We start from the raw sequence: 115,343 nt of genomic DNA, 5'->3' as shown, positions 1-115,343 counted from the left end.
TTTATGAGCTTCATCATTATTGGCTCCATCGTGGAACATATGCGCAATATCGCCTTGTCTACTGTGGTGACCTTGCTGGTTCCAGAAGCTGAACGCGATAAAGCCAATGGTTTAGTTGGTGCGGTACAGGGTGTGGGCTTTTTGGTAACCAGTGTTATTGCCGGTGCTGCCATTGGTTTCCTAGGTATGGAAGCAACCATGTGGATCTGCGTGGCACTGTCCTTGGTGGCACTCATTCACCTGCTGCCCATCAAAATTGCCGAGCCTGAAATTGTCACCCACACTGATGCCCAAGCTGCGGTTCAGGAAGCCACGGCTCATGAGGAAGGCGAGGTAGCAGTCCCCACTGCTGCTAGTGATCTATCCATTGTGTCTAAAGGCATTGATCTTAAAGGCTCAATGAAAATCATCCTCAGCGTGCCCGGTCTGTTGGCGCTGATTCTTTTTGCCTCTTTTAATAACCTGATCGGTGGTGTGTATTCGGCACTCATGGATCCTTATGGTCTTGAGCTTTTTAGCCCGCAGGTGTGGGGCTTGATGTTGGGTCTAAGTAGTTTGGGATTTATTGCCGGTGGCGGCATTATTTCCAAAACTGGCCTAGGTAAAAATCCGGTTCGTACCTTGCTCTTAGTAAACCTGGGTGTCTCTTTTATCGGAATTTTCTTCACCCTCCGCGAGTGGTGGTGGCTCTATGTGCTGGGCATTTTTGTCTTCATGGCTATCACTCCCGCTGCTGAGGCTGCCGAGCAAACAATTTTGCAGCGAGTGGTTCCTTTCCGCCAACAAGGTCGCGTTTTTGGTTTGGCCATGGCGGTAGAAATGGCAGCTAATCCCCTCTCCACTGTGGTGGTGGCCATCGTTGCAGATGCCTACCTTATTCCGTGGATGGAGGGTGCTGGTGCCGATTCCATCTGGGGCAGCATTTTGGGCAGTGGAGACGCGCGAGGAATGGCGCTGATGTTTGTTATTGCGGGCTTCATCATGCTGATCATGGTGGTGTTGGCACTGCTTTCACCTTCTTATCGCAAGCTCAGCGCTTATTATGCGGCGAGCAGCCAAGATATTGCAGAAGCAGCAGGCTCAACAACTAAATAACAAAAAATCTCCTGCTCAGCAGTTCAATTTCAGAACTGAGCAGAAGATTTTTATAGGGCCCGATAAATGATCCCCTGTGCGTGAAGATCATCAAGCAGGATCTCTAATCCATGGGTTGGGGAATCTGGGGCGATATTAACGGTGAGCATTTCGGACATGGGCGCCTCCACGTACAACCCCAGTGCCTCCAATTGGGCCTGGACGTGCACGGCGGCGATGGCGTCGACAAGCACCCGGAGGGTTTTATTGCCACCGGCAACGGCAACGCTATGAAACTCCAAGACTTCATCAACGCGGTGTGCGCACACGACGTCTCCGAGGGCGCAGTCTTGGGCGACCGCCGGGAGGGTTACTACCAGGTAATAACCCTCTGCCAGCGGTTCTACACTGACTTCCTCAGATTCCACTCCGGGAACCTCTAGGGGAATGCGCAGCGTTTCCCTGTGCGCCACCTACTTAGACCTCGCGGGAAACGTCAAGTTTCTCGCCTCCGTCGGCGACGTCGACAAGCACGCCATCGCCATCGCGGATATCGCCGGCCAGCAGAGCCTTGGCCAGGGTATCGCCGATGGCCTGCTGAATAAGGCGCCGCAATGGACGAGCACCATAGGCTGGGTCGTAGCCGCGCTCTGCCAACCAGGACTTTGCGCTATCGCTGACCCGCATAGTGAGGCGACGTCCGGATAGGCGCTCAGCCAGCTGCTGAATCTGGATATCAACAATGCTGCGCAGCTGCTCCTGGGACAGTGGATCGAAGGTCACCACATCATCAAGACGGTTAATGAACTCCGGCTTGAAGGCACGCTTGACGGCGTCCATCATCTGCTCCTTGGTACCACCGGCACCCAGGTTAGAGGTCAAAATCAAGATGGTGTTGCGGAAATCAACAGTCCTGCCCTGGCCGTCGGTGAGGCGGCCTTCATCAAGAACCTGCAGCAAGATATCAAAGACATCGGAGTGAGCCTTCTCCACCTCGTCGAAAAGCACCACCGTATAAGGGCGACGGCGCACGGCTTCGGTGAGCTGACCGCCCTGGTCATAGCCGACATATCCCGGAGGGGCACCGACCAAACGGGCAACAGAATGCTTCTCACCATATTCCGACATATCAATGCGGATCATGGCGCGGTCATCATCAAAGAGGAATTCCGCAACGGCCTTGGCCAGCTCGGTCTTACCCACACCGGTAGGTCCAAGGAAGAGGAAGGAACCGGTTGGGCGGTTAGGATCGGCGACCCCGGCTCGTGAACGACGCACAGCATCAGAAACTGCGGTAACAGCTTCCTTTTGGCCAACCACGCGGTTGCCCAAAACGCGCTCCATATTGAGCAGCTTCTCGGTTTCACCCTGCATCATCTTGCCGGCTGGAATACCAGTCCAAGCAGCAACAACCTCAGCGATGGTATCGGGAGTGACCTCCTCAGAAAGCATGGAGTTTTCATTAACACCCACCTTGCTTTCTGCCTCTTCAACTTGCTTTTCCAGCTCTGGGATACGGCCATAGCGCAGCTCAGCTACGCGGCCATAGTTTCCTTCGCGCTCGGCAATATCAGATTCAGAACGCAGTGCTTCCAATTCTTCCTTGATTCCGCGCACATCATCAATGGCGGTTTTTTCATTCTGCCAACGGGACTTGAGCTCGGAGAGCTTTTCACGTTCATCGGCTAGTTCTGAACGCAGGCGCTCCAAACGCTCCTTGGATGCAGCATCTGTTTCCTTGGTCAGTGCTACCTCTTCAATTTCCAGACGGCGTACCACGCGCTCAAGTTCATCGATTTCCTGTGGGGAGGAATCAATTTCCATGCGCAGGCGTGATGCTGCCTCATCGACCAAGTCAATGGCCTTATCTGGGAGGAAACGGCTGGTGATATAGCGGTTGGAAAGCTCAGCTGCGGCAACCAGGGCGGAGTCCTGAATGCGCACACCATGGTGCACCTCATAGCGCTCTTTAAGTCCACGCAGAATGCCAATGGCATCCTCCACGGAAGGTTCGCCAACATAAACCTGCTGGAAACGGCGTTCCAGGGCGGCATCCTTTTCGATGTACTTGCGGTACTCATTCAAGGTGGTGGCACCAACCAGGCGGAGTTCACCACGGGCCAGCAAAGGCTTAATCATATTGCCAGCATCCATGGCGGACTCACCGGAAGCACCGGCACCGACGATGGTGTGCAGCTCATCAATAAAGGTAATGACCTCGCCGTTGGCACCCTTGATTTCATCAAGTACAGCCTTGAGACGTTCCTCAAATTCACCACGGTATTTGGCACCGGCAACCATGGAACCAAGGTCCAGGCTGATTAATGTCTTGCCCTTCAGGGATTCTGGGACGTCACCTGCCACAATGCGGCGTGCCAGGCCTTCAACGATGGCGGTTTTACCAACGCCTGGTTCACCGATTAGAACTGGATTGTTCTTGGTACGACGGCTCAGCACCTGCACCACGCGGCGAATTTCCTGATCACGGCCGATAACCGGATCAATCTTTCCTTCACGTGCCAATTTGGTGAGGTCAGTGGAGTACTTTTCCAGAGCCTGGAACTGGCTTTCCGGATCTTGGGTGGTCACGCGCTGGGAACCGCGAACCGATGGGAAGGCAGCCTTAATTGCCTCATAGGTTGCACCCTTTGCCTTCAATGCATCTGCAGCGTCGGACTTGCCACGCGCAATACCTGCAAGCAGCACCTCGGTGGACACATATTCATCGCCGAGCTCACCCGCAAGCTCTTGAGCCGCAGTAAAAGCGTTGAGGGCATCCCTATTGAAATTAGGGTTAGCCATATTAGTGCCCGAAGCCTTGGGGTAGGTTCCGACCAAACGCTGTGCCTCTGCAAGCACAGCCTTGGGGTCAACACCGGCAGCGGTAAGCACGGGGGAAGCAACACCATCAGCCTGTTCCAGGATGGCTACCAGCAGGTGTGCGGGGCGAATATCAGGATTTCCAGCGGCAGATGCTTGTTGCAGAGCCGCCTGAAGTGCCTCATTGGTTTTGGTGGTTGGATTGAATGAACTCATGTCATTGCCCTTTCTGTCTCAGGCGCCAACCTTTATCAATGCAGGTAAACGCCTATTTTTTCGTTCTCTACTAGTTATAACGCATAAATAGTTGAGTCTGTTCCACTCAAGTCTAAAAAACTTTAAAAAACTTTTTCAGCAAACTTGAGCGGACTGGAATCAAGCTTAGGAAATTTTCCCCACTTTAGCATCAGGGTCATCCCCCAAAGTAGTCCGCAGCACGCCTCGGCGCCCGGAGTGCGCCTTTAACCTTGCGCTTTTCGACGAACACCTAATGCTCCCACCCCGCAGGCATAAGAAAAATCCCAGCGGCACCTATTTTTAGGTGCCACTGGGATTACAAAAATATGGAAGGGGCCGAAGGGCGCTACTCCACTTCTACCGGAGTGCCTTGACCTCGCACATGGCCACGTTCTGGCAGCCACTTGAGCGCCCAGGCCAGCACCATAATGACAACTGCAAGCAGCAAAGTAGCCCAGCCAAGTCCCATGGTAAAACCAGAAATAACAGCAATTGGAGCAATAATTGTCATTCCGATTTCAAAGGGAGCAAAGCCAATATACGCAACACCATATTCATTAAGGGTGCCCGATTTCAGCTTAGGATCAACAATCTTCAGCAGTGCAATGCCGGTTGCCACTGCAGCTGTTGCCCAGCCCCAACCAAAGATGGCGCGTTCCAGCCATTTTTCACCGAAGAAGCGGGGAGCCACCCAGAAGAAAAAGAAACAGCAATATGCCACACCAGCAACAAAAAGCACGACTAGCGGAATCCAATAATCCGCAATCGCAGCAGGAGCAATCGAGGCAATGCCGAAGGCAATGAGGTAATCAGTTGCTGCACCAGAAACGGAATTCACGGTTTCACGGTCTAGATAGTCCGGCTTTTTCAGCAGGCGCATAAGCACCATACCAGCGATACCAACCACAAAAGACATGGCAAAAAGTGGGATGGATACAACTGGGAAAATGTCCTTGAGCCAGCCATTGATGGCATAGGCGATGGCCACGGTGAGGAAGATAATTCCCGCATGCAGCGCTAGTGGCTCAATAGCAGATGGGTTAGTGCTGGCCTTGCCAATTGAAGGGCGCTCACTGAGCTTGTCAATATATCCAGAGCGCAAATCCCAGGGCAGCTTGGCTGGCATAGCAGCGGTTTTGCCTTTTTTAATGCCCCAGGCGGTGAAGATAATGCCGCCAACGATGGCTGCGAAAGTTCCCACCGTTGCTGAGGTGAAGCCTAAGGAAATTGCGGCCTCTGCTCCGGCTGCTTCCAAGGAGGTGCCAACAGCTGCTGCGGTACCAAAACCACCCACAAAACCAACTGGCAACATCATACCAAACCAGTCTTCGGTGCCCCACACAGGCTCAAAGAGGTAAAGACCGAGCAAAATAAATAGTCCCCATTGGCCCACAAACATAGCAGTTGAGAAAGCCCACATATTTTTCACACCTGCGCGTACCCCACGATCAAATTTCATGGAATAGGGCATGGCCGCAAACACGATGGCAATCAACACTGTGGTGTAGGTGGAAATATGCTCTGACCATCCAATCCATCCCAGAACCTTAGGACCCAATACCATGCCGATTAATCCGGCGGTGATAGAGGAAGGAATAAGGAGGGTGTGGAAGAAAGGAACTTTGCGGCGCAAAATGCTGCCAATGAGCATTAGTCCCGAGATCCACCCCACATCCAAGATCAAACTGTACGGTGTGTACTCCATACCCAAAACCACTTCCTTCCACTGTTCTTGGCTTTTAAACCTAAGGAAACCTGTTTGGTTTCACACTTGGATGTTTTGAAATTTGTTCAACAAAACACATTGACTTTAGTCAAGTGATCTCCATCTTCCATATTCCCTTAATGCATCAAGAAAATCCTGCTATGATTGTTGACATGTCAAGTACCTATGATGCAATCATCATCGGCGCAGGCCAGGCGGGACTTGCAGCCGGCCACGAACTTGCCCGACGCGGTCTAAAGCCCGGAAAAGACTTCCTCGTTCTCGATTCCAACAAAGGCCCCGGTGGCGCTTGGCGGCACCGTTGGGATTCCCTCACCCTCGGCAAAGCCCACGGCATTGCCGATCTCCCAGACCTAGCCATGAAACGGCCCGACCCCTCCATCCCAGCATCCATCCTGGTCACCGAATATTACGATTCCTATGAAAAGGAATTTGATTTCCAGGTTGTACGCCCCGTCAAGGTCGCCCAAGTCTCACCCACCAATGCCACCGACCCCACCTCCCCTCTCCGCATCGAATCCACAGATGGCCGCGAGTGGCAGGCTCGCTTCGTGCTGAACGCCACCGGCACCTGGACTAACCCCTATGTGCCTTATATTCATGGCATCGGCAAATTCCCAGGAAAGCAACTCCACACCGTGGGTTACCACAAGGCCGAAGACTTCCAGGGACAAAAAGTACTGGTTGTCGGCGGTGGCCTTAGCGCAGTGCAGTTCCTGTTAGAACTTGAAGACTTCGCCGAAACCATCTGGGCTACCCGCCGACCCCCAAACTTCACCACTCGTGAATTTGATTCCGGCTGGGGCTTAGCCGTGGAAAAAGCCGTGCGCGAACGTACCTACAATGGCAAAGCCCCTGCCAGCGTGGTGCGTACCACCGGCATCCCGCAGCTGCCTGATTATCTGGCAGGTGTGGAACGCGGATTGATTGTAAGCCACGGCATGTTTGATGAGATCACCCCTACCGGCGTGATTTTTGGCGAGCCCCATGTCACCACCACCTCCGAAGGCCTGGGTCCATCTGCAAACTCCACCTTGGCCGTGCCGGAAAGCTGGGACCCCTACCCCGCAGGCACTCACGTCGACGTAGACGTGATTTTTTGGAACACCGGGTTCCGCGCCGCCTTGCGCCATCTCGCGCCTATGAAATTGCGTGGCAATGGCACTGGGCGTGGCATTGAAATGAGCGATGAGGTCAGCCCCGCCGCTGACCGCCGTGTTTTGCTCGTGGGCTACGGCTCCACTGCCTCCACCGTGGGCGCTACCCGCGCCGGACGTGTTGCCGGCAGGGTCACCGCCCAGCGGCTTGGCCTTTAAAGCTTGTCGACGAAAAACTGCACCAACAGCATCACGCCCAAACCAATCATGACAATGCCAGAAACAATACCCACTACCTGCGCCGCCCGAGGCCTCTTTTTAAGAATGGCAGCAGCTCCAAACCCCACTGCAAAATAAATAATCGCACAGTTTAAAAGGTGCATAATTCCAAGGCCTACCATCTGGAGACCAACCGGCCAGGCGGCTGCAGTGTTAACAAATTGAGGCAGCAATGCCAGGAATAAGAGGAATACCTTGGGATTGAGCAGGCTAATGCCAATTCCTTTGGCAAAAAGTTTCCCACCGCCTATTGGAGCTGCCTGTCCAGTGAAGTCTGGAGCTGAATGGTTTCTCAACGCGCCAATGCCCAGCCACACCAAGTAGAGCGCCCCGGCGGTAGTGAGGAGGGTCATCGCCAAAGGTGAAGCGGCAAGGATAGTGGCCACACCTGCAGCGACAATTAGCGTGGCAAAAAAGTGGCCAGTGAGCATGCCGGAAACTGCGGGCACCACCGCAGTACGCCGGCTAATTCCGGCAGCGATGGCATACGCCCAGTCCACCCCGGGTGTAAGCACAAATAACATTGACACACCCCAAAAAGCGAGCATTAGCTCAAGATCCACAAGATATTCCTTCCACGCTTTCCCTAATAGATCAATTTTATTCGAGAAAGTGCGGGAAAAAATTGAAAATTTATTGGAAAAACTGCCTCTGAACGGGAGAATATTTCTTATGGATGCGCTTGATAGGAAGATTCTGTCCCTCCTCCAGCAGGACGGCAGGGCAACAATGACTGACATTGCAGCAAAAGTGGGACTAAGCCTTTCGGCATGCCACCGCCGTTTTCGCGATTTGGAAGCCAGTGGAATCATCCGTGGTTTTAGTGTGGACCTTAATTTGGAAGCCTTGGGCTTTTCTTTTGAGGCTATAGTTTTTGTCACCCTCAAGACTGGAAATGGTGCCGCCGTCGCCGCTTTTGAAGAAGCAGTGGCCAAAATCCCCAATATCGTGCAAGCCCATCGCCTTTTTGGCGAGCCCGACTTCCAATTATTTGTGGCAACTGCATCAAAGCAACATTTTCAAGAACTTTATGACACCCAATTATCAATGCTCCCGGGAGTACAAAGACTCACTTCCACATTGGTTATGAAGACCATTGTTGACCATCATGCGCCCTTATAGCCCGCACGGGAATGACATCACCAAATTTTTAGTTGACATGTCACGGAAATAGTGGAAAGGTTCAAACCATGAAGGCATTTGGATTTTTAAGTTTTGGCCATTACCAAATTGGCCATGAACGCTCCATGCTGAAGCAAGCATTAGAGCTGTCAAAGGAAGCAGATGCCATTGGTGTTAATGGCGCTTATTTCCGCGTGCATCACTTCGCTCCCCAAGGTGCATCACCGATGCCACTTTTGGGCGCGATTATCGGCGCTACCAAGCACATTGAGGTTGGTACCGGCGTTATCGATATGCGCTATGAAAACTCCCTCCACCTCGCCGAGGAAGCCGCAGCACTGAACCTGCTTGCCGATGGCCGAGTGGCGTTGGGAGTGTCCAGGGGATCACCCGAGCCAGCTGAAAAGAGCTGGGAAGCTTTTGGTTATGACGGCGGCGATGATCCCAAGGCTGCTGGCATGGCTCGTGATAAGTTCCAGCGTTTCCTCAATGCCATTGATGGTTACGGCATGGCAGTGGCAGCAGAAAACCAGTACCCACGCCTTTACACCCCAGGTACTCCGCTGCCAGTATTCCCACATGATCCTGACCTGCGTAAATCCATTTGGTGGGGCGCTGGCTCCCACAACACTGCAGAACAGGCAGCGCGTGATGGTGTAAACCTCATGAGCTCCACCCTGGTTGCAGAGGCAACTGGTCAGGCCTTTGGTGATCTCCAAGCTGATCAGATTGCTTTCTACCGCGCAGCTTGGAAGGAAGCCGGACACGATTGGACTCCTCGCGTGTCTGTGTCTCGTTCTGTTTTCCCAATTGTCACTGATCGTGACCGTGAGCTTTTTGGTCTGCAGGGACAAGGCGGAGATCAGATTGGTTTCCTTGATGATGCCCGCACCACCTTCGGACGTACCTATGCTGGTAGCCCCGATGAGCTTATTGATCAGCTCAAGAATGACCGTGCAGTCATGGAAGCTGACACCTTGATGCTCACCGTTCCTAACCAAATGGGTGTGGAGCTTAATGCTTCCATTCTGAAGAATTTTGCTGAGCACGTTGCCCCAGAACTTGGCTGGAAGCCAAACACTGAAGGACTCGTTACCGGATACGAATTCTAAAACAGGAGCAAAAACAACAAAGGTGGCGTCGAAAAGCGCTTTTTAAAGCGCCCCGACACGCGCAAGGCGCGCGCCACCTTTTTGCTGTGTTGGGGGCACAATGGTTTTGTGACACCTCGACCTCTTAAAGCTGTCGTTGACCTCATTGAGGACAATGCCCCGACCTTTCTTGATGCAATTGCGCAGCGCTTGCTCATTTTGGAGCCCAGTGCGCGCGGACACTTCCCCAGCCCGGACGACCACACGCACGTCAGTCTTGCTGAACTTTTGACTTCCGTGCTTGATGGCACCGGCGCTGAAGGCAAAGTGGAGCCGGACACGCTGGCGTATTTTGAAAAGCTGGCGGTGGATTATCGCCGCTTTGGGGTGACCCCAAAATCACTGTTGGCCTTGGGTGAAGCCATCCGCATTGAGCTGCGCATTTTATGTGCGGACCTGCCTTTTGAGACGGTCCTTTTTGCCGAGCGCGCAGTTTCTGCCACTGCCCTTGCGATGTCTGCAAGCGCCCAAGCTGCCGAGGACGCGGGTGTACTGCCCTATATTTCCGCCCAGGTGGTACAGGTGGAAAAGCGTAGTCGCCGGTTTTTTGTGGTGCGTTTGCAGGCAGAGGGCGAACTTCCCTATAAAACGGGACAATATGTGCCGGTGAGCACCTCTTATTTGCCTAATACTTGGCGTTATTTATGTCCGGCGATCCCCGCCAATGAGTGGGGCCAAGTGGAATTCCACATTCAATCCGATGTTGATGATATTTCGCGATTGTTGGCTAATTCCCAAGTTGGCGATTCCTGGATCATTGGTCCCGGCCAAGGTGATTTTGGCCAGTCAAAGATGAACCAGCCCAATGACTTGCTTTTTATTTCCCACGGCACGGGCTTAGCTCCTTTGCGAGCCTATATGTTTGAGCTGCTCAACCAGGCAGTTCCACCGCGCCTGCACTTTTTTGTGGGTGCTGAATACCCCGGTGAGCTCTATGAACTCATGGGAATGTGGAATTTTGCAGCAGCCAGCCCCTGGTTATCGGTAGTTCCGGTTATTGCCCACGACGAAGATGAATGGTGGGTACAGGCTACCGATGCATCCAAGCCGCCACGGGGTCTGCACCTGCCGCAGGTCGGCTCCATGGCCAAGGTGGTTACCAATGTGGGCGCGTGGGCGGACCGCAATGTGCTCGTTGCAGGCCCTGAGCAGTGGGCGCGCGATATTAAACGCGCCATGATCCGCCGGGGCACGCCTGCTGACCAGATTGAGATTTTGGGATTTTAAGCTGGTCTTAGAGAGCCTTTTAGAGGACCGGAATGCTCTTTCGCACGTCCTCCAAGCTGCTGAGGTCAATATCCACAATGAGGGTTTCCTCCTCATAACCGGCCTCAGCCACCGCCTTACCGGTGGGGTCAACCACCACAGAATGGCCAGCACCGGTAGGCCCCTTGCGGCCGTCGGTGGGTCGGGCCTGGCCACAGGCCGCAATCCAGGTGGTGGAATCTAACGCGCGGGCGCGACTAAGCACCTGCCACTGCTCCACTTTGCCCGGCCCATCCTGCCAAGAGGTGGGCACCACAATAATCTGGGCACCCCGGCGCGCCAAGTCCTTAAATTGCTCCGGGAAACGGATGTCATAACAAATGGCTACACCAAAGGTCACTCCATCTACTTCAAAGAGCACAAGCTCCTCACCAGGCTTAACGGTGTCAGATTCGCGATATCCAAAGGCATCATAGGTATGAATTTTGCGATAGCCCTGATGCAAACCAGCACCAGTAATCAGCGCCGTATTGTGCACTCTCGAAATAGTCTTGCCATCTTTTTCCACCGTGTCCGCCGGCGCGAACATCCCAGCGACGATCACAACGCCCAGCTCATCGGCCAATTCCCGGGTAGCACTGGCAAATTCACCATCAAGATCCTCGGCTTGTTGGTCTAGCCGGCCGGTGCCAAAAGCTTGGGAGGTAGCCTCCGGAAAAACCAGCACGCGGGCACCCTTGGACGCAGCATCGCGGGCAGCTTCACGCAGGTGCTCAAAATTGCTCATCTTATCGGCATTTGTTGTAATTTGCAGCAGGGCAATACGCATATCCACAGCCTAGGCGCTCGGCGCGAAGTTATGCACAGGTTCACGCGAAGGATTCTTGCTGAATTTTAGTTTTCCGGCTTTGATAGCAGCCATGTACCTTCATAAAAACCTCCCTGAACTGCTCTTTCTTAGCGATTTCCCCATCCCGCGCCTACACTTTTTAGCCACCACAAACCGCACCCTCGCCGCGCTTAACAGCGCTGATCAGGGGTGGGCCACTACGCTTTTCGACGTCAACCGCTCGCTGGTGGAGCATCTCCAAGAGATGCGAAATTTATGCTCCGAATTTTTTAGTACTGATGAAGATCTTGGTGCCAGCTTGGATGCCCTGCCATGACAGTGCACAGTAGTTCTTTAGACAATGCTGCCCTCGAACTTTCACGAGCCGCGGGAGTGCTCGCTACTGCTGCTTCTGAGCGCAGGAGCTCCTGGTTAAAACTAGAACCGCTTAGTGATTCGAGCTCTTTGAATGCTGGTTTTAAACAGTTGCCCGCCTTTGATCAGCCAACCTCTGATGTAGCTGCGCAAATGGACGCTGTGGTCTCCACTTTGGTAACAACTGCCGATGCATTGCGCCTGATAGAAGGCTATATCTCCTATTTGGAGAGACTTGGCAATCAGTCACTTATGGTGAGCGTGATGCTGCGATATCTGGGCAACTTGGGTGCCCTCTTAGACTTCATGTGCGCCCGCGAAATCTCAGCCCTCTGCACAGCGATTAGCCCACCACCACTGAAATATTTAGCATCTTTTTCCGACCTGCCAGCTGCTGCCATTCACGAATATCACCTGCTCCATGCACCCCCGGAGATACAACAATTAGCCCGTGACAATCCTGATATGCAGATTCTGGAGGCTGGCGATGGCAGCCTGGTAGCAGCTTTTGGAGATATCGATAGCGCTGCGACCATCACCACCATCGTGGCTGGTGTTGGCTCCTCCGACACTGAACAATGGCCTGCTCATATGGGGCGTGCCCGCAATATTCAGGCAGCCACAGGTGGCGCCACCATGATGTGGCTGGGATACGCAGCTCCTCCCACCTTGGCTCATGGTTTAGCGCGAGCTCCGGCTAGGGCAGCAGCCGATAGATTAGAAGAATTTCAAAACTCGCTGCGCCAGCGCAATCCCAGCCAGCGACAAGTGGTGATGGGTTATAGCTATGGCTCCACTGTGGTAGGCACTGCTGGGAAATCTTTGCAGGCAGATGCCCTAGTTTTGGTGGGAAGCCCGGGTGCTGGTACAGGAGTTTCCCACGCTTCCGAATTGGGAAGCGAGGTATATGCCATTACTGGTACGGCCGATCCCATTGGTTTTGCAGCTACCCGATATGACGGCATCCATGGGATTGATCCGACCTCGCCTACTTTTGGCGCTACAGTGTTTCCTTCTAGCTCGGATCATTCTGGGTATTGGGGAGACGAAGCCTTTTTGGGACAACTGCGTGAGGTGGTGCAGGGCGTAGATATAAAGAAGCCGCCACCTTAAATCAGGTGACGGCCTCAGGTCTTAATTAAGAGATCAGAACAAACCGGTTGGGTTTGGATCGTAGGAGACGAGCAGGTTCTTGGTCTGCTGGTAGTGGTTCAGCATCATGAGGTGGTTCTCACGGCCGATACCGGACTCCTTGTATCCACCGAAAGCGGAGTGCGCTGGGTAATTGTGGTACTGGTTAACCCAGACACGACCAGCATGAATAGCGCGGCCTGCACGGTAGATGGTGTTCTGATCGCGGCTCCAAACGCCGGCGCCAAGGCCGTAGTTGGTGTCGTTTGCAATGCGGATTGCCTCGTCGAAGTCCTTGAAGGTAGCAACGGAGAGAACTGGTCCGAAGATTTCTTCCTGGAAGATGCGCATATCGTTGTTGCCACGGAAAACGGTTGGCTCAATGTAGTAGCCGTTTTCCAGACCTTCAACCTTGTTGATGTGGCCACCGGTGAGGGTCTCTGCACCTTCCTCAGGACCAATCTTGAGGTAGGAACCAATCTTTTCCATCTGCTCCTGGGAAGCCTGAGCACCCATCATGGTCTCGGTGTCCAAAGGATTGCCCAGCTTGATGGACTTAACACGCTGGACGCCGAGCTCGAGGAACTCATCTGCGATGGACTCGTGAACAAGTGCACGGGAAGGACAGGTGCAAACTTCACCCTGGTTGAGGGCGAACATTGCAAAGCCTTCAGCAGCCTTCTTAGCGAAAGCATCATCCTTAGCCAAAACATCTTCGAAGAAGATGGAAGGAGACTTACCGCCGAGCTCGAGGGTAACTGGGATGATCTTGTCAGATGCTGCACGGTTGATAATCTTGCCCACCTGGGTGGAACCGGTGAAGGCGATCTTGCCGATGCGGTTGGAGCTAGACAGCGCGGTTCCGGCTTCTTCACCAAGACCATTGACGATGTTAAGAACGCCTGCTGGGATCAGGTCCTCGATGAGCTTGACCACGTAGAGCAGGGATGCTGGGGTCTGCTCAGCTGGCTTCATGACGATGGTGTTACCGGCTGCAAGTGCTGGTGCCAACTTCCACGCAGCCATGAGGATTGGGAAGTTCCAAGGGATGATCTGTGCAACAACGCCGATTGGCTCGTTGAAGTGGTAAGCAACGGTGTTGTGATCGATCTGGGAGGAGCGATCCTCCTGTGCGCGGATTGCGCCCGCAAAGTAGCGGAAGTGATCGATTGCCAGTGGGATATCAGCAGCGAGGGTTTCACGAACAGCCTTGCCGTTCTCCCAGGTCTCTGCAACTGCGATTTCCTCAAGGTGCTCTTCCATGCGGTCCGCGATGCGGTGCAGGATCAATGCGCGCTCAGTAACAGAAGTCTTGCCCCATGCATCTGCAGCCTTGTGTGCAGCGTCGAGTGCGAGCTCAATATCAGCTGCGGTGCCACGTGCCACCTCACAGAAGACCTCACCGGTAACTGGGGTGATGTTTTCCAGGTATTGACCTTCTACTGGTGGAACCCACTGGCCACCAATATAGTTGTCATAACGCTTCTCAAAATTGACGATCGAGCCTTCAGTTCCTGGGTTTGCATAAACAGTCATGGGATCTCCTTCAAACCGTCATTCACGCACTTTTACTGTGTGCTGAGTGACAAATGTTCAAGTTATGTGATGGCGAGCACATTCGCACTCTTAGCAGCAACCATAGGTGGGAACCGCCCGCCACGGCTAGAGTGAACTCAGAAATTTACCCCCTGAAATTAAAATTTATCCTGCTTAGCACCAATAATCACGATGTGAGAACTACCCCCGTATATAAAGAAAAGGTGCTGCATCCTTTCGGATACAACGCCTTTTAAAAACTTGACTGGCTTAAAGCATTGCTAATTCGAGCGGCCTTTGCGACGCTCCCACATCACCACAGCAGTGGATCGTGGCACATGCACAAGCTCACCGCGAGGCCTGCCACTTCGCACCTGTTCTTTGAGTGCTTCGTTTTCAGCCTGGGTTTTACGCAGTGATTCTTTGAGATTTCGGTTTTCTTCACCAAGCTCAATAATCGCCTTGATGCCTGCTAAGTTAACGCCTTCCTCCTGGCTGAGATGCTGGATTTTGCGTAGCAATTCAACATCTTCAATGGAGTAGCGGCGCCCGCCACCTCTGGTGCGCTTTGGGATAACAAGACCCATGCGGTCATAGGTTCTCAAGGTTTGCGCATGCATACCGGCAAGTTCCGCGGCGACAGAGATGACGAAGACTTCACCCTGGAAATCAGCACGATCAAAGTGCCCTGCACTATCTTGATCTTTTTCCTTTGATGCCATTTCGTTCCGTCACCTCCTTTCATCGGGATTTTATGCCGTTTTGCTAATAGCTTCTAGCTGTTTTAACGATTTTTACCGGCCCAATTAGCGCGGGGATCAAAACCAGATTCAGCTTCCGCTTCTGCATATGCCTGCAATGCCGCGGTTGCCTTCTCATCCAGATCCTTTGGCACTGCAACCTGTACGGTGACCATAAGATCGCCGGTATTACCGCGGGTTTCGATGCCTCTGCCACGTACCCTGAGGGTTCGTCCATCTGGGGTTCCTGCAGGCAGCTTCAATTTCACTGGCTTATTCAAGGTCGGCACAGAGATCGCACCACCAAGAGCAAGTTCAGAGAAGCTTACTGGCACGCTGACCTGAATATTGTTGCCATCGCGGGTGAAAATTTTGTCCTTTTTCACATGCACTTTGACAAATAAATCGCCAGCGGGCTTGCCATTGGGACCCGCTTCACCTTGGCCTGCAAGACGCACCTTTTGGCCGTCTTCTACGCCAGCAGGGATACGCACGGTGATGGAACGTGATTTACGCACAGTTCCAGTGCCATGGCAGTTATCGCAAGGATCGGTAATTACTTCACCGCTGCCACCACAGGTGGTACAAGGAGCTGAAAATCCAAATGCACCCTTGTTTTCCGAGGTAAAGCCGATGCCATTACAGGTTGAACACTGCGTTGGGTGTCCGGATTTGGAGCCCGATCCATGGCAGGTGCTACATGGGGCATCACCGGTGAGTTCCACTGGGATTGTGGTTCCCTTGGCTGCTTCAACAAACTCGAGGGTGATGTTGGTTTCTACATCCGCCCCCCGCGTCGGCCGAGCTGACTGGCGAGGACCAGCGCCGCGGTTGAAAAGGCCACCGAAGATATCGCCCAAACCGCCGTCCGCAGAAAATCCTCCACCTTGTCCGGCTCCTGTGAAGAGGTCGGAGGCGTCGAATCCGCCCGTCGACGTGCGAAACCCTCCGGGGAATCCCGCACCTCCACTTCCGAATCCACCACGGATTCCACCGGATGCTAGAAGTGCCTTGAGTTCGTCGTATTCTTTACGCTTTTTATCATCGCCGAGTACATCGTAGGCCTCGGCCGCCTTCTTGAAGCGATCTTCAGCGGCCTTATCGCCGGGGTTTTTATCTGGGTGGTTCTCCCTGGCGAGTTTGCGATATGCCTTCTTGATCTCTTCATCAGTGGCGGACGAGGAGACCCCCAGGTCTGCGTAATAGTTCTTATTTGCCCATTCGCTGTTATTCACTGGGCATCCCCTCCTCTCATCGTCTTAAATATGGGGATTGTTGTGTAGTTATGTGTACTTCTTAAAGGTTTATCGTCTTTAAATTATTAACTATTTGTTGTCCATCCACCGGCGGACAATCCCTGTTAGGGGTGCCCGCCGGTGGGTCAAGCGTGGCCGTGGACAACGGCGAAACCACTGGGCGGAGATCCAACTCCCCGCCCCGAACTTTTTAGAGAACTAGTTCTCAGGGTCCGCAATGATAACCATTGCGGTGCGGATGACGCGGTCACCCAGACGGTATCCCTTGCGGAGTACCGTGCCGAGAACCTTGGTGTCACCCTGGGAGAGATCCTGGACAGCCTCGTGCACCTCAGGGTTGAATTCTTCGCCGATAACGCCGAAGGATTCAACCTTGAGACCACCAAGGACGCTGGCCAACTTGTCGGAAAGCGCCTTCATTGGGCCTTCTTCCAAATCACCGTGCTGTGCAGCAAGATCTAGATCATCAAGCAGTGGGAGCAGCTGGGAAACCACTCCAGCCTTGGCGGTATCGATAATGCCTTGGCGTTCACGCTCGGTGCGGCGACGGTAGTTAGCGTATTCGGCGGTAACGCGCTGCAAATCTTCAGTGCGTTCTGCCAATTGGCTTTCTACGTCAGTTGCTGCACCTTCGGCTTCAACATCAGCAAGCGCTGCGTTGATTTCTGCCTCGAGTTCGGGATCAATCTCTGCTGCAGCCTCTGCGGGTTGTCCAGCCTCCGGATCCTCTTCCTGGCGGGCGGCTGATTCCTCAGCAGCTCGCTCGGCACGATCAGCGGAGGTAGCCTCCGGATCGGTGTTTTCGGGATCGCCGGGGTTATTGGGCATTCCGTTAGGGGTTGTCATTACTTCTTATCCTCACCGTTGTCAGCTGCATCGTCTTCCACGACCTCAGCGTCAACAACGTTGTCATCTGCAGCAGCTGCATCAGCCTGGGTAGCGCCAGCAGCAGCGTCAGCCTCGTAGATGGCCTTGCCCATTTCCTGGGACTCGGTGTTGAGCTTTTCTACAGCGGTCTTGATGGCCTCGAGGTCATCACCCTTGAGTGCTTCCTCAACGCCAGCGGCAGCTGCCTCAACCTTGGTCTTAAGATCCTCGGAAACCTTCTCGGAGTTCTCTTCAACGAACTTGCGGGTCTGGTAAACAAGGGACTCAGCGTTGTTGCGAACTTCCTGCTCCTCGCGGCGCTTCTTGTCCTCTTCAGCGTGAGCTTCCGCATCCTTGATCATGCGGTCGATCTCATCCTGGGAAAGACCGGAGCCATCCTGGATGGTAATGGTGTTTTCCTTGCCGGTGCCCTTGTCCTTAGCGGTGACGTGGACGATGCCGTTAGCGTCGATGTCGAAGGTGACCTCGATCTGAGGAACGCCACGTGGTGCAGGTGCAATGCCACCGAGTTCGAAGGATCCGAGCAGCTTGTTGGCGGAAGCGATTTCACGCTCACCCTGGAAGACCTGGATCTGAACAGAAGGCTGGTTGTCTTCTGCGGTGGTGAAGGTCTCGGAACGCTTGGTTGGGATGGTGGTGTTGCGCTCGATGAGCTTGGTCATCACGCCACCCTTGGTTTCGATGCCAAGAGAAAGCGGGGTGACGTCGAGAAGCAAAACGTCCTTAACCTCGCCGCGCAGCACGCCTGCCTGCAGGGCAGCACCGACTGCAACAACCTCGTCAGGGTTAACGCCCTTGTTTGGCTCGCGGCCACCGGTGAGCTCCTTGACCAGGTCGGTCACTGCTGGCATACGGGTGGAACCACCAACGAGGACCACGTGGTCGATCTCGGAAACGGAGATGCCTGCATCCTTAATAACCTGGTTGAAAGGATTCTTGGTGCGGTCAAGCAGATCCTGGGTGATGCGCTGGAACTCTGAACGGGAGAGGTTCTCATCCAAGAACAGTGGGTTCTTGTCAGCATCAACGGTGATGTAAGGAAGGTTGATGTTGGCGTTCTGGGAAGAGGAAAGTTCAATCTTTGCCTTCTCAGCAGCCTCACGCAGACGCTGCAGGGCCATCTTGTCCTTGGTCAGGTCGATGCCATTAGCGGACTGGAACTTCTCTACCAACCAGTTAACGATGCGCTGATCCCAGTCATCGCCACCAAGCTCGTTGTCGCCGGAGGTTGCGCGAACCTCAACAACGCCATCGCCGATTTCCAGCAGGGAGACGTCGAAGGTGCCACCACCGAGGTCGAATACCAAGATGGTCTGCTCTTGCTCGCCCTTTTCCAGGCCGTATGCAAGTGCTGCAGCGGTAGGCTCGTTAACAATACGCAACACGTTTAGGCCTGCGATCTGGCCAGCTTCCTTAGTTGCCTGACGCTGGGAGTCCTCGAAGTATGCAGGAACAGTAATAACTGCATCGGTGACCTCTTCGCCCAGGTAAGCCTCAGCGTCGCGCTTCAGCTTCATCAGGGTACGAGCGGAGATTTCCTGTGAGGTGTAGTTCTTGTCATCGATCGCTACGGTCCAGTCGGTGCCGATGTGGCGCTTAACGGAGCGGATGGTGCGGTCAACGTTGGTAACTGCCTGGTTCTTAGCGGACTGACCAACCAGAACCTCACCGTTCTTTGCGAATGCAACGACGGAAGGGGTGGTGCGGGAGCCTTCAGAGTTAGCGATAACTACTGGCTCGCCGCCTTCAAGTACGGAAACCACAGAGTTGGTGGTTCCCAGGTCGATTCCTACTGCACGTCCCATTATGGTGCCTCCTGTTTTAGGTGATTTTGTATTGTCCACGGCTTGAGCTTTGGTGCTTCCGCACTAAGTTTTTAAACCCAGTACAAAAAGCTCTTATTGAGCCTGCCTGACTCAAGCTTACATCCCTTACAACGGACAATTCTACAAAGTTGTTCCCACATCACTCAACTTTATTTGTTTTCGCAGGTCAAAGGCTTCCAACTAAGGGAAGAATCCGGGTTTACCCCTAGCCCTCAAAGCCATCCCAAAGGCAAAAAATGACAACTTGCGCCAACAGATAGCAATTTTCAAACATCGCTAACGAAGAAAAATCAAAGTATACATACTTAAATACAACGCCCAATGTCCCACACGTATGGCATAGTGATTTTTGTGAGCATAGAATCTGGAAACCCATCCAAAAGGGATGACTCAAATAGCTCTATCCCTTCAAAAGATTTGCCCGAAACCGTCCTAGACGCGATCGAGGACAACTTCGAGCCACCGTTAAACACCCAAAAGACAACGGCGGACGCTAACGATGATCTATCTATTACGCCAGCAGCTGATTCCGGCACTGTCACAGACCGTTCAGTAATTTTGGGACGTGACGGTCGTTGGCTATCCGGCTGGGCGTTGCGTTTCATCGTCCTTGTCATTGCTGGTGTCATTGCACTGCGCATGTTGGGCGTCATCTGGGTCGGTCTTCTCCCGGTAGTCCTCGCGCTTTTAGTCTGCACGGTGCTGTGGCCACCTGTTAAATGGCTACGCGACCATAAAGTTCCAGCTGCTTTGGCTGTGGTGATTACTATCCTGGGATTTTTCGCCATCATTGGTGGCGTTTTCGCAGCAATTGCCCCGAGTGTGTCTTCGCAGACTAAGGAAGTGGTTGATCAAGCTACGGCGGGCGCCCAAGACCTCATGGATCGGATCCAAGGACCACCATTTAATTTTGATGTCTCGCAATTTGAAGGCGCGCTCAATGACCTAACATCCATGCTGCAATCACAGTCTTCCACCATTGCTTCTGGTGTGTTCTCTGGACTGTCAACTGCATCATCCATCGTTGTCACGCTAGCAGTGATGCTGGTGTTGACCTTCTTCTTCCTCAAAGACGGCCCTCGTTTCCTGCCATGGATGCGCGGCTTCACTGGTGAAAACGCAGGTTGGCACCTCACAGAAGTCCTGACCCGTACCTGGAATACCTTGGCCGGATTCATCCGTGCACAGGCCTTGGTATCCATGGTCGATGCAGTGTTCATCGGCGTCGGACTGTTAATTCTCGGCGTACCAATGGCGCTTGCTCTTGCAGTGATCACGTTCTTCGCTGGCTTCATCCCCATCGTCGGTGCGGTGTCTGCAGGCGCCCTGGCTGTCATCATCGCGCTGGTTACCAACGGCGTGACCAATGCGCTTTTGGTACTTGTATTGATCCTGGCGGTTCAGCAGATCGAGGGCAATATCTTGTCCCCATTCCTGCAGTCCAAGGCTATGAACCTACACGCAGCGGTTGTTTTGCTATCCGTCACCGTCGGCTCCACCATGTTCGGCATCATCGGCGCGTTCTTGGCCGTTCCAGTAGCCGCAACGTTGGCTGTCTGGGTGCGCTACCACTCTGAAATGGTTGCTTTGCGCGCCGGTGAGATCACCAGTGATGACATTGAGATCGCCACGACGAAAGGTTCCCCAACCAGTATCAATGGCCAAGAAACCCTTGCTGCCATTCGAAGCAGATTCGCCGTGCTTGGCCGCAAGAAGCCGACATCTGCCACTGCAGAAAAAGCAGACTCAGAAAGCTAGCCAATAATGCTCACTCCCGATGCCGCCAGGCATCGGGTTTTTGTTATTTAAACGCCTGCACAGCCTCCGCCAACTGTCGTGCGCCCGCATCGACCGCATCAAACCACGACCCCGAAGCCTCCTCATCCGCACTGTCGCTAACCTGCTTCAGCAGCGTAATCGGAACACCAAAATGCTTTGCGACGCCCACCAGCGCCGCGCCCTCCATATCGCAGAGGGAGGCCCGGGTGGCCAGGTGGTTGCGGGTTTCTGAATCTGCAATAAATGAGTTTCCTGTTGCCAAACTCGCTACTGGGAAGTGCCCACTCGTGGCCAAAGTTGAACCATTTGAGCATGGCTTTCCTGTCATTTCAGCGATTAACTCGCTACTGAAATCATGCTGCAGAACGTATTCGATCTCGTATACGCCAGCCAATCCATCCACCAAAGCTCCCGCCGTACCAATATTGACAATTCGGGCAGGAAGCACCTCCCGAGTAGCCAACTCCTTAGTCAAAATCATCGTTGCTGCGGTCGTTCCGATGCCAGTCACCAGCAAGTCGATTCCATCTGGAAGATGCACCGCTTCCTCAGTTGTGGCGGATACAAAAAGAGTCTCAGTCATGGTGACCAAGCATAGAACGACCAAGAGGTTACAGGCTGAGTTGTTTAATAAAAAACAACTCTGAAACAACTTCACCCACGAATTACTTTCTCGATTTCTTCAACAGCAACATCGAGGCGGATGCGTTCTTGTTCAATGCGGAGCTCACCGCCTGTGATGAGTAGGTCCAGTGCATCGGATTCGAAGTCGTGAAGGTTCTCAAAGCTTTCTGCCTTGAATTCTCGGTCGGCAACGCCAAGGTAGCGCCAGCGGGAGACGGTTTCAGGGTTCATCAGCACGGATTCGGTGTGGGGAACGTGGCTGCGGACGGCATCGAGAATTTTGAAACCGTCCAGGTCAAGGTCACCCCAGTACAGCAACCGACCATTAGAAAAGTAGGGTCCTCGAACAATGTCTACTGCACGGTAGCCCGCACCCCAAGCAATTGTTACGCCCGGCCAAGTGGGTAAAGCGAGAAATGAATCGAGGTTTTCCACCATCAGAATTACTTGCGGTTCTTGTAATTCACACAGGTTGGAAAGCGGTACTTCAATGTCTGTGAGCCCGGCGGGAGCATCTACGGAATGGAAGCGGAGCCGGACGCGAGCTTCGGCGTCACCAAGTCCAAGATCGGCACGACCAGGTTCACCACGTTTGTCGGCCACTAACGTTTCAATGAGTACGCGGTGGTTTTCAAGCCATTTGGTGTGCACGCCTTCAACCGCGACTGCGCGTTTCAGCAGGCCAGAGTTGGGGTTCTCCAAAAACCATTCCACAACTAACACCGTCTTGGAGAGATCCTCGTTAGACAGCGAACGCCACAGCGACACATGTTTCGCCACCACCTCCGCTGTAAAACCAGACAGCTGTGAAAACCTCTCGTGAAGTGAAGACCATTCATCCTCTACCTGCGCAAACACAACTAATTCCTCAATCGTGTTCAACGTCAGCCTAACGGGTACTTCAGTTTTACCTAAGCCCACAGGTGACCAGTTTCGCACGGCATATTCCACGTCATCGCGTCCCTCCCATTGGCGGATAAATTCCCTGGTGGCATCAATGTCGGCAGCGGCTTTAGCAGCTGTCGGTGGGTGCAGGGGCAGGCTGAGGCCTGCGTATTCGCCGAGGAGCAGCTCGCTTAAGTGCGCGTGGAAGTATTTTTTGCTGCGGTGGAGGGCGTCGTCGATAAGCAATGGCATGTTATTTCTCGATCCTAGAGAAACTGGAATTGCCCTGAATTGCGCCCTGGGCGTTTGGTTTTTCGGTGTAGCTGACCACGATGGTGGAGCCGACATAATCGCCGAGGGTTTGGATGAGTTTCAGCGGGGTAGCGAGCACCATGTGGAAGCCGAAGCTGTGGAAAACGTTCATGGTTTGGCGGGTGAAAGCGGGGTCGGCGCGGTCGAAAGCCTCGTCCAAAATGACGGTGGCGTAGGTGGGATAGTGGGCGCCGGGTTCAGCCAGCTGGTAGCGCAGGGCGGCGGCGAGGCAGAAAAACACCAGCTTCTGGGCTTGTCCGCCTGAAAGTGATGCGGAGTCGACGTAGGTGTTGACGGTTGCGCCGTCGGAATCGCGCTCGAGGCCGATGAAACGGACGTGGCGGCGGGTGTCTAGAACGGTGTTGCGCCAGCGGGCGTCGGCGGAGTCGTGGGAGGCGAGTTTGGAGATGATTTCAGCGATCAGCGCGTAGCGAGCGAAGGCTTGTTTCTCGGTGTTGGTTCCCAGGTCACCGCTGGTAGCGGCATCAAGCTTTTGCTGGAATTCCCTCACGATTGGGCCACTTTGATCGCGGATGTCGATGTGCAGGAAGCGACCTTCGTTGAATTCCGACTGCGCCAAGGAGGCGTTGATCGGCTCGATGCGCTCCTCGATTTCCCGGCGCGCATCACGTAGACGCCGCGAGATTTGGCCGAGGTTTCGGGTAGACATCTCGTTCATGAGCCCTAGGAATTTAGCGGTGAATTCTGCCAAACGATCGCTGCGAAGCTCGCCGAGGCGGTTGATGGCCTCACCAACAAACTCAGGTTCAGCTTGTAAATCAGCGCGGTTCGCAGGCCACGTTTCAATATAGCTGCGCAAAATGCCAACAATTTGGTTTTCACAACGTCGAAGTTCTGCCTCATTGGCATCGATTTGTTTGTCCAGATCCTCGCGCAGCGCAATGGTCTGCTCATCCACGTTGGCGGCGTGAACCCGGCGGGTGTTGGCAAGAAATAGTTTCTCCACTTCCCGCGCGATTTCTTCAGAAACCTCCGCAACCGGCAGGCTTTCGAGCCGTTTCAATTCAGTTTCGGCGCGTTTCAGGTTCATCGACGCCACGGTTTCCTCACTCTGAGCTGCGACAAGCAAGTCAGAAACCCTCGCAAGCGTCTGCTTCGCCGCCTCATGGCGCGCGGAAAGCTCGGTGGCCTCTGGAGTGTTGTTCAGCTCTTCCAGCAATCGGTCCAGCTCAGCAATCGCCGCGTCGGCTGATTCCACATCAATCTGAGCCCACGACACTTTCAAAATTTGTTGCGAAGCCTGATACTGCCGTTCAAGTTCCCGCAGCTCAGCACGGTTTGCAGCAATGCGATTATCAGCTGCCTGCACAACTGCTTTGCCGGCTTTCACGGCCTCTCTGAGCGTTTCCACCTTGGCATCATTGGTGGAACCCAAACGGTATGTGGACCGATCCCCCAGCTTTCGGCGGTCATCTTTTTCCCAACGAGTCGTCGGATCGCCTGTCTGCTGCGCAAATTTTCGCACACCCAAAATGGTCACGCCCTGATCGCGTGGCCCCAGCGCCGACAATTCCTCAGGAGTGCGCACGCACCGAATATTAAAACGCTTGCCTAATTCTTGATTTACCCAATCGCGAAACGGCGACTCCACAACATCAACTTTTCGGATCAGGGAATCCGCCGGAAAATGCGAGGTTTTGTACTCCCCTGTTGTCACCACGCCGTTGAATTTCAGCAGCGCTGCCAAATGTTTGGCATTTACCCAATCCCGAACCCGTGGCAACAACCCATGAGGAACCAGCATTTCCGCAGCAAAACCACCCAAAAGGCGTTGCACAACGGGTTCCCATTCCGCATTATTTGGATCGATCAGCTCACCGGCAAAGGGCATATCGCGCGGGCTCACACCCAAATCCTGGCACAAATTTTCCCGCACCTGCAGCAAACGGTACTCAATATTACTGCTGCCTTTACTCAAAGAAGACAGCTCTTGATCCGCCGCCTTGTACTCATCAACCGCGCGCGTTCGATCCTCTACATTCCTCTGACCTGCAGCTTCAAGCTCTTCCCGCGCCGCCGGGTACTCATCCACGGTCAGCCGCGCAGCATTGTTGAGCTCCAACAACTCCTCCGCCGATTCCGGCGCCGCACCGCCCAGCCCCTTGACCAATGCGTCCAGACTAGCGCGCGCAGCGCTAATTGTTCTTCGCTTATCGACGGCCCCCTCCCTCTTCGCACTCAAAATTCCATGCTGCGCCCCCACAATGTGCTTGACGTTATCGTGCGCGAGGGTTTCCATTTCGCGGGCACGATCTGTCTCAATTGTGGCGGACTCCACCTTCGACTTCGCCTGTGTTTGCTCCACAGTAAATTGTCGAACCAGTGTTTCTTGTTCTTCCTTCTTAATGCGATTTCCAACAGTCGGCAGTGCCCTCCTCAACGCATTGGCATGGTCTTTGGATTGTTGTGCTTTCTCCCGCCGATTCTTCAGCTGCACCAACGGATCCAGGGTGTGAATCTGCCGTTTAATATCTTCTACCTGCTCATATGCGCCTTCAAGGTCTTGGAATTGTTCCACGGCAGTTTTAGCAATGCTAAAGGTATCCGGCTCCACCAGCATGTAATCCCGAAATAGATCATCCAAGCTTTGAAGATCTTTCGCCGACTGAGCGCGGTGCAGCAACAGCAATGCTTCCTCGCTGGAAATCCCCAAACGACTCCTAAATTTGCCGGAGAATACAGAATGCTGATCGCTAAAGGTGGCATCCTTAAAAGCTGCTCTGATCTGGCGTTTATCAATGCCTTCCTTCAAGAAATCCAGCAGCGCATTAATGTCTTGATTAACGGGAAACACACCGTAATACGAAGAAATGTCGGAGGTTAAATTGTGCCCCGATTTCAGGTAAAAGATAGCCACCAAAGTGTGCTCAATGCCTTCGCCATTGGAATAAGTCAATCCAACCAGCGAATAGGTTGCGCGGGGACGAAGGTAAGTAGACACAATCTGATCCTGCAGCGGATCCTCCTGCGCACGCCATGCGCCACGGATATAGGTAACCAAACTGCGTCCCTTATTCCGCGGGGTATTAGCTTGCGCAGCAGAGTTGAACCTCAATTTTCCCTGCGGAAGCAGCACCGCGGTGATCGCATCAATCAGCGTGGATTTTCCTGATCCCGAACCACCTGTAACCAAGATTCCTTCCCTGGTCACGGGGATATCCACCGTTCCGTGGAAGGTTCCCCAATTGATCAACTGGATCCGCGAAAGGCGGAACTGACCTGGGTGAATAGGATCTAGAGCTTGTTCGCTGGTCACTTCTGTTCCTTTTCATTTCCATCATGGGCTGCTTTGTTAAATTTTTCGTACTCAGCACGCACACCTGCCACAGTGTCGGCATCAAAAATCTGACGCAGTGCTGGTGAGACCTCAAATCGTTCAGGGGTCTCTGTCTTTTTAGCCAATGAATAATCCACAATGCGCCTAAAAGCAGCATCGAAACGTTTGGCTAATTTGGCTTCATCGCGTTCCTCATCAACGCGGTACAGCAATACTTGTTCGCGGATTTCTTCACGATCCACGATCACACGCTCACCGGGCGGCGCCATGGTGAGTTCTTGGCGCAGAATCAAAATGATCAACGTATCAAAATGCGACAGCGTCTCCGTGCGCAGCACTTTGGGCATCGCTTCAGTTTTGTTATTTCCAACCAATACTTCTTGTCCACCATTGGCAGGCCGAGTAAATGCAACACCCGCATCCTCATCAAGAACCAATTCGAGGAACAGATTGTTAAGCACAGCATTCAAACCGTCTTGATCTGTGGTGATTGCCCGCCACACTTCAACATGCTGCAATGCATTCACCATGGGTCCTTTGAGTAATTGAACCAACGCTTTACGGGACCCAAAGGTCAGCGTTCCAGTATCGCCTTCCCACAGTTGATCATTCATTTATTTATCTCGCTTTCTACCAAATCGTCACTGCTTAAACCCCTGATGAACTGCCAACCCGTAATCCGCCACCGGTGTCTGCCATCGTCACTCTCCCATTCCACGACTTGCGCTTGACCTGTGGGAACACCATCGCGCATCGCCAGGTACAACAGACCAACAATGCTGGCCAGGCCTTGTGTTGCTGGGAAATGTTCCAGCACCTCGGTGATCGTGGCATGCGATTGCTCAGCAAGAACTAAACCAACCGCCTCTTCTAATTCCTCAAAATCAATCTCGCTTGCTCGAATCTGTTCCAGCAAGACTTCCGTGTCTAGTTCTTGCTCTTCAACTGGCTCCGGCAGATCCTCGACGCGTTCTTCACCTGGGTTCTTCAGTTTCAATCCAGCAATGGAGCGCACATCCATACCAATGCGCACGAGTGGAGTGTCCATATGATTGAGCGAGGTCACTTCACCAGCTTCAGCCGCCTTCGCTGCGGCACTACGAGTATCGCGAAGCAACTGAATCATGCGTCGGCTCTCTGCGAACTCCTCGGTAGTGACATAATGACGCAAACTTCGAGCCAGCCCTGTCATTTCCCCGTTGACCTCGAAGCTGGCATCCTCCATATCCCGGAAAATTCGGTACAGCCCTGTCCTTAATTTTGAATCCAGATCAATAGCCTCATCACGTCCCAGAACTTCTCTGATCCATCGATCAATCAGACTTGAACGCTCGCGATCCAACAAAACATCAAAGAAACTATTGAAGCTGCGCCCCGCATCGGAATCCCCAATCAAATCAACTCCCCTAAAGATCTCTTCTAGAACATCACCACGGGAGTCTTCAGGATCAAGCAATTGCCTGCGCAGCTTCCGATTCAGATCGCTCAGCTCATGCCGAACCCTGGCAAAATCTGCAGGAATAGAAGCCGCCAGATCCAAGATATCCGCTACCCGATCACCTATCTGCACAGTGGTGAGGACCTCAAATTCACCAGCATGAACCGCTTCAATCTGGCGTTCGATCCTGTCGCGTTCACGCTCTAACTCAGCCAAACGTTTCGCCGTGCTGGGATCTGATTCCAACGCCAAAGTCTGAAGCGCTTGCGTCAACGATTCAATACGAGACGCCGAAATACTTCGATGCGGGTTATCCCACCGCTGCACCGAATCCAGCACCGCCAGCAGCTCTTCACTCGGTTCCACGGTCTCGCCAGTCTGCGAACTACCAGGACGACGCACAAACCACCGGGACTTCACCCAATCACTCACATAATCCGACGGGCTTTTCGGCAGCTCAAATCCCTCTTCCCGCAGCACCCTGAAATCATCACTGAGCAGCTGATACAGCTCTGAGGCTGGCTTAGCGATAGCCCCCTGCGGAAAATACTGCGCCACCACGGCAAGCACCACCGGAAAGTTGTCACTGCGCAACAAAGACAGCTCCAGGGATTCCTGCCTAAATCGCTTAAATCCAAGCGCGTGCGATACAACGGTCATGCCAATTGACTATTCCAGAAGGGGTGGACACGTGTCGTACATTCCTGTTCGAATCCGGTCACACTCCCCCATCACCGCACCAACTTCAAACAAAGGTTCATGCCTTAAGCAGCAAAAAGCCACGCCCCTCCTTTAACTGGCTATGAACCAGCTATATATAAGGAGAAGCGTGACTTTTCAATGATGAGAACGACCAGAACGATGAGAATGTCGAGAACTACAAAAGCGACGAAAGCTCAGCCAAAGTTCGTCACATTTTCAGCCAAACCGCTCTGAAGCAACCGCCTCAAAGTAGCTTCAGAGCAGTTTCAACACAATCCGTTAGAAACGAATCGCCACACGACCATCGATCTTGCCGTTTCGCATGCGGTCAAGCACACCATTGACCTCATCGAGGGAGCACTCACTCACGGTTGGCTTGATTAGTCCGCGTGCAAAGAAATCGAGCGCTTCGGCCAGGTCTTGGCGGGTTCCCACGAGGGATCCACGGATGGTCAGGCCCTTGAATACGATGTTGAACACGGATGCTGGGAACTCTCCCGGTGGCAGACCGTTGAACACAATTGTTCCTGCACGTCGAGCCATATCCAGTGCCTGGCCGAATGCTGCCTCGTGAACTGCAGTCACAAGCACGCCGTGTGCGCCACCGTTGGTGTACTTCTGTACAGCTTCGCCTGGATCTTCATTGCGAGCATTCACGGTAAATTCCGCACCGTGCTTACGGGCAAGTTCCAGCTTGTCATCGGCAATATCTACTGCAATGACACGCATGCCCATCGCCGCTGCGTATTGGACTGCGATGTGGCCAAGTCCGCCGACACCGGAGATCACCATGAATTGGCCCGGGCGGGTTTCAGAGACTTTGAGTGCCTTGTAGACAGTCACGCCTGCACACAGAATTGGTGCTGCTTCGAGGTAGTCCACGCCGTCTGGGATGCGAGCGGCGTAACGGGTATCCACCAGCATGTACTGGCCGAAGGATCCATTTTGGGTGTAGCCACCATACTCAGCTTCGTTGCACTGAGTTTCCCTGCCGGTGATGCAGTATTCGCAGGTGCCACACGCTGACCAGAGCCATGCATTGCCGACAATATCGCCGACCTTCACATCGTGTTCACCTGGTCCGAGCTCAACAACTTCACCTACACCTTCGTGTCCTGGTACGAATGGTGGTTCCGGCTTTACTGGCCAATCGCCCTCCAAGGCGTGGAGGTCGGTGTGGCAGATGCCGGAGGTGAGTACCTTCACCAATGCCTGGTTTGGTCCTGGCTTTGGAAGGTCAATATCCTTCACGGTCACCTCATGACCGAATTTTTCAACAACAGCAGCGGTAAATTCTTGGGGTGCAGCAGTGGTCATAAAACTCACTCCTTCTCGCTTGGATTACTTGGCAAACTGCTCTTCTGGCAAATGTAATTTCACACCAGTCAATGTGTGGTTCAAATTACAATCCTTGCAATTATGTGATTTACAACATTCAATTGCTGCCATCGTCCACCCTAGCGAAATCCCAATAAGGTGAAAATAAAAAGTTGATTTTTCACCCCCGATCCGCCAAAAACACCCTACCTTTCAGGAGTAAACCGAAAAGCAAACTACCCCCGTACGGGCGTTTCCAGCATTTAGATTCACAAAAATATTCCGAATTACCCCTAATGGGAATCTTTTTCATTTAAGGTATCGCAACGTTGAAAGGCAATTTAGTCTTCACACAATTCCCTTAAAAACATTAAAAATGCTTTTCGACGCCCCGTCCACCCATCTCCCGCTACCTCAGCGGGCGATCAAGGTTTCTTTCCCAATGCCACTCTTCTTGAAGTCGCTCCCCCGGAGGTTTGTTCGAATCAATGACAACCTCGTCGCTGGCAACCGATAGACTCAACAACCATGATTACAGGTTCTCTTCGCAGCCAGGTCGACCGAATTTGGGATGCCTTCTGGTCCGGCGGCATCTCCAACTCAATGACGGTTATTGAGCAATTCACATACTTACTCTTTCTTAAACAACTCGATGACCGTCAAGCGGCAGTTGATTTCCAACGCTCACTAGGCGTTGAAGCTGAAGATGTTATACCTGTAGAAAACCAAGATTTGCGCTGGCGCAACCTCATGCAGATTGCTGATGGTGCCGAACGCCGCGAAATCATCACAACTCAAGTCTTTCCGTTCCTCCGCGAAGGTCTTGGCAGTGATGGTTTTGCACGCCACATGCGCAACGCCACTTTCGGCATTGATAACGCGGCAACGCTACTAACGGTGATGGATCTAATTGATGCCCTAAAATTCCCCAACAAGGACATGGGTGGTGATCTCTACGAGTACATGCTGTCCAAACTTGCAGCATCTGGTACCAATGGACAGTTCCGAACCGTCAGCCACATCATTGATCTCATGGTTAATCTCATGCGCCCAAAGCCAACCGAAAAGGTTATTGACCCAGCATCTGGTACAGCTGGATTCCTCGTTGGAGCAGCGGAATGGACTAAGGAAAACCATGAAAAAGATCTTTTAGATCCCCGTGTCCGCGAAGCTTTTTACAACGATGGGCTAACTGGTTTCGACTTCGACTCCGTCATGGTTCGCATCGCGGCAATGAACATGTTCATGCACGGCTTTACCGACCCAAACATTTCCTACCAGGACTCACTTCAACAACTAGATCCTAAGCACATTGAGGCCTATGACGTTGTTCTAGCAAACCCACCTTTTGCTGGTTCGATTGACGCAACTTCCATGGATCCTGCACTTTCGGAGTTGTTTTCTTCCAAGAAGACAGAGCTTCTGTTCGTTGCACGTTTCCTACAGCTACTCAAGCCTGGTGGACGAGCAGCGGTCATTGTACCCGAAGGCGTTCTCTTTGGATCTTCGCGTGCCCACAAAGCCCTGCGCAAGCATCTAATTGATGATCAACGACTAGACGCAGTGATTAAGCTTCCATCCGGAACTTTTAAACCGTACTCCGGCGTTTCAACTGCAATTCTGTGCTTCACACGAACCGATCACGGCGAGACCGACAATGTGTGGTTCTACGAAGTCAAAGCTGATGGTTTCTCATTGGACGATAAGAGAACACCATTGCTAAATGCACATCTTCTTGGCCCCCGTCCTACCGATCGCGAACCAGATCCAGAGGTCATCGGTGATAAACCAGCTACTGTTCAGCTAACCCCTGAACAGCATGAGCGAAACAACCTGCCGGATGTGCTTGCTCGATGGAGTGATCGAAACACAACTGAGCTCGATCGTGCACGAATTGAGCAATCCTTTGCAGTTCCCGTAGATGAGATCCGCGAAGCAGAATATGACCTGTCGATGAATCGTTTTAAGGAAATCGTCTTTGAGTCTGAAGATATTCGTGCCCCATTGGATATCTTGGAAGAAATCCAAACCTTAGACATTCAAATCAAATCTAGTATTGACAACCTCGAACGGTTACTGCGAGGTGAAAAATAGTGTCAAAAGGATCTAAATGGCCAATGGTGAAACTCGGCGAATTTTATAGAAAAACATCTTCTATAAACCCTGCACGTGTCCCTCACGAGGAATTCACCCTCTACAGTATCCCTTCATTTGATGAAGGAGTCCCCGAACAAGTAATCGGATCTCAGATAAAATCTAGCAAAACCGCTCTGCAGGAAAATGACGTTCTACTGTCAAAGATCGTTCCTCACATTCGGCGAGCATGGATTGTTACTCACCATGACAATCAAGTGCTCGGAAGCTCGGAGTGGATCGTATTTCATCCAGATGAATGGCTAGATCCAAGCTTTCTTAAGCACTTTCTAGTTTCCGATTTTTTCCATGCACAGTTGATGAATACTGTAGCTGGAGTCGGAGGTTCTTTAAATCGTGCTCGCCCAGCGGCCGTTGCACACATCATGATCCCACTTCCTCCTCTCGAGGAACAGAAAAGAATTGCAAAAATTCTTGACCAAGTTTCTAAGTCCATCGAAGAGGTTAATTCACAACTTTCCAAGTTCGATGAGCTGATTCAGGCACACTTCCACCAGCAGTTCTCGGAAGAATTGATGATCACCGAACCCCTCGGCGATGTGGCAACGCTGATTGGTGGAAAAAGCATTGTAGATAAGCACCAAGAAACTAAGACCCCATATAAGGTACTAAAAATCAGTGCTGTCACTTCAGGTCAATTTAAGCCAGGTGAAAGTAAAAATCTTCCGGCTGATTATATTCCACCGTCCGAGCATCTCGTTCGCCCAGGTGATCTCCTCATTAGCCGTGCCAATACCGCTGAGCTTGTTGGTGCCACCGCCCTCGTTCCTGAAGATGTTGACACAAACTTAGCTCTTCCAGATAAAATTTGGCGATTTCATTGGAAGAACAAGGAATCGTCACCAGTCTTCTACCGGACGCTTCTTCAACTACCAGAGACGCGAGCAAAAATAAGTCGACTTTGTTCAGGCACTGGGGGGTCGATGAAGAACATCCCTAAAGCAAAGCTTCTGCAACTCGAAATTCCTAAAGTTGATCCTGAAACACAACAAGATTTTGAACAAATCGTTCAGAAAATTGAACACACTAAATCTCTTGTAAACAACAAAAAACTAAAACTAATTGAACTTCAAAAATCCCTCCAAACCCGTGCATTCCAAGGGCTTCTTTAAATGGCCATTTTCAAGTGGCATGAGTACATGTTGCCGGTTCTGAACGAACTCTCCCAAGATCAGACCGTGGTCCGCCGAGATTTGATCGAGTCCGTTGCAGAGGCAACTGTAATTACGGAAGAGGATCGAAAGCAGTTCATCAGCTCTGGTCAGCCCACTTATGTCAGCCGCATCAGCTGGGCGATCACGTATCTCCACAGGGCACAATGCTTGGATCGTCCACAGCGTGCCCACTACTCGATTAATGATTTGGGTAGGAAGCTTCAGGCGCGGTATCCGGAAGGTATTTCACAAAGTGACCTTGCTGAGTTCGCACAAAACCACGGGATACAGGACCCAAGTGGAGTTGCTCAAAGGGCGGTTGATGAAGAGGAGGGTGGCGTCGAAAAGCAAGAAGCCGAGCTGACGCCTACCGAGCAAATAGAAGCCGGCCTTGAGCGGCTGCACGCTGGGATTTCGGCGGATTTGTTGGAGCGATTGCGCAACAATGCGCCGGTGTTCTTTGAGCAGGCAGTTTTAGATTTGCTCATCGCGATGGGTTACGGTGGTACGTCTGGGAGTGCGACCCGCACGCAATTAAGTAACGATGGTGGCATTGATGGGGTCATTGACCAGGATGCGCTGGGTATTATTAGTCGTATTTATGTGCAGGCTAAGCGGTACTCGGCATCGAACAAGGTTGGTCGGCCAGAGGTTCAAGCATTTGTTGGCGCGCTTCATGGTGTTCAGGCAAATCAGGGCGTCTTTTTCACAACCGGTGCATTCACTGATGCGGCTGTTGCTTATGCCAATAGTTGAATGCGCGCGTGGTGCTCATTGATGGTGAAAGATTGGCTAAGTTGATGATTCGTTTTGGTGTTGGTGTTCAAGTCCAGCAGGTAGTCAAAATCGTGGAAGTTGATGAGGACTTTTTCGAATAATCAGGTGACTTGTTTGCTTCATTCATTCCGTGCGTAAAAGGGAAAAGTGCTCCCGACGAGTCCTATGGTTAGACTATTGAACTGTTGAACGCCATCACCACGCGGTGTAAAATTCGGCAATTAGTCCCCCGGTATCGACTTATTGGTTCAGCCAGTAAGTACCCGGGGGTTTTTCTATGTGCGTCTGTTGCCTTTTCATACCTGGGACGTCCTACTGATCACCTTACAAAAATGACCGCCCTGCCTACCGAAAATGAATATCCGGAGATCCCAGGGGCTTTTGTCAGCAGGGTGGAACCTTTTCAATTGGAAATGCTACCCAGCTTGCAGTGAAAAGTCGAGAGACTGCACATCAATAAAAATTGGTAGACCGATGGTCCATCATTGCTAATGAATAGCATCTCCAAAGCCAATATCGACAAACATTAACCGCACCTGCAGAATCTGAACTGCAGCCTCCAGGTCTGAAACACAGCCATTCCAATTTAAATAGGACTGAAGTTCGATTTCACACTTCTTACGTCCCAGGTACGGGCTATTATCAAATCTATTGCCCCACTTATTCCATCGACGCCTATTTCCTGGAGCTAAAACATGACCACACCTGCACCGAGTAACTTCAGTTTCATCGGAAAAGTGTGGCCGGCCCTCCTCAATGATTGTCTCCAAGCTGAACGCTCCGCGCTTTCTGATCCGAGGGTTGCAAGTTTCCGCGCCCGTCATGTGCTCGAGCGGATTGTGCGCCACATCTGGGAGTTCCGCAATCTAGGAAATGATGATGGTTCAGATCTTTTCGCCTTGTTGAAATCCCCTAGTTTCACCCGGATTGTCCCGAAGACACAGATCGATAAAATGCACGTCATCCGTCAGCGTGGCAATGACGCGGTCCATGGAGATAAACCTGTATCGCCACAATCTGCGGCAAACCTACTCATGCATCTTTTCGATGTCCTAAGTTGGGCCACCGCGCAGCACTCAGCTCACCCCGAAGCACGCCCTACGGTCCCCTTCGACCAGAAAATACTTGCTGCAGCTCCTAAACAACAGCAAATCAGCAGACTCCAACTCAATAAACTTGCCAAAGATCTTGAAGATAAAGAGCAAGATCTAAGAAAATCCGCATTGCTTCTCGACGCCGCCGAGCAGCAGCGCCTCGAGGTCGCAGAAAAGCCTGCTACCGAAAAGGCACGCTTCGAAAAGCTTCGTGCGCAAACAGAAGCTGAGCTGGCAGAAACAACTGAATCACTAAAAGCTGCACAAGCCAGAGCTGCTGAGATCGAAGCGGAACGCGATGCCGAAATTGCTCAGCTCCGCGCACAACTTCGCCAACAACAAGAATCTCAAGCCGGACAGGGCCTTCCACCAGCTTTGCCTCCAACGTTGAATGAGGCTCAAACACGAAAAGATCTTATTGATCCGATGCTTGAGCGTGCCGGTTTTGTCATTGGCCACAATGTCACTGTCGAGCACCCTGTTACCGGAATGCCAATATCAGCAGAAAACCACAGCGGTAAAGGCTTCGTAGATTATGTGCTGTGGGATGATGACGGCCTACCGCTAGCCCTTATCGAGGCTAAGAAGTCTAGTTCGCATCTTTCTGAAGGTGCGATTCAGGCATCACTTTATGCTGACCGCCTAGAAGCAAATTATGGCCGTCGACCAGTCATATTTACTACAAATGGCCATATCGTTCAGATCTCAGATGATGCAGCAAACTTGCCGGTCAGTGGCGCTGGCTATCCCACGCGACCAGTTGAGGGCTACCCAACTGTTGAACAACTACGCACAATTATCCACCGACGAACTCACCGCCGCGATCTCTCGACCATTGCCATTGATCCCGATATTGCGGGCCGCGATTATCAACAGCAAGTAATCCGGTATGTCACCGAAGCACTTCAAACCAAGCAAAAACGCAGCACACTGTTGGTAATGGCAACTGGCACGGGAAAAACTCGCGTGGCCATTGCGACATCCAAACTGCTCCGTGAGGCTGGGTGGGTTAAGAAGGTACTTTTCCTTGCCGATCGCACAGCGTTGGTCGACCAAGCCCATGAAAACTTCGTCCACCAGTATCCAGATTCGGCACCTGTAAATCTTCTTAATGATCCTGAGGGCGTCGGACAGATCTACGTATCTACTTATCAAACAATGATGAGCCTGATCAGTGATGACGGCACTACTCCAGCAAAGTTTAGCCCCTTTGACTTTGATTTAGTCATCGTCGATGAAGCCCACCGCTCAATTTATCACCGTTTCAGGCGCATTCTTGATTACTTCGATGCTTATGTTTTAGGGCTCACTGCTACCCCGAAAAATGATGTTCACCGTGACACTTACTTATTGTTCGGAATTGAAGATCAAGTCCCAACCGGCACATATACCCTTGAACAAGCAATTAAAGATAAGCATCTTGTTCCCTACAAAGTACTTACTCGCGATTCCCTATTCCTACGCAGCGGTGTGCGTTATGAAGAACTCAGCGAAGAAGATCAAGCCCGCTGGGATGCACTGGACTGGGGAGTAGATGACGCCGGCGATCCTCTTGCACCTCCAGATGGAGCTCACCCAGCAGAAATAAATTCCAGACTGTACAACCGCGATACCATCCGAAAAGTACTGTCCACTCTGGTTGAAAGAGGCATCAAAACCGACGGCGATCACCTGGGTAAAACAATCATTTTCGCCCGGACTCAACAGCATGCTGAATTGATCGGTGAGGAATGGAACCGCTACTTTGTGGATTCTGCTCCACAACCAGCCACGATCATCACTCACAGCACCAAATATGCTTCCGCAGCAATTAAAGAACTAAAGAATCCTCGCAGCGGCATGAATATCGCTGTCAGTGTTGACATGCTGGATACTGGCATTGATGTTCCGGAGATCGTCAACCTGGTGTTCTTCCGACCCGTTTACTCTGCGACTAAATTCTGGCAAATGATGGGTCGTGGTACTCGTCTGCGGCCAAATCTTTTTGCTGAAGGTATCCATAAGAAAGAGTTCTACGTTTTTGATTTCTGTGGCAACGCAGAAAACTTCCTCCACGGTGAACAGCCCGATACTTCTGCGGCTCCACAGGCATCTTTATCTGAGCGAATTTTCCTCAGTCGCGCTCAATTGTCTGTTCTACTTCCAGACAGTTCCTTTAGGTCTGAGCTACGGACTCAGCTTCATCAGCTGGTCAAACAAATCTCCCCGGGTCATATTTTGGTTCGCCCACAAGACAAATCTGTGCTCGAGCATTATCAACGTCCTGAATCCTGGACGTCTTTAAGCGCAGCTGATGTAGAAAGACTCAGCGAACACATTGCCGGACTGCCGATGGGAACCATGGCAGAAAAAGAATCTGCCAAACGCTTTGATCTGCTTATTTTGCAGTTGCAAGTAGGACTTTTCCAGGCAGATGAATCATGGGTCAAGAACCAGCAAAAAGTGGAAAAGATTGCTGTTGATCTTCTTGCCGTAGACAACATCAACGCAGTTACTAAAGCACATCAGACTCTTGATTACCTCACCAATCCTGAATGGTGGGAGTCTGTAACTGTCGAGGATTTGGAAGTAGTTCGAAAGAAAGTCCGCGGCCTGTTGGAGTATCTACCTCGAAACAAACGCAACACCGTCATTACCGATATTGAAGATGAGTTCGGCGACGTCGCTGAAGTGGAGCTTCCCCCATCCGTTGCCAATGCGTTTATCAATATCGACCGCGTCGAAGACGAACTCCGTAAAGTTCTTGAGCAACATTCCAGCTCCATCGCAATGCAAAAACTGCGCACTGCACGTCCCCTCACCGACACCGATGTTCAAGCATTGGAATCTATGATTGCCGATGCCGCATTAGAAGGCATCGATGAACTCCGCGAAACCATGGGTGGTGATTCCATCCCGGCCTTCATCCGTCGACTCGTTGGTTTAGATGAAGAAGCAGTACGAGAAGAGTTCGCCGACCTGATTAAGAACTCTACATTTAGCGCAAACCAAATCAGCTTCATCAAGAAAATCGAAGAAAGCCTAGTCAAGGTGGGACACCTAGAGTTCGCTGGACTTTTCCAGGAACCATTTACGGCCTATGGAAATGTCATCGACTTATTCAACGGCAACCAAGCGATCGTCCTCGATTTGAAAACACGCATTGAAAGGATCAACAACACCACTGGCGCTTCTGGATAGGACCTTTAGGATGGGGAAATCATCGATCGGATCAAAGCCGATATTCACGCCGACGCCAAGGCCTACCACCGCGCTCGAACTATGCCCGTGGCTTACCGGCCCCGATCAAAATTTGAATAGAGGGCACTAGCATCAAGATATCATGGTGAATCCACTCATCAGTAGAGCCCCATCTCCTCAATTTGAAAAGTCAATTCAACAGCGGCTTGCTGAGTAGTTAGTTTCAGCATGCATAGGAATTACACCGACCAACTTATCTCGGCGACGAATTTTCACCTGAATGCCCCGAAACGCATTAAACCGCTTATCGACGTCACCCCGTGACTGCAGGGCGGCGTCGATAAGCGGTATTAAGGTGCTAAAAACTAGCTGGAGCTAGAGCTCGAGTTGTCCATTCCGCAAAGAACTGGAGTGGAGATTAGAGCAAGAGCTGCAGTTGCGAACAGCGCCTGGGAGACCATCTGGTGATCAACTGCGTTAGCAGCATCGTTCAGGCCACGGTTGATGTTGCGAACCCATTCAGGCTGGTTTGCTCCACCAGTAGCGTTGATCAGGCTGCGCAGCTGACGATCAAGCTCTGCACCGATAGACTTCATCAGTGGCTCAAGAGCAGGACCAGCAATCGCACCAACAGTTCCCAGTGCAATCAGCAGACCAGCCACACCAGCAGCTGGGGAGTTGAGGCACTGCTGCAGGAAGTCAGAGGATCCGTTGGAGGTGCCATCGGAACTTCCAGTGGAACCATTGTCGCCGCCATCGCCGTCGCCATTATCATCATCGCCAGCCTTGACGACGAAAATGAAGGTTTCAGTGGTGGTTCCACCGTTGTTGGTAGCGGTTACTGTAACGGTGTAGTTACCCTCGGTGCCCTTTTCTGGGACACCAGTGATTTCGCCAGTGGTTGGATCGTAATCAACGCCATCTGGGAGACCTTCGACATCAACATCAGCGTCGTCAGGAGTGACAACAACCTCGATTGGATCGATTGGCTCCTCTTCAGTTCCTTCAGCATCATCGATTGGATCGATGGTTGGTGCTGGGATTGGGTTGCTGGAATCACGAACCTCAATGGTGAAGCTTGTGTTGGCAGTTAGTCCATCGTTGGTGGCAGTAACAGTTACGTTGTAGTTTCCTGCTTCTTCTGGAGTACCAGAAATAACACCGTTAGAAATGGTTACACCGTTGGGGAGTCCCTCTGCAGTTACTACAGCAGTATCTGGAGTGACTTCAGTGTTAACAGTTGTAATTGGGCTACCAAGCTCGATGGACTGATCATCGATGTCTTCGATAGTTGGTGCAACTACAGGAGTGGAAGTATCAGTGACCGTGATAGTGAATTCGGTGGTAGCAGTACGGCCAGTGTTGGTTGCAGTCACCGTAATTGGGAAGGTTCCTGCTTCTTCTGGAGTACCAGAAATAACACCGTTTTCAAACGTAACGCCCTTAGGAAGAGCGCTCGTTGAGATCACAGCAGAGTCCGGGGTTGCTTGTGGAGTGACATCTGCAATCGGGTTACCAAGATCAATGTTTTGATCAGCGATAGGAGCGATCGTTGGATCAACAATTCCAGTCCAGGATGCATCAGCATTCACGGTTGCTCGCGCTAGTGGCAGATCAACTAGACCATCAAGGACGTTGATGCGCAGTGCAGATACGGTGAACTGCTCATCTGGGTTGGTGATCGGGCCAGTCGCCTGGTTTGGACGTGCAGTATTGTCGCGCACGATGGATCCTGCAACCTGTGGGTTTGGCTGATCATTAAGGGTGATGCGCAGGATTTCAGCGTCGGATAGCAGTTCACCGAGTCCGTCAGCGAGTGGAGCTACGGTTTCGCTGACTACGTTATCCAGGATGTTGTTGAGGAGGGGGTCAACAACGCCATCGATAGCACCCTCGAGGGTAGTGCCAACAGTTCCTAGGACACCCTTCAATGCGTTGGTCAGCGAATCCAGGTTGATGGCGCCCAACAGGGCCACATCAATTTCCGCAGTTTCATCGAGGAATTCACCCAGTGTGCCTTCAAGCGTTACATCTGCTACTGGGAGAACAAGAGCAACAATGTTGAGATCAACCTTGACTGATGTAGCCAGGATTCCTTCTTCAACAGCTGTACGAACATCGTCGAGAAGCTGGTTCAGAAGAGTCTGGATCTCATTTTCAATCTGTGCAACGGCAGCTGCATTGAGAAGGTTGGTGTTCGGATCAACTGCTGAGGTACCACCAAGAGCTTCAAGGTTGACGCGGATCTCGCCGGATGCCAAATCAATGGAAACTGCGTTGGACTCCAAAGTTTCAGCAAGCAAAGGCTTCAGTACACCCTGAATATTGGTGCTGAGCTCGATGTCTACACCGTTAGCATTTCCCAGGAGACTAAGGACACCATTGAGCAAACCGGTAACTTCTGACAGCACACTAGTATCGCCTGCAATACCATCTACCAGGTTATCGATCTGGATACCGAGGCCTGGGTTTGCAGAATCCTCACCAACAAGAGTCTCCACTAGATCTCCAACAAGTGGGCTATCTAGAGTTAGATCTACGTTGGAAAGCGCGTACTCAGAGGTAACCTCATCGCCGTTGCGCTCAGCAGATGCACTGACTGCGCCGATGCGGAGTGAAAGCTCATCGATAATGCCGTTGGTGATCGCGTCAACACCCGCGTTACCAAGAATGTCGGTGAGGTCTAGAACAGTGTCCACACCGGAGTTGCTGCCGTGTTGGCCTAGGTCAATGGAGCCATCGTCGTTTAGCACACCGGCAGATGCAGAAGCCTTGTTTCCGGCTGGAGTCGCAGCGTTTGCCCCCAGTACGCCGGCATTTCCTTCTACATTGAGCAGGGTAAGTAGTGGAATGTTTAGACTACCGATTTGTAGGTCAATGCCTTGCAGCAGGGTGAGATCAATATTAGCGGAGTCAGTGGGCTCATCTGGGAATTCCGCGTTTGCGCGAATAGCTTCCAAGGCGGAGAGGAACTGTGCCTTATCAGCTGGATCTACGCGATCCTCCAAAAGTGCAAGGTCAAGAACCTGACCGCTTGCGGTAGCAATCGGAGCAGATGTTTCTTGAGCATTAGCGATTGCGGTGATTGGTAAAAGTGGGTGGGCAGGAACTGCCACGAGCACGCCACCAAGTAATGCGGTGCTGGTAATTGTTGCAATACCAATGCGCATGCTGCGACTTAGCGCAGATGTAGACTTCTTAAGTTTCACTGGTCCTCCGTCGGGATTTTATTTAACCTGCTCCGTCACCCCAGGGCGCGTCCACCGCAAGGATCTGGTACACAAAACTGATGCATGCAATCCAAGGAATAGACTAGTCAACTTAACGAAGATATCCATAGCGAACATTTTCGAATTATCGTGTTTTACATATGTGAAATTTGGATTGTTTTATTAATCCGTTACAAAATGCCTGTTCGGAATATGGATTTTCCTTTATTTAAATTGTGCTGAAACTGTCAAAATTATTAAAAAATCAGGGCATATAATTGACAATTCCACCCCCAAAACTTTACCCCCAAAATATAATCCCAAAAGTTAGGGTCGAAATTCCTAATTCAAATCATCGATAAATGCAGTGCACGCATCTAATTTACCAACGACTTACTGCAAAGTGCCTTGTTGAACAATCTATCGTCGTTATAATCACGTCTCAACGAAGCGGTGACCCCACGACTTTCCGCACAGCTTTTTCCTATAATCTGATTAGCCCCCAAAATCACCTGATGCTTTAGCGTTACCTTAACACCTGTCAGAATACAGCAAGTTTGTTCGATTCATTCTGCCTGCCCCAAACGCCTAAAAACGCCCACCCGCGGGTGGTGCGGGTGGGCGTCGAAAAGCGCTTTTAAGAGCTTTTAATCTTTTGTCCTTCGGGTTCGGAAACGATCTCGTTAGACAGAGATTCTTTGAGGAGGTTTTTCCGGTAACGGCGAAAGCCTAAGTAAGTCAGTGGCAGGCCGATGAGCAGGACTGTGACTTGGACCAGGCCGGTCGGAATGAAATCGAGGCCGACTACGCTTAGTACCTTTGGTAGGTTCAGCGTAACAATCAAGGTGCCCACGAAACCGCCGAGAACTGTCGCGTTAACGCGGGAGATCATCCACGCGCCAATTGGTGCTGCGATTGCTCCACCTATTAGCAACGCTGCAACCGAGGCCAAATTGGCTACGAGGTCTTCCCACAGCCCCACAACGAACCCTAAAGTTGCTGCCAGTGATACTAGGAATTCTGCGGTGTTAACAGTTCCAACTACTTTGCGGGGCTCGGTGCGTCCCAAAGAAAGCAGCGTAGAGGTAGTCACTGGACCCCAGCCACCGCCACCGGAAGCATCAACGAAACCACCAACAATTCCTAAGCCTCCGAGGAAGCCTTTGCTGTGTGGACGATCGGAATAGTTACGGCGGATTCGGCCTTTACTAAATCGCCACACCAAGTTTATACCGATCAGCGTAAGGATCAAAGATGTAATCGGGGCTGCTGCTTCGGTGGAAATATTGGATAGGAATGTGGCGCCAGCAAATGCTCCGATGGCGCCGGGAACACCTAGGCGGACAACTACTTTCCAGTCCACGTTGCCAAATTTCCAGTGGCTTAAACCAGAAACTAGGGTGGTTCCAACCTCTGCGGTGTGCACAACTGCGGATGCCTGCGCAGGGCCTAAACCTGCGAGCATGATGAGGATGGTGGTTGATGTGACGCCGAACCCCATGCCAAGGCCGCCATCAACAAGCTGCGCTGCAATGCCAGCGATGGCGATAAAGATCAATGTCTGCATAGCAGAGTTTCCTTAAATGAGATTAGATACGTGCCAGCAGTGCGCTCAATGCAGCGCGATAGCGAGCTGCAACAAGTGGTGCGAGGTCAGTGGTAAGTGGGGTGGAATAAGTAAAGTTCGTAGACGTAACGGTCGCGATGTTGGCGGATTGATCAATCACCCGGTCGAGCAGTAAACCTTCGGTGACAAACAGCGGCAGAATATGGATGGCCTGGTGTTTGGAGGCCACCTCTATCACTCCTGCGCCACCTGCACCTGGCCCGCCGGTAGCGGGCACCACCTCAATTGAGTAGCCGGTGAGGAGGGAAATGGTGTGGGCGAGATCGATGACTGATTCGTTAGCGCTGACGTGGGTGCTTCCAACGGAATACAAAATCACATGAGAGTCTGCGGGGGCATCTGCACGCAACCTATCGGCAAGCACACAAGCCACATCAGAGCCGGTACCAAGGTGAGGGCCGACCAAAAGTTCCACACCATATTTTTCTGAAGCATCTTTAACAGCTGCGGGGACATCGATTTTTGCGTGGTACGCATTGCTAAACAGCAATGGAACCAACGCTGCCTTGTTTACGCCTTCTGCACTGAGCTGTGCCACTACCTGATCCAATGAAGGATCAGAAAGCTCAAGATGTGCTTCCACAGCTGGGGTATCCAGTATTCGTCCGGCTTCAAGTGTCAGCGCAGTAATACCTGCGGCTGCAGACTTTTTGCGGGAGCCGTGGGAAAGCGTAATCAGGGGAATCATTAAGGTGTCCTAAAATTTGACCTAATACTGGGGTCTAGATTGACCAGTTATTGCGCAGTCGGTGGCCAACAAGACCAGCGGCGAGGGTATCGCCAGTGGACTGATCGATAAGGAGGAAGGAGCCGATTGCGCCGCGAGCAGCATAATCTTCAACTTCGAGTTCGCCGGCTACATCGATACGCACATGAGCGATGTCGTTGAGGCCGTAGGAAGCAGGAGCTTCATTGTCGTTCTTGCCATCAATGTCGATAACACGGTCGATGGCGCCAACGCGTCCGCGAACCAGCTGGGTGCCATAACGAACCTTGACAGCAGCACCAGGCTTGATGTCGCGATCTGCAAGACCAACCACAGTGGCGTTGAAGGAGCGTACGGATTCTGGGCGATCGGAACCTGCGATGAGTTCGCCGCGGATCAGATCGATTTCCTGAGCTAGGCGTAGTACAACCGCCTCACCGACAGCTGCGGTTTGCAAAGGACCATCAGCGGAATCAATGTGAGTGACCTCGGTGGTGCGTCCCTCAGGAAGGTACACAGTGTCACCTACGGACACGGATCCAGCGTTGATGGTTCCGGCGTAACCACGGTAGTCAGAGGCGTGTTCGCGGATCACGTATTGGATTGGGAAACGGAAGCCAAGATCATGAGCACGGCCACGGGAAACCTCGACGTTTTCTAGAATTTCCAGCACTGTTGGTCCGGTGTACCAATCCATGTTGGTGGAGGTTTCTGCAACGTTGTCACCTTTAAGTGCAGAGATTGGAACAACGTGGGTGTCATTGACATCCAAAGCGGTTGCCAGGCCGACGAATTCTTTCTGAATGTCGCGGAATACTTCTTCGCTGTAGTCAACAAGGTCGATCTTGTTCACGGCCAAGATAACGGTGCGTACACCCAGCAACGCTGCCACGGAGAGGTGGCGGCGGGTCTGCTCAACAACGCCGTGACGTGCATCAACGAGTAGTACAACGACCTGGGAGGTGGATACGCCGGTAACGGTGTTACGGGTGTACTGCACGTGACCTGGGGTATCTGCCAGGATGAAGGTGCGCTTGTCGGTGGCGAAGTAGCGGTATGCCACGTCAATGGTGATGCCCTGCTCGCGCTCAGCACGCAGGCCGTCAACCAGGAGGGAAAGGTCTAGGCCTTCAAAGCCGCGGTCTGCAGAGGTGCGCTCTACAGAAGCGAGCTGATCAGCCAAAACTGATTTGGTGTCATGCAGCAAACGACCAACGAAGGTGGACTTGCCATCATCGACGGAGCCTGCGGTGCACAGACGGAGGGTTTCGCGCTCGGCGATTTTAGCTGAAGCTTTTTTATTAGTTCCATCAAGTGTTGCAGCAGTCATCAGAAGTAGCCTTCTTTCTTACGGTCTTCCATCGCGGATTCGCTGAGTCGGTCGTCTGCGCGGGTTGCGCCACGCTCGGTGAGGGTGGAGGTTGCGATCTCTTCGATCACATCGTCGATGGTGCGAGCTTCGGAAAGCACAGCACCGGTGCAGGACATATCGCCTACTGTGCGGTAACGCACGGTCTTGGTGACAATCTCCTCGCCCTTCTTAGGGCCACCCCACTCGCCAGCGGTAAGCCACATGCCATCGCGCTCAAAAACTTCGCGCTGGTGGGAGAAGTAAATTGGAGGCAATTCGATATTGCGAGCACCGATGTACTCCCAGATATCAGCTTCGGTCCAGTTGGAGATGGGGAAAACGCGGATGTTTTCGCCTGGCAGGTGTCCACCGTTGTAGAGGTTCCATAACTCTGGACGCTGACGGCGAGGATCCCAACCACCGAAGGAATCGCGTACAGAGAAGACACGCTCCTTGGCACGGGCACGCTCTTCATCGCGGCGGGCACCACCAAGCACGGCGTCATAACCTTGCTCAGCAATAGTTTCTACCAAAGGTACGGTCTGCAGTGGGTTGCGGGTGCCGTCTGGGCGTTCCTGCAGGTCACCGCGGTCGATCCAGTCTTGAACCTTTGCAACGCGCAGGCGTGCTCCGGTGCGAGCAACCAGGTTGTCGCGGAATTCCAAAACCTCTGGGAAGTTGTGGCCGGTGTCCACGTGTAGCAGTTCAAAAGGCACGGTAGCTGGTGCAAAAGCGCGACGAGCTAGCTCATAAACCACCACGGAGTCCTTGCCGCCGGAGAACAGCAGTCCAACCTTGTCAAACTGGCCTGCCACTTCGCGGAGGATGTGGATGGACTCGTTTTCGAGGTCTTTTAGGTGTGGGGAGAGTTCGGTGTTTAGTGATGTGGTCATGATGAGTGAAGTCCGCATTCTGTCTTGGCGTTTCCAGCCCAACGGCCGGCCCTAGGGTCTTGTCCTTCTGCAACCGGAAGGGTGCAGGTTTCGCATCCGATGGATGGGTAACCCTGATGGGTCAAAGGGTGATCGATAAGATTGTTGGCTTTGATGAACTCATTGGTTTCTTCCAAAGACCAGGTGATAATCGGGGAGATTTTCAAACGGCCAGTGGCATCTAAGCTCAAGGCAGGTGCCTGTGCACGAGTTGGTCCATCTGAGCGACGCAGTCCGGTAATCCAACCGGCATAAGGGCTCAAGGAAGTAGCCAGTGGCTCAACCTTGCGCATCCGGCAGCAGGCGGTGGGGTTGGACAAATAGAGGTTCTTGCCATAAATGGAGTCCTGCTCAGGGCGGCTGAGCAGTGGCAATGCGGTTACCAATTCCTGTGGGTAACGCTGATCCACGGCACGAGCAACCTCAAGGGTTTCTTTGAAGTGGTAGCCAGTATCCAGGAAGAGGAAATCGGATTCTGGCAAAAACTGCGATGCCAATTCCGCGAGCACAGTGTTCTCCATGCTCAAGGTCACTGCAATTTTGCCGGGTGCGTGCTCGGCGGCCCATTCCAAAATAGTTTGTGCGCTGGCGTTATACAGCTTTTCAGCGTGCTTTTCGACGAGCTCCTCATTGCGGGCCGCAATGTCGGCCGGCAAAGGCTCGGTAGTGCGGGGACCCTCCGGGGAGACCTCCGGGTCTCTAACAGGACCAGTGTTCTTCAGAACATTGATGCCGTTGATAGATGGGAAAGTCATTGTGGAGTGTCGCCTCCTTCATTTATTAGGTGGCCGTGTTTGGCCAGTGATTCTTTAAGTGCTTCTGAAGTTGATTTTGCTGGTGCTGGGCGCTGCTCTGGATCATCTTGGCCGTAGTACTTCACTTCGAAGATCCGGGTGCAGTCTGTGCAGAACCAGGCAAATTCTGTTTCCTCATTGGGAAAAAGAGTTTCTCCGGCGCAATAAGGGCAGTAGAGCGGGTGATTGCGGTTGGGGTTGGGTTTGCGACGCAGACTCAACTCAAATCCTCATCGGTGGCACGCTGTACCCAATCGCGGAACTGCTCGTCTTCACCACGCTGTTCCTTGAACTTGGTGACAACGCGGGTGACGTACTCGCCCACTTCATCAGCAACAACCTTGTGGCCCTTGAGCTTGCGGCCAAAGTTTGGATCGATGTTCATGGAACCGCCCAGGTGAACCTGGAAGCCCTCCACACGGTTGCCCTCGGAGTCGGTAACGATCTGGCCCTTGAATCCAATGTCTGCAACCTGCGCACGAGCACAGGAGTTGGGGCAGCCATTAAGCGCAATCTTGATTGGAACTTCGAGGTCACCAATGCGCTCTTCCAGCTCATCCACTAGCTGAATAGCGCGCGCCTTGGTGGTGGTGTGTGCCAACTTGCAGAATTCCAGGCCGGTGCAGGAAATAACGCCGCGGCGGAACTCAGAAGGAGAGGAATACAGTCCAACCTCATCAAGGTCACGAGCGACCTCGGTAAGCTTTTCGCGCTCGATGTCAAGGAAGATCAATTCCTTTTCCACGGTGGTGCGAATTCGGGAGATGCCATGCTTTTCAGCAATGTCAGCAATAGCAATCAGCTGCTCACCAGAGGTGTGGCCCACGGTGGGCTTAACACCCAGGTAGAACTTGCCATCCTTTTGTGGGTGAATACCAATGTGATCGCGGTAGCCAGGGTTGGTGGTAATTTCTGGGCCGTCGATGAGCTTGCGCTCGAGGTACTCGGTTTCCAGAACCTCACGGAATTTCTCAATTCCCCACTGTGCCACCAAGAACTTGAGGCGTGCACGGTTGCGTAGACGACGGAAACCGTAGTCACGGAAGATACCAGCAACACCTGCCCACACGTCTGGAACATCCTCGATTGGAATCCAAGCGCCCAGTGGCTGTGCCAGCATTGGGTTGGTGGAAAGGCCACCGCCAACGAAGCATTCAAAACCTACGCCGTGCTCAGGGTGTACCGAAGGCACAAAGGCGATGTCCTGAATTTCGTGGGTGACATCCTGACGGGCGTTACCGGTAATAGCGGTCTTAAATTTACGAGGAAGGTTCGTAAATTGATCATCGCTGAAGTACCGTTCGTGGATTTCCTTGATGGCGGGGGTTGCGTCGATAAGCTCTTCAGCAGAAACGCCTGCAACGGGTGATCCGAGGATAACGCGGGGGACGTCACCGCATCCGAACATGGTGGTGAGTCCAACGGACTCCAACTTGTCCCAGATGGTGGGCACATCTTCAATGCGGATCCAGTGCAGCTGAATGTTCTGGCGGTCGGTGAAGTCCGCGGTGGAGCGAGCATAATCGCGGGAAATCTCGCCCACGGCACGCAGCTTCTCTGGGGAAGCCAGGCCACCATCAAAACGCACGCGCATCATGAAGTATTCATCTTGCAATTCAGCATCTGGGACGTGTCCGGTGAGCTCGCCGCCGAGATCCTGCTTGCGCTGGGTATAAATACCCAACCACTTGAAGCGAGGAGCAATATCATCCGGGTGGATGGATGAGAATCCCTGCTTGGAGTACACATCGATAACGCGCTGCTTTACCTCGAACGCAGGCTCATCTTGCTTAACCTGTTCGGTGTGGTTGAGAGGGGTGGTGCCATCAATTTTCCACTGCCCCTCTGGCTTGGGCTTACGCGGCGTACGAGCAGGACGCTCAGCAGCGGCGGAGGCTGCAGGGGCTGCTGCTGCCTTCTCTGCTGACTGCTCAGAAGTAGTAGGTGATGCCATGGGTGGATGACGCTCCTCAAAGCTTGGGGCTAAAAACTTTATAAAACCGGGTGAATCTTTATGTTTAATATACGGAAGAACTTAGACGTACCGCTCTGTCTACAACAACATTTAGATTCATGACTCAGAGAGTGGAATTAAGACATTTCTAAATTTTTCCATCTCCACCTGCAAAAACTACACCATATTCAGCTTGAATAAAATAGACAAACCTGTCTAAGGCTCTCAGAAATCATGAATTTAATTAGAGAAAATTATTTGCAAGCGCCAGAGTTGCTGATAGCTTTACAGACCAAGCGGTCTACAGGATGGTCTGTTTAACCAGATTCCACTAGATTCCATCGGGTTTCACTAGACAGATCGCCCGCAAGAGCTTCCTCAGACCCACCCACACTCACAGCCCCCTGATACTGGGAACGAAAGGTAAAAGCAGATGTCCACTCCCCTGCGCGTTGCCGTCATCGGCGCCGGCCCTGCCGGCATCTACGCATCTGATCTCCTCATCCGCAATGAAGAGCGCGAAATCTTTGTTGACCTCTTTGAGCAGATGCCAGCACCTTTCGGCCTTATCCGTTATGGCGTTGCTCCTGACCACCCACGCATCAAGGGCATTGTGAAGTCCCTGCACAATGTGCTCGACAAGCCTCACCTGCGCCTGCTGGGAAATATCACCGTTGGCCGTGATGTCACCGTAGAAGAACTGCGCGATTACTATGACGCAATTGTTTTCTCCACCGGCGCTGTGGCTGACCGTCCGCTGAACATCCCTGGTATTGAGGCCGAAGGCTCCTATGGTGCTGGCGAATTTGTTGGCTTCTACGATGGCAACCCTCGCTTCGAGCGTTCCTGGGATCTTTCCGCAGAGTCTGTTGCAGTGATCGGCGTAGGTAACGTTGGCCTCGACGTCGCCCGCATCCTGGCTAAGACCGGCGAGGAACTTAAAGTCACCGAGATTCCAGACAATGTTTATGAGTCACTAAAGGAAAACAAGGCCACTGAGGTGCATGTTTTCGGTCGCCGTGGCCCAGCTCAGGTGAAGTTCACCCCGCAGGAGCTTAAAGAACTCGATCACTCCCCCACCATCAACGTGGTTGTTGATCCTGAAGATATTGACTATGACGCAGCTTCTGAAGAAGCCCGTCGCGCCTCCAAGTCCCAGGACTTGGTCTGCCAGATCCTGGAGCAGTACGCCATCCGCGAGCCTAAGGATGCGCCACACACCCTGCAGATTCACCTCTTTGAAAGCCCAGTTGAGGTTTTGCAGAAGGATGGCAAGGTTGTTGGCCTGCGCACCGAGCGCACCGCACTTGATGGCAACGGCGGCGTCACCGGCACCGGCGAGTTTAAGGATTGGCCAGTTCAGGCTGTTTACCGCGCCGTCGGCTACAAGTCCGATGCCATTGCGGGTGTGCCTTTCGACGAGCAGCGCCACGTCATCCCCAATGATGGTGGCCATGTCTTGAGCGCACCAAATGCTGAGAAGGTCCCTGGCCTTTATGCCACCGGCTGGATCAAGCGCGGACCGATTGGTCTCATTGGCAATACAAAGTCCGATGCCAAGGAAACCACCGATATGCTCGTTGCCGATGCCGTAGCTGGAGTTTTGGACGCACCAAAGCACAGCGATGAAAATGCCATCATTGAGCTGCTCGATTCCCGCAGCATTCCTTTCACCACCTGGCAGGGTTGGTACAAGTTGGATGCCGCTGAACGTGCACTTGGTGAGGCCGAGGGCCGCGAGCGCAAGAAGATTGTGGACTGGGAAGAGATGGTTCGCCAGGCTCGCGAAGCTCCAGCAATCGTCTAACCAGCAATGGTCTAATTAAAAACAAAAGTGGGTGCTAGCCGTAGCAAAACGGCCAGCACCCACTTTTGTTATTTAGCCACTGATGTTAAACATCCAGTGGGTACCAAAGCGGTCTTCCACAGCACCATAAATGGCACCCCAAGGCACAGCTTCTAGTGGCATGGTGATGGTGCCGCCTTTAGCCAACTGCTCCCAGTAACCGCGAATTTCTGCTTCTAGCTCCGCTGTACCGGTGATGGCCAAAGGAGTGTCTTCTCCCTTAATGCGTTGCATAAAGGAGGGAATATCAGAGGCAAAGAGGAATTTCTTGCCATCAACGCGCAGCTCAGCGTGCATAATTTTATCGCCATCGCCACCAACTTCTTCCTCGGTGTGAATGGCATTAAAAGGCATCATTTGGAGTTCGCCACCAAAAATCTGCTGATAAAACTCCATGGCTTCTTTGGCATTGCCGTTGAACTGACGATAAGGGGTGAGATCTGCCTGCATGTGAGCATGCTTTAATTCGAGGGTCCAGAATCCTCCCCCAACATAGTCACAATCACTATTCTCGGCAGCATGAAAGTCTCAGATTCTCGCCATATCAGCGTGCTCAGCAGCGCATCCGCAGCCACCATCTACAACCGCGCCCGCAGCCTCCCGCAGCTCCCCAGCTGGGCATCCGGCCTGGCAGCCGGCAACCTACTGCTTATCGACGAAAACCAGGTGGAATTGGACTCCCCGATGGGACGAGTTCGCACAATTTTTACTCCCCGCAATGACCTCGGCATCCTCGACCACACTGTAATCCTGCCCGATGGCCAAGAAGTACTTAACCCTTTTCGGGTTATAGACCACCCTTTAGGATCTGAGCTTATTTTTTCAGTGCGCCAAGGTGAATCCAGTGCGGAAGCTTTTGAGGCTGATTGCCAGGCCGTGCATGCCGACTTGGAAAGGCTGGTTAATTTAGCGGAAGGTGAAAATTAACGCAGCCCAAAGCCTGCTTTTTCCATTACTTTCCTTAGGAACTGACGATTAGTCTTTTCCGTGGCTTTTGCTGCAAGGCGTGCCACCAATTGTTTGGTCCATAATTGGTGCTGGCCATAGCGCGAAAAATAGTGATCCAAAGCGTGGTCGTAGTCGTCGAGAAGCTCTTTGGTGGGTGCCTGGTAACTGTCCCAAGACAGCACCAGCTCTTGTGGCAGGCGTGGTTTAATGCCTGCTGGTTCGCTGGGGTCGGGGTGGCCGATGGAGAGGCCGATGACTGGAACCGCGGTGTCCGGCAGGCCCAGGATCTCTTGCATGCGCGCGGCATCATTGCGCACGGCGCCAATGTGCACGGTTCCAAGACCCATTGATTCCGCTGCTAGGGCCGCGGTTTGGGAGGCGATGCCCGCATCCATAAATCCGATGGCTGCTTCATCGAGATAATCAAAGGCACCGGTTTCAGCTTCATCGGCTGCTGCTAAAAACTTCGCGCGGCTAATATCAATGCACCACACCAACACCACGCCAGCTTCGCGGATATGCGGAAACATTTGGCGTGCTACCTTAGCGATTTCATCCTTGGCAGCAAGATCTTGCACTGCAACCACAGAAATATATTGCTTATTTGAGGAACTGGGCGCTGATTGCGCTGCAGAAACAATCGTGCGGATGGTGTCCTTAGAAATCGGCTTATCCAACCACCGGCGTACCGAACGGTGCCGGTGAATTACTTCTAAGGTGTCATTCCACTGATCTGGCTGCCATTTTTGTTTTTTGCCATAACGTGCGGTGAGTAATTCCTCGGCAGTTTTTGCTTGTTCCACGTTCTCCCCTATTTAACTAATTGTGCCTCTGCTTTTAGCCTAATCCTGCACGGCACTGGCTTGGCAAATAAAAAGTGCAGCACCTTGATGGATGCTGCACTTTTTATTTCAGTGACTTTAATGTGGATCTTCCACCAAAACTGCGGTGGAGGTTAAACGCTTGCGGCGTCCACGCAGGGTGGTCACAATGCTCACCACGATGAAGATGAAGAGCACTCCATAAAGTGACCAGGTGATTGGGCTTGAAACCAAGACGCTGAAATCTCCTACCGAGGACAATAGGGCGTCACGCAAAGAAGTCTCAGCCAAAGGTCCCAACACCATGCCGATCATTAATGGAGCTAAAGGATAGCTATAACGGCGCATTATCAAAGCAACGATGCCGATGCCAAGCAGCATTAGAAGATCAAATACTGCACCGGAAGTGGCATAGATACCTAAACCGCAGAACAGCGCGATCCCAGAGTAAAGGTAGTGCTTGGGGATGAGCAGCAACTTTGCCCATAATTGTGCGAATGGCATGTTAATAGCAAGCAAAACCACCATGGCAATAAAGAAGCTGGCCAGCAAAGCCCACACCAAGTCAGGGCTGCGATCGAAGAGCAAAGGACCAGGCTGCAGGCCATATTGACGGAAAGCTGCCAGCATAATGGCTGCAGTTGCAGAGACTGGAAGGCCAAGCGCCAAAAGTGCACCCATTGCCATACCGGTGGTGGCATTGCCTGCTGCTTCTGGTGCAGCTAGACCGCGGATTGCACCTTTATCACCAAATTTTGGATTTTTGGATCGCTTATCCAAGCTCCTTTCCGTGGAATAGGCCAAGAATGTCGGTACTTCTGAGCCGCCAACCGGGATGATGCCAAATGGGAGACCAATGGTGGTACCGCGCAGCCATGCAGGCAGTGCCTCTTTGAATTCTTTGCGGCTCAACCAAGGGCGTCCAGAAGTTCTAGTCTTCAAATCATCGTGATCGCGACGGGCACGGGAGGCCACAAAGAACACCTCGCCAAGTGCAAGCAATGCCACCGTGACAGTAACCAAAGAGACGCCGTCGAAAAGCTGCGGTGCCCCGAGCGTGAAACGCTCGGTGCCAGTCACTGAGTCAATGCCGATCACCGCAATACCCAGGCCCAGAATCAAGGAAGCGAGTCCCTTAAATACAGAATCTGCAACAACGGAGGAGGTAGCTACGAAGGCAAAGAGTGCCAGTGCAAAGTACTCTGCAGGGCCGAATTTGGTGGAGAGCTCGGCCAGAGTTGGAGCCAAGAATACAACAACACAGGATGAAATAATGCCACCAATAAATGCGCCAATTGCAGCCGTGGCCAGAGCCTGAGCAGCGCGCCCATTAACAGCCATTCGGTGGCCTTCGAATGTCGAGGCAATCGCCGAGGCTTGGCCTGGGGTATTCATCAAAATGGCCATGGTGGAATCACCGAAAAGACCACCAAAATAGACGCCTGAGAACATAATGAATGCCGCTGTAGGATCTAGTGCGAAGGTCATGGGGAGCAGCAAAGCAACTGCCATAGAAGAACCCAGACCAGGCATAACGCCCACTGCAGTTCCCAAAAGACATCCAATAACAACCCACAAGAGGTTCATTGGAGTTAGTGCACCGGCAAAGCCGTGCATCAGCATTGTTAAAGAATCCATTAGAAGCCACCGCCTAGAATTCCGGAAGGAAGGTTAAGCCCAAGTCCAACATCAAATCCGAGGTAGACAACCGAGCTGATCATAAAAGAAATGAAAATATCGAAAACAGGATGCTTTGATCCAAAAGCGCGGGTCATGCACCAGAACAAAAGAGCACCTGCGAGGATCCATCCCAGATAAGGCAAGAGCACGGCAAAGAAGAAGAATCCGCCGATAGCCCAGCTCAAAGAAACGTAGTCCGAGTGGAAGCGCCAGCTACGGCCGGAATGATTCTCCACTTCAAATGGGGTTTTGAGGATTTGTAAAGACAAACAGATAGCAACCACAATTCCTGCAACCCCCAAGATAATGGGGAAGAAACTTGGCCCGGGAAAATCGCTTTTCCCGGTATCCATCGAAAAAGAACCGATGAGCAGATAAAGGCTAAAGGCAGTCAAAATGGCTGGCATGATCAATCCGGAACGCCCTTGCCAGAAGGTGCCTTCACCTACCGGTCGCGGGCCTTCTTGGCTAAGGTGCGCGCTCTTTGCTTGGGGAGCTAGCTGTTGATCTTCAAGATGATCGTTAACACTCATTGCCCCATCTCCTTAAATAGCTGATCGATTCTTTCAATCTCTGCTGCAACAAATTGATCTAGTTCCACTCCCACCAGCGGTGCGCTTTTCCAGTAGTTTCTTTCCACTGCTGCCTGCCACTCAGGAGTCTGCACGGATTCAGCAACAAGCTCTTCAAGTTGTTTGCGCTCTTCCTCGCTGATTCCTGGCGGGGCGAACATTGCGCGCCAGTTGGTCAAGGTGACGTCATAGCCTTGCTCAACCAAGGTGGGGATATCCACGCCGGGGAGACGTTCTGGGGAAGCAATACCCAATACACGCAGCCTTCCTGCTTCTACCTGGGGATACATATCAGCAAAGCCACCGGTAGAGGCTTTTGCGGTGCCATTGAGCAGGGCTTGAATTGCCTCGCCACCACCATCAGAAGGGATAAAAGTGGTTGCTTGTGGATCGATATCTGCAGCAAGAGCAATTTCAGCCATCACCAATTGGTCAAAGGATCCGCCACCGGTCCAAGACACTCCTGCAGGATCTGCTTTCCACGCTGCTACAAGATCTTCCATGGTGTTGTAGGGGGAATCTGCTGGGACTGTGATGATGTCAAACTCTTCCACCACCCGTGCAATGGGAGTGACATCTTGAATTTGGGAGACAGTATCAAATTGGATCTGCGCTGCAATATGTCCTGTGCCGCCCACCATGAGGGTATTGGGTGCGGTCATGGTGGAGAGCTTTCCAAGACCAATGGTGCCACCCGCGCCTGGGATGTTTACCACCTGCACGTTATTGACAATTTTGTTGGTACGCATTGCTTGTTGCTGTTCGCGTTGGAAGGTGTCCCATCCACCGCCAGCAGCTGCGGGTGCAATAAGCGTGAGATTTGATCGGATATCATCGCCGCCGGAGGCGGACTGAATAGAGAAGAAAGAAGCGACTGCGGTAACTATTACTGCGATTACGCTTATTACTATCCTTCCGGTCTGAGGACTTTTTGATTGTGCAGGTCCTGCACCCACATCGGTTTTTTCCACAATTCCCTCTCGGTTGATCTGACATTCAGATTCCACGAGGTGTCTATACGATCCAGCCACCTCTGGTGATTCACATCACTGAAATATTGTGATGCTCGATACATTAGAGGTGAAAGGTGATCTAAGAATAGGGAAATTTGGCAGCTCGGAATCTTTTACCCCCGAAAGTGAAATTAAATGCATTGAGCTAGAGAAATGCTTATTTAGATCAATTAAGTGCATTTAGCTCAAGCCCTTTTTGGGGGCCTGAACCATGTTGGAGAACTTCCTGGCCTCGCCTCTGTTAGGAGCAGCCAGGAAAGCAAACACGGGGGTGGGCAACCAACTACTCCAGCTACTCTGGCTACTCCGACTTCTCCGGCCGGGTTATCTCAACCATATAGTCTGCAATCCCCACCGGATCGTCCATAAAATCACGCAAAGCCCGAAAAGCAGTGGTCTCCTCAAGCTCCACTCCGCGGTGAAGTTGAGCATCGGCACTAAATTCCCAGATCTCAGCTCCGGGAATTGCCAAGAGTACCGGCGAGTGTGTCACCACAATAATCTGCGAGCCACCTGCAGCGATGTCATAAAGTTGCGCCAGCAATGCCATCTGGCGGATAAAAGATAATCCTGATTCCGGCTCATCTAATAAATACAGCCCAGTTCCTACAAATCCCTGCTGGACGATATGCATTACCGATTCCCCATGGGACATCTCATGCAGATTAACCCACCCGGGAGCCTCGGCCCCATAGGTAGCTGCCACATTAAAGTAGGATTCCGATCTTAAGAAATATCCCGCCATCGCTTGGGGCCCTACATGCGCTTTGGCCACATTACGCAAGGGATTTTCAAAACTTTTAAACCTGCCATCAAAGGGGCCACCGTGGACGCTAAAACCTGCGTTCACCGCTATGGCCTCCAAAAGTGTGGATTTACCGACGCCGTTTTCACCGGTGATCACGGTAATCGAATGAGTGAAGTCAAAAACCCGCGCCTGCTGCAAGGCCTTAAAGGCTGGAATCTGAGCAGTCCACTGCGCAGCCGTACCATGGGCATTTTCCAGCGCCACGATGTCCTTTATATAAAGGCTCATTGGGTGTCCTCTACTAGGAAGGCAGCGGTTCCGCGGGGATCATTTAAGAACTCCCGGGCAGCGCCCACTGCTTCAGTATCTTCAAAGGAAACTTGCCGCAAGCCGTCAGCCGAAACCTCAACAATGTCTGCCCCTGGAGTAGCTAAAAGTATCGGCGAGTGAGTAGCCACAATAATCTGCGAGCCTGCTGCCGCCAGGTGCACCAGATTTCCCATAAATTCCAATTGGCGCAGTAGGGATAGGCCAGCTTCCGGCTCATCCAAGATAATGAGTCCAGGCCGACGCAAGCGACGTTCCACCAAGGCCATGATTGATTCGCCGTGGCTCATCTCTAGAAGGTCCGACAAAGGATCACCAGAAAAAGTTGAATGATAGGAAGCCAGGTTATAAAAGGTCTCGCCCCTGAAGAAAAAAGCATCTTTGGGGTTGGCCCGGCGCGTTAATTGTAGTGTTTTATGTAATTCAGAAACAATATCCCCACTGTGGCCAAAGTTAGCGTGCCTGGAACCACCGGCAGGATTAACACGCATTCCCACAGCTAGGGCCTCTACCAGCGTGGATTTACCCACGCCGTTTTCACCAGTGATCACCGTAATGGGAGCTTTAAACTCCAGTGGTTCTTTAAACAAGGAGTGCACCACTGAAAGCTCGGATAAATATCCCGCGAGGGTGTCGGGGTTATCCACTAGTGCCACCTTTGTTAAGAACATAGCCCCACTATAGATTCTTGAATTAATCTAACTCCATGACAACTGCCGTGCATCCACAGCGCTCCAAGGTTCTCAGTGGGCTGATCATTGCACAGATTATGGTGGGCGCTTCCAATGGTGTCACGCTGTCCATGGGTAGTTTGTTGGCTGCGCATTTGGCAGGCGCTGCCTGGGGTGGAGCAGCCGCTACTTTCACCACCATTGGTGCTGCTATTTTCTCCATTCCACTTGCCCGCATGGTGCAAAAATACGATCGGCGAACCTCCCTAACAAGCGGAATGCTCTTAGGCTGCCTGGGTGCACTAGCAGCTTTAATCGGCGCACAGTTTGGAATTTTCGCGGCTATTTTACTGGGCTTTTTGCTCTTAGGCGCCATGAGCGCGGTTAATTTGCAGGCCCGTTTTGCTGCCACTGATGTGGCCAGTGAGGATTCCCGCGGTCGCGATTTATCCCTGGTGGTGTGGTCAACCACCATCGGTGCTATCGCTGGCCCCAATTTATTTACTCCTAGTGCCCGCTTTAGTGAGTGGCTGGGGTTGGAACAACATGCTGGCGCATATCTCCTCTGTCTTTTGGGACAATTAATTGCCATTGTCGTTTGGCGATTCACCCTCCCCAAAGGCCTCAAACCCGCAGGCAGCACCACTACTCAAACACTTGTTAAAAAACTTAGTTTCGGTGCGCGCCGGGCAATTTCAACTGTTGCAGTCGCACATTTTTCTATGGTGGGACTGATGTCCTTGGCCGCGGTCCACATGGATCATATGGGTGTGAGTCTCAGCGTCATCGGCCTCACCATTAGTCTGCATGTGGCCGGAATGTACGCCTTGTCCCCAGTCTTTGGCCTGCTCAGCGATAAAATCGGCCGTCGTTTCGGCATCTTTTTAGGCCTCGGATTGCTCGGCGCCGCAACCCTCTTTATGATCTTCTGGTCCGAACCACAGTGGTCAGTCATTGCCTCGATGATTTTGCTCGGGCTGGGCTGGAACTGCACCCTGGTTTCCTCTTCTGCTTTGCTTATCGACGAAACCTCCGCCCCAGCACGGACCTTTGCACAGGGGCGCAGCGATCTAATAATGAACCTGGCCGGCGCCGCTGGCGGCGTCCTGGCAGGTCCTCTCATCGCCTTCGGTGGAATGCCACTTTTTGCCAGCGTTGTTGCAGCTGTGGTGGCAATCCAAGCAGTGGTGAACTTAGCCTAGGAAATGAACTGCTTCACTACCTTTTCATAACCTTGGACAGTGAGCTCTAGATCCTCTAGGTGCAGAGCCTCATCATGAGAGTGCAATTGGCCCATGGCATAGGCCAAGGTGCGCTCGGGGGCATGAACTGCAAAACCATAGCCCACTCCGCCTTGCTTGCGTGCAAAGCGAAGATCAGAACCACCAGTAGAAATCACGGGCACAACCGGGCTATCTGGGAAGAAGTCACCCAAAACAGAGGTCAGGGTCTGATAAAGCGGTGAATCGGTGGGGCTTAGGGTTGCTTCCTCAGAAATGAGGTGTTCAATTTCCACCTCGTCGGCGAGGTCTCCCAACGCGGTGCGCAAGACCTCATCAACATACTCATTGCTTTGGCCAGGCAAGGTGCGGATATCTAATTCCAAATAGGCGTGTGAGGGCAAAACATTAATGGCCTGACCTGCACGAACAACGGTCTGTGCGATGGTGAGGTGGGAAATGGCGTGAGCAATACGCGAAAGCTCGCCAAATTCTGCATAGGCTGCTGGGTCAGTGCCTTCCAAAAGTGCCTTTTCCGTTGCGGGATCAAAGCGGTGTGCTTGCACCAGGCCTTGCCAAATATCGTCCTTGGCCACGTCGATCTCAGCAGCATCAATACGGCGCGCAACCTCAGCAATTTTTACAATTGCACTATCTCGATCAAAGGGGATGGAACCATGACCAGCATCGCCGTTGACATGCAAACGGCGTTGGGCAGCGCCCTTTTCACCCACGGTAATCACCACTGAATCACTACCATCGGTGGCATGCAGGTGCGATCCACCGGATTCAGAAAGGCAGTTTTTCCAGCTAAAGAGGTCTGGATGTTCCTCCATTAGCCACTTGGCACCGAGACCACCACGGGCTTCCTCATCGGCGACACCAACAAAAGTAAGAGTGCCACGCAGTCCCCCAGCGCGGGCGACTGCCCGGGTGACGGCTGCTTGAGTTGCCGTAATAAAGAGCATATCGACGGATCCTCGTCCCCAAATTTTTCCATCTGAAATCTCAGCAGCAAAAGGATCCTTGGTCCACTTTGGGCGATCGACGGTAACCACATCGGTATGGCCTAGCAAGGTAAGGGGTTCCGCAGTGGGATCAGAGCCGGGCACAGTCACGATAATTGAGGTGCGACCTGGTCGAGGCTCAAGTTTTGTGATTTCCACATGGGGGGTATCGGCAAAAAATCGCTCTAAGGTTTCAGCATTACGAATCTCTTGACCCGAATCTGGGGTGAGATCATTAACGCAAGCGTTTTGGATTAACTCCTGCAGCAGTTTGAGGGTTTCGTCGAAAAGCGTCATCTTTTTCCTCTTAAATAGCATGGCTAAAGACCCAAGCTTAGCTTCCTCATCATTGGGTTGTCTTTGCACTAGCAGGACTTAAATCCAAAGAAATTATTTTTGCTGCGAGCCTGGCAGACAAATAGCTCCAATAAGGGTTTTTTCAATGTCGTATCCAATTGAGCACCATCCTAAGGGTGGGTCTTTGGAGCCCCAATAGATACTTTCAAAGTTGGGTTGTTTTGAAATTGGTAAACATCATTGCGATCAAGCCCGGAAAGAAAAGTAATCCAAAGTCTAGAATTGCCAGATGAAGATCTTGCAATCTACCAGGTCACGGACTCAAAAGACCATCAGAATTAGATTTCGCGGCACCTCTGCGGTGACTTCTGGGGCAAAGCGCCTCGTGGAGGCTTAACGAATGAAACAAAACCTTGTTTAATGTGGATATTTAGCCCCTGGGCACTACCCTAAATATCCACATGGAGTTTGCATTTTTTATTCATTCTAGCGACTCCCCCAGACCCCCGATTCAAGATGCAGTAAGGGAAACTACCTCATATGGACGGCACTGCGCCTGAAAATAAGATTGCCAACATTCCTCCTGCACCAGGAGGCGCAATTCCCGCTCCTGGTTCGGCCATCCCCGCACCAGGTTCAAGTGTGCCAGCTCCGGGAACTGCAGTGCCCGCTGCCAGCACCTCTACTCCCGTCCCGGCCCCAGGTAGCGCGGTGCCCGCACCTGGTAACGCTGCTATTCCCGCACCTGGCGCGGCTATCCCCACTCCAGGTTCTGCGATTCCAGTTCCAGGCGCAGCAGTCCCCGCACCCGGAGCAAGCGTGCCAACTCCTGGTTCCGCAATTCCAACTCCAGGCGCAGCCATTCCCGCACCCGGCGCGGCAGCCCCAGGTGCAGCGATTCCAGTCCCCGGTGCAGCAGTGCCGACACCAGGCGCAGCCATTCCCGCACCCGGTGCGGCAGCCCCAGGTGCTGCAATTCCTGCTCCCGGCATAGCAACCCCCGGTGCAGTAGCTCCCGGTTTGGCAGTCCCTGCCCCAGGAGCTGCCCCCGCACCGGGCGCGGTTTCAGCACCCGGTGCTGTTTCCCCAGCTGCAGCACCTGCTGTAAAGAGTTCTCCGAATATTCCGGATGCGGAAAAACGCCAGCGCACTGATCACTCCGGCAATGTTAAAAAGGAAGAGCCGCTGCGCCTCCGGTTGGCACGGCCGATTACTCGCAAACAGTGGGCGATCACCCTTGGTGTTGGTCTGGTTGGCATTGTCATTCTCGCAGCTATCATCGTGAGCTTGACCAGGATACTTTTGGGCACCGAGACTATGCAGGACTTCATCACCACCTATCCAGGTAAGTATGAAAAGCCAAGTTCTTTGGAAGCAGGTTTCCCGGCGTGGTTGAGCTGGCAGCACTTCCTCAATATGTTCTTCATGATCTTGATCATTCGAACCGGTATCCAAATCAACCAAACTCGCAGGCCTAAGGGATATTGGACACCAAAGAAGGGTGGCAGAAAAATCTCGCTTACCCTGTGGACACACCTTTCCCTGGATCTTTTGTGGATCATCAATGGCGCGGTCTTTTTCATTATGCTTTTTGCCACCGGTCAGTGGATGCGTATTGTACCCACCAGCTGGGAAGTCTTCCCTAATGCACTAAGCGCTGGTCTGCAGTATCTTTCCCTGGATTGGCCTACAGAAAGTAGCTGGGCAAGTTATAACAGCCTGCAGGAATTGACCTATTTCCTCACCGTGTTTATTGCTGCACCACTATCGATTATTTCCGGCTGGAGAATGTCGAGCTACTGGCCTAAAAACAATGCTGCCCTCAACAAGATTGTGCCAATCGGCTTTGCCCGTGCCATCCACCTGCCAGTAATGGTCTATTACGTAGTATTCATCTGCATCCACGTTTTCTTGGTGCTGGCTACCGGCGCATTGCGCAACCTGAACCACATGTATGCCGGTCAGGATGTGGAAAACTGGGTTGGATTCGGCTGGTTTGTAGCCTCACTGGTGGTGATTATTGCTGGTTTCTTTGCCATCCGACCAGTGCTCATCGCACCAATTGCCAAGCTTTTTGGCCAGGTTACCGCGCGCTAAAAACAGCGCTAATATCCAGACTCTCCACGGTGGCGTAACTGAGCACTTCCTGCACAAACTGATCATCATGGCAGCTGAGCACCAGGGCGCCACCACTGCTGAGATAATCGGCAAATTTTTGATGCAATTGGCTGCGGCCAATAACATCAAGCCCCACATCTGGTTCATCAGCCAGGAGCACCTGCGGTTTTGTACTTAATGCGCTGTCGCATTGTACGAGCCGCAGGTCTTTTTGTGAAAGATCCAAAGGATGGGTGGTGTCAGTACTGCCTGGCACCATATCTGCCACGGTGGCATCAATAACCTGGTCATGGGGGTCTTGCAACATCAAAGACACACCTGGATCATTGGCCATTGCACGCAAAAGCGTGGATTTTCCAGCCCCATTTTTACCTTGCATCCACAGCACCCCGCCCACAGGCACAGCACAATCAATCGGCCCAATGGTGAACTGTGCAGCAGGTTCTTTGAATTGCCACCACCGGCGTTTTGCTTGGCCGCGGTGTCCCACAATCCCACTAAATTCGCGGTGTCCCTGCTGCGGGGAAACTCGAGCAGGCAACTGCAAAACCTGATGTTCCCCCAAATAAGTTGTGGGGACGTCATCCAAATAATTGCGATGCCCAGCAAGCACCACATCGCCTGGATAGTCCAGTAGCAAACGGCGCAGAAGATCCCGCGAGGCGGAATCGAGGCCGGCGAAGGGTTCGTCGAGAAGCAGCGTTGGGGCGCCCAAGATGGCCACGGTGCCGATCGCCAAGCGCCTGGTTTGACCACCAGAGAGCTCGGTGGGGCTGCGGTCAAGCAGGCTCTCAAGGTCCAGCGCGCGGGCCATGCGGGCCAGCTCAGCGCGCATTTTATCCACCGGCACCCCGCGTTGCTCCAGCCCAAAAACCAGCTCTTCAGCCACGGTGGCGCGCAAATAAGTAATGTGCGCGCGCGGATCGGCGGTGAGCATCACAGCGCCGGGCGTGCTGCGATAAAGCTGCTCCAGCGTGCGGCTAAGTCCTGCGCCCGAGGCGCCAATAAATTGGGTTATAGCCACCAAACCACCCCTATCGCGAGCAGCGGAAAAAGCCACCTTAAAAGCTTTTCGACGCGCCTCTCCCGCACGTCTACTAATAAAGTGCGAGATCCTTTGCGGTCCAGGCCCGCAACTTCGAGGGGAATCGCGCGGCTGGCACCAGCATTTAATAAACGAATAATCAGTGGCAGGCCAATGTACTTCAGGGAACGCACTGGTCCGCGGGTATTTCTACCGCGTAATTTATTGGCGTCTCGCACTGAGGCCAAGGCTTCCCGACCCTGTGGCAGCATCTGCACTGCTGACCCCACCACATAGGCAAGACGGGGCCAACGGTATAGGGCTTTAACCAAATCAGGCACCGTCATAGCCGTTGCTGCCACCAAAAAGACTGACATCAAGGCCGTAAAACGCAGGGTTAAGGCCAATGCCACCTGCCATCCGCCCTGCCCAAAAGGAACGTGGACTAACACCATGGATAAAAAGACGGGCAGCGATAACACAAGGGTATTGGCTAGCACGGAAATATTGCGTACCCGCCACATTCCTACCGCTTGGGCACAGATCGCAATGGCTGCACTAAGCCATAGTTGATTCACGCCAAGCACAATAATCCACATGCTTGCCGCTCCTACGATCCATGTCAGCGGGTTCACCTTTTAGACCTTTGACTGCACTTCCGGAGCCAAAGCCCTGGTGGTGCGCTGTGGCAAGGACTTCACCACCACAAAAACCACCACCATCACAATGGCCTTATCCAAAGGATCAGAAATAAAGGACTGCCAGGTGACAGAAGCGAGCAGAGAATTGCCCATTTCGCGGAAGAGGCTCACCAAAGCACCAGTACCAACACCTGCGGTACCACCATAAACAAAGGCAGCTACCGGTGCAGCCACCGCGCCAGTGATCAAACCAATTACCGCACCGGAAACAATCGCGAGGAAGATATTGCGGAAAGCGCCCTTGCGAATAGCAACACCAGCAAGCCAACCGGTCAGAGCGGAACCTGCGGCAAAAGGCAGTGCCAGGGGGTTAAACAGAGCCCACACCACGGAGCTTAGAGCACCAGTGGCCAAACCGGCGCTCGGGCCAGCAAGGGCTGCAACCAGCACAGTTCCCACAGCATCTAGGTATAGAGGAACACCGATGGAACCGGTTACCTGGCCCAGCAAAATATTGAGGATCAGCGCCACTGGAATAATGGCGATGGTTCGTGCTGGCAGGGTGGGCAAAACGCCTGCAAGAAGTGCCAGGGTACCGCCCACATAACCCACCAAGGTAATAATTGCTTCGGTGGATCCGCCTACTGATTCCCAGTCGGTGGGGCGAACAAGAACAAGGTACAGCCAGGTGGCAGCAATAAGGACGCCACCGAGGGCGATCAAAAAGCGTTGGTTTCGTGACATGCCAAATTCCCTTGGATAGTGGGGTGGTTTGAGGGACGCGCAAGAGCCCTGCACTATGTCACCTCGTGCAGGGTTTGGAACGATTGAAAAGTATAACCGACGAGCGCGCAAAAACCTTAAGTGCTGCAACCTTAAGGCTACGGACGGCGGTTGAGGGCGGCGTCGAAAAGCGCTGTGCTTTTAGCTGCGCAGGGTGCGCAAAAATTCGGCATGGGCGGCCTCAATGTCCGCGGATTGGACCAGGTAGGCGTTGGCCGGCCGACCCCAATGCCCGCGGAAATCGGCGATGGTGGTGCCACGCAGCAGCGGTGACTCTGCTTCCACGTCCACGGTGAGCTCAAGACCTTTAAAAGGGATGCGGTCCAGCGCAATCATGCAGGTCAGCAGATCGTGGATCTGCGCAAGATAGCCCTCCCCCTGGGCCTCGTGGAACTCAAAATAAAAGCGCAAGATCTCTGGCAGGTACTGCGCAATGGGGGTTTCACCCAGGGCAGCAATCACCTCATCCAGGCTCTCCTGGTTCAGCGTGAATTGCTCAGTCACCTCCAGCGAACACACGGTGATGAGGTTTTGCGCCTGCGCAAATGCCTGTTTTGCGGCGTGCGGATCAACCCAGGAATTCCATTCCGCAGTGGGAGTGGTGTTGCCCCGATAAAGATAAGCGCCACCCATGAGCGTAGTGCGCGGAACTGGGCCAAAGCTCGCTAGGTTGGTTGCTGGACCGGTGACAATTAAGCGCAGCTCAGGATAGGTTTTTATGGCCTCGCTCCACAGCTCCTGCCAGGAACCCTGCGACTGCGCAGGAAGTTCTGGAGTGATATATCCAAGTCCGTGGGGGCCGTGGGTTTCAGGGGTGGTCACCAGTGGCACCTCCAGTGGGGCTTCCTGACCTGCAACAACGGTGATATCCTGCAGCCCGCATTGCGCCAACACCCACCGCGTATTGATCGCTGTTTGCTGCACATCAACATTGCCGGCCGTGGTGCTAACCCCCACCAATTTAATAACGCCTTGCTTATGCAGAGCCGCCAAATAGACCAGCGCGAGGGCATCATCAATGCCGGTATCACAATCAAGCAGAACAGGGATCATAGGTTGTGAGCTTAGTGGGCGCGCTTAAGGCGCGCGGGGGTGGGCTGGTAGGCGCTTTTCAACGAAACCCTTTAATGTGATATCACTTTTTGATAATCTGATATCACATTCTTTTTAGTCGCTTTTTAAAACGCTAGGAGCCCCGTGATGACCAACCACTCCCTTGAAGAAACCCCACCGGCAGTTGTTGCCACCGAACCCGTTGGCCATGATGGCGCCCGCGTAAATGTCAAAGAGTCCACCGTGTGGTCACTTGGTGCCGGACCTACTGCCATCGCACTGGTGGTGTTAATTGCCATCATGGCTGGCACCGTATTTATGTTTATTAACGCAGTTATAGCCCTTGATGGTGGCGATTCCAGCGCCATGGTTTCACTCCTGGCCAGCATTGTCATTTTCTTCATTGCGCTGGTTGTCACACTGACCTCCACCAAGGTTGTAAGCCCTGGCCACACCCTGACCGTGCAATTTTTTGGACGCTATATTGGTACCCTGCGCCGCACCGGATTATCTTTTGTTCCGCCACTGACAGTGAGCAAAAAGGTTTCTGTACGTGTACGCAACTTTGAGACCAAAGAAACCAAGGTCAATGACTACAACGGCAACCCCATCAACGTGGCTGCCATCATCGTGTGGCAGGTAGCCGATACTGCACAAGCAAGCTTCGCCGTAGAAGACTATGAGGAATTCCTGCACCAGCAGGCTGAATCCGCACTGCGCCATGTGGTCACCCAGCACCCATATGACTCCCCCATTGATGGCCGAATTTCACTGCGCGGATCCACCGATGATGTCAGCAATGAGCTAGCCGCAGAGGTGGCAGCGCGCGCTGCGGTTGCCGGACTTGAGATTATTGAAGCTCGTATTTCCTCCCTCAGCTACGCCCCAGAAATTGCGCAGGCCATGCTGCAACGCCAGCAAGCATCCGCCATTGTTGATGCCCGCGAGCAGATTGTGGAAGGTGCTGTAACCATGGTGGAATCTGCCTTAGCACAGCTGGAACAACGCAATATTGTGGACCTAGATCCAGAACGACGCGCTGCAATGGTATCTAATCTCCTGGTTGTTCTGTGCTCGGATACCAATGCCCAACCAATCGTCAATGCCGGTAGCCTCTACCATTAAAAAATGGTCAGAAAACAGGTGCCACTGCGCCTAGACCCAGCGGTGCATGACGCAATAGCCCGCTGGGCTGCCGATGAGGCCCGCAGTACCAATGCTCAAATTGAAATAATGCTGCGTGAACAACTTAGAAAAGCAGGACGCCTGCCCAAAAATGTCGGCGATATTCCCCACCCCGGACGGCCTAAGGAAAACCCTTGAGCAGCGATCTCATTATCGGTTCCGATGGGCGGTAGACCTTAACTATGAGCGGTGACTACATGTGCGGAAAAGCTCTAGACAGTCATGCCACCAAGACGGCACTATTAGGTATGGATATTAACCTCCAACTCACCGCAGAACAGTCAGCCCAGCTTTCTGACCCTGCAGCTTCTGAAGGCCAGTCAAAGCAGTAAGTAATTACCTCGCTTATCCATCAACAGTGGGAGCAGATCCAGGTGCTGGATAAAATCCTTTCTAGTAGAAGCTCATTGATGGATCGGCTTAAAGATGCATAAGTGGGCCAGCTCCTCCACGTTTTAGTAGATTTTGCAATGTTAAGGAAACCTTTGAGCAGCGATCTCATTATCGGTTCCGATGGGCGGGGCAGACCTGCCTGGGCAGCACAAGATTCCCTCTTGCGGGAATACTATGACCACGAATGGGGCATGCCCATTAGAGATGAACAAGGCCTTTTTGAAAGAATCAGCCTGGAAGCATTTCAATCAGGGTTGTCCTGGTCCATTATTTTGCGAAAACGCGAGAACTTCCGCGCAGCCTTTGCCCAATTTCATCCAGATAAAGTGGCTGAATTTGGAGAGGAAGACATAGCCAGCCTGCTGGAAAATCCAGGAATTGTGCGCAACCGCCGAAAGATCCTTGCCACTATTAATAATGCTCAAGCCACACAACGGCTGAGAGAAAAAGGCGGATTAGTGGAATTGGTGTGGAGTTTTAAACCCTCGCATACCCCACAGCCGCGAAGCCTTGCAGAGATTCCCACCCAATCTGCTGAATCCTTAGCGCTCTCCAAAGCCCTAAAGCGGGAAGGATTTAGCTTCGTTGGCCCCACCACTATGTTTGCCCTGATGGAGGCCATTGGCATGGTGGATACTCATCTAATTGGAAGCCACCGTCGTGGAAGTTCCGGGATTTGGACTTCCTAGCACCGCAGTGGGGCGGACTCTGCACCACAATCTAAAAAATTCGGGGAAACCCCGGATGTCCATGTACTTTCCACCCAGCTAAGGTGGTCACTATGGGCGCACAGTTTCCAGGCAGTAAAGATATTCGAGTCAGCGATAATGAACGTTCCGCTGCTTTGGCAGCACTTGGCCAGTTTTATGCCGAGGGCAGATTAACCATGGCTGAAACTGATGAGCGCTGTGCAGCCGTCGCAAATGCCACAACTAAAGGTGATTTGGACGAGATCTTCTTTGATCTGCCACACCTTTCCAGTGCTGCGGTGGGACTACCTGAAAAAACTTATACTGCTGCTGAAGTCGCCCAACTTCACCGCCAGGGGGCACGTCCACGAGCTGGAATTTTAGGTTTAACTACGGTGGCTGCCATTACCGGAACAGCAGTTTTGGCACAGTCAACGGTTTTTGCTCCAGCACTTCTAGCGCTTATTCCACTCGTTTTTATCCTGCTCTATGTCATGAAGGTGGGCCCAAGCAATTGGTATGCACCAACGCCACGCCAAATTGAGAGAAACCGAATCAAAGAACTGCGCAAAGAGGATAAAATTCGCAATTTGGAGCTGCGTGCACAGCGTCGTGAACGTAGTCATGCGCTTAAAACTAAAGCCCTTGATGCTGCTGAAAATGTCATTTCCACCAAGCCATGGAAGCAACGTTAGGCTATCCTGAAATATTTTCAGCTCCAGTTTTGTTGATGAGTCATAGAAAAGTTCATAGCTTTTAGTTTTAAACTTCCCTTGCCCTCATCACTGTGAAATCAGGTGTTTTACTTATGTCTACTGCACTTCCAACTATCGCCATCCTTGGTGCTGGAAAAGTAGGTTCCTCCATTGCTCGTTCAGCTGTAGCTGCAGGTTATGAAGTCCGCATTGCAGGCTCCAGCGCGGTAGAAGAGATTGCGCTTACAGCAGAAATCCTCATGCCAGGTGCAAAACCAAGCACCGCGGCACAGGCCGTAGACGGCGCCGATATTGTCATTTTGGCTGTTCCCCTACACAAGTACCGCAGCATTGATCCCAGCGGTATGAGTGGAAAAATTGTTATTGACACCATGAATCACTGGGTACCAGTTAATGGTGAAATGGATGAGCTCACCTCAGATCCCCGCAGCTCTTCGGAGATCATTGCGGATTATTTCCCCGGCGCGCGCATGGTCAAAAGCCTCAACCACATTGGCTATCACGAGCTAGAAGAAGATGCGCATACCGGTCGCGCCATTGCTTATGCCACCGATGATGAAGCCGCGGGTGAGGTTGTGGCAACGCTTATTAAGGACTTTGGCTTTGACCCCATCAATATTGGAGCCTTGGCCAATGGTCGCATCCTTGAGCCTGGTCAGCCCGCCTTTGGCGCTCACCTCACCAAAGACTCCGACCTGGGTTTAGCAGCTCTAAAGAACTAGGCAGTACCTTTATCTTCAGCGAGACGGGCAACATGCAGGGCAAGGTATGTTTGCTCATCCGCTGAAAGCTCTTTACCTAAACGAAGTTCCAACACCTGAGCCAAACGTTCTGCACACAAAGTTGAGGCAGGATGTGAGGCTTCGAGGCTGGTGCGCAGCACTGACATTCCGTCATTAAGCTGCGCATTATTTTTTACCCGTACAAAGAAGTAGCGCATATGGGTAATAAAACGCGCGGCATTAACGGAATTTCGGTCTAGGGTAATGCCAAAGGCGGAATCGATAACGTCAAAAAGCTGGCTGAACACTCCGGTCATCACATAGGTTTCAGCGAGATCTTCGGTCCGGAAACCTGCATTTACCAGGTGCAATGAGATAGCTACGGTTTCAGCATCAGGAAGTGGCGCCACCTTACGCGCAGCCAACCACTCATTGGTGCGCGCTAAAATCTGCGCAGCTAAGCGTGACTCAGTGGGATAAAGATGGTTTACCTCTGCCTGCAAAGGATTAGGCTGCGCACTAAGTTCCGGCTCTGCCTCATTGCGTTTAACCGCCATTTGCAGGTGATCTGCCAAGGCCACCACAGTGGCGCTGCCAACTGGGGCATCAAGATCAGCAGACACAGAGGCAATGAGCTCGGTGGCTAAATCCACATAGTCCAAGGGCACTTCGGCCAATAGGCTGGCCATGTGGTCAGCATCGCGGTTGTTTTCCGGCACAAAAACCTGGGTGATTTTTTCACGGTCAACATCGTGGCCGGGCTTCTTTTGAAACCCAATGCCCCATCCGGTCAGCACCACCTCGGTGTCATCCTTGATGGCAAGCACCACATTATTATTTAGTACTCTGAGGATTTTCACCGAGCTAGCACTGCCCTTTCCGCGATCTTAAAAACTACGCCTCGAGAGAGGCACCATTGCTGGCGATAACCTGACGGTACCAATCAAAAGACTTCTTCTTATAGCGCTTCAAAGTGCCACTGCCGTCATCGTTACGATCAACATAGATGAAACCATAACGCTTGGACATCTGCGCAGTTGATGCAGAAACCAGATCGATAGGTCCCCAGGTGGTGTAGCCCAAAAGCTCTACACCATCTGCAATTGCCTCGCCTACCTGCACCAAGTGATCATTGAGGTACTGGATGCGGTAATCATCTGCCACGGTGTCATTCTCCAGCACGTCCTTGGCACCCAGTCCATTTTCCACAATGAACAATGGCTTTTGCCAACGATCCCAGAAATCATTAAGCACAATGCGCAGACCAACTGGATCAATCTGCCAGCCCCATTCAGAAGCTTCCAAGGTGGGGTTCACAATGCCGCCAATGAGGTTGCCACCACCGGTGGTGTAATTCTCCGGATCGTGTGCCTCGCAGACAGACATGTAATAGGAGAAGGACACAAAGTCCACGGTGTTTTTGAGGATCTCGCGGTCTTCTGCGGTGATGTCCAGGGTAATGCCATGCTCGCGGAAGTGGCGCAGCAAATAACCTGGGTAATAACCACGCACATGAATATCACCAAAGGCGTAGTCAGACTGTGAGCGTTCCTGAGCGGTGCGCTGATCGCGGGGATCAGGGGTAATGCCATAGCGTGGCACGGCAATGATCATGCAGCCCACTTTGTTCTCTGGATCAATCTCATGGGCAATTTTGGTGGCCAAGGAGCTGGCCACCAGCTCATGGTGAACTGCCTGGTAGAGCTCGGATTCAGAAAGCTCAGCGCGTGGAACCTCAATGCCACCGGCCATAAAAGGATTGTGCAATACGGCGTTGATTTCATTGAAGGTCAACCAATAGCGCACGCGGCCTTTAAAGCGGGTGAATACGGCGCGGGCATAGCGGCCATAAAACTCGATGAGCTCACGGTTGCGCCAACCGCCATATTCGCGGGAAAGTGCCAGCGGAGTTTCATAGTGGCTCAAAGTTACCAAGGGCTCAATGCCGTGCTTTTCCAGCTCATCAAGCACGCGATCATAAAAGGCCAGGCCTTCTTCATTGGGTTCTTGTTCATCACCACGAGGGAAAATACGTGACCACGCAATGGAGAAGCGGAAGGTCTTAAAACCCATCTCGGCAAAGAGGGCGATGTCTTCGGCGTAGGTGTGATAAAAATCGATGGCCTTGAGCTTGAGGTTATCCTCAGTTGGTACCTCTACCGGCGGAGCTGAGATTCCGCGGGGCATAACATCCTGGATGGAAAGCCCCTTGCCGCCCTCGTTATAGGCGCCTTCGATTTGGTTGGCAGCAGTTGCGCCGCCCCAGAGAAAACCTTGTGGGAATGCAGTCATGATAAAACTCTCTTTCTTTGTGCGTTTTGATTGAGCTGGAAAGGATTAGCTATCTAGGCGCATCACCACATCACCTGCAGCAACCTGGCCTTCAGTTTTCACCAATTCTAGGTTCTCCAACTTACGGGAGTTGGTGACGATCACAGCCGTGGTGTTATCAAAACCAGCCTTTTCCACAGTGTCCAAATCAACGCGTCCGAGCAGCTGACCAGCATCGACATGATCACCGCGGGCAACCAAGATTTCAAAACCTTCACCGCCCATTTTGACGGTATCAATACCCACGTGCACCAGCACCTCCACGCCATTATCACCGCGAATGCCATAAGCATGTCCGGTTTTTTGCACAGCGATCAACGTGCCAGCAACAGGAGCCACAATATCGCCACTAGCAGGGCGGATACCGAATCCCTCACCCATAGCACCGGAGGAAAACACCTTGTCATTAATCTCGCTGAGTGGCACATACGTGCCACTAATGGCAGCAGCAACCTCGGGTGCGGCGGCAGGGGCAACCACAGGAGCCGCGTCGTCAAGCTTTTCGACGTTTTTTTGCTCATTCTCTTCAGCGTTGCCCACGAAGATAATCGTGAGGACAAATCCGAGCACCAAGGCAACGGTGGAACCAATGAGCTGCGCGACAAAGCTACCGATGGTCAAGGTTGCGGCAAATGCCATGACTGATGGGAAGACGAAGGCGTCGAAGGCATTGCCACCGATTGCGATGATTGCACCACCGATACCGCCGGAGATAATACCTGCATAGAAGGGGTATTTGAGGGGAAGGTTCACACCGTAAATGATGGGTTCGGTCACGCCGGCAAGGAATCCGGAGAGCACGCCAGGGCCTGCAACTTTGCGACGCTCAGGGTTCTTGGTACGGAGCCACACTGCTGCGGCTGCGCCAACCTGGCCAAAGATTGCTGCCATCAGCGGTGCCATCATGTAGGAGAAACCAAGGTTAGCAATGTCATTGATCATCACTGGAACCAGGCCCCAGTGCAGGCCGAAGAGCACAAATACCTGCCAGAATGCGCCGAGCACAGCACCTGCAAGCCAAGGCACAGTTTCAAAGAGGTAGGTGATACCGGCAGAGACTCCATTGGCCAGACCCAGGGTAACCGGGCCGACGGTGAAGAGTACCAAAGGCACCATAATCAGAAGCACGATGAGTGGGGTGAAGAAGTTGCGGATCGCACCTGGCAGCACCTTTTCCAGCCAACGCTGCAGGTAGCCAGCCAACCACACTGCCACAACCACGGGGATAACCGAGGAAGAATAGGACATCATATTCAGTGGCAGGCCAATGAAGGTGAGTCCCTCTTGTCCAACCAAAGCGGTCAAGGTGGGGTGCAAAAGCGCTGCCACAATGGCCATGGCGATGAACTGGTTAACGCGGAATTTCTGCGCTGCTGTTACTGCCAGGAAGAATGGCAGGAAGTAGAAGAGGCCATCAAACATGGCGTTGAAAACAACGTAGCTGGTGGAAGTAGATTCCAGCAGGCCGAGGGTAGTAGCTAGGGAAAGTCCAGCCTTGCCCAGGCCGATACCAGCCAAAGCCCATACGATGGGAGAAAAGAGTGCAGAGATCAGATCAATGAACTGGTTGAAAAGGTTCTTCTTTTCCTTCGGCCCATCATCTTCAGTGGTCTCCGCGGTGGAGTTAGCGTCCTTAATGCCCTTGGCGCGCATGCCGGGGACATCCATCAGGGCGTTATAGGCCAGGGGAACATCATTGCCCACCACCACTTGGTGCTGGCCACCGGCTGCGATTGCGGTAATCACACCGGGGATTGCTGCAGTTTTTTGCAGATCAGCCTTCTCAGAGTCCTTGATCTTAAAACGTAAACGGGTGGCACAGTGAGTTACGCTGCGCACATTGTCTGGCCCACCGAGGGCTTCTGTAACACTTGAGGCCAAAGGCCCGAAGTCTGTTTTTGTTGCCATTTTCTTGTCCTTTCTGAACAAGTACACCTATCGTGATGCGAATTTTCTGTTTGACCTGCGGTGGATGGCACGGCCCCAGAAACGACAAAAGACCCGAAACCACAGACGATAAAAATCGTCTATGTTTCAGGTCTTGCCCCTTGCGGGTTACAATCCTCAAGCTCTGCGCTTCGGTGGCCGAGCTCATTCTAGGACCACGTCGGTGAAAGCTATTAAGGTCATTATGTATGACGCGTCCGCAAAAAAGCAAGCTTTATGTTGTGGCTCACAAAATGCCTGCTTGGGCGGTGCTTCACAGAGGAACTTCAGTCCGCTGGGCAACTTTCTAATCCCTTTTTAAGCCCATTTGGGTGCAATACCCGTGTTTTACTTCCAACTTGGGGCGCAAAGTGGCAACATTGTGCGAGTGACTACAGACAAGCGCAAAACCTCTAAGACCACCGACACCGCCACGCAGGCTGTGGGCGCGGATCAGGCGGCGCGTCCCACTCGACGGCCTCGCCGTCGCATCTTCGATCAGTCGGAGAAGATGAAGGACGTGTTGTACGAGATCCGTGGCCCGGTGGCCGCGGAGGCGGAACGCATGGAACTTGATGGACATAATATCCTCAAGCTCAACACCGGCAACCCTGCCATCTTTGGCTTTGATGCTCCCGATGTGATCATGCGCGATATGATCGCCAACCTGCCAATGTCCCAGGGTTATTCCACCTCAAAGGGCATTATCCCAGCACGCCGTGCCGTGGTAACCCGCTATGAAGTGATCCCTGACTTCCCCCACTTTGACGTTGATGATGTCTTCTTGGGCAATGGTGTTTCTGAGCTAATCAGCATGACCACGCAGGCGCTCCTCAATGACGGTGATGAAGTGCTCATCCCGGCACCGGACTATCCATTGTGGACTGCTGCAACCTCCCTGGCTGGCGGCAAGCCCGTGCACTACCTCTGCGATGAGGAAGATGATTGGAATCCTTCCATCGAGGACATCCGTTCAAAGGTGACGGATAAGACCAAGGCCATCGTGGTAATCAACCCCAATAACCCAACTGGTGCGGTGTACCCACGCCGGGTTTTGGAAGAGATCGTGGCTATCGCCCGCGAGCATGACCTGCTAATTCTTGCCGATGAGATCTACGACCGTATTCTCTACGATGGCGCCGAGCACATCAGCCTGGCAACTCTTGCTCCTGACCTGCTGTGCATCACCTACAACGGTTTGTCCAAGGCTTATCGAGTAGCTGGCTACCGCGCCGGCTGGATGGTTCTTACCGGACCTAAGCAATATGCACGTGGTTTCATCGAGGGCCTGGAGCTCTTGGCTGGTACCCGCCTTTGCCCTAACGTTCCTGCTCAGCATGCTATTCAGGTGGCTTTGGGCGGACGCCAGTCCATCTATGACCTCACGGGTGAACATGGTCGTCTGCTCGAGCAGCGCAATGTGACCTGGGAAAAGCTCAATGAGATTCCAGGCGTCAGCTGCGTTAAGCCCATGGGTGCGCTTTATGCCTTCCCCAAGCTGGACCCCAATGTTTATGAGATTCATGATGACACCCAGCTAATGCTGGATCTGCTGCGCGCCGAGAAGATCCTCATGGTGCAGGGCACCGGCTTTAACTGGCCACATCCTGATCACTTCCGCGTGGTCACCTTGCCATGGGCTTCCCAATTGGAAAACGCCATCGAGCGTTTGGGAAATTTCTTGTCCAGCTACAAGCAATAAAGGTGAAAAAGTTCCCACTTCTGGGCTAGGCTTCACGGTGTTCAAGTGCCTGCCGAACCCAGGAGCCACAGTGGGAAAACATGCCGTATCCGAGTCAACAACTCAGCGCTCACCATGGCGTATTGGGTTGTTGACCTTTTTAATTTCTGCCATCATCGCCACCATCGCGGGCATTGTTTTACTGTGGCCCAACTCCGATAATGTCACCCTATCCCCTGCTTTTTCTCAAACCTTTTCAGGCAACTATGAGCAGGTAGATGGCACAATCACGCTTGTCGACGGCGCGGCGTGCAACTCCCCCGACACCGGCAGGGCGTTTTCAGGAAGTCCCAGTGTGCCACTGGAAGCAGGCACCGTGGACTGCGTGCGCGCCCTGGTTGATATCACCTCCGGTGATAGTGCAGGCATGAAGACCCAGCTGGTCAACTACGGTCAACCGGGCGAACCAGTTTTTGAGGTAGGCGATAAAATCCGCCTCGTGCAAACCCCGGATATCAGCGGCTCCACCTTGTTCACCTTTGCTGATTATCAGCGCGGTACCTCTCTTATTGTGTGGGGAGTTATCCTCATTGCCGCTATGGGCGCCTTTGCAGCTTGGCGTGGTGTACGCGCCCTCTTTGGATTGGTCCTGACCTTGGGAATTGTAGGTGTATTCCTGCTCCCCGGCCTGGCCAGTGGCCATAATGCCATGTGGATGGCGGTTATTTGTGGCGCTGCCATTTTGATTATTGTGGTGCCGATTGTGCACGGGCTTAATTGGAAATCCGCTGCTGCCCTGGCTGGCACATTGGTGGCCTTAGGACTGTCAGCGCTATTATCCTGGCTGGCCATCACCACCACCAATTTGCGTGGCCTCGGCGATGAAAACCACCTGAAAATTATTAACTACCTGCCCGAGGTCTCAATCTCTGGACTGCTCTTGGCGTCCTTTATTATCGGCACCTTGGGCGTGCTTAACGATGTCACCATCTCGCAGTCATCAACCATCAATGAGCTGGCAGAAATTGATGAGGACGCCACCCCTTGGCGGCTTTTCACCGGCGCCATGACCGTGGGGCGCGACCATATTTCCTCCATGATCTACACCCTGGTACTCGGCTATACCGGCGCCGCGCTGCCACTGCTTTTGCTGCTCTCCTTGGCGGAGCGGCCCTTGCTGCAGACACTCACCAGCGATGTTATGGCCGGTGAGCTGCTGCGATCCGGCGTCGGCGCGCTCACACTAACGCTCGCCGTGCCGATTACCACGCTGATTGCCGCGTGGACGGTGCCCGGCGATGAGCCGCACCCGCCCGCTGACGGCAAGCCCCGTCTAGTGCACCGCCATTAAAGGTTGCGGCCGAGCGCGTGGACTTCCCAGCGCGCGCCCTGCCACTTGGCCACATCAAGGACGTTGCGGCCGTCAATAATAACGGGCTTGTCGACGATTCCCGCCGCGACTACCGGATCGAGATCGCGGAACTCCTGCCACTCCGTTGCCAGCACGACCAGGTGGGCGTCGGCAAGCGCCTCTTGGGTGTTTGCGGCATAGCCCAAGGTTGGGAACACGCGGCGCGCATTGTCCATGGCCTGGGGATCATAAACCGATACCGCAGCGCCCTGCAGGGACAAAGAACCGGCGACGGAAAGCGCCGGGGAATCGCGCACATCATCAGAATTTGGCTTAAACGCAGCTCCCAGCACTGTCACGCGCTTGCCCAGGAGTGAACCGCCACAGATTTCCTTGGCCAATTGCACCACGCGATCGCGGCGGCGCATATTGATGGAATCCACCTCGCGCAGGAAGGTCAAGGCCTGATCGGCGCCGAGTTCACCAGCGCGCGCCATAAATGCACGGATATCCTTGGGCAGGCAGCCACCACCAAAGCCGAGGCCTGCGCCCAAGAATTTGCGACCAATGCGGTCATCATAACCAATTGCATCTGCCAGGCTGACTACGTCCGCACCGGTTTGCTCGCAGATCTCTGCGACAGCGTTAATGAAAGAAATCTTGGTGGCCAAGAAGGCATTGGCCGAGACCTTGACCAGCTCAGCGGTGGCAAGATCGGTGACCAAAAATGGCGTATCCGCAGCAATTGCGGTGGCATAAACCTCGCGGGCTACCCCAGCTGCCGCAGAACCTGCGCGCACGCCCACCACGATGCGATCGGGGGTGATGGTGTCTTTAACGGCATAACCCTCGCGCAGGAACTCTGGGTTCCAGGCAATTTCTACCTCAGTGCCGGGCTTAGCCAGGGAATCCGCGAGCTCCTGCAGCTGCGCTGCGGTACCTACTGGGACAGTGGATTTACCAAAGATGATGTGCTTGCCTTCAAGCAAAGGCACGAGGTTTTCAATAACCTGACGCACATAGGTGAGATCAGCGGCAAAAGAACCTTTTTGCTGGGGAGTTCCCACGCCCAAGAAGTGCACCTGCGCAAAGTCTGCAGCATCGGCATAATCTGTGGAAAAACTAAGGCGCCCTGCTTCCAGGTTGCGCTCCAAAACCTCTGGCAAACCTGGCTCAAAGAAAGGCACTTTCCCATCTTTCAGGGAAGCAATCTTTGCCTCATCAACATCTACGCCTAGCACCTCATGGCCCAGCTCAGCCATGCATGCAGCATGGGTTGCGCCAAGGTATCCCGTGCCAATCACTGTCATCCGCATATAGGGAGATTCCTTTCAACGAAGTATGGACCGAAGTTCATCTCAACACGTTTTAGAACTGCGCGCGACCTGAACAGAGCCAATCAGAGAGCGAGGCGTGTCACAGGTTACTGATTACTACTCATTGATGAAGTTCAAATATGCTTTCGACGCAGTTGGTCCACGCTGGCCTTGGTACTTGGAACCGAGTTTTCCAGAGCCATAAGGGGTTTCTGCAGGCGAGCTCATTTGGAAGAGAGCCAGCTGGCCGACCTTCATTCCAGGCCACAGGGTAATGGGCAGATTTGCCACATTAGAAAGTTCCAGGGTGATATATCCGCTGAAGCCGGGATCGATAAATCCGGCAGTGGAGTGTGTGAGCAAGCCCAGGCGACCGAGGGAGGACTTTCCTTCCAAACGTCCTGCTAGATGCGCTGGCAGGGTGAACTTTTCCAAGGTGGACGCCAACACAAACTCGCCTGGGTGCAGCACAAAAGGATCACCTTCGGCTACTTCCACCAGGCTGGTGAGCTCATCTTGATTCTGTTTGGGATCGATGTGGGTGTATTTGGAGTTATTAAAAACTCGGAAATAGCGGTCCATGCGAACATCGATGCTCGACGGCTGAATAAGCTCAGGATTAAAAGGTTCAATCCCAAGGTCGCCGGAGTCAATTGATTTGCGGATGTCTCGATCTGATAGCAGCACGTCAACCAGTCTAGCGCCTTTAATCACGCCCCTAATGTGAACCCCCAAGCGTGACCCGTGCTGAGGCGGTGCTAACGTTTTAATTAGTGCTTTTTAAGCTGTGCCGATGTAGTTCAATGGTAGAACTCCTGCTTCCCAAGCAGGTAGCGCGGGTTCGATTCCCGTCATCGGCTCAAATTTTTTCCCCGGGGAAGGATCTCGAATTCAGGGACTCGAGAGGACCCGAAAAACCTCGATTTCAGTACTCTTTTCGAGTGCGTGAAATCGAGGTTTTCCCAGTTTAAAGCTGGTTTATGAGCAAACCACGTTGGGGGAAGGATCATAAACCGTGGTGGTGGTTTCACGGCTGATGACATTGCCGGAAAGATCGCTGATAATGCGGGTGTCGGAGGTGGTGAAACCTGGAGCGCCAGTGGAAGGTGCGCAGGTATCGCCAGAGAGACGCATGGTGGTTGGCTGCGTAGTTGCCCAGCGGCCGTTGTTGATGGATTCCACGCTGGTGGTATCCACGCCCAAGATCTGCACGGTGACCTGTGAGGAATCGGCAGAGGTGCGAATCATCACTGGGTAGTCGGTGTTATTGCGGAACTGCAGGTCAATGGCCCCATCGAAGATTGTTGCTTCACGGCCAGCCGGGTAACGCGAGATGTAATAGCTGTGCGGGGTGTGGGTAATATCCTCAAGTCCTGCAAAGTAATAAGCGTTGTACAAGGTGGTGGCAAATTGGCTAATACCGCCGCCAACAGCTTTGTCGGAGTGTCCGTCGAGAATAATGCCGGATTCCACAAATCCTTGGGCTGCTCCACGTGGGCCGGTGTAGTTATTGAGGGAGAAGGTTTCACCTGGGGAAACTACGGCGCCATCAACCATTTGGGCGGTCAGGCGAATGTTGACGCCAGAGGCTGCAGAGAATCCGCCGGTGGTAAATTCACCCATGACCTCATCAAAGGTTGCGGCCTGAGCTTGGGCTGCGGTGAAGGTAGCTGGGGTATCTTCATAAACTGCATCGACGGTACGGGGGCCATCACCAATTAGACCTTCGCTCAGACCAGAGAGGGTCTGCTCCCAGTTGATCTCGTGGCCATTAACTTCTGGGGTCACCACTCGGGAGCCGCTAGCGAAGCTGATCTTGGCGTTGGTTGGTTCAGTCTCTGTGTCGGCCAAGCCTGCTGCCAGAATTTCGGTGGCTACCTCGGTATTAACATCAACACGAAGCTGGCCGTTCTCTTCTGGGAAGGTCACTACCTCACCCATGCGCTCAACTGGGATAATGCCTTCTGCGCCGCCGTCGCCACGCACCACATAGGGCTCGGAAACAGCCTTGGCTGCAGGTCCTTCGGCCAGCTCATCAAGGGATTCTTGGCTAATGGCAGCTGGAACTACCGAGGTTTCTACACTAACGCCCTCGGGGTTGAGCCAGTGCTCGGTGACAGCGGATTCCAGGGCTGCGCGATCAACAGACTGGCCGTCTACGGTGTTGTTCACAACAACCTTGCCGGCGTCGATATGTAGGTTTCCGGAAACTGGTTCGCTGTGCAGCTCGGTGACCATGCGGTCAAGAGCAGGGTCAAAGGCTGCAGCATCAACGGTGCTCACAATCGGTGCTTCAGAACTCTGGAAAAAAGCCATTAAACGGGTAATTGGATTCCAGGATTGCTCGCCAGCCCCGGCAATGGTGGCATCCCAATCAATACCTACACCAGCACTAATAGGATCAAACTGGGTGTTTTTGATGCCGGCGCTAACGGCTACCGGCTGCGCCACAGTATCGGCAAGTTCAGTTTCCAAAGTAGTGCGAGCGTCTTCTTTGCTCATATTGGAAATACTGACGCCACCCACTGTGGTGCCACGCGGAATGTTGTCCTTATTAAGGAAAACATCCACGCCATAAATCCCAGCAACAATGACAAAAAGACCAACTAGGATTCCGACAAAGATCCCAGTGGTCCGATTTTTATTGATAGCTGACTTTTTTCCAGTTTGTTTCACATAAAAAAGGCTAGTTGCACGCGTGCAAAAATCCTACTCAAATAGCATATGAGCAGATAATTTCACTCTTATTGTTGACCTGTAATTTGCAGCAACTGCACCCGAAAAGCCGAGGCCAGCATTTGCTCACGTGGATATTCACCGCTGGTGACAGCTTGATCAACGCGGTCGATCGCTGCACTAAGCGAGCTATAGTCAATCCATAAGGCCTGGTCAGCACCGGCTTTAAGGGCAGCGAGCACAGCATCGGCAGGAGCATAATCCGCGGCAATAGCGCTCATTCCGGAAAGATCATCGGTATAAATAACCCCATTAAAGGGGGTACCGCCTGGATAATCCCCACTGCGCAGGAGTTGGTAGGCAGCTGGGTTGATGGTGGAGGGTACCCCCTCTTCGCCCAATCCAGGCACAATCATATGTCCCACCATGACGGCACCCTCGGTTTCTGTAAGTGCTTTGCCATAGGGCACCAGGTCATAGGTTTTTAGATCTTCCAGCGGTGGAGTCACTACGTCTTGGAGGTGGGAATCGCCACTGGCACGGCCATGACCTGGGAAATGTTTAAACACTGGGGTGATACCTGCCTTGGTCAAACCTTTGGCAAAGGCAGTGGCGTAGGTGGCGGCCGCATTGGGATCATTGGAAAAGGAGCGGTCACCCACCACTGGCAAACCCCAGGCATCAACATCCACTACCGGCGCGAAATTCACGGTCACCCCATGTGCAGCCAGGCCGGTGCCGAGGATTTCTGCGAGGTTTTCTACTTGTTCTGGGGTCATGGTTTGCGCCATCACTCGCGGGGAAGGGAAATCACCCAAGATACTGGTGGCACGCTGGACGCGTCCACCTTCAAAGTCAATGCTGACGGAGAAATCTCGGCCCACTGCAGCTCGCAGGGCAGCAATGTTTCGTCCCTCTTCAGTAAGCAGGCTTTCCTCGGTCCAGGAACCGATAAAAATTCCGCCGACACCCTGGTTCAGCGCTTCCAAGGCTTGCTCATAATTGGACACACCCACCATCATCAGCGATGCCACCTGGGCGCGCTGTTCAGTGGGGATTTGTGCCCGAGCCAGGTCCTCCACAGTCGGAGCAGTCGGCGCAGGAGGCTCAGGCGCCGGGGTTGTCGAGCTCGGCGCGGTAGGCGCGGCGGTAGGCGTCGATAAGCGTGGTTCTAGTTCTTTTGAGCAGGCCGAAAGTAGCACTGCCGCGGCAAAAAATGTTGCGACCAGGGTCTTTTGGGATTTGCTCAATTGAGGCGACACGCTTAACTACTATAGGAACAACGCGGGCAATTATTTCAATTGCGGTTTATAGAAGGTCGCGTCGCCCTCCCCACCTGAAGCAGAATTTTAGGAGCTCACCGTGCCGGAATCACATCCAGCCACTGACACCACCATGCTTATTGCTTTTGACGGCTCGCGGGAATCCCGGCGCGCCATGGAGTATGCGGCGGCCTTGTTGCGTCCCCGCAAGGTGGAAATTCTTACGGCTTGGGAGCCTTTACATCACCAAGCTGCGCGCGCTGTCACTTTGACCTCCCTCGGTGAGCCTCAAGAAGACCCAGCTCAGGCTGCTGCGCTGCAGATTTGTCAAGAAGGCGTGGCACTGGCGGAATCTTTGGGGTTGCAGGCGCGGGCTCATTTGGTGGAATCAGCCACCGCGATTTGGAGCGCCATTGTGGATGCTGCCGATGAGCTGCGCCCGGATGTCATTGTTACTGGTACCCGCGCGATTTCGGGTTGGAAATCTCTGTGGCAGTCCTCCACGGCCGATAATGTGCTGCACAATGCGGGCATTCCGGTTTTTATTGTGCCCCCAGCCAACGAGCGTGATGCGCTTGTCGACGCGGCCAGCGCCCCCGAGGCTTAAGCTGCACACCCGGGCTCAGCTCGCCAGGCCACGCCATGCCACTCCGGGCTTTCCAGGCCACGTCGCGGAAAAATTTATTGGCTGTATTCGGCTTAAGACTGGTATTCTCGTGATCTGTCATGGCATATGAAACTGATTCCCTCAACCGGCGAACCCTCGGCCCTGCTATTGCAAGCGCCGTCGTGGGTATTGCTGTCGGCGTTGTTGCCGTCCTTGGAGTATCAATGATCTCGGGGCAGGACACTGTGCCTACGGGCAATGCAGTAACTGCCGATAATGCATTGCTTGGTGGCCCGGAGTATGGCTCACGCGAAGCAAACTAGCCCTGGGCTGAGTACCTGGCTGGGAGCACGGCTTAGCGCTCGGCGTCTATCGCGCACATCGGGGCAGGGCTCTACTCAACAGTTAGTGCACAACTTAGCCCGCTTTCCACACTTTTGGGCGTGGATACTGCTGGGCTTTTTAGTTTTTTTACAACACCCCGGCCAAGTTTCAGCCGATACTAAATTAGATCTTCTGCTTGATCCCGCCGGATTTTTAGGCGGGGCACTGCATGCCTGGACTGATACTTTCACCATGGGACAGCTGCAAAACCAGGCCTATGGTTATCTTTTCCCGCAGGGTTTCTTCTTTCTTATCACCAATTTTCTGCCCGATTGGATTGCCGAGCGTCTGTGGTGGTGGCTTGTTTTGGGGGTCGGATTCTCCGGCTTCCTTGCAGTGGTTTCGCGTCTGAACATCGGCAGCGCGACTTTTAGATTTATTGCAGCGCTACTTTTTGCACTTTCCCCGCGCACGCTAACCACCTTGACGGCAATTTCCTCAGAGACCTGGCCCATTATGGTGGCGCCGTGGGTGTGTTTGCCGCTGTTAAATAGGCATCTCACTGCCCGCGCTTTTGCGCTCTCACTCTTCCCAGCAGCGTGTATGGGCGCGGTGAACGCCACCGCCACCATGGCAGCCCTACTCCCCGCTGCTGTGATTCTTGTTTATCGCCTGCTGCCACATCCGCGCAGGTGGTGGCAGGTGCTGGTGTGGGGTCTGGGGATCATCGCGGTTAATTCCTGGTGGGTGGGCCCGCTCATTGTGTTGGGACGCTATGCCCCGCCTTTTACCGAGTTCATTGAAAGCGCCTCGGTGACTACCGCTTGGCTTAATCCCATTGAGATTTTGCGGGGCACCACCAGCTGGACCACCTTTGTGGATACCGAGCGCCAAGCCGGATATCTGCTGGTTAATGAACCTTTATTTGTCATGCTCAGCGTGTTGGTGGCGGCAAGTGGTCTGGCTGGTTTGGCTTTGCTTAACCGCCGTGGCCTGTGGGTTTTTATGCTCAGCATCGGCCTGCTCATTTTAGGCAGCGCTCACCTGCCCGCCGTCCAAACCTTCCTCGACGGCGCGGGGGCTCCCCTGCGCAATATACATAAATTTGACCTGCTGGTCCGCCTGCCACTGATGGTCGGTGTGGCCGCCCTCGGCACCCACCTTTCCCACTTTTCACGCTTGTCGACGCGGTCTCCCACCAGCCTCACCGCCCCACAGCCGAGCCCCAAGCGCCGAGCAGCTGGCGTGTTAGTGGTGTTGGTGGCACTAGGCGCTATTGCTCCTGCCTGGTCAGGGCGTTTATTACCGCAAGGCACCTGGGATGAGGTGCCCTCCTATTGGTATGAGGCCACGGACTTTATTAATCACAATGCTGCCAATACACGCACTCTCATTTGGCCAAGTTCTTCCTTTGCCCGTCAGGACTGGGGTTGGACTCGCGATGAACCGGCCCAACCGCTGCTCGATGTGCCATGGGCGGTGCGCGATGCCATTCCCTTGGTTCCCCCAGAAGCTATTCGCGGACTTGATGGGTTGGAAAGCCTAGCGGAAAGCTCAGCGCAGGTGCTGCCCAGTGAATCCCTTAAACGCCTAGGCATTGGAGTGGTACTGGTGCGCCATGATCTCAGCACCGATGCTTCTCCTGACGTAGCAATCGACGGTGAAAAGCACACCTTCGGCGAGGTAGATGTCTACATACTGGACCCCCAGCGCGATATGATGCTCAGCGATTCCACCGCCGTGCCTGCGGTTGCTGGCGGTGGTGAAATCCTCGCCTTACTGGATGCTATTAACGGCTATTCTCCTCGCACTCTCACCAGCGCAGATGCCGAAATAGTCAGTGATACCCCGCAATTGGTGGGCACCAACTATGGCGATGGCAAAAGTTCTGCAGCCTTAGCCAGCATGGAAGAAACCGAGGTCAAAAACCGCCTTGTGGATTATCCCTCAGCAGGACCAACGACGCAGGTGATCAGCGAAGGTTCCCTCAAAGCCTCCTCCTCGGGTTCCGACGCCACCAGCTTGGGTGGCGCAATTCCAGACCGCTCCCTTAATTCGCTGGTTGATGGCCGTTTTAATACCGCCTGGTTCCCCACTCCGGGCGATACAAAACCTTGGCTTGAAGTCCAAGGCACCGGCACCACTCTGAGTATTTCCCCACGCGATAATGTCACCGTCACCGTGACCTCCGGCGATTCCGTCATGGTGCGCGAGCTTAAAAAAGGCGAAAGCACCGCCCTTACCCTTGCCGAACCTTCAGCCCGCCTCGAGTTTGATCACTTTGTGGGCATTTCCGAGCTCAGCATGGAGGGAGTCTCCCGCACCATCACTGTCCCCAACACCTCCCCTGAGGTGCAAAAATTCATTTTCCAACGCTTGACGGTGCCCACTAGCTTCCTGGATCGCGCATTCACCGTGCCGCGCGATATGGAGGTAAACGTCGATGCGCAATCCTGCGTCAATATCGAATTAGACGGCCAGACAATCGACTGCGGCCCACTCACCCTGCGCGCCGGAACACATATGCTGCGCACCCAATCCGAGTGGGTCACCTTCACCGAATCGGCCCCACACACCGCCGTGGAACCACTAAGCACCATCGAGTCAGCACCTACCGACCGGCTGCTGCTCACCACGCGCGCTTTTAATTCCGGTTCCACTGCGCTTCTCGACGAAACTCCCTTACAGGCGGTGGAAATTGATGCTGGAGCCCAAGCTTTTGTCATTCCCGCAGGTCTAAGCGGTGAGCTCAGCTTTGGCTTTGCTGGTGAAAAACCTTATCGGCTGAGCCTGCTCCTCGGCATGGAATTAGCAATGTTGGTCTTGGCGATCGCAGCTTGGGTATGCAGCCGCCGGCCTGCCACAAAAGAGCCCTGGCAAGATTCAGGCAATGCGCCCTGGGCTGCAATTTTTGTTATTCCCATGCTGGGTTGGTGGTTTATCCCGGCACTTGGTGCTTGGTTGATTGTGAAATTCACCCTCATCCCACGCTGGGCTGTTGCCTCCGTTCCCCTGACTGTTTGTGGTTTGTGGCTAACCCAAGCGCCCTGGCCGGCAGCTAGCTATCCCGGCGATTCCCCGGCTTTGGCGCTACTCGCTGGAATCGGCGTTTTAGCGCTTTTTGCACCGGCTGCTCCACAAACTCAAAACTCACAGCAGCCACCGGAATTGTAATTAAGGTAGTAAAAACCAAAACCAGCAGAAAATGTCCGCTAAAAACTTGAATACCCAAAAGCGGAAAAACAATCGTTAATACGGGCAGGTGCCATAAGAAAATGGAATAAGACCACTGCCCTAGTTTTTGCATCAGAGGTGAGCTGAGCAAAGTTGCCGAGCCACCCAATGCCAGCGGCACTACCAAGACCGCTGCAAAGGCAGTACCAGCCAAAATCCTCAAATTGAATTCCCAGGGTGTGGGGTGAATGAGTCCAAGCGGACCAAACCATTCTTGGCCTGCTATCCACGCAATAATCACACTGAGCACGCACCACACACCATAGGGCAACTGAGGAATTTGCAGACCTTCAAGTTCTGCAGCGATTAGGCCCACGACAAACCAACACATATAAGAAGGTGGCCAGATCTGCATATTGGCCCAGCCTTGACCAAGTGAAGATTCCACCATCGGCAACCAGGCCCAACCCAAGCCCGCTAGTGCCAAAACCACGATAATTCCAATGCGCTGCGGTTTGCCAAATCTATCCAAGACCACCGCCAACAAGGGCAGGACAGCATAAAAGGCCACTTCCACGCACAAAGACCACAGGTGGGTTAGTCCCGTCATGAGGCCATCTGGCCAATAGATTTGGGTGAGCGTGAGATTAGCCAACCACGGCCCACCTGGGATAAAGAGCAGTACGCAGCTTACGCACACCCAATAAGCAGGCATAATGCGGGCACAGCGCTTGAGGTAGTACTGCGCCCACGACTGGCCTTCGCGGCGGCGCCAGAGCACAAATGCAGAAAGCGCAAAAAAGACGGCCACAAAGAAATCAAAACGCGCCAGGATCGCTCCGACATTGCTTGCGGGATCCATCCCAGTTTGGAAAGCTGCATGGGTAGCCAACACTCCAAGGGAGGCTACTGCGCGCAGGCCCTCGAGTGAGCTAATGAATTCGTGGCGACGGGTGGGTGCATATGATTGGGTAGACATTATTCAAAATGCGAGCTTAGCGGAAAGGAGTAACACACAATGAAAAGATCATCCGTGGTGTTTATAACTCTCGGCGTATTGTTACTCATTTTCGCAGCCCTAGTACCTCCATATATGCTCGGCCAGGCACGAACATTGCCTAAAGATTTAGACGTTAGCGTGATCAGTGAAAGCCCCCAGGGCTATACCCGCACAGAACACATCGTCACCGCACCAACGGAAAAAATCGATGAGATTAGGACCCGTGTTGATCTCACCATCACCGATGATTCTGGCCAGCTGGTTTCTGAGGTAAAAGATGAGCTCACGCTGATTGGACACTCGCGTTTCCCGGTTATTGAACCCACTGCTTCAATTTCCGGTTCCCCAGTAGATAGCAGCAATCAAACCCGCGAAGGTTTGCACTGGTTTTTCCCAGCAAATGCACTACGCAATTCCTATCCTTTTTATGACATCATCTTGGGCACAGCAGAACCCGTTGACTATGTCTCCCGCGAAGACGATATTTATACTTTCTACCAGGATCTTCGATATGCGCCGCTAGATGAGACACACAACTACTCAGTGCAGCGCACCATTGAAGTTGAGAAAAACTCTGGGTTGATCATCAACAAAGAAGAAGTGATGACCTTCCATGATGCCAGCGGGGAGCAAACAGTGGAATTCACCTACACCGATGCTTCACGGGCAGAGATGACTAAACGCGCAGAGGACATTAACCAGAAAATTCAGCTCGCCAAAATCCTCGATTTCTCCTCTAAATTCCTCGGATTTTTGCTCATTGTTATTGGCGCGGTTAAGACCGGTATTTTCAAACGCGGTGAGTTGGCCAAGACTGTGCAAAACCTCGGTCGTTAGCCATGTCTACTACCCACAGGATGCTGCTTTGGGCCTGGAGCACCCTCCTTGTGGGTTCTTTGCTCTGGCCACTGGCACACCCTGGGGAACTCCTGCTCCGCGATATGGCGGTAGTGGATAATCCTGCGCTTTCACTTAATGCTTTGGGTTTTGGTGATTTGCCAGCGCGTAATGCACCCCAAGACGGAGTACTTGCACTTTTAGCTTTTATGCCGGTGAGCTGGCTGGTGCGCATTATGTTGGTACTGGCGGGACTAGCCGGGGCGTGGGGAGCAATGCGCCTGGGTAAAGCTCCTTTTGCTGCTGTTACCATCGCCATCTATAACCCATTTGTGGTGGAGCGTTTGCTGCAGGGGCATTGGTCTTTGGTGATGGCGGCGTGGTTGTTGCCGCTGATTATTTCTCTAAGAAAATCTCCGCGCTGGCAGATTGTGGTCATGTGGGCGGCATCCCTTTCCCCGACTGGGGCTTTTGTGGCGGTGATTGTGGGTGTTGCATCGTCTCGTCGAAAAGCACTAACGGCAATTTTTGGACTCTTAAGCTGGCTGCCTTGGCTGATCCCTGCGCTCTTGGCACCGCCAGCTGCAGCTGGGGTGTCGGTTTTTGGGATTCGTGCGGAAGGCTTCGCCGGCACTGTGGGCACGGCGCTGGGCCTGGGTGGCATCTGGAACGCGGGCGCGGTGCCGGCGTCGCGGGAGGCTGGTTTTGCCATCGCCGGAATATTGTTATTTATCGTTTTGCTCGGGGGTCTCCGCAACTGCCCATGGCCTTTGTTGGTGCTGGCAGTGGCGGGATTTTTAGGCGCGTTGAGTCCCTGGCTGGTGCCGGAATATTTCACCTGGGCCATTGCGAATATCCCCGGCGCGGCGCTATTCCGCGATTCCCAAAAACTTCTGATGTTTGTCATTCCTGCCTATGTGGCACTGGCTGCGGGGCTGCGCACACCGCTGGCGTGGGTGGCAACTTTGTTGGCGCTGCTGCAAATTCCTGATGCACCCCGCGCGGTGGCAGTGTTGCAACCAAGTTCCACACATGTGGAGGCAACTGCGGATCTGGCAGAGCTAGCAGCCGGCCGTGATGTGCTGTTGGTGGGACAATCCACCTTGGTTCTGCGGGAAGACGGCATTGTGGTGGTGGATCCGCGCACCAAGGCACTATCGGTGGTGGAATCGGGTGAGCTGCGCGTAGATGGCGTGGTTACTGACGCACCTTCACAGCGGTGGGTGGCCGCCCAAGATACGTGGGCGCGGGGTGATCTGGAACAGCTAGAAGAACTCGGCGTGGGTGTGGTGGTAGCCGAGGATGGCAGCATCATAGAAACAGCTGCTGCACCCCAGCGTGGTTGGCGCTTTTATCTGGGGGTGGGACTAAGTATCGGGTGGTTAGTGCTGCCTGTGGGACTGCTATTTTTCCGGCCGCGCCGGAGTACTCGCGCCTTCACTAAGGTCGAGCAGTAGTTGCTCAAATTGGGCACCGGCGGTGTCCCAGCTATAGGTGCTGGCACGCTTAGCCGCGGCACTACCTAGTTGGGCACGCAGGGGCGCGTCGACAAGCAGCTTTTTGGTGGTGGCAATAAGTTGTGCTTTGGAGTCAACCAGGATTCCGGTGTGGCCGTCGTCGATGGAATCGCGCAGGCCTCCGGAGCTGCGGTAGCCGATGGTGGGCACGCTGTGTTGGGCGGCTTCGGTGACGGCCAGGCCCCAACCTTCTTTGCGGGAGGGCATAAGGTGGATGGCGGCGCGCTCCAGCAGGGCGTGTTTATGATCTTCAGCGACCTGACCGTGGAAGATAACACGGTCGCTTACGCCGAGCTCACGGGCATAAGCCACCAATTCTTCCTGCCACCAGCCACTGCCAACAACATCAAGCACCACGCCATCAAGGGCAGCAACCACATCCATGGCGTGTTCAATCTGCTTATGCGGAACCAGGCGCGAGAGGGTAATCAAGTGCACGCCCTCGCGGTCGAGGTGCGGCAGATGAGCGGGCACCGGGTCTAGGCCATTGCGGATAATGTGAATCCGCTCGGCAGCAACACCGAGGGCAATGAGCTCTTCGGCGCTGGGTTGGGAGACGGTGACATAGGGGGCATTTTTATAGGCGCGCGGTGCAACGCGGGATTCCAAAAACCAACCCAGGCGTGCCAGCACTGGGCCTACCACCGGCCATTGCTCGCGATGACAGTGATGAGTGAGCAAAATGGTGGGTTTGGCGGAGAAAAACTTGCCAAAAAAGGGAATGCCATTTTGGGTATCAACCACCACATCAACCTTGGCAAAAGTTCCAATGCCCAGCCGGCCCAGTGCCATGGCAGCCCATGCTTTGGGATACACACTGAATTTCTCGCCGCTGCGCGAATAGCGCACGCCATCGCGGAGTGAACGGCGCGGCGCATCGGTATGGCCGGCGGTGCGGAAAATAACCTCATGGCCTTGTGCTGCCAGGTACTCCCCCACTCTTTCCAGGTAGCGTTCACTGCCACCGCCTTGGGGATGGGTGGTATCGCGCCAGCACAACAAAAGGATTTTCATAGGGTTTCTCAGTTTAGTCGCATGTGCTGCTGTGGCGGGTTTGCGGTGCGCTGGTGTGCGCTGGTGCTGTGCTGTTGTGGCGGGTTTGTGGTGGTGCGCGGTGCCGGTACCAGAGGTAGTCCCCGGATTCCCGCCTTGTGCCCAAAGCAGTCATAATAGTTTTATGACTTCAAGCAGCTCAGAAACCATTACGATTTTTTCGCCTTTCCGCGCCCCCGGCCACAGCCCCGAGGAGATCCGCGAGCTTATTTTGACTGCCGCCGCCGAGGACGGAGCTGACTTTATCGGTGTCCCTTTTGCCAACGCCGATAACGTAACCATTGAGGTCGCTGCAGAACTCATCAATGACAACCTCGGGTGGCTCGATGACTTTGTGCTGGCAGAGGGCCTGGGGCTGCAGCATAATGGCGAAACTCTGCGCTTTGGCGATGAAGATATTAACTTCACCATCAAAATGCGCGGCGATGACGATGCCCGCATCGGTGCCTCCCGCCTGGGACTTGAACCACTGATGATGCTCATGCATGAGGATGCGGACTTTATCACCATTAGTCGCTTTGACCTGGACAATCCCGCCGATGAATCCACCTATATCAAGGCCCGCAGCTTTGATGAGCTCGATGGTTGGACCCTGGAATATAGCGTTGCAGGCGTAAGCCACACCACCATCGTGCCTGATGTCTCCACCGCGATCACGACCGTCCTGCGCTGGATGAACGGTGAGGATATCCGCGACCTGGACTGGTCCACCAATTGATCCCAGCGCACACCCGCCGGCTGGCAACCCTGCGCCGCGCCTTCGGCTTGCTCAGCGATTTCCGCTTTGAACAAACCCGCCCCGATATCTTCTATGGCAACCTCGCCCAAGACACTGCCATGCTTATCGACGCCATCAGCCACGATGTCACCGGCCACTCACTGGCCGGCAAGGTGGTCGTGGATGTGGGAGGAGGGCCCGGCTATTTTGCCTCCGCTTTCCGCGCGCGCGGAACACAGTATTTTAGTGTGGAACCCGATGTGGGTGAAATGAGCGCAGCCGGCATTAAAGTTGCAGGCTCAGTCCGCGGATCTGGCCTTGACCTGCCTCTTTTAGATAATTCTTGTGACATTATCTATTCCTCTAATGTGGCAGAACATGTGGCTGATCCCTGGCGGATGGGCTCAGAGATGCTGCGGGTTACTAAACCCGGTGGCATTGCAGTATTGAGCTATACCATTTGGCTGGGCCCCTTTGGCGGCCATGAAACGGGCATGTGGCAGCACTATGTGGGTGGCGAGTTCGCGCGTGAGCACTACCAGCGTAAACATGGTCATGCGCCCAAAAATGTCTTTGGTGAATCGCTTTTTGATGTTTCCTGTGCCGAGGGCTTGGAATGGGCTGCTCAAGTCTCAGGTGCCGAGCTCGTCCTCGCTTTTCCGCGCTATCACCCGCACTGGGCTTGGTGGATGGTGCAGGTTCCAGTAGTTCGGGAATTTTTGGTGAGCAATTTGGTGCTGGTGCTGCGCAAGACTGAATAAAGTGCCCTAAACTGCAAAAACCTCGGATTCAGTACTCCTTTCGAAGTTCTGAATCCGAGGTTTTTAGTGTTGAGCGTTAAGCCTGGGCAGCGTTGATACGCTTCTTCAGGGCTTCGAACTGCTCATGAACCTCGGTTGGGACACGGGGTCCCAGGAAGGTGAGGTACTCAGCGTTGTCCTCAACATCGGATGCCCACTGATGTGCAGGAGCGGTCAGTGCTTCCTTCACATCCTCGAGTGGGGTGTCCAGACCTTCAAGGTCAAGATCCTCAGCGCGAGCAGTGTATCCAACAACGGTCTCATCTGCGCCAACGCGACCTTCGATGCGGTCGATAACCCACTTCAAGACGCGGGAGTTGTCGCCGAAGCCAGGCCACAGGAAGCGACCGTCTTCGCCACGGCGGAACCAGTTGACAAGGAAGATAGCTGGCAGCTTGTCGCCACCCTTGTTGCCCATATCGATCCAGTTCTGCAGGTACTCACCAGCGTTGTAACCCATGAATGGCAGCATGGCCATTGGGTCGTGGCGCAGGGCACCAACCTTTGCCTCAGCAGAAGCAGCGGTCTGGCCGGAAGCTAGCAGGGAACCAACCATGGTGCCATGCTCCCAGTCGTAGGTCTGGGTAACCAGTGGAACAGTATCGGGACGACGGCCGCCGAAGAGGATGGCGTCGATCTTCACACCGCGCCAGTCGTTGAACTCTGGTGCAGCTGCTGGGGACTGCTCGATTGCGACACAGTAGCGAGAGTTGGGGTGAGCAGCGTTTTCATCAGACTCTGGGGTCCAGTCGTTACCCTTCCAGTCGATGAGGTGAGCTGGGGTCTCGCCGTCCATGCCCTCCCACCAGATATCGCCATCGTCGGTGAGCGCCACGTTGGTGAACAAGGTGTTGCCTGGTTCCATGGTCTGCATCGCAATGGGGTTGGATGCGTAGTTGGTACCTGGAGCAACGCCGAAGAAGCCGTTTTCTGGGTTAACAGCGTAGAGGCCGTCTTCACGCAGCTTCAGCCATGCAATGTCATCGCCAACAACCTGAGCGGTCCAGCCTGGGATGGTTGGGGTGATCATAGCGAGGTTGGTCTTACCGCAGGCAGATGGGAATGCTGCAGCGATGTGGTAAGCGCGGCCTTCTGGGTTGATCAGTTTCAGGATGAGCATGTGCTCAGCCATCCAGCCCTCTTCACGAGCCATAACAGAGGCGATACGCAGGGCGTAGCACTTCTTGGCAAGAATAGCGTTTCCGCCGTAGCCGGAGCCGTAGGACCAAATTTCCTTGGTCTCAGGGAACTGGGTGATGTACTTGGTGTCATTGCAAGGCCATGGAACATCTTCCTGACCTGGCTCCAAAGGTGCACCAACAGAGTGCAAGCACTTAACGAACTTGCCAGTATCGCCGATCTTTGCAAGTGCCTCAGCACCCATGCGGGTCATGATGCGCATGGACATAACAACGTATTCGGAGTCAGTCAGCTGCACGCCAAGCTTTGGCTCAGGATCGCTAATAGGACCCATGCAGAAAGGCACAACGTACATGGTGCGGCCCTTCATGGAGCCAGCGAAGTGCTTGGACATTTCGTCCTTCATCGCCTGTGGCGGTGCCCAGTTATTGGTTGGGCCAGCATCTTCTTCCTTCTCGGAGCAAATGAAGGTACGTGACTCAACACGTGCGACATCGGAAGGGTTGGAACGGGCTAAGAAACTGTTGGGGCGCTTCTCCTCATTGAGCTTAATAAGGGTTCCAGCCTCAACGAGTTCCTTCGCCATACGATCCCATTCCTCCTGGGATCCGTCTGCGAAGACAACTGCTTCTGGCTGAAATAGCTCGACCGCGTCTGCGATCCAGCTCAGCAGTTCCTCATTGTTGGTTGGTGCCTCACCTTTAAGGCCCCTGATTGCAGCTGTAGTCATCACTTCTCCAGACAATTTGTCACTCGACTGAGTTCTCGGATTCCAGCGTAGCTTTTAGGACCGGAACTAGTTAATAAGTCTAATGAGACACATGCCACATTTGTCATTACCAGTGCACTTACCCCCTGTCCACACGCATCCATAGCCTTTTATTGTGAGAAAAATTCCCGTTTAGCCACCCCCTTTCAGGGGGTAAATCTGGCTCCAAACCCCACCCGGCGGTCGATCCCTTTATCTCATTTTGCGGCAATCCCCACACATTTTCCGCCTCTTGAGTGGACCACACTTCATAGGAGCCGGAAAATTGGTGCATGGTGATGTGATCAACCAGGCCATCTCCGTCAAGATCAGCGAGAATGGTAATCCCTTTAACATCGCTAAGGGTTATTGACCCCTCCCCAACCCCACCAATTTCAACAATGTTTCCCTCAAGTTCAAGCGCTAGCCCACCGGGTACGCCTACCACTGTGGAAAGCATTTCTCCAAGGTTTTCAAGCCATGTGTACTTCATTGCGACTTTTCACCCTCTAATCGCTTTTGCCGCAGCCACTTTATTGGCCCCAAATCATCCCCCACAGGGCCACTGGTTGTATCCAGTTGAAGGGTTTTATGGGCCAGATTCCACCATTTCGTCACTTTGCTACGCCTGACATTAGCGATCTGCATCCCCACCATAAGCAGTACAAAAGGTAGCGCATCTAAGCGAAGTAAAGCTGTGACAAGAATTGCAAAGGCTGCCATTATTAGCACCTGTGTAGCAATTTGTGGTTCCGGTGGAAAATCTATTTTCCAGCGTGACCGCAAACCCTGACGATCATCACGTTCTTGAAACTCCGCAAACTCAGCTTGGCGGCGCAGCGCCCTTTTCTTTTCCCAACGCGCCACCACTTGATCCCACCGCCCACCCGGTACCTGCGGATGATCCCCTTGAATCGGAAGCTCAGCGACACGCAACACAGTGTTAAGTAAATCCGGACCACTCACAATGGCGTGTGGGCAGATTCCGGGTGGGAGTGGAGATGTCACCACCAGGCGACCCACCCTTTGCCAGGCATCCTGCAGGATCGGTGCGTCGACAAGCAAGAAACCTTGGCTCCCGGAAACCGCAACCACAACGTCAACAGCTGCGGAGTCACTAAGGTCAACGTGGGGGCTAAGGCACGCGCGTAGTTGCGCGACGACTTGTGCGTCGGGGCCAATAACCGCAATGCGAGGACGCGGGGCCAATTCGCGCGCAGGTGGCGCAACACACGCCGCCAACTGCGGAAAATACCAGCTCAGCGCCTGCAACTCACCAATAAGCAGGCGTTCACGCACGCGAATGAGCTGGGGAATATCAACCGTGAAATTTGGAAGCTTTTCCTTATCTTCTATGTGTATAAAAAGTTGGGGTCCCAAACGCATCCGCGAACGCACGCGACCGTTGAGTTCGCCGGGGTGCACCAGCAGCACCACATCTGCCCCGGAGCCGATAGCGGGCCAGGTAGTTCGCACCATTACCGCGCCCGGAATGGAAATATCCACCGCCGCGTCCAAGGTGCACACCCCAATGCGCGGCGGACCTGTGAGCTCTTTAAGCACCCGTAACACCGCGCACGCTGCGGGATCACCAATGGGTTGCTGTTCAACCCAGGCTGCTGCTGTGAGAAAGATTTCTGGTACCGCTGTCTCCATATGCCCACCCCTAGACAAGTTGTGTACGGAGATCCCCATCCCCGTTTAACACTTAAGCACCATCGAACCCTAGAATGAGCACCTGCGCAAGCGCCCCTGTGGATAACTCGTATAGCTAACAATTAGGTGCTCAAACTGTAGGATTAAGGCAACCGTGTGCGCTCTCAAAATCCTATGTTTTTATCAACGCTGCAGCATCTCAAAGCTCAGGGAAAGTCCGAGCACACGGGCAGAATATTGAAGTTTCACCTTTAAACAGGAAAAATAACCACTAATGTCTATTTCTGATAATTCCCGCGATCAATTAGGGGAACTGCCCGCTGGCCGTCCCCTCCAATCCGAATTTAATAATGACCTGGACTACCCACGTCTAGGCAGCGTCACCTTCCGGCGCGGAACCCTAACCGAGAATCAGCAAACCATGTGGGATGAAAAGTGGCCTGAGCTAGGTCGCATCCTCGAAGATGAGCTCATTGACCTCGATAGCTGGTTTGGCCGCAGCGGTGCTCGCACCATTGTGGAAATCGGCTCCGGTACCGGCACCTCCACTGCTGCTATGGCTCCTTTGGAAGCCGATACCAATATCGTGGCCGTTGAGCTTTATAAGCCAGGTTTGGCCAAGCTCATGGGTTCTGTGGTGCGCGGTGGCATTGAGAATATCCGCATGGTACGCGGTGACGGCATTGAGGTCCTCAACCGCATGTTCGCCGATGAATCCCTCGACGGCATCCGCGTGTACTTCCCGGATCCTTGGCCTAAAGCCCGCCACAATAAGCGCCGCATCATTCAATCCGGCCCTTTGAACCTCTTTGCCAAGAAGTTGAAGCCAGGTGGAGTTTTACACGTGGCAACCGACCACGCTGACTACGCCGAGTGGATCAATGAGCTTGTTAACGTCGAACCACTCTTGGAGTACAAGGGCTGGCCTTGGGACGAATGCCCACAGCTCACCGACCGCCAGGTGATCACCAAATTTGAGGGCAAGGGTCTAGAAAAAGACCATGTCATCACCGAGTATCTGTGGCAGAAGGTGCAGTCAAATGACTGATGTTCATGAGATCATCCACAGTTATAACCCCACTGATCATGCAGGCCCTGAGAACCTGCTGCTCGTGTGGGATGCTCCCAATCTAGATATGGGTTTGGGCGCGATTTTGGGTGGTCGCCCCACTGCTGCTTATCGTCCTCGTTTTGATGCCATTGGCCGCTGGCTGCTGACACGAGCTGGAAAGCGCGCCCATGAACTCGGCCGCCATATTGAGCCTGAGGCAACTGTCTTTGCCAATATCACCCCTGGTGGCGCCGATGTTGTTCGCCCTTGGGTGGAAGCCCTGCGTAACGTAGGTTTCGCAGTTTTTGCCAAGCCTAAAATCGGCGAAGATTCTGATGTCGATCCAGATATGATCGCCCACATCAAGCGCCGCCATGATGAAGGCGTGCTGCGTGGCGTTATCGTGGCCAGCGCTGATGGCCAAAACTTCCGTGAAACCCTAGAAGCACTGGTTGCTGAGGGAATTCCGGCAACCGTTATTGGCTTCCATGAGCATGCTTCTTGGGCGGTGGCCCATGAGCAGATTGAGTTTGTGGACTTGGAAGAAATTCCAGGCGTCTTCCGCGAGCCTTTGCCACGTGTCAGCCTGGATAATCTTCCTGATACCGGTGCTTGGCTGCAGCCTTTCCGTCCGCTGACTGCGCTCTTGTCCAACCGTCACAACCCTCAGGAGTAAAGCGCCCATGTTTTCTAGATGGGGTCACTTTGCCTATCGCCATAGACGTATTGTTCCGCTGGTTATCATCCTTGCCATTTTGGCCCTCTACGTGGCATTTGGACTCAAATTAGGCGAACGCATGAGCCAAGAGGGTTGGGATGATCCCGGCTCTGATTCCACCATTGCTTCCAGCATTGAGGCGGAAACCTTTGGACGCGACAATAACGGCGATGTAGTGCTGCTGTTCACCGCTCCTGCGGGAACCTCCTTCGATGATCCAGCAGTTTTTGCCGGTATTTCTGATTATCTCAATGGATTGCTGGCCGACAATCCAGAAGAGATCAGCCACATTAATAGTTATTTTGATACCCGTAATCAAAATCTCCTCAGTGCGAATGGCACCCAAACTTTTGCGGCCGTGGGCCTTAAAGGCGATGGCGAACAAACCCTTAAAGATTTCCGCGCCATTGAGGATCAGCTCAGCCCAGAATCCCTCCCCGGAGGCGTTAGCACTGAAGTAGCAGGCGCTACTGCAGTGGCAGACGCCCTCGATGAGGGCATGGCTGGCGATATTAAGCGTGCCGAAGTTTTTGCGCTGCCTTTTGTGGCGGTGCTGCTGCTTATTGTTTTTGGTTCCGTCGTAGCTGCCACCATGCCACTAATTGTGGGAATCCTCTCCATTTTGGGATCCCTGGGCATTTTGTCCATCCTGGCTGGGTTTACCCAGGTCAACGTCTTTGCGCAATCTGTGGTTACCCTACTGGGCTTAGGCCTGGCCATTGACTACGGCCTCTTTATGGTCTCTCGCTTCCGCGAGGAAATGGATAAGGGAACCCCCGTTGCCCAGGCCGTAGCCACCACTACCGCCACCGCTGGCAAAACCGTCGTGTTCTCCGCAGCGATGGTTGCCGTTGCCCTATCCGGCCTTTTTGTCTTCCCCCAAGCCTTCCTCAAGTCAGTGGCCTTTGGCGCGATCTCTGCAGTGGGTCTGGCAGCATTAATGTCGGTGACGGTACTGCCTTCCATCTTCGGCATGCTCGGCACCAATATTGATAAATGGAGTCTGCGCAGAACCTCCCGCACCGCCCGCCGCCTTGAGGACACCATTTGGTTCCGCCTCCCAGCCTGGGCCATGCACCACGCCAAGGCTGTTACCGTGGCAATTGTTTTGCTGCTACTGGCCTTGACCATTCCGCTCAGCGGCGTGAAATTCGGTGGCATCAACGAGACCTACCTGCCACCAGCCAATGACACCCGCGTTGCTCAAGAGCATTTCGACGAAGCCTTCCCCACTTTCCGCACCGAACCAGTCAAGCTGGTGGTGACCGGGGCAGACAATAATCAGCTCATTGATATCTACATGCAGGCCAACGCGGTGGAGGGTCTGACCGGACGTTTTAGCGCCGGCGCCACCACAGATGACGGCACCACCGTACTTTCAGCTGGTATCCAGGACCGTTCCCTAAACCAACAGGTTGTTGATGATCTCCGCGAGATCACCGTGCCCGAAGGCGTGAATGTTTATATCGGCGGCACCCCAGCCATGGAGATCGAGTCCATTGAGGCCCTGCTGGAGAAGCTGCCGTGGATGGCCATCTATATTGTGCTGGCCACCTTCATTTTGATGTCTTTGGTTTTTGGCTCTATGATCCTGCCAGCCAAGGCCATCATTATGACCGTCCTCGGCATGGGCGCCACCTTGGGTATTTTGACCCTCATGTTTGTTGATGGTGTTGGCGCAGGTCTGCTCAACTATTCGGCAGGTCCCTTGATGAGCCCAGTGTTGGTGCTCATTATGGCCATTATTTATGGGCTTTCCACCGACTACGAGGTCTTTTTGGTCTCCCGCATGGTGGAGGCGCGTGACAAGGGCGAATCCACCGATGATGCCATTCGTTATGGCACCGCCCATACTGGTTCGATTATCACTGCGGCAGCTTTGATCATGATTGTGGTTTGTGGAGCCTTTGGCTTCTCCGAGATTGTCATGATGAAGTACATCGCCTTTGGCATGATTGCCGCGCTGATTTTGGATGCCACCATCATCCGCATGTTGCTGGTTCCAGCGGTAATGCACCTGCTGCGTGAGGATAACTGGTGGGCACCAGGCTTTATCAAGAAGGCTTATGCGGTCATGGGCCACGGCTCCGAGGTCACCGCCCCAACCCCAGCTCCAGCTGTTGAGGAAGTTGGCATTCATGACGCTGTTCCAGCTGCGGAAACTGTGGCCTCCCGCAGTGGTCGCAGCACCAAGGAAGATGATGAGCTCATCTCCTTTGCCGAGCTGATGGCTAAATTGGAAAACCGCAAGGAGCGCGACTAGTTTTATGCGCGGATTTTTAGCTAACCCCTGGTTTCGCTGGGTGCTGTCCCTGGCGATTCTGGGGGCGCTATTGTTTTTCCTGCGCGATCAACTGGAATTCCTTAAAACTGGCCTCCAGCAAATCCATCACGCCCACCCACTAGGAATCATCCTCACCATCGCTAGCCTGGTGTTATCCTTTGTGGCAATGGCTCGCGTCATGCAAATTCTGCTGGAAGCTGGCGGCACTCCCACCAGCCTTAAAGCCACCACCGCTTTGACCTTTGCCTCAAATTCTTGGTCAGCAACGTTGCCCGGCGGTGCTGCCTTTTCTGCCATTTTGACCTTTAAAGTACAACGCAGCTGGGGCGCCAGCGTGGTTCTTGGGTCCTGGTTTTTCCTGCTCTCCAGCGCTTTATCCACAGTATGGCTAGCCGCCTTGGGCATCATTGCAGTTTTTTATATGGGCGCTTCCCTCAATTTATGGTCGCTTATTCTGAGCCTGCTGGGCATCGTGGGCTTGTCAGCCATGGTGTTTTGGGCTTCCAAAAACCCTGATACCTTAGCGCGTTGGGTGCGCAAGTTTAGTGGCGAGGGCAGGCATGGAATCGTCGACAAGCTGCTAAACCAGATTGAGCAGCTGCGCACCGTAACCCTCAGTGGGCCCAAGTTTGCGGCCGCTGCGGCGTGGTCTTTAATAAATAGGCTTCTCGACGCCTTCTCGCTGTGGATCTGCATTTGGGCGGTCACAGGCTCCGCCCCGTTTTGGGAAACGCAGGAAAATAACACCACCATCGCCGGCGTACTTTTGGCCTATACCACCGCCAAGATCGCAGGTTCCCTCCAAGCCACTCCGGGCGGAATCGGTCCGATTGAGGCAGCTTATATTGCGGCTTTGGTGGCAACCGGAATGACGGCGGTCCATGCTGCAGGTGCCGTGATTATTTACCGACTTTGCTCATTTATTCTTATGGCGTTGATCGGGTGGGGCATCTATTTTATCTATTTCACCCCCAACGGCGCTGTGCTTAATGAGGAGAACCACCCGGAAAGCGATACCATGGACGCACAATCTTCCTCAGCACATTCTGAAAGGCCACAACAGTGAACCGCTGGACGTCTTTAACCTTTGATTCCATCGCCATCGGTCTTTTTGCCCTTTTTGCCAGAATTGCCCACCAAAGTGCTGAGATGCCTCTCAATTTCCAAGGCTGGCTCTTTACCTGGCTGCCTTTCCTGGCGGGCGTTTTTATCGCCTATTTGGTAGTTATCCTGCCCGCTAAGCTTCCCAGCGAAAGAATCCGCATGGCTGGCTTAAGCGTATGGGCTTTTTCGGTGGTCATCGGTCTAACTATCTGGGGCTTCAACAATGGTGAGGTGCCACACTGGTCTTTCATGATCGTGGCAACTACAGCTTCGGCCATCCTGGTGCTGGGCTGGCGTGCTCTCTTTAAAGTGATCGCCCGCTAGAAACCTCAACAAAAATAGCCCGCGACCTTGTTTAACAAGGCCACGGGCTAATTTTATGACTTTAGAAAGCTGGAATGAAGGACTGCAGTGGTGGGATGAGGTTGTAGAAATCGAGGATGACAGCAACAAGCAACGCGGTGGACAACATTTTGAACTCCTAAGGTTGATGAGTGACGATTTGAAACAAGCAAACTACTGCAAATTTTGAAAAGCAGAGCCCCGGCTAGTTGGGGCAAGCTCCTCCACTTCCCCCATCCCCTGCTAGTGCAGGGATGGAGAAAGCTGAGTTCTTATCAGAACCAGTCGTACCAGTTAATCCAGGAAGACAGGTTGCCGTAGTAGTAAGGGGAAGAGCCGAGGTAGTAAAGAATGGTGGACAACATAACTAACTCCTAAGGTCGGTGAGTACTGTCCACAGAATAACACCCCACAACTACCCGTGCAGCAATTCTTCTATAACATTAATGAAAGTTTATGGATGCTCTAAGTTTTGTCGTCAAAAATTCCGTGAAAAAGCCCGTGACCTCGAAGAAATCAAGATCACGGGCTTTTGTATGTTAATAGCTCAGCAGCCCTTGGAAATAGGGCAATATGGTTCCAAAAATTTCTAGCCCGAATAGGACTGAGATTATGGACATTATGCTCTCCTTAAATCAGGCGAATGTTTCTCCCCACCTTACGGGATTACATTGGCATGATAGTGTGCTTCTTCTCCAAGTCCACCACCACTTTGTTTTCCAATTGACGTAGCGCTTTACGTAATACCAGGCGAGTTTCTGCAGGCTCAATCATGGCGTCAATATAGCCACGCTCGGCAGCCACATAGGGGCTCGTCATATTCTCGTCATAAAAGTCCATGAAGAGCTTCTTCATATAGCCACGCTGCTCTGGTGGTGCGGCTTCGAGCTGCTTGCCCTGAATCAGCACCACAGCGGCTGCGGAACCCATCACTGCAATCTGGGCAGTAGGCCATGCAAAGTTGAGGTCACCGCTCAAATTCTTGGAGCCCATAACTGCATAAGCTCCACCATAAGCCTTGCGCACAATGAGGGAAATCTTTGGCACAGAGGCTTCCACCACCGCAAATGCCAACTTGGCGCCGCGGTGAATCAGTCCCACCTTTTCTTGGTCAACACCAGGTAGGTAACCCGGGGTATCCACAATAAAGAAGAGCGGAATGTTATAGGCATCGCAGATACGGATAAAGCGCGCGCCTTTATCGGCAGCATCGGCATCAATACAGCCGGCCTTATCCATAGGCTGGTTTGCCACCACGCCCACGGCCTTGCCATCCACGCGAGCAAAGGCGGTGATGAGGTTGGGGGCAAACTCCGCCTGGATTTCTAGCAGGTTTTCATCGTCGAAAAGCTGCTCCAAGAGGTCCAACATGTCATAGCCCTGGTTGGTGTCATCAGGCATGAAGGAGTTGAGGGATTCCTCATAGGCAATCTCTTCATCGCTGGGAGCAGCAAAAACAGGTGCTGGGTCCTTGCAGGTCAAAGGCAGGTATTCAAGCAAGTCCTTGACCATGCTCAAGGCTTCTTCCTCGCTGGCAGCCAGGTAAGAAATATTGCCATTTTGCATCTGCTGGACTGCGCCACCGAGGTCCGCGGAGGTAATTTCCTCCCCGGTAACCTCTTTAATGACGGCGGGACCAGTGACATACATTTCGGTTTCACCAGCCACACCGATAACAAAGTCAGTGGTCACAGGGGCATACACGGCACCGCCGGCGGACTTGCCCAACATAACGGAAATCTGCGGGCTGTGACCTGAAAGTGGCAGCTGACGGCGTGCAATTTCGGAGTACATGGCCAAGGAGGTCACGGCATCCTGAATACGTGCTCCACCAGAATCCTGAATACCCACCACTGGGCAACCGATCCTAATGGCCATATTCATGACTTCACTGACCTTGCGACCGAAGGTCTCACCCACGGAACCGCCATAAACGGTTTTATCGTGGGCGTAGATAACTACGGGGCGGCCGTCAATACGGCCATAACCGGTGACTACGCCATCGGAATAGGGAGCGTCGGGATCATTCGGGGTACGGCCCAAAGCACCGATTTCCACGAATGAACCTGCATCGAGCAAGGAATTAATGCGCTGGCGAGGAGTGGTGCGTCCCTCGTCATCACGCTTTTTGCGTGCGCGTTCGCTACCTGGATCTTTGGCAATCTCCAGGCGAGCACGCAGATCCGCGAGCTTCTCTGCAGTAGTGGTGTTACTCAACTTCCCTCAGCTTTCCGTTCCTAATTCTTCCGTGAAATCTCTTCAATGCGACGGCTCAGATGAGCGCCAACTTTGCCGATTTCCGGTTCGTCGACTACCGCAAGGTGGTCGCCTTTAAGCTGAATAATTTCCAAATCATCAACGATATCTGACCAACCACCATCATGGTCAATGTGGGCGTAGCTTGGTTCCAACTCAATCGCACCATCATGCATACGTTCCGCACGGAACAACATGACAGGCGCATCTACATCTGCCCACTCAGCAAAATTCAGTTTAGCCAGGATACGGTTGTCCACAAAAGAAGCACGCTGGTGCTCAAGCACACCGGCAGAGAGTCCATGCTGGGAAGCATCAGTATTGGCCAGGAATTCACCCATCATGGTGAGCATGCCGTCTTCACCCATGGAATCGAGCAGTTCATAAGGAACTTCAAACTCCAGACCATAGGTCTTCTTGGCAAAGTTGGAGTAACGCTCCCAACGAGCTCGGGTTTCTTCTGGGGTGTCCGCTGACGGACGTGCAGCCTGCACGGTATCAAGCAGCGCAATGGTGGCTACCTTGACATCGGTATCGCGCAGCTGATGGGCAACTTCATATGCCACCGCACCGCCGAAGCTCCAGCCACCCAAAACAACTGGGAAGCCATCGGAGTAGGCAATAATGTCCTTGACATAAGCAGCAGCGCGGTCTTTAAGCTCGCCTTCCAAGCGCTCCACACCATAAACGGGAACATCTGCTGGCAGGCGGCGCATCAATGGCTGGTAAACCACGGAGGAGCCACCGGCTGGGTGGAACATAAAGACAGCAGGCTTGGTGGAGCCTTCTGGGCGCGCACGCAGCACGCGGATATTGCCCTCAACCTCGGTCTCAAGGCCTTCGCGGACCAGGTCAGACAGTGGCTCAAGGGTTTCCGCAGCTAGCACCTGCTCAGTGCTAATCTCTACACCGGAACGCTCGGTCAAGCGTTCGGCGATAGCGGTTGCAACCTCCACGTCAATGCTTGGCAAGGTGCTGGTAACACCAGCAGCAGCGGCACCGGTTAGTCCAGCCCAGGTAGCAAATACCAGGCGCTCAGAGGCGTCGCGCGGGGCAACGCCCACTCCATGCGGCGCACCTTCAGCACCCGAAGAAGCAGGAGCCTCCGCTGGGGCGGTGGTTGCTGCGGCCGGGGCGGCGTCGACAAGCGTCTCGGTGGAACGGCCAGCAACCAGGTCCTCAACGAGGGTGACCACGTCCGCCACGGAAGCATCGCGCAGGGCTTGGACCTGCAGCGGTGGGATCTGGAAGTCATTTTCAATGCGGTTCTTGATGCGCATGCCCATGAGGGAATCCAGGCCGAGGTCAATCAGTGGCAGCTCGCGAGGGAGGTCATCCACGTCATAGCCCATGGCCTCGGAGACGATGGTGCGCATACGCTGCTCCACGGTTTCCACGGCTGGATCCCAGCGCACAGCTTCCACATCAAGTGGGAGATCAGAGAGCGGATCTGGCTGATTATCGTCATAAGCTGCAGCATCGAAAACTGGAGCAGCGGCAGCAAAACCGGAGGCAGCGGCAAAGCCTTCAGCAACCAAGCTGGTGTTGCCACCGACAACCTTGTACACGCTCAGGCTCAGGCCACCGAGGGTGCGGTTGACAATGGTCGTGATCTCGCCACTTGGCGGCAGCATGTCACGCTCATCCACGGCGTCCAGAGAGGAACCTGGGAGCACAGCCATGGCGGCTGCTTCCATGATGGCAATAGCAGAAGGTGCCAGCTCAGCTGCAGTGCTAAAGGCAACCGAGTTATTAGGCAGGTTGACACGGAAGCCTGGCAGGTCCAGGGAAGCGCCGGAGGATGGACGCGCGGAGGTCCAGAAACGCTGGTGCTTCCAGGTGATATGTGGCGGATCAATGATCTTGCCCTCGCCATAAAGCGGGGTGAAGTCAACGTGAGCGCCATTAACGTAGAGCTTGGCCAGCAAATCACGCAGGGATTCAGCCTCTGGGACCTTGCGCTTGAGCGCAAAGAGCAGCTGTGCTTCCGGCTTACCAACGGTGAACGCAGTGTTCATCATGCCCATGAGCGCTACTGGGTTTGGAGAGATTTCTACCAGGGTATTAAAGCCGGCTGCGAAGGCAGCTTCGGTGGAATCCTGGAAGTACACCGACTGGCGGGTGCAACGCAGCATGTAGTCAGCGTCGTGCACAACCTCGCCAGGCTTGTAGGTGACACCTTGGTCAACAGAGCTAAACAGCGGAATCTTTAGTGGTTGTGGCTCGATGCCGGCGATTTCACCAGCGAGCTCACCGAGCAATGGTTCCACGGCAGAGGTGTGGCCTGCGCCCTTGACGTTAAGCAGGCGGGCAAATTTATTTTCTGCCTCCAGCTTTTCTACAAATTTCACCACTGCATCGCGGGGTCCGCCCACGGTGGTCATGCCGGGACCTGCATAAACAGCAGGCTCAATGCCCTGGTACTCAGGGTTTTCGGCAATAAAGGCATCCAGATCAGCAGAGGCAAATTCCACCACTGCCATGGCACCAAGTTGATCCTCAGGCAGGGACTTTTCGCCCTCGCCCATCAAGCGGGAACGGTGGCTGGCAATGAGCATGGTGTCGCGGTCGCTCAGGCCACCTGAAGCATAAGCCGCTGCGATTTCACCCATGGACATACCCATGACGGCAGCTGGCTTGACGCCGAAGCTAGCGAGGAAGTCAGTAAGGGCAATTTGGATGGCGGTGATGGCAACCTGTGCGGTTTCGGTGTCATAGGTTTGTTCATCATCAAGCACCAATTCCATGATGGACCAGCCGGATTCGAACTTGACCATCTCATCAAGTTCTTCCAGGCGCTCGCGGAATTGGGTGGACAGGGAGCAGAGTTCCTTGACCATCAGACGGTGCTGGGAGCCAAAGCCGGAGTATACAAATACTGGCCCCTGGGAGGCAGGGGCGTCAGCTGCGGCGATACCTACGCTGACCTTGCCTTCTGCAACCTGGCGCAGGCGCTTAACAGCCTCTTCCACGGTGTTGGCAAGCACCACGGCGCGGGAGCGACCGTGGTTACGGCCAGCCAGCGCGCGCGCCACGGGGATGAGGTCATCCTCGGAGCGGCCTTCCAGGAAGTCCGCCAGGTCCGCTGCTGCTTGTCGACGCCTCGATGGCAGGTGGCCCGACACCGGCAGGGCTACCTGCTGGTCAGCTAGCTGCGCTGCCTGGGGTGCGCGCACCTCATAGTCAGCTGCATTAAAGGCACTCATAACAACGTGGGCATTGGTGCCGCCGAAGCCGAAGCCAGAGACACCTGCTACTGGGTAGCCGTTGTATTCAGGCCATTCGCGAGGATCTTCCACCACTTCCAAGCGCTCTGCATCAAAATCGATATAGCGGTTGGGCTCAGAGAAGTTCACAGTTGGGGGCAGGGTCTTGTGCTGCATAGCCAAGATGACCTTGATAACGCCAGCAATACCCGCTGCAGATTCGGTGTGGCCGAAGTTGGTCTTGGCCGAACCGAGCAGGGTTGGGGTGGCTTGATCGCGGCCTTGTCCCAGCACGGCGCCAAGAGCGGTGGCCTCGATGGGATCACCCAAGATGGTGCCGGTGCCGTGAGCTTCCACATAGTCCACGGTGGTGGGATCTACGCGAGCATCCATATAGGCACGCTGCAGCACATCGATCTGGGCTTCAGGGTTTGGTGCAGTCAAGCCATTGGAGTGGCCGTCGGAGTTCACAGCGGAGCCCTTGACCACAGCCAAGATTTCATCGCCGTCATTGATGGCATCGGCAACGCGCTTAAGAACTACCACGCCGGCGCCATCGGAACGCACAAATCCATCAGCATCATCAGAGAAGGCGTGGATCTTGCCACTGGGGCTAATAACACCCAGCTCAGCAAAGGCGGTGGTAACAAAAGGAGAAGCCAAGATGTTAACGCCACCGGCGATGGCATAATCAGCATCGCCTGCGCGCAGCGCGCGAACTGCCTGGTGGACTGCAACCAGGGAGGAAGAACATGCGGTATCCACATTGACGGATGGTCCGCGGAAGTCAAAGGCGTAGTTGATGCGGTTGGCAACAATGGCGCTGGAGGTACCGGTGAGGGCATAAGGGTGCGCCTCTGCCGGATCGGCGGCGATCATCATGCCGTAGTCATTGTTGGAGGAACCAATAAACACACCCACTGCTTCCCCACGCAGGGTATTTGGTGCAATGCGGGCGGTTTCTAGGGCTTCCCAAGTAAGTTCCAGCAGGATGCGCTGCTGCGGATCCATATTGGCGGCTTCGAGTGGGGAAAGGCCAAAGAATTCAGCATCAAAGCTGGCGATATCTGGCAGGTAACCGCCGATGGTGGAGAACTCTTCCATCTTGCGGGCCATAACTTCATCGCCGGCGTATTCAGACCAGCGGCCAATGGGGAGATCGCTAATGCCGTCGCGGCCTTCAACGAGCAGTTTCCACATTTCATCGAGGTTTTCTGCACCTGGGAAACGGGCAGCCATACCAACCACGGCAATGTCATGAGTTTCGGGAGCATCGGTGACAGCGGTGAAGTTATATTCACGCTTAACGTTGGAGCGCTCAGGTTCACCATCAACAATGCGTTGCGCCAGGCCACGAATCGTCGGGTACTCATATGCAATGGTGGCGTCCAGGGTGATATCGAGTAGGTTCTCTAATTCACCAGACAGCACAACAACATCGCGGGAGGATAGACCGAAGTTCTCCATTGCTTTGTCATCCGTTACCTCTTCCTCAGGAAGACCAGTAGTGCGGATAACCCAGTTGCGGAGCCAGGTGCGAACCTGATCAACGGTCATCTTTTGTTCCGACGATTGGCTCTGTTCCATATTGATGGCCTCAGCCTTTCACATCGATTGATTTTGACTTTATTAATATTAATTTTCCATATTTTTTGAAGTTCGGAAACCACAATAAAAAGGAATATCCAGACCTATATCGCCCACGGCTCCAAAAGTGTTTCATTTGAGGCTTCTGAGCCATAAGAGGTTAATTTTAGGTTAAGTACCTTGAGAAACGAAAAGCCTCTGATAGGAAATCCATCAGAGGCTTTAAGCGAGAGCTACTTAGTTGCCCTGTTCCGCAATGTAATTGCGCTGGTTCACACGGCGTGCAATCTTGCCGGAGGAGGAGCGTGCAATTTCATCGGCAGCCAGAATTCGAATCTCTTCTGGAACCACACCATGGGCAGCGCCCACGGCAGCACGAATAGCTTCAATGGCGGCTTCATCATTGGCAGGATCAGCGGTGTTATCGCGCTCAGCCAAGATGATGAGCTTTTCAATGTCATCACCAGGAACCGCGAAGGCCGCTACGGAATCTGCACGGATATGCGCAGATGCCGCCTGCACGGTGTACTCAATATCCTGTGGATAGTGGTTACGGCCAGCTACCACAATGAGGTCCTTGATACGGCCGGTGATGTAGAGCTCATTGTCCAAGATGACGCCGAGGTCGCCGGTGGCCATCCAGTGGTTGTCATCGGCAGCACCGGTGGCGCGGGAATTTTCTTCCAGGCGGTTTTCCAAGCGGTTGCGGAAGGTTTCTGCGGTGTCTTCCTCGCGGTCGAGGTAACCAGCAGCAGTGTTTTCACCGTGGGTCCAGATCTCACCAATGAGGCCATCTGCCAGTTCGCTCTTGGTTTCTGGGTCCACAATAACCATGTTCTGTGGGGTTACCACCTGGCCATTGGAAACAAAGGCTACGGCCTTCTCGGAATCCTTGGCCACCAATTCCACGCGGTGTTCCTTCAGCGCCTCGCGGTCAAAGTAGGAGATCAAAGGGCGGTTTTCGGACTGTGGGGTGGCAACCAGCAAGGAGGCTTCAGCCAATCCATAGGAAGGACGCAGGGCTTGGAGTGGCAGACCATAAGGCTCAAAAGCCTCACGGAAGGTGTTTAGTGCCTTTTCGGTAACTGGCTCAGAGCCAATAACCACGGCATCCAAGTTGGAAAGGTCAAGTTCTTCACCCTCGGCTGGCTTGGCATAACGAGCTGCCAATTCCAGGGCGAAGTTAGGAACTACGGTGTAAACGTTGGTTTCGGTTTCACCCTCGCGGCGTGCCAGCTGCTTAATCCAGCGGGAAGGCTGCTGCACAAAGTCGCGTGGGCTCATGAACTCATTGTCCAGGCCAAGCATGGTCACGAAGGCAGCCAGGATGATGCCCATATCGTGGTGCAAAGGCAACCAGGACACCAGACGCAATGGGGTTTGCAGCTGGACACCATTGAAAATCTGCAGCACGTTGGTCAGGATGGAGCGGTTGGTCAGCACCACCCCGGCTGGGGTGCGGGTGGAACCGGAGGTGTACTGCAGGAATGCGGTGAGGTCGATTGGTGCGGATTGGCGCATTGCGGCCAAACGCTTGCCCGCCTCAGACATCATGGGGTTCTCATAGGACTCAGCCAAAGAATCTGGCAGGGAGTCTACGGAGAGGATACGGGGACGCTCTTTGGCTGGCAGTGCAGCAAAGTGCTTGCGCACGGCACCAGCGGAGTGGGAGTTGGTGAGCACCACAACTGGGGTGGAGTCAGCAAAGACCGCATTGAGGTGGTCGGCATGGCCAGGCTCGGTGGGGTCATAAAGAGGAACTGGAACCAGGCCGGCGTAGAGCGCACCAAGGAAGCTGAAGATGTACTCGGGGCTGTTGTTGGCCAGGATGGCTGCGCGATCACCAATGGTGGCTACCTGCTGCAAACGGCCAGCAACGGCCTTGATGCGAACATCAATTTCATTGCGGGTGTACTCGATGAGCTTGCCTTCGCGAGATTCGGAGAAATCCCAGTAGTGCATGCGGGGAATATCTCCGCCACCTTCAGCAACATCTGCCTGGTACATGAACTCTGCCATGGCAGCTAGTGTCATGAATGGAGGCAGGTTGATCTCGCCATTCTCATCAAAGAATGAACCAATAGCCTTTTGTAGATCCATGTGTTCGCCTAACTCCTCGCTACGTTGTCATCGCAGTGTGTGCTGCGAGTCGACGCGAGACTCGTTGGTGCCCCACGTCCGAAAAACTTAAATTTATATTACTTTTGGAAACTAACACTACTAGAGCACCCGCCCCGAGCCCCAAAACTCCAGTCTGACGCTAAACCGCTGGGTTTTTCGTCGAAAAGCGTTTTAGGCGTTGTTGATGAGGTTGGTGGCCCAGTTTACTAACCACTTGTCAGTGGTTGTACCTGGGAAAACATTGGGGTTGGTGGCATATTGCGCATGGATTCCATTAGCTGAAACCATGGCCAAGGCACGGTCGAGAGCATTGCCAACATTGGCGGGAGCATCGCAGATGGTGTCATCGGGTGCGCAAATATCTTGAACTCGATCATTGAGCACCCCAAAACCACCTTCACGAGGACCACGCATGGTGGCACCTGGCACGATGGGTTGAACCAGCAGGTTCAGTGGCTGCAGTGCAACCTCGGCGCCCACACCGGAGACAAAGTTGCCGGGGAATTGGCCAACTCCTGGCTCGCGGCGGCCGTCGGCAACCAGGGCGACACCCCTGATGCGTTCGGCGGGAATTGCACCTTGGCCAGATCCGATTTGGGCGGCGAGGTCACCTACGATAACCGCACCTTGGGAGAAGCCCGCGATAATAAAATCTGTTGCGGGGCACTGCTGGTTCATGCTGACAAGTTCGCCGGTAAGGGTTGACAACCCCTCTGAGCGGGACTGGTCATAGGTCATTTCATCTGGGGAATTGATGTTTCTAAATTGCGCGGTATAAGGCAGGGTCCACACCTTGACATCCTCAGCTGGGAACTGCGCCTGCAAAGGGCGGGAGAAATTCAGCATAAAGGACAAGGGATTTGCGGTCGGGTTGATGGGATCATCATTGGCCGCAGATTCCCAAGTACCGGGGGCCGAAATAACCTCCACGTCAGGGCACCAATCAGGTTGCTCCGGCGCTGCCGAGGTTTCGGTCCCACCTGGAACTCCAGGGATTCCGGTGTCTTTAGTAGTGTTCACATACTGCACAACGCCCACGCCGATGAGGACGAGAACGATCAATACAGCAATAACGGTGATGGTTTTCCTCATCGGTTAACAATACGTCCGTTCCGCAGTCTCTTTCAGCAGCGTGGAAATTTTCTCCGCCTCTGCCTCGGTTACTTTGGTACGTCCCTGCACGATGAGCTGGCCCGCAACGGCATCCGGAGTAACATTTGAATCTTTATTTTCCGAATTGCAATAATTCGAGGCCGTGGAGACCATGAGGCCTTCAATGCCATCAATATTCACGCCGCCAGCTTTGAGGCCATCCAAAAACGCCTGCTCCTCCGCGCTCCACTCAGCTCCGGCTGTAGGAATTTCAGAAACTTCCGCAGCCGCGCCGTCCTTAGCCGATCCGCTGCTCTTTTTTGCGCTTGTCGACGCCTCCGTGCTGCCATCCTTGGCCGTAGTGGAGGCACTACTCTCCCCCTCCCGGGCGAGAGAGGTCGATGCGGCTCCAGAGTTTTCAGCATCAGCGGAATCGCCATCCACTGTCACACCACCACAGGCGGTGAGCACTGAAACCATTGCTAAGAGAGCAAAACCTTTAAAAGTTGGGACCGACTGCGGAAACTTCACTGTTAGCGGGACTCCTCAATGACGCCATTAACCTGGCGGATGGTGCCATTTTCGAAGGTAATGGTCTGGCCACCTGCAGCAATTGCGCTCTGGTCAGTGGTTGGGAAGCCATATTCACCCTGCTCCCAGCCCTTTGCGCCCCAGGCGTTGAAGATATCGCCATAAAGCACAACGTGAGCACCGGTCTCAGCAGACCAGTAGATATTGCCCTTGTCGAAGGTCTGGAAAGCGCCACCGTTGATCAGCTGCTCATTGCCGGTTGGGAAACCGAGCTGAGCGAAGATGCCATCAGCTGCGTACTTCTTGGAGATTTCTCCGCGCACCCAATAAGTAGCGTTGGTGTTGGTGCGGATAACGTATCCACCCTGGAATGCCTGGCGGTAACCACCGTTGTACTCCAGTGCAGCACCGGTTGGGTAGCCGAGGCTGCCCTTTTCATAGTTCTGGGTGCCCCATGCTGCAATCATGTCAGCTGGGATTTCCCATGGGCCGGTGGTGGCGGTCCAGTAGATGGAACCGTTCTCGAAGGTGACATAACGGCCAACTCCATCTGGCGCAGTCAGTTCGCCGGAGGTTGGGAAGCCCAACCAGGAGTCAGGTCCACCCAGCTCGGAGTAACGAGCGTTGATGCGACCGTAGAGAGCAAAAGCTCCAGTCTCTGCGGACCAGTATGCGCGACCATTTTCAAAGTCTTGTGCGCGACCGGTGGAACTTGGGTACTCATTGGTCAAACAAGCGCCTAGGGCGCCATTGGCAGTTGCCTCTGCGATTGCACCCACAGCGGTGCACTCTGCGCCACGGTCATCAGTGGACAGACCCAAAGCATCAGCCATGTATGGGAATGCCTGAGTCATTTCAAACTGCCAGTATGGCCAGGCGTGCACGCCGGATGGGCGGAAGCTGGAGATGACCTCAACGCCAGCTGCGTTTGCAGCATCAACGAAGGTCTGAGTGCTCATGCGGGAGATGATCTCCAGGCCGACACCTGCAGCATTAGCTGGACCGGTTGCCACAGAGCCATCGGTGCCGAAGTCATCTGCACCGTTACCTGCGGAAACGTAGATGGTCTTACCCTTAAGCTTGGAGACATTAGACTTTGGATCATTTTCCTGCCAACGTGCGGTACCAGCTTCGCCCCACATAGCGTTGACATCATATCCGCCAGCATCAGCCAAAGCGGCAGAGATAGCAATTGGCATACCAGTGGAGGTGGTATCCAGGTAGCCGGAGAAGGAGCCCACAAACTTGAACATATCTGGGTGGTGGGTTGCGATGTTAACTGCAGCAGTACCGCCCATGGAAATACCGGTGATTGCGCGGGTGGTGTTGGAACGGAAGCCCTTGTCCAGGATTGGGGTGAGTTCCTGAGTTAGGAAGGTTTCCCACTTGTAGTTCTTGCCATTGTTCGGCTCATTCCAGTCAGAGTAGAAGGAGCTTTCGCCACCAACTGGCAGGACAACCAGGACATTCTTATCGGCAAAGTACTGCTCGATATTGGTCTCAATGGTCCAACCGCTTTGCTCTTCGATGGCGCGCAGACCATCAAGTGCCCAAATTTCTGGGAATTCGCGGTCTGGGCTGGAGTACCAGTCACGTGGCAGGAGTAGCTGCACCTTGATGGGCTTTTCAGGCATTGCAGCAGACTGAATGGTCAGCACTACGTGCTTAGCAGTTGAGTATTCTGCGCTGATAACGCGCACACCTTCAGGCAGACCTGCAATTTCTGGATAGGTAACGGTGCCGGCAGGGATCTCTTCCACATTTGGCTGCAGGTAGTCGGTGAGTCCATCGGTGATAGATCCAATTACCTGATCAGAGAGCAATGAGGATGACAGATTGGAGGACTGCGCCATTGCAGCTGGAGCCGTCAAAGACATAGTCAGAGCAATGGCGGTTGGAATGGCGCCAGCTGCGATCCAGAGGGAACGGCTCCTGGTCTTGGTGGAACGAGATGCGGTGTCGCGCATGAAGTTATCCTTCTCAGTTGTTTTGGGTCTACTGCTTACACAGGCTAGTCCAGCACAGAAAGGATAGGCATGCAGAGCTGAAAGTTCCCCGCTTTCATCCCAGCACCTACTTTTCCACACATTTTCATGGACTAAGCCTTGAGAGTCTTCAGTTCTATCCAGCTTGTCGTAAATCGGCCCGCAAAAGTTACAAATGACTATGTGCAACTTCTACTGTGCAGATCACAACTCCAGAATGATCTCAATCTTAAGTTCAACTTGAGGGTTTTAACAATGCCACACCGAAAAATGCAGCATTAATCATAAAAAGTACAGAGATTATTAGGTCTAATCACCTAAGCTGCCAAATGGTTTTATTTACACCGCAAGTTATTCCTTATATATAAGGAAACTCCGGATTGATATTCAATCCGGGGTAAGCCGTGAAAACTCTTAGCCAATAAAGAGGCTGAGCAACATAACCACGCCCAAGCCCACGAGGGAGTTACATAGCTGCAACAAACCCCAGGTTTTGAGAGTGTCCTTGACCGAAAGATCAAAGTAACCCTTGAAGAGCCAGAAGGAGGCATCATTAACGTGAGTCAAGGTATTGGAACCCGCAGCGGTGACCAGGACCAATAGTGCTGGGTTCACGCCAACAAGCGCACCTGAAGGATCCATCAAGGCGCCGGAAATAATGCCAGCTGCGGTAATCGCAGACACCACGCCGTGACAGGTGGCAAGGCGGATCAGCACGGTAATCGCCAATGCCGGTATCAATAATGACCTGCTTCAAAGCGCCACCAGCACCAATGATGAGCACCACCATGGCGATGGATTTCACTGCACCCTCGAAGTTATCCTTTGCCCAGTCGATGCCACGCTTGGGGCGAATAGCAAAGAAGGAGAAGGCTGCCAGCATCGCGATGGACACTGAGACCACCGAGGAACCCAGGAAGTTCACCACAGTGTGCAGGGTTGTTCCTTCCACCAGCCAAATATTGAAGATGGTGGCGGCAATCATCAAGATCGCAGGGATAAGCGGCACAAACATGGAGATGCCAAAGGAGGGTCGTTCCTCTTCCGGAACTGGATTTTCAGCGCGCAAAAGGGTGGGCACGGGATAATCAAGATTGCCCAGGAACTTTGGCAGCACCCAACCAGTAATTGCGATGGTTGGAATTGCAACTACCAGGCCTAGGATGTAAACCATGCCAATATCTGCACCATAGGAATCCACCAGGGCAACAGGGCCTGGCTGTGGTGGGAAAAGCGAGTGTGCGGTGGTAGTTGCAGCAACTGCCGAGATGGCGATCTTCATATAAGGCACCTTGGCCTCTACTGCCACTGCGATAATCAGCGGTGCCAGGATAATAAAGGCAACCTCATAGAACATCGCCAAACCAAAACGGTGCCAGCGACAACCATGGCGACTTTAACCTTGCCCACGCCCATTTTGCGAATGAGAGTATCGGCAATCTGAGCTGCAGCGCCAGAATCAACAAAGAGTTTGCCAATGACGGCACCAAAAACCACAATGAAGGCCAAGGAGCCCAGGGTGGAGCCGAAGCCTTTTTGAATGGTGTCAAGGAGATCCATGAGGGGAAAGCCCTCGAGCACACCGATAAATATCGCCTCCAGCAGTAGCGCCAGCATGGCGTTTATTTTCCATTTGATGTTCAGGAGCAGCATTAAAGCGATGCCCAGAACAACCCACACCAGATGTAGAAAATCCAGTGATCGATCCCTTATATGTACAGAGGAAAAAGGAAGGTACTACCTAAAAATGCTAATGGGATGTTCTTAACAGGTGTAATTGGGGGTAAAGTCCCCACATTTTAGCCCTACATTTTCCGTGGTTATGGGATTGAACCAAAACAAGACCTACCCCACAATGTGAGTTAGGCCATTTTTGTTTTTGCAAGAAAAAACGC

Annotated in this window: 91 protein-coding genes, 1 tRNA gene and 1 pseudogene (1 of these 93 running past the window's edge); 38 read left to right on the top strand and 55 right to left on the bottom strand. The window is 53.4% G+C overall.

Features of this window, described 5'->3' with window-relative positions:
- Window positions 1-1,095, top strand: the 3' portion of a protein-coding gene (locus SFC07_RS09250; protein WP_411207956.1) for an MFS transporter. Its footprint begins 318 nt before the window's first position; the window shows 1,095 of its 1,413 coding nt (coding positions 319-1,413); the start codon falls outside the window, past its left edge; its stop codon occupies window positions 1,093-1,095.
- Window positions 1,096-1,145: 50 nt separating this feature from the next.
- Here the strand turns inward: SFC07_RS09250 and SFC07_RS09245 are convergent, their stop codons facing one another.
- The 3 genes from SFC07_RS09245 to SFC07_RS09235 all read right to left on the bottom strand — a co-directional run bounded on the left by SFC07_RS09245 (window position 1,146) and on the right by SFC07_RS09235 (window position 5,836).
- The gene (locus SFC07_RS09245) at window positions 1,146-1,547 is read right to left on the bottom strand and encodes a DUF4265 domain-containing protein (RefSeq protein WP_411207955.1); all 402 of its coding nucleotides are present in this window, start codon (window positions 1,545-1,547) and stop codon (window positions 1,146-1,148) included.
- Between the two features lie 4 nt (window positions 1,548-1,551).
- Window positions 1,552-4,110, bottom strand: coding sequence for an ATP-dependent chaperone ClpB (gene clpB, locus SFC07_RS09240; protein ID WP_411207954.1), 2,559 nt, complete (start codon window positions 4,108-4,110; stop codon window positions 1,552-1,554).
- A 367-nt stretch (window positions 4,111-4,477) separates the two neighbouring features.
- The gene (locus SFC07_RS09235; RefSeq protein WP_411207953.1) at window positions 4,478-5,836 is read right to left on the bottom strand and encodes a sodium/glutamate symporter; all 1,359 of its coding nucleotides are present in this window, start codon (window positions 5,834-5,836) and stop codon (window positions 4,478-4,480) included.
- A 173-nt stretch (window positions 5,837-6,009) separates the two neighbouring features.
- Between SFC07_RS09235 and SFC07_RS09230 the strand changes: the two genes are divergently transcribed.
- Window positions 6,010-7,173, top strand: coding sequence for an NAD(P)-binding domain-containing protein (locus SFC07_RS09230; RefSeq protein WP_411207952.1), 1,164 nt, complete (start codon window positions 6,010-6,012; stop codon window positions 7,171-7,173).
- Here the strand turns inward: SFC07_RS09230 and SFC07_RS09225 are convergent.
- Complete coding sequence (locus tag SFC07_RS09225; protein ID WP_411207951.1) at window positions 7,170-7,796, bottom strand: LysE family translocator; 627 nt, start codon at window positions 7,794-7,796, stop codon at window positions 7,170-7,172. The two genes, SFC07_RS09230 and SFC07_RS09225, sit on opposite strands and share 4 nt — an antisense overlap.
- A gap of 49 nt (window positions 7,797-7,845) precedes the next feature.
- On the opposite strand from SFC07_RS09225, the gene SFC07_RS09220 reads away from it, so the two are divergent.
- The 3 genes from SFC07_RS09220 to SFC07_RS09210 all read left to right on the top strand — a co-directional run bounded on the left by SFC07_RS09220 (window position 7,846) and on the right by SFC07_RS09210 (window position 10,733).
- Window positions 7,846-8,355 (top strand): Lrp/AsnC family transcriptional regulator, encoded by a 510-nt coding sequence (locus SFC07_RS09220; protein ID WP_411207950.1) that lies wholly within the window; start codon window positions 7,846-7,848, stop codon window positions 8,353-8,355.
- A 68-nt stretch (window positions 8,356-8,423) separates the two neighbouring features.
- Window positions 8,424-9,467, top strand: a complete 1,044-nt coding sequence (locus SFC07_RS09215; RefSeq protein WP_411207949.1) for an LLM class flavin-dependent oxidoreductase — start codon at window positions 8,424-8,426, stop codon at window positions 9,465-9,467.
- A 108-nt stretch (window positions 9,468-9,575) separates the two neighbouring features.
- Entirely contained in the window at window positions 9,576-10,733 is a 1,158-nt protein-coding gene (locus SFC07_RS09210) for a 2-polyprenylphenol hydroxylase (protein ID WP_411207948.1), read from the top strand.
- A gap of 19 nt (window positions 10,734-10,752) precedes the next feature.
- Here SFC07_RS09210 and SFC07_RS09205 read toward each other — a convergent pair whose 3' ends face one another.
- Window positions 10,753-11,541, bottom strand: a complete 789-nt coding sequence (locus SFC07_RS09205; RefSeq protein WP_411207947.1) for a carbon-nitrogen hydrolase family protein — start codon at window positions 11,539-11,541, stop codon at window positions 10,753-10,755.
- Window positions 11,542-11,632: 91 nt separating this feature from the next.
- Between SFC07_RS09205 and SFC07_RS09200 the strand changes: the two genes are divergently transcribed.
- Window positions 11,633-11,878, top strand: a complete 246-nt coding sequence (locus SFC07_RS09200; protein WP_411207946.1) for a hypothetical protein — start codon at window positions 11,633-11,635, stop codon at window positions 11,876-11,878.
- Complete coding sequence (locus SFC07_RS09195; protein ID WP_411207945.1) at window positions 11,875-13,029, top strand: alpha/beta hydrolase; 1,155 nt, start codon at window positions 11,875-11,877, stop codon at window positions 13,027-13,029. The genes SFC07_RS09200 and SFC07_RS09195 overlap by 4 nt, the downstream gene beginning before the upstream one ends.
- Before the next feature lie 33 nt (window positions 13,030-13,062).
- On the opposite strand, the gene SFC07_RS09190 is transcribed toward SFC07_RS09195, so the two are convergent.
- From SFC07_RS09190 to dnaK, 5 genes are all read right to left on the bottom strand, one after another.
- The gene (locus tag SFC07_RS09190) at window positions 13,063-14,583 is read right to left on the bottom strand and encodes an aldehyde dehydrogenase family protein (RefSeq protein WP_411207944.1); all 1,521 of its coding nucleotides are present in this window, start codon (window positions 14,581-14,583) and stop codon (window positions 13,063-13,065) included.
- Between the two features lie 281 nt (window positions 14,584-14,864).
- Entirely contained in the window at window positions 14,865-15,305 is a 441-nt protein-coding gene (locus SFC07_RS09185) for a heat shock protein transcriptional repressor HspR (RefSeq protein WP_411207943.1), read from the bottom strand.
- Between the two features lie 62 nt (window positions 15,306-15,367).
- Complete coding sequence (gene dnaJ, locus SFC07_RS09180) at window positions 15,368-16,558, bottom strand: molecular chaperone DnaJ (RefSeq protein WP_411207942.1); 1,191 nt, start codon at window positions 16,556-16,558, stop codon at window positions 15,368-15,370.
- Window positions 16,559-16,777: 219 nt separating this feature from the next.
- The gene (gene grpE / locus SFC07_RS09175) at window positions 16,778-17,425 is read right to left on the bottom strand and encodes a nucleotide exchange factor GrpE (protein WP_411207941.1); all 648 of its coding nucleotides are present in this window, start codon (window positions 17,423-17,425) and stop codon (window positions 16,778-16,780) included.
- Window positions 17,425-19,272 (bottom strand): molecular chaperone DnaK, encoded by a 1,848-nt coding sequence (dnaK, locus tag SFC07_RS09170; RefSeq protein ID WP_411207940.1) that lies wholly within the window; start codon window positions 19,270-19,272, stop codon window positions 17,425-17,427. The genes grpE and dnaK overlap by 1 nt, the downstream gene beginning before the upstream one ends.
- Window positions 19,273-19,614: 342 nt before the next feature.
- Between dnaK and SFC07_RS09165 the strand changes: the two genes are divergently transcribed.
- Window positions 19,615-21,051, top strand: a complete 1,437-nt coding sequence (locus SFC07_RS09165) for an AI-2E family transporter (protein ID WP_411207939.1) — start codon at window positions 19,615-19,617, stop codon at window positions 21,049-21,051.
- A gap of 43 nt (window positions 21,052-21,094) precedes the next feature.
- On the opposite strand, the gene SFC07_RS09160 is transcribed toward SFC07_RS09165, so the two are convergent.
- The 6 genes from SFC07_RS09160 to adhP all read right to left on the bottom strand — a co-directional run bounded on the left by SFC07_RS09160 (window position 21,095) and on the right by adhP (window position 29,648).
- Window positions 21,095-21,655 carry a nucleosidase gene (locus SFC07_RS09160; RefSeq protein WP_074506088.1) on the bottom strand — a complete coding sequence of 187 codons (561 nt, stop codon included), beginning with the start codon at window positions 21,653-21,655 and terminating at the stop codon, window positions 21,095-21,097.
- 71 nt (window positions 21,656-21,726) lie between these two features.
- Entirely contained in the window at window positions 21,727-22,833 is a 1,107-nt protein-coding gene (locus SFC07_RS09155) for a Wadjet anti-phage system protein JetD domain-containing protein (RefSeq protein WP_411207938.1), read from the bottom strand.
- Between the two features lies 1 nt (window position 22,834).
- Window positions 22,835-26,170 carry an ATP-binding protein gene (locus SFC07_RS09150; RefSeq protein WP_411207937.1) on the bottom strand — a complete coding sequence of 1,112 codons (3,336 nt, stop codon included), beginning with the start codon at window positions 26,168-26,170 and terminating at the stop codon, window positions 22,835-22,837.
- The gene (locus tag SFC07_RS09145; protein WP_411207936.1) at window positions 26,167-26,805 is read right to left on the bottom strand and encodes a DUF4194 domain-containing protein; all 639 of its coding nucleotides are present in this window, start codon (window positions 26,803-26,805) and stop codon (window positions 26,167-26,169) included. Before SFC07_RS09145 ends, SFC07_RS09150 begins: the two co-directional genes overlap by 4 nt.
- Entirely contained in the window at window positions 26,802-28,289 is a 1,488-nt protein-coding gene (locus SFC07_RS09140; protein WP_411207935.1) for a DUF3375 domain-containing protein, read from the bottom strand. The genes SFC07_RS09145 and SFC07_RS09140 overlap by 4 nt, the downstream gene beginning before the upstream one ends.
- 321 nt (window positions 28,290-28,610) lie before the next feature.
- Window positions 28,611-29,648, bottom strand: a complete 1,038-nt coding sequence (adhP, locus tag SFC07_RS09135) for an alcohol dehydrogenase AdhP (RefSeq protein WP_211439474.1) — start codon at window positions 29,646-29,648, stop codon at window positions 28,611-28,613.
- A 528-nt stretch (window positions 29,649-30,176) separates the two neighbouring features.
- On the opposite strand from adhP, the gene SFC07_RS09130 reads away from it, so the two are divergent.
- The 4 genes from SFC07_RS09130 to SFC07_RS09115 all read left to right on the top strand — a co-directional run bounded on the left by SFC07_RS09130 (window position 30,177) and on the right by SFC07_RS09115 (window position 38,007).
- Entirely contained in the window at window positions 30,177-31,742 is a 1,566-nt protein-coding gene (locus tag SFC07_RS09130) for an N-6 DNA methylase (RefSeq protein ID WP_411207934.1), read from the top strand.
- A complete protein-coding gene (locus SFC07_RS09125; protein ID WP_411207933.1) occupies window positions 31,742-32,914 on the top strand; it encodes a restriction endonuclease subunit S in 1,173 nt (390 codons plus the stop codon). The genes SFC07_RS09130 and SFC07_RS09125 overlap by 1 nt, the downstream gene beginning before the upstream one ends.
- Window positions 32,915-33,712 carry a restriction endonuclease gene (locus SFC07_RS09120; protein ID WP_411207932.1) on the top strand — a complete coding sequence of 266 codons (798 nt, stop codon included), beginning with the start codon at window positions 32,915-32,917 and terminating at the stop codon, window positions 33,710-33,712.
- A 716-nt stretch (window positions 33,713-34,428) separates the two neighbouring features.
- Window positions 34,429-38,007: a DEAD/DEAH box helicase family protein gene (locus tag SFC07_RS09115; RefSeq protein WP_411207931.1), complete on the top strand. Its 3,579-nt coding sequence runs from the start codon at window positions 34,429-34,431 to the stop codon at window positions 38,005-38,007.
- A gap of 365 nt (window positions 38,008-38,372) precedes the next feature.
- Here SFC07_RS09115 and SFC07_RS09110 read toward each other — a convergent pair whose 3' ends face one another.
- The 8 genes from SFC07_RS09110 to SFC07_RS09075 all read right to left on the bottom strand — a co-directional run bounded on the left by SFC07_RS09110 (window position 38,373) and on the right by SFC07_RS09075 (window position 48,580).
- Window positions 38,373-41,216, bottom strand: coding sequence for a choice-of-anchor G family protein (locus tag SFC07_RS09110; protein ID WP_411207930.1), 2,844 nt, complete (start codon window positions 41,214-41,216; stop codon window positions 38,373-38,375).
- A 637-nt stretch (window positions 41,217-41,853) separates the two neighbouring features.
- Window positions 41,854-42,783: a sulfite exporter TauE/SafE family protein gene (locus tag SFC07_RS09105; protein ID WP_411207929.1), complete on the bottom strand. Its 930-nt coding sequence runs from the start codon at window positions 42,781-42,783 to the stop codon at window positions 41,854-41,856.
- Between the two features lie 22 nt (window positions 42,784-42,805).
- Entirely contained in the window at window positions 42,806-43,531 is a 726-nt protein-coding gene (locus SFC07_RS09100) for a sirohydrochlorin chelatase (protein ID WP_411207928.1), read from the bottom strand.
- A 34-nt stretch (window positions 43,532-43,565) separates the two neighbouring features.
- A complete protein-coding gene (locus SFC07_RS09095) occupies window positions 43,566-44,879 on the bottom strand; it encodes a sulfate adenylyltransferase subunit 1 (protein WP_411207927.1) in 1,314 nt (437 codons plus the stop codon).
- Complete coding sequence (gene cysD / locus SFC07_RS09090; protein ID WP_015652216.1) at window positions 44,879-45,793, bottom strand: sulfate adenylyltransferase subunit CysD; 915 nt, start codon at window positions 45,791-45,793, stop codon at window positions 44,879-44,881. Before cysD ends, SFC07_RS09095 begins: the two co-directional genes overlap by 1 nt.
- Complete coding sequence (locus SFC07_RS09085) at window positions 45,790-46,587, bottom strand: phosphoadenylyl-sulfate reductase (RefSeq protein WP_411207926.1); 798 nt, start codon at window positions 46,585-46,587, stop codon at window positions 45,790-45,792. Before SFC07_RS09085 ends, cysD begins: the two co-directional genes overlap by 4 nt.
- Window positions 46,584-46,847 (bottom strand): hypothetical protein, encoded by a 264-nt coding sequence (locus SFC07_RS09080; RefSeq protein ID WP_015652218.1) that lies wholly within the window; start codon window positions 46,845-46,847, stop codon window positions 46,584-46,586. Before SFC07_RS09080 ends, SFC07_RS09085 begins: the two co-directional genes overlap by 4 nt.
- Window positions 46,844-48,580, bottom strand: a complete 1,737-nt coding sequence (locus SFC07_RS09075) for a nitrite/sulfite reductase (RefSeq protein WP_411207925.1) — start codon at window positions 48,578-48,580, stop codon at window positions 46,844-46,846. Before SFC07_RS09075 ends, SFC07_RS09080 begins: the two co-directional genes overlap by 4 nt.
- 433 nt (window positions 48,581-49,013) lie before the next feature.
- Here SFC07_RS09075 and SFC07_RS09070 point away from each other — a divergent pair, with 433 nt between their 5' ends.
- Window positions 49,014-50,387, top strand: coding sequence for an FAD-dependent oxidoreductase (locus SFC07_RS09070; RefSeq protein WP_411207924.1), 1,374 nt, complete (start codon window positions 49,014-49,016; stop codon window positions 50,385-50,387).
- A gap of 72 nt (window positions 50,388-50,459) precedes the next feature.
- Here the strand turns inward: SFC07_RS09070 and SFC07_RS09065 are convergent, their stop codons facing one another.
- A complete protein-coding gene (locus SFC07_RS09065) occupies window positions 50,460-50,876 on the bottom strand; it encodes a VOC family protein (RefSeq protein WP_411207923.1) in 417 nt (138 codons plus the stop codon).
- Between the two features lie 69 nt (window positions 50,877-50,945).
- Here SFC07_RS09065 and SFC07_RS09060 point away from each other — a divergent pair, with 69 nt between their 5' ends.
- Window positions 50,946-51,353 (top strand): hypothetical protein, encoded by a 408-nt coding sequence (locus SFC07_RS09060; protein ID WP_411207922.1) that lies wholly within the window; start codon window positions 50,946-50,948, stop codon window positions 51,351-51,353.
- Here the strand turns inward: SFC07_RS09060 and SFC07_RS09055 are convergent.
- The 6 genes from SFC07_RS09055 to SFC07_RS09030 form a co-directional block, all read right to left on the bottom strand.
- On the bottom strand, window positions 51,350-52,177 hold the full coding sequence (locus SFC07_RS09055) for a nitroreductase family protein (protein ID WP_411207921.1): 828 nt from the start codon (window positions 52,175-52,177) through the stop codon (window positions 51,350-51,352). The two genes, SFC07_RS09060 and SFC07_RS09055, sit on opposite strands and share 4 nt — an antisense overlap.
- 117 nt (window positions 52,178-52,294) lie before the next feature.
- Complete coding sequence (gene tctA, locus SFC07_RS09050) at window positions 52,295-53,833, bottom strand: tripartite tricarboxylate transporter permease TctA (protein WP_411207920.1); 1,539 nt, start codon at window positions 53,831-53,833, stop codon at window positions 52,295-52,297.
- Window positions 53,833-54,408 carry a tripartite tricarboxylate transporter TctB family protein gene (locus SFC07_RS09045; RefSeq protein WP_411207919.1) on the bottom strand — a complete coding sequence of 192 codons (576 nt, stop codon included), beginning with the start codon at window positions 54,406-54,408 and terminating at the stop codon, window positions 53,833-53,835. The genes tctA and SFC07_RS09045 overlap by 1 nt, the downstream gene beginning before the upstream one ends.
- Window positions 54,405-55,418 carry a tripartite tricarboxylate transporter substrate binding protein TctC gene (tctC, locus tag SFC07_RS09040; RefSeq protein ID WP_411208014.1) on the bottom strand — a complete coding sequence of 338 codons (1,014 nt, stop codon included), beginning with the start codon at window positions 55,416-55,418 and terminating at the stop codon, window positions 54,405-54,407. Before tctC ends, SFC07_RS09045 begins: the two co-directional genes overlap by 4 nt.
- A 343-nt stretch (window positions 55,419-55,761) precedes the next feature.
- Entirely contained in the window at window positions 55,762-56,496 is a 735-nt protein-coding gene (locus tag SFC07_RS09035) for an AAA family ATPase (protein ID WP_411207918.1), read from the bottom strand.
- A complete protein-coding gene (locus SFC07_RS09030) occupies window positions 56,493-57,206 on the bottom strand; it encodes an AAA family ATPase (RefSeq protein WP_411207917.1) in 714 nt (237 codons plus the stop codon). The genes SFC07_RS09035 and SFC07_RS09030 overlap by 4 nt, the downstream gene beginning before the upstream one ends.
- Before the next feature lie 35 nt (window positions 57,207-57,241).
- On the opposite strand from SFC07_RS09030, the gene SFC07_RS09025 reads away from it, so the two are divergent.
- Window positions 57,242-58,408: an MFS transporter gene (locus tag SFC07_RS09025; RefSeq protein ID WP_411207916.1), complete on the top strand. Its 1,167-nt coding sequence runs from the start codon at window positions 57,242-57,244 to the stop codon at window positions 58,406-58,408.
- Here SFC07_RS09025 and SFC07_RS09020 read toward each other — a convergent pair.
- Complete coding sequence (locus SFC07_RS09020) at window positions 58,405-59,730, bottom strand: M20/M25/M40 family metallo-hydrolase (RefSeq protein ID WP_411207915.1); 1,326 nt, start codon at window positions 59,728-59,730, stop codon at window positions 58,405-58,407. The genes SFC07_RS09025 and SFC07_RS09020 overlap by 4 nt on opposite strands.
- Window positions 59,731-60,270: 540 nt before the next feature.
- Between SFC07_RS09020 and SFC07_RS09015 the strand changes: the two genes are divergently transcribed.
- The gene (locus tag SFC07_RS09015) at window positions 60,271-61,827 is read left to right on the top strand and encodes a cytochrome b/b6 domain-containing protein (RefSeq protein ID WP_411207914.1); all 1,557 of its coding nucleotides are present in this window, start codon (window positions 60,271-60,273) and stop codon (window positions 61,825-61,827) included.
- On the opposite strand, the gene SFC07_RS09010 is transcribed toward SFC07_RS09015, so the two are convergent.
- The 4 genes from SFC07_RS09010 to SFC07_RS08995 all read right to left on the bottom strand — a co-directional run bounded on the left by SFC07_RS09010 (window position 61,814) and on the right by SFC07_RS08995 (window position 65,349).
- Window positions 61,814-62,872, bottom strand: a complete 1,059-nt coding sequence (locus SFC07_RS09010) for an ATP-binding cassette domain-containing protein (protein ID WP_411207913.1) — start codon at window positions 62,870-62,872, stop codon at window positions 61,814-61,816. The genes SFC07_RS09015 and SFC07_RS09010 overlap by 14 nt on opposite strands.
- Window positions 62,863-63,471, bottom strand: coding sequence for an energy-coupling factor transporter transmembrane component T family protein (locus SFC07_RS09005; RefSeq protein WP_411207912.1), 609 nt, complete (start codon window positions 63,469-63,471; stop codon window positions 62,863-62,865). Before SFC07_RS09005 ends, SFC07_RS09010 begins: the two co-directional genes overlap by 10 nt.
- Window positions 63,472-63,510: 39 nt before the next feature.
- Window positions 63,511-64,257 (bottom strand): ECF transporter S component, encoded by a 747-nt coding sequence (locus SFC07_RS09000; RefSeq protein WP_411207911.1) that lies wholly within the window; start codon window positions 64,255-64,257, stop codon window positions 63,511-63,513.
- Between the two features lie 180 nt (window positions 64,258-64,437).
- Window positions 64,438-65,349, bottom strand: coding sequence for a nucleoside hydrolase (locus tag SFC07_RS08995; protein WP_411207910.1), 912 nt, complete (start codon window positions 65,347-65,349; stop codon window positions 64,438-64,440).
- Window positions 65,350-65,496: 147 nt separating this feature from the next.
- Here SFC07_RS08995 and SFC07_RS08990 point away from each other — a divergent pair, with 147 nt between their 5' ends.
- From SFC07_RS08990 to SFC07_RS08965, 6 genes are all read left to right on the top strand, one after another.
- Entirely contained in the window at window positions 65,497-66,474 is a 978-nt protein-coding gene (locus SFC07_RS08990; RefSeq protein WP_411207909.1) for an SPFH domain-containing protein, read from the top strand.
- Window positions 66,475-66,477: 3 nt separating this feature from the next.
- Window positions 66,478-66,672, top strand: coding sequence for a hypothetical protein (locus SFC07_RS08985; RefSeq protein ID WP_411207908.1), 195 nt, complete (start codon window positions 66,478-66,480; stop codon window positions 66,670-66,672).
- 44 nt (window positions 66,673-66,716) lie between these two features.
- Complete coding sequence (locus tag SFC07_RS08980; RefSeq protein WP_411207907.1) at window positions 66,717-66,866, top strand: hypothetical protein; 150 nt, start codon at window positions 66,717-66,719, stop codon at window positions 66,864-66,866.
- Between the two features lie 138 nt (window positions 66,867-67,004).
- Window positions 67,005-67,616: a DNA-3-methyladenine glycosylase I gene (locus SFC07_RS08975; protein ID WP_411208013.1), complete on the top strand. Its 612-nt coding sequence runs from the start codon at window positions 67,005-67,007 to the stop codon at window positions 67,614-67,616.
- Between the two features lie 92 nt (window positions 67,617-67,708).
- Window positions 67,709-68,311 (top strand): DUF1707 domain-containing protein, encoded by a 603-nt coding sequence (locus SFC07_RS08970; RefSeq protein ID WP_411207906.1) that lies wholly within the window; start codon window positions 67,709-67,711, stop codon window positions 68,309-68,311.
- 113 nt (window positions 68,312-68,424) lie between these two features.
- Entirely contained in the window at window positions 68,425-69,054 is a 630-nt protein-coding gene (locus SFC07_RS08965; protein WP_411207905.1) for an NADPH-dependent F420 reductase, read from the top strand.
- Here the strand turns inward: SFC07_RS08965 and SFC07_RS08960 are convergent.
- The 3 genes from SFC07_RS08960 to SFC07_RS08950 are packed head-to-tail and all read right to left on the bottom strand — an operon-like array spanning window position 69,051 to window position 73,293.
- On the bottom strand, window positions 69,051-69,914 hold the full coding sequence (locus SFC07_RS08960; protein WP_411207904.1) for a CAT RNA binding domain-containing protein: 864 nt from the start codon (window positions 69,912-69,914) through the stop codon (window positions 69,051-69,053). The genes SFC07_RS08965 and SFC07_RS08960 overlap by 4 nt on opposite strands.
- A gap of 34 nt (window positions 69,915-69,948) precedes the next feature.
- Window positions 69,949-71,346, bottom strand: a complete 1,398-nt coding sequence (locus SFC07_RS08955; protein WP_411207903.1) for a glycoside hydrolase family 1 protein — start codon at window positions 71,344-71,346, stop codon at window positions 69,949-69,951.
- Between the two features lie 45 nt (window positions 71,347-71,391).
- Window positions 71,392-73,293, bottom strand: coding sequence for a beta-glucoside-specific PTS transporter subunit IIABC (locus tag SFC07_RS08950; RefSeq protein WP_411207902.1), 1,902 nt, complete (start codon window positions 73,291-73,293; stop codon window positions 71,392-71,394).
- A 406-nt stretch (window positions 73,294-73,699) separates the two neighbouring features.
- Here SFC07_RS08950 and SFC07_RS08945 point away from each other — a divergent pair, with 406 nt between their 5' ends.
- Window positions 73,700-75,013, top strand: a complete 1,314-nt coding sequence (locus SFC07_RS08945) for a pyridoxal phosphate-dependent aminotransferase (protein WP_411207901.1) — start codon at window positions 73,700-73,702, stop codon at window positions 75,011-75,013.
- A gap of 70 nt (window positions 75,014-75,083) precedes the next feature.
- On the top strand, window positions 75,084-76,343 hold the full coding sequence (locus SFC07_RS08940; protein WP_411207900.1) for a YibE/F family protein: 1,260 nt from the start codon (window positions 75,084-75,086) through the stop codon (window positions 76,341-76,343).
- Here SFC07_RS08940 and SFC07_RS08935 read toward each other — a convergent pair.
- On the bottom strand, window positions 76,340-77,659 hold the full coding sequence (locus SFC07_RS08935) for a UDP-glucose dehydrogenase family protein (protein ID WP_411207899.1): 1,320 nt from the start codon (window positions 77,657-77,659) through the stop codon (window positions 76,340-76,342). The two genes, SFC07_RS08940 and SFC07_RS08935, sit on opposite strands and share 4 nt — an antisense overlap.
- 117 nt (window positions 77,660-77,776) lie before the next feature.
- On the bottom strand, window positions 77,777-78,346 hold the full coding sequence (dcd, locus tag SFC07_RS08930) for a dCTP deaminase (RefSeq protein WP_411207898.1): 570 nt from the start codon (window positions 78,344-78,346) through the stop codon (window positions 77,777-77,779).
- 102 nt (window positions 78,347-78,448) lie between these two features.
- Here dcd and SFC07_RS08925 point away from each other — a divergent pair.
- Window positions 78,449-78,519, top strand: a tRNA-Gly gene (locus SFC07_RS08925).
- A 118-nt stretch (window positions 78,520-78,637) separates the two neighbouring features.
- Here the strand turns inward: SFC07_RS08925 and SFC07_RS08920 are convergent.
- Window positions 78,638-80,335, bottom strand: coding sequence for a VanW family protein (locus tag SFC07_RS08920; RefSeq protein ID WP_411207897.1), 1,698 nt, complete (start codon window positions 80,333-80,335; stop codon window positions 78,638-78,640).
- 68 nt (window positions 80,336-80,403) lie between these two features.
- Complete coding sequence (locus SFC07_RS08915; protein ID WP_411207896.1) at window positions 80,404-81,597, bottom strand: glycoside hydrolase family 3 N-terminal domain-containing protein; 1,194 nt, start codon at window positions 81,595-81,597, stop codon at window positions 80,404-80,406.
- A gap of 133 nt (window positions 81,598-81,730) precedes the next feature.
- On the opposite strand from SFC07_RS08915, the gene SFC07_RS08910 reads away from it, so the two are divergent.
- From SFC07_RS08910 to SFC07_RS08900, 3 genes are all read left to right on the top strand, one after another.
- The gene (locus SFC07_RS08910) at window positions 81,731-82,204 is read left to right on the top strand and encodes a universal stress protein (RefSeq protein ID WP_411208012.1); all 474 of its coding nucleotides are present in this window, start codon (window positions 81,731-81,733) and stop codon (window positions 82,202-82,204) included.
- Window positions 82,205-82,323: 119 nt separating this feature from the next.
- Window positions 82,324-82,527 carry a DUF2613 domain-containing protein gene (locus SFC07_RS08905; RefSeq protein ID WP_411207895.1) on the top strand — a complete coding sequence of 68 codons (204 nt, stop codon included), beginning with the start codon at window positions 82,324-82,326 and terminating at the stop codon, window positions 82,525-82,527.
- Between the two features lie 85 nt (window positions 82,528-82,612).
- A complete protein-coding gene (locus SFC07_RS08900; RefSeq protein ID WP_411207894.1) occupies window positions 82,613-85,702 on the top strand; it encodes a DUF3367 domain-containing protein in 3,090 nt (1,029 codons plus the stop codon).
- Here the strand turns inward: SFC07_RS08900 and SFC07_RS08895 are convergent.
- The gene (locus SFC07_RS08895; protein WP_411207893.1) at window positions 85,587-86,681 is read right to left on the bottom strand and encodes an acyltransferase family protein; all 1,095 of its coding nucleotides are present in this window, start codon (window positions 86,679-86,681) and stop codon (window positions 85,587-85,589) included. The two genes, SFC07_RS08900 and SFC07_RS08895, sit on opposite strands and share 116 nt — an antisense overlap.
- 39 nt (window positions 86,682-86,720) lie before the next feature.
- Here SFC07_RS08895 and SFC07_RS08890 point away from each other — a divergent pair, with 39 nt between their 5' ends.
- Both SFC07_RS08890 and SFC07_RS08885 read left to right on the top strand, forming a co-directional pair.
- Entirely contained in the window at window positions 86,721-87,539 is an 819-nt protein-coding gene (locus SFC07_RS08890; protein WP_411207892.1) for a porin PorA family protein, read from the top strand.
- A gap of 2 nt (window positions 87,540-87,541) precedes the next feature.
- On the top strand, window positions 87,542-88,996 hold the full coding sequence (locus SFC07_RS08885; protein ID WP_411207891.1) for a hypothetical protein: 1,455 nt from the start codon (window positions 87,542-87,544) through the stop codon (window positions 88,994-88,996).
- Here SFC07_RS08885 and SFC07_RS08880 read toward each other — a convergent pair.
- On the bottom strand, window positions 88,943-90,070 hold the full coding sequence (locus tag SFC07_RS08880; RefSeq protein WP_411207890.1) for a glycosyltransferase family 4 protein: 1,128 nt from the start codon (window positions 90,068-90,070) through the stop codon (window positions 88,943-88,945). The two genes, SFC07_RS08885 and SFC07_RS08880, sit on opposite strands and share 54 nt — an antisense overlap.
- Before the next feature lie 163 nt (window positions 90,071-90,233).
- Here SFC07_RS08880 and SFC07_RS08875 point away from each other — a divergent pair, with 163 nt between their 5' ends.
- Both SFC07_RS08875 and SFC07_RS08870 read left to right on the top strand, forming a co-directional pair.
- Window positions 90,234-90,827 carry a hypothetical protein gene (locus SFC07_RS08875; RefSeq protein ID WP_411207889.1) on the top strand — a complete coding sequence of 198 codons (594 nt, stop codon included), beginning with the start codon at window positions 90,234-90,236 and terminating at the stop codon, window positions 90,825-90,827.
- Entirely contained in the window at window positions 90,824-91,588 is a 765-nt protein-coding gene (locus SFC07_RS08870; protein ID WP_411207888.1) for a class I SAM-dependent methyltransferase, read from the top strand. Before SFC07_RS08875 ends, SFC07_RS08870 begins: the two co-directional genes overlap by 4 nt.
- Window positions 91,589-91,664: 76 nt before the next feature.
- Here SFC07_RS08870 and SFC07_RS08865 read toward each other — a convergent pair whose 3' ends face one another.
- From SFC07_RS08865 to SFC07_RS08855, 3 genes are all read right to left on the bottom strand, one after another.
- Window positions 91,665-93,497 carry a phosphoenolpyruvate carboxykinase (GTP) gene (locus SFC07_RS08865; protein ID WP_411207887.1) on the bottom strand — a complete coding sequence of 611 codons (1,833 nt, stop codon included), beginning with the start codon at window positions 93,495-93,497 and terminating at the stop codon, window positions 91,665-91,667.
- Between the two features lie 118 nt (window positions 93,498-93,615).
- Window positions 93,616-94,008 (bottom strand): DUF6802 family protein, encoded by a 393-nt coding sequence (locus tag SFC07_RS08860; protein WP_411207886.1) that lies wholly within the window; start codon window positions 94,006-94,008, stop codon window positions 93,616-93,618.
- The gene (locus SFC07_RS08855) at window positions 94,005-95,171 is read right to left on the bottom strand and encodes a hypothetical protein (RefSeq protein WP_411207885.1); all 1,167 of its coding nucleotides are present in this window, start codon (window positions 95,169-95,171) and stop codon (window positions 94,005-94,007) included. Before SFC07_RS08855 ends, SFC07_RS08860 begins: the two co-directional genes overlap by 4 nt.
- A 274-nt stretch (window positions 95,172-95,445) precedes the next feature.
- Between SFC07_RS08855 and trmB the strand changes: the two genes are divergently transcribed.
- The 6 genes from trmB to SFC07_RS08825 are packed head-to-tail and all read left to right on the top strand — an operon-like array spanning window position 95,446 to window position 100,860.
- Entirely contained in the window at window positions 95,446-96,219 is a 774-nt protein-coding gene (trmB, locus tag SFC07_RS08850; protein WP_411207884.1) for a tRNA (guanosine(46)-N7)-methyltransferase TrmB, read from the top strand.
- Window positions 96,212-96,898, top strand: a complete 687-nt coding sequence (locus SFC07_RS08845) for an NYN domain-containing protein (protein WP_411207883.1) — start codon at window positions 96,212-96,214, stop codon at window positions 96,896-96,898. The genes trmB and SFC07_RS08845 overlap by 8 nt, the downstream gene beginning before the upstream one ends.
- A 7-nt stretch (window positions 96,899-96,905) precedes the next feature.
- Window positions 96,906-99,203, top strand: coding sequence for an MMPL family transporter (locus SFC07_RS08840; protein WP_411207882.1), 2,298 nt, complete (start codon window positions 96,906-96,908; stop codon window positions 99,201-99,203).
- 4 nt (window positions 99,204-99,207) lie between these two features.
- On the top strand, window positions 99,208-100,290 hold the full coding sequence (locus SFC07_RS08835) for a lysylphosphatidylglycerol synthase transmembrane domain-containing protein (protein ID WP_411207881.1): 1,083 nt from the start codon (window positions 99,208-99,210) through the stop codon (window positions 100,288-100,290).
- Window positions 100,287-100,652 (top strand): DUF3054 domain-containing protein, encoded by a 366-nt coding sequence (locus SFC07_RS08830; protein WP_411207880.1) that lies wholly within the window; start codon window positions 100,287-100,289, stop codon window positions 100,650-100,652. Before SFC07_RS08835 ends, SFC07_RS08830 begins: the two co-directional genes overlap by 4 nt.
- Window positions 100,653-100,707: 55 nt before the next feature.
- Window positions 100,708-100,860, top strand: a complete 153-nt coding sequence (locus tag SFC07_RS08825) for a hypothetical protein (RefSeq protein WP_411207879.1) — start codon at window positions 100,708-100,710, stop codon at window positions 100,858-100,860.
- Between the two features lie 476 nt (window positions 100,861-101,336).
- Here SFC07_RS08825 and SFC07_RS08820 read toward each other — a convergent pair whose 3' ends face one another.
- The 7 genes and pseudogenes from SFC07_RS08820 to SFC07_RS08790 all read right to left on the bottom strand — a co-directional run bounded on the left by SFC07_RS08820 (window position 101,337) and on the right by SFC07_RS08790 (window position 115,101).
- The gene (locus SFC07_RS08820; RefSeq protein ID WP_411207878.1) at window positions 101,337-102,887 is read right to left on the bottom strand and encodes an acyl-CoA carboxylase subunit beta; all 1,551 of its coding nucleotides are present in this window, start codon (window positions 102,885-102,887) and stop codon (window positions 101,337-101,339) included.
- A 20-nt stretch (window positions 102,888-102,907) separates the two neighbouring features.
- Window positions 102,908-107,719 (bottom strand): alpha/beta fold hydrolase, encoded by a 4,812-nt coding sequence (locus SFC07_RS08815; protein WP_411207877.1) that lies wholly within the window; start codon window positions 107,717-107,719, stop codon window positions 102,908-102,910.
- A 237-nt stretch (window positions 107,720-107,956) separates the two neighbouring features.
- The gene (locus SFC07_RS08810; RefSeq protein WP_411207876.1) at window positions 107,957-109,819 is read right to left on the bottom strand and encodes a FadD32-like long-chain-fatty-acid--AMP ligase; all 1,863 of its coding nucleotides are present in this window, start codon (window positions 109,817-109,819) and stop codon (window positions 107,957-107,959) included.
- 192 nt (window positions 109,820-110,011) lie between these two features.
- Window positions 110,012-110,932: a cutinase family protein gene (locus SFC07_RS08805; RefSeq protein ID WP_411207875.1), complete on the bottom strand. Its 921-nt coding sequence runs from the start codon at window positions 110,930-110,932 to the stop codon at window positions 110,012-110,014.
- A 3-nt stretch (window positions 110,933-110,935) separates the two neighbouring features.
- The gene (locus tag SFC07_RS08800; protein WP_411207874.1) at window positions 110,936-111,463 is read right to left on the bottom strand and encodes a hypothetical protein; all 528 of its coding nucleotides are present in this window, start codon (window positions 111,461-111,463) and stop codon (window positions 110,936-110,938) included.
- Between the two features lie 2 nt (window positions 111,464-111,465).
- Window positions 111,466-113,430 (bottom strand): alpha/beta hydrolase-fold protein, encoded by a 1,965-nt coding sequence (locus SFC07_RS08795; protein ID WP_411207873.1) that lies wholly within the window; start codon window positions 113,428-113,430, stop codon window positions 111,466-111,468.
- 432 nt (window positions 113,431-113,862) lie between these two features.
- Window positions 113,863-115,101, bottom strand: a pseudogene (locus SFC07_RS08790) (gluconate:H+ symporter).
- Window positions 115,102-115,343 lie beyond the last annotated feature (242 nt).

Source organism: Corynebacterium callunae (genome assembly GCF_046592015.1).
GTDB lineage: Bacteria > Actinomycetota > Actinomycetes > Mycobacteriales > Mycobacteriaceae > Corynebacterium > Corynebacterium callunae_A.
Note: the sequence above shows the minus strand (reverse complement) of the source record. Positions and strands in the feature narration are given on the sequence as shown.

Coding starts and splice junctions, on each gene's coding strand:
- adhP (WP_211439474.1), bottom strand. CDS start 29,648: ATGACCACTGCTGCACCCCAAGAATTTACCGCTGCTGTTGTTGAAAAA.
- SFC07_RS08980 (WP_411207907.1), top strand. CDS start 66,717: ATGAGCGGTGACTACATGTGCGGAAAAGCTCTAGACAGTCATGCCACC.
- SFC07_RS08970 (WP_411207906.1), top strand. CDS start 67,709: ATGGGCGCACAGTTTCCAGGCAGTAAAGATATTCGAGTCAGCGATAAT.
- SFC07_RS09155 (WP_411207938.1), bottom strand. CDS start 22,833: ATGCCATTGCTTATCGACGACGCCCTCCACCGCAGCAAAAAATACTTC.
- SFC07_RS09165 (WP_411207939.1), top strand. CDS start 19,615: ATGTCCCACACGTATGGCATAGTGATTTTTGTGAGCATAGAATCTGGA.
- SFC07_RS09045 (WP_411207919.1), bottom strand. CDS start 54,408: ATGAGTGTTAACGATCATCTTGAAGATCAACAGCTAGCTCCCCAAGCA.
- SFC07_RS09130 (WP_411207934.1), top strand. CDS start 30,177: ATGATTACAGGTTCTCTTCGCAGCCAGGTCGACCGAATTTGGGATGCC.
- SFC07_RS09065 (WP_411207923.1), bottom strand. CDS start 50,876: ATGCAGGCAGATCTCACCCCTTATCGTCAGTTCAACGGCAATGCCAAA.
- SFC07_RS09025 (WP_411207916.1), top strand. CDS start 57,242: ATGACAACTGCCGTGCATCCACAGCGCTCCAAGGTTCTCAGTGGGCTG.
- SFC07_RS09215 (WP_411207949.1), top strand. CDS start 8,424: ATGAAGGCATTTGGATTTTTAAGTTTTGGCCATTACCAAATTGGCCAT.
- SFC07_RS08815 (WP_411207877.1), bottom strand. CDS start 107,719: ATGGAACAGAGCCAATCGTCGGAACAAAAGATGACCGTTGATCAGGTT.
- SFC07_RS09140 (WP_411207935.1), bottom strand. CDS start 28,289: ATGACCGTTGTATCGCACGCGCTTGGATTTAAGCGATTTAGGCAGGAA.
- SFC07_RS09230 (WP_411207952.1), top strand. CDS start 6,010: ATGTCAAGTACCTATGATGCAATCATCATCGGCGCAGGCCAGGCGGGA.
- grpE (WP_411207941.1), bottom strand. CDS start 17,425: ATGACAACCCCTAACGGAATGCCCAATAACCCCGGCGATCCCGAAAAC.
- SFC07_RS08995 (WP_411207910.1), bottom strand. CDS start 65,349: ATGATCCCTGTTCTGCTTGATTGTGATACCGGCATTGATGATGCCCTC.
- SFC07_RS09020 (WP_411207915.1), bottom strand. CDS start 59,730: ATGACGCTTTTCGACGAAACCCTCAAACTGCTGCAGGAGTTAATCCAA.
- SFC07_RS09185 (WP_411207943.1), bottom strand. CDS start 15,305: ATGGCATCAAAGGAAAAAGATCAAGATAGTGCAGGGCACTTTGATCGT.
- trmB (WP_411207884.1), top strand. CDS start 95,446: ATGTCTATTTCTGATAATTCCCGCGATCAATTAGGGGAACTGCCCGCT.
- SFC07_RS08885 (WP_411207891.1), top strand. CDS start 87,542: ATGTCTACTACCCACAGGATGCTGCTTTGGGCCTGGAGCACCCTCCTT.
- SFC07_RS08805 (WP_411207875.1), bottom strand. CDS start 110,932: ATGAGGAAAACCATCACCGTTATTGCTGTATTGATCGTTCTCGTCCTC.
- SFC07_RS08950 (WP_411207902.1), bottom strand. CDS start 73,293: ATGGCAACAAAAACAGACTTCGGGCCTTTGGCCTCAAGTGTTACAGAA.
- SFC07_RS08795 (WP_411207873.1), bottom strand. CDS start 113,430: ATGCGCGACACCGCATCTCGTTCCACCAAGACCAGGAGCCGTTCCCTC.
- SFC07_RS09195 (WP_411207945.1), top strand. CDS start 11,875: ATGACAGTGCACAGTAGTTCTTTAGACAATGCTGCCCTCGAACTTTCA.
- SFC07_RS08985 (WP_411207908.1), top strand. CDS start 66,478: ATGGTCAGAAAACAGGTGCCACTGCGCCTAGACCCAGCGGTGCATGAC.
- SFC07_RS08825 (WP_411207879.1), top strand. CDS start 100,708: ATGACTTTAGAAAGCTGGAATGAAGGACTGCAGTGGTGGGATGAGGTT.
- SFC07_RS08860 (WP_411207886.1), bottom strand. CDS start 94,008: ATGAAGTACACATGGCTTGAAAACCTTGGAGAAATGCTTTCCACAGTG.
- SFC07_RS08965 (WP_411207905.1), top strand. CDS start 68,425: ATGTCTACTGCACTTCCAACTATCGCCATCCTTGGTGCTGGAAAAGTA.
- SFC07_RS08880 (WP_411207890.1), bottom strand. CDS start 90,070: ATGAAAATCCTTTTGTTGTGCTGGCGCGATACCACCCATCCCCAAGGC.
- SFC07_RS09095 (WP_411207927.1), bottom strand. CDS start 44,879: ATGACTGCTGCAACACTTGATGGAACTAATAAAAAAGCTTCAGCTAAA.
- SFC07_RS08810 (WP_411207876.1), bottom strand. CDS start 109,819: ATGGATCTACAAAAGGCTATTGGTTCATTCTTTGATGAGAATGGCGAG.
- SFC07_RS08975 (WP_411208013.1), top strand. CDS start 67,005: ATGTTAAGGAAACCTTTGAGCAGCGATCTCATTATCGGTTCCGATGGG.
- SFC07_RS08935 (WP_411207899.1), bottom strand. CDS start 77,659: ATGCGGATGACAGTGATTGGCACGGGATACCTTGGCGCAACCCATGCT.
- SFC07_RS09145 (WP_411207936.1), bottom strand. CDS start 26,805: ATGAATGATCAACTGTGGGAAGGCGATACTGGAACGCTGACCTTTGGG.
- SFC07_RS09060 (WP_411207922.1), top strand. CDS start 50,946: ATGAAAGTCTCAGATTCTCGCCATATCAGCGTGCTCAGCAGCGCATCC.
- SFC07_RS09200 (WP_411207946.1), top strand. CDS start 11,633: ATGTACCTTCATAAAAACCTCCCTGAACTGCTCTTTCTTAGCGATTTC.
- cysD (WP_015652216.1), bottom strand. CDS start 45,793: ATGACCACATCACTAAACACCGAACTCTCCCCACACCTAAAAGACCTC.
- SFC07_RS08875 (WP_411207889.1), top strand. CDS start 90,234: ATGACTTCAAGCAGCTCAGAAACCATTACGATTTTTTCGCCTTTCCGC.
- SFC07_RS09105 (WP_411207929.1), bottom strand. CDS start 42,783: ATGCAGACATTGATCTTTATCGCCATCGCTGGCATTGCAGCGCAGCTT.
- SFC07_RS08840 (WP_411207882.1), top strand. CDS start 96,906: ATGTTTTCTAGATGGGGTCACTTTGCCTATCGCCATAGACGTATTGTT.
- SFC07_RS09075 (WP_411207925.1), bottom strand. CDS start 48,580: ATGGCATCACCTACTACTTCTGAGCAGTCAGCAGAGAAGGCAGCAGCA.
- SFC07_RS09100 (WP_411207928.1), bottom strand. CDS start 43,531: ATGATTCCCCTGATTACGCTTTCCCACGGCTCCCGCAAAAAGTCTGCA.
- SFC07_RS09160 (WP_074506088.1), bottom strand. CDS start 21,655: ATGACTGAGACTCTTTTTGTATCCGCCACAACTGAGGAAGCGGTGCAT.
- SFC07_RS08890 (WP_411207892.1), top strand. CDS start 86,721: ATGAAAAGATCATCCGTGGTGTTTATAACTCTCGGCGTATTGTTACTC.
- SFC07_RS08990 (WP_411207909.1), top strand. CDS start 65,497: ATGACCAACCACTCCCTTGAAGAAACCCCACCGGCAGTTGTTGCCACC.
- dnaK (WP_411207940.1), bottom strand. CDS start 19,272: ATGGGACGTGCAGTAGGAATCGACCTGGGAACCACCAACTCTGTGGTT.
- SFC07_RS09000 (WP_411207911.1), bottom strand. CDS start 64,257: ATGTCACGAAACCAACGCTTTTTGATCGCCCTCGGTGGCGTCCTTATT.
- SFC07_RS08845 (WP_411207883.1), top strand. CDS start 96,212: ATGACTGATGTTCATGAGATCATCCACAGTTATAACCCCACTGATCAT.
- SFC07_RS09030 (WP_411207917.1), bottom strand. CDS start 57,206: ATGTTCTTAACAAAGGTGGCACTAGTGGATAACCCCGACACCCTCGCG.
- SFC07_RS09115 (WP_411207931.1), top strand. CDS start 34,429: ATGACCACACCTGCACCGAGTAACTTCAGTTTCATCGGAAAAGTGTGG.
- SFC07_RS08835 (WP_411207881.1), top strand. CDS start 99,208: ATGCGCGGATTTTTAGCTAACCCCTGGTTTCGCTGGGTGCTGTCCCTG.
- SFC07_RS09190 (WP_411207944.1), bottom strand. CDS start 14,583: ATGACTGTTTATGCAAACCCAGGAACTGAAGGCTCGATCGTCAATTTT.
- SFC07_RS09235 (WP_411207953.1), bottom strand. CDS start 5,836: ATGGAGTACACACCGTACAGTTTGATCTTGGATGTGGGGTGGATCTCG.
- SFC07_RS08855 (WP_411207885.1), bottom strand. CDS start 95,171: ATGGAGACAGCGGTACCAGAAATCTTTCTCACAGCAGCAGCCTGGGTT.
- SFC07_RS08955 (WP_411207903.1), bottom strand. CDS start 71,346: ATGACTGCATTCCCACAAGGTTTTCTCTGGGGCGGCGCAACTGCTGCC.
- SFC07_RS09205 (WP_411207947.1), bottom strand. CDS start 11,541: ATGCGTATTGCCCTGCTGCAAATTACAACAAATGCCGATAAGATGAGC.
- clpB (WP_411207954.1), bottom strand. CDS start 4,110: ATGAGTTCATTCAATCCAACCACCAAAACCAATGAGGCACTTCAGGCG.
- SFC07_RS09070 (WP_411207924.1), top strand. CDS start 49,014: ATGTCCACTCCCCTGCGCGTTGCCGTCATCGGCGCCGGCCCTGCCGGC.
- SFC07_RS09085 (WP_411207926.1), bottom strand. CDS start 46,587: ATGACTTTCCCATCTATCAACGGCATCAATGTTCTGAAGAACACTGGT.
- SFC07_RS09120 (WP_411207932.1), top strand. CDS start 32,915: ATGGCCATTTTCAAGTGGCATGAGTACATGTTGCCGGTTCTGAACGAA.
- SFC07_RS08910 (WP_411208012.1), top strand. CDS start 81,731: ATGCTTATTGCTTTTGACGGCTCGCGGGAATCCCGGCGCGCCATGGAG.
- SFC07_RS09005 (WP_411207912.1), bottom strand. CDS start 63,471: ATGTGGATTATTGTGCTTGGCGTGAATCAACTATGGCTTAGTGCAGCC.
- SFC07_RS08895 (WP_411207893.1), bottom strand. CDS start 86,681: ATGTCTACCCAATCATATGCACCCACCCGTCGCCACGAATTCATTAGC.
- SFC07_RS08905 (WP_411207895.1), top strand. CDS start 82,324: ATGGCATATGAAACTGATTCCCTCAACCGGCGAACCCTCGGCCCTGCT.
- SFC07_RS09035 (WP_411207918.1), bottom strand. CDS start 56,496: ATGAGCCTTTATATAAAGGACATCGTGGCGCTGGAAAATGCCCATGGT.
- SFC07_RS08865 (WP_411207887.1), bottom strand. CDS start 93,497: ATGACTACAGCTGCAATCAGGGGCCTTAAAGGTGAGGCACCAACCAAC.
- SFC07_RS09015 (WP_411207914.1), top strand. CDS start 60,271: ATGGACGGCACTGCGCCTGAAAATAAGATTGCCAACATTCCTCCTGCA.
- tctA (WP_411207920.1), bottom strand. CDS start 53,833: ATGGATTCTTTAACAATGCTGATGCACGGCTTTGCCGGTGCACTAACT.